The organism is Pseudoalteromonas carrageenovora IAM 12662 (genome assembly GCF_900239935.1).
Lineage (GTDB): Bacteria > Pseudomonadota > Gammaproteobacteria > Enterobacterales > Alteromonadaceae > Pseudoalteromonas > Pseudoalteromonas carrageenovora.
This window is the reverse complement of record NZ_LT965929.1, coordinates 340,344-455,686: the sequence shown is the minus strand read 5'-3', so window position 1 is coordinate 455,686 and position 115,343 is coordinate 340,344. Positions and strand designations below refer to the sequence as shown.

Below are 115,343 nucleotides of genomic sequence, written 5' to 3'. Positions count from 1 at the left end.
GAGCAATTTAATTAGAGCCACATCGTTACAAGGTATTAATGCGCTTATAGAAGAGCTAGGCGGGAATGCTCTACGTGTTATGAAAACGTGCAATGTGGAAGTAGATTTTACCAATCTTGAAGATCAATATTTACCCTATCGTACTTATGCTTTTTTATTAGAGTATTGTAGCCATACGTTTAACTGCCCATGCTTTGGGCTTAAATTAGCGAATAAACAAAATTTTGATATTTTGGGGCACATTGCTATTGCGGCAAAAAGTGGCACTAATTTAGGCGAAGCACTTAACTGGGTGATAAAATACTTACACTTACATAGCCCTGCAGTGAGCTTAACCACGCATTCTTTAGAAAATGATAAAAATTTACTCTTATCATTTGAGATAAATCTAAAACCATTACCTCAAATTAACCAGGTGATTGAACTAACCATTGGCTTGGCAGTGGCTATTATTAAAAAGCTGAGCAATAACCAGTGCAAACCTCTAAACGTGTTTTTACCACAAAAAATAGCAGCAAATACCCGCGCTTATAAAACTCATTTTGGCTGCACTGTTATAGAACATCGAAATAGTGCGGGTATTGTTATTAATAAAAACGATTTAGCACTTAAACTTAACCAGCATGAACATAACAAAACACAGGCAGCACTTAGTTTTTTAGCCACACGAGGAGAACATAATCGCTCATTACCCGCCCAAGTAAGCGCACTAATTAGACCTATGCTACCTATTTATCAATGCTCTAATCAAACCATTTCAGCTGCGCTGGGTATGCACCCTCGTACACTACACAGAGAGCTTAGCAAACACAGTACAAGCTTTGTAAAACTCAAAGACGCCACGCGGTGTGCTTTAGCCGAGCATTATTTAACACAAAACCAATATTCTATCTCGACTATTTCAGAACTTTTAGGCTACCAAGAGCAAGCAACACTAAGTGCAAATGTTAAACGTTGGTTTGGCTGCTCTCCTAGGGCGTGTCGAACTTTGTGGATTGAAATTTGTTCAATCTAGGGGCGATTTAATCGCGGCGCGCGGTTTGTAACCTAGTGGGCTAAGTAAAAATCGAGCAACAAAGAGTCAATCGTCCCTAGAAAGAACCCATAGGGCAGCGCATGTTTGGTCTTTATGCTGCGTTATCGCCTATTTATGGGGAATAACCACACTACATAGGCTCTGCCTTGCCTAAAAACCAAACATACTGCTGTAAATTCAACCACCAAAGCTCAACACGCCCTAAAGTATATAGAGCTAAAAGAATGTTAAACTAAACGCTCTTATTATTTTTATTAAAGCTAAGGAGTGAGCATGAACTTTGTTATTGTTGGCACTAATTTTATTAGCGACACCTTACTCAATGCGGCAAATACATTAGCCAATTTTAATTTATATGGCGTGTGTTCGCGCGCAGTCTCAAGTGGGGAAGCATTTTTAACAAAACACCCTCAAAATTCGAACGCAAAAATTTTCACTTCAATTGAGCAAGTATGCCAAGATCAAAACGTTGATGCCGTATACATTGCAGCGCCAAATAGTCTGCATAAACATTACGCAGTAATGTGCCTTGAAGCAGGCAAACATGTATTAGGTGAAAAACCATCAGCAGCTAATACTAACGAACTAAATGCTATTTTAACAGCGGCAAAAAAACATCAGCGTCTCTACATGGAAGCTATGATGACCACACACTTGCCAAACTTTACCAACCTTAAAAGTGCTCTGGCTAAAATTGGTACACCGCGTAAATTTATTGGTCAATACAGTCAGTACTCTTCTCGCTATGATAAATACAAAAATGGTGAGCGCCCAAATACATTTTTACCTGAGTTTGCTAACGGTGCCTTGGTCGACTTAGGTATTTACCCATTGTATTTATTAATTGCACTGTGGGGAGCGCCAAACAGTGTAAGTGCCAGTGGCGTATTACTAGATACAGGTGTGGATGGCGCGGGCGATGTATTACTAAACTACGCAGATAAACAAGCTGTTATTAGTTATTCAAAAATTTCGCAAGGCGACAATATAACCGAGATACAAGGTGAACTTGGCCGCATGCGTATAGAAGCCGTATCACAGCTTAAACAGATTGAATTTATTGCAAATAACGGTGAAACAGAAGTTATTTCAGGTAAGTTTGATGAGCATTTTATGAAATACGAAGTAGCTCACTTTATCGAGTTGGTTGAGCAAAACATGCTTGAATCGCCTGTTAATACCCACCAATTAGCATCTAATGTAATGAGCGTACTAGATGATGCGCGTATACAACTTGGTGTTATATACCCAAGCGATAAATAATAAAATATATATGGGCGTTAACCAACGACAGTTAACGCCCAAAGGGAAGTTAAAACAACTAACTAAGACTACACTTTTTATTACAATAACGACCCCCATCCGTGGGTAATCAATTTGAGTTATCAACTATAAAATTCTTAATTTGCAACAAATAACACTTACAGTGCAACTTTGACTTATTACCAATGCATCTATATTTGCAACCTTAAAACTAACCTAACACATAAAAACATTACCAATCAAGCTGGCCAATTGCATTATTTTAAACTAAATTGGTAATACATAAACGCAACCATTGGTGTATAGTGGTTTGCAAGCGTAACATCGCGTTAGAATTTTGACATAATAGTGAATTTTGGGGTAACCTCTGGTATTAACTGTTGTTTTTGACTATTAGGCCCCAGAGGCCATTATTCCTTAAGGTAATGAAGGTAAAGTATGGGTAATCGTCGCTTATTTTGGCGCATTGTTGATAAAGTTGAGTCTTTGATAAATCAAGGTGAGTTTTCTGCTGGAAGTCGTTTACCACCAGAGCGTGAACTTGCTGAAATGTTTGACGTAAGTCGCCCTACTATCAGAGAAGCAATTATCGCATTAGAAGTGCGCGGCCGAGTTGAAGTTAAAACTGGCTCAGGTGTTTATGTTGTTGAGCAGCTAGAAAAACCAATTAAATCTAAAGAAATTAGTGCATTTGAACTTACTCAAGCGCGTGCTTTAATTGAAGGCGAAATTGCAGCACTGGCAGCTCAAACTATTACCGATGAAGAGTTAGAGCAATTAAATAAAACGCTAATCGCTATGGAAAAGGGCCTTTATGTTGAGCAGGCTGACCGTGAGTTTCACGAAATTATAGCCCGCGCTACTCGTAATAAAGCGCTTGAATATGCTGTATCTAATTTATGGGATTTACGTCTTAACAACGCTCAAATTGTTACCGATTATGGCAGCGTATGTAAAAACAATAACGACTGCGTAATGGACGAACATACCGCTATTTACAAAGCGCTTAAGTCTCATGATGCAAGTGCCGCACGCACAGCAATGCATAAACATTTTAATCGCTTAATTAATGCTTTATTTGATGCAGTAGAATCACGTGCACTTGAAGAAATTAAACGTAAAAATGATGAGAAAAGAGGACTTTACTCTTTAGACGGTTTGGTTAAAAGCGCAAACTAATACCCTTATTAATTACTTATACTGAAAAATAGCGAACAAGTCTTACTTGCTCGCTATTTTTTTGCTTATCACCTTGGTATAGCTATTCTATTTGAGTAAACAACACGCTTTTTCTAGCAGCTATACATTTAACTTGCTTTAAAACGTATTAAGGGTTTAACTATTTTTAAGCAATGCTTCAAGATGTATTAATTACTGGGTATTGATGTTTCACTAGTAATTAAAAAAAGATACACTGCGCAAAACCAGCCGATTGTAAGTAAGGAATTCAATGCAATCATCCACTAAAGATTTTTTACTCGCCATTATTTGTGTAATTTTAGCTATGATCACCATTCAATCTGGTGCCTCTATTGCTAAGCAATTATTTCCTATTGTTGGCCCCGAGGGCACTACTGCACTAAGGCTTGGTTTTTCTGCGCTTATTTTATGTTTAATCTTTAAACCTTGGAAACACTTACCCACGCAGGGTAATCGCACCTCTATTATTGTTTATGGTTTAAGCCTTGGCGGTATGAATATTTTATTTTATTACGCTATAGAGCGTATTCCGCTGGGTATAGGTGTTGCGCTTGAATTTACCGGCCCTTTAGCTGTGGCGCTATTTAGCTCTCGCCGCAAGCGCGATTTATTTTGGGTAGCCTGTGCCATTGCTGGTATTTTACTGTTACTACCCGATATGAGCAGCCAAGATAGCCTAGACCCTATAGGTGTCATACTTGCCCTTGCAGCAGGAGCTTGCTGGGCGGCGTATATTTTATTTGGTAAAAAAACCGGCACTCAAAGCTCAGGTGGTGCAACGGTTGCTTTAGGTATGACCATTGCTGCGCTAGTACTTGTACCTTATGGTGGCATATCGCAAAGCAGTGCATTTACATGGGGAATTATACCGCTCGGCATTGGCATTGCCATTTTATCAAGCGCCCTGCCCTATACACTTGAAATGGTCGCTCTACGCAATATGCCCGCACAAGGGTTTAGCATTATGCTTAGCTTAGAGCCTGCATTTGCAGCCCTTGCAGGCTTTATAATACTTGGAGAGTTACTTACATTATGGCAGTGGTTGGCTATTTTATTAGTGATTATAGCCTCTGTTGGTAGCTCATTTTCAAGTGTTAAAAAACAAAAAAACACCTTAGATCTAACAAGTTAAAACAAATAGCCATCGTATAAATTACGATGGCTACGTGCTTAATAATACCTATTTAACTAACCGATTTAGCGCTTTTGTTGTTTGTTAGCAAATACCCAATTAATGAAATAAGCGGCATACCAGCGGCTACTAACGCAACGCTTGTCCAGCCTCCGGCCTCATAAAGCGGGCTGGCTATAAGTGAGCCTACAGCCCCACCTACAAAAATACTCGTCATGTAAATCGCGTTTAGTCGCGCACGGCTTTTCGGCTCTAATGAATACACAGCCCGCTGGCCAAGTACCATGTTTGCTTGCACAGCAAAGTCAATAAACACACCTGTCAAAGCTAAAATTATTATCCCGTTGGGTAACTCAAATAAACTAGGTAAAAAGCACACTGCGGCAATCACTTTTGCTAATAACGATAACTGATGCGTGTAACCTTTATCGGCTAAGCGCCCAACAATAGGTGCTGCAATAGCGCCTGCTGCGCCAACTAAAGCAAATAGCGCTATTTGTGATTGCGATAAGCCATATTCTCGCGCAAGTACAATGGGGGCGCTTGTCCAAAATAAGCTAAAAGAGGCAAACATTAATGCCTGAAAAAGAGCTCGTTGTCGCAGAACAGGTTGGCTTATCATTAACTGCTTAAGCGATTTTAATAATTTAAAATAGGACGTTTTTTGATTTGGATGCCTGTGCGGAATGGCAAAATAAATTACGCTTGCAATAAACACCATACAGCCGGCTGCAAAATAAAATACCGCACGCCAACCAAAGTGATCGGCAATTAGGCTCGATATAGGCCTTGCGAGTAAAATACCTAATAATAAACCTGCCATAATATTACCCAGCACTTGGCCACGCTTTTCGTCAGACGATAAATGCGCCGCAAGCGGAATAAGCACCTGAACAGACACCGAGCTAATACCTATCATTAAACATAAAATAAGCATTACATTTGGTGTATCGGCAAGGGCTGTGCCTATTAAGCTCAAAAACGATACTCCAAGCGTTATAAGCATTAAGCGCTTATTTTCGACGAGATCAGCTAATGGCACTAAAAAAAATAGCCCAAGGGCATAGCCAATTTGCGTAAGCGAAACAATAAAACTAGCACTATGCGGGCTTAACCCCACCTCGGGTGCTAATAACTCAATAATGGGTTGAGCGTAGTAAATGTTGGCAACAATAAGTCCGCAACATAAAGCAATAATGCTAACAAGTGTATTGCTAAGTGGCTGCGGTGAAACGCCTGTTTGAGTCATGTATTTCTCTGTTTTGTACAGTTTAAAAATAATAAAACCCAATGGGTACAAAGCCCATTGGGTTATAACCTCGTACTTTGCTTACTTTATTGGTGATGGCTTACCATGCGGGCTTGAGCGTAAATACTGTTTAGGTGCAGTTACAGTAGCGCCAAGCTCTGCTGCTGCATGCCAAGGCCAGTGCGGGTCATATAAAATACCACGCGCAAGTGCCACGCCATCGGCTTGCTGCTCGCTAATAATATCTTCGGCTTGTTGTGGCTCGGTAATTAAACCCACGGCTATAACAGGCATATTCACAGCCTCTTTAATAGCTGTTGCAAATGGCACCTGAAAGTTAGGTTTAACAGGTATTTGTTGTTCAGGGCTTAAACCCGCTGTACTTACATGAATAAAATCACAGCCGAGCTCATCAAGGGCTTTAGCAAGCGCTACTGATTGTTCTAAATCCCAGCCCCCTTCTACCCAATCAGTCGCAGAAATACGAATACCCACGGGTTTGTTACTGTTAAATTCTGCGCGAACAGCTTTAAATACTTCAAGCACAATACGCATACGGTTTTGCAAACTGCCTCCATATTCATCATCGCGCTTGTTACTTAAAGGTGATAAAAACTGATGCAACAAATACCCATGCGCCCCATGTAACTCTATTAAATCAAGGCCTAGCTCGTCAGCGCGTTTAGCGGCGCTTACAAAGTCTTTAATTAATGAGTCTATGTCGGATTGGCTCATGGCTTTTGGCTCTGGGCTATTTTCGCCGTACGCGACTGCTGAAGGCGCAAGCGTTTGCCAGCCGTTTTCATCCGTTGGGCTTAATGCACCACCCCCATCCCATGGCTTTTCTGTAGATGCTTTACGCCCAGCATGTGCTAGCTGAATACCAATAGGCATAGAGCTATATTGTCTAACCGCTTTTAAACTTTTATCTAATGCTTGCTGGGTTTCATTATTCCAAAGCCCTAAATCGCCATAACTAATACGCCCCTCAGGATTAACCGCTGTGGCCTCTAAAATAAGTAACCCTGCCCCGCTTAAGCTTAACTGCCCTAAATGAATGGTATGCCAATCACTAGCTGCACCATTATTTGCTGAATACTGGCACATAGGTGCAATAATAATTCGGTTGTTTAATGTGAGTTGCCCTATGTTTAACTCCGAGAATAACTGACTCATTGTTTGCTCCTTGATGCGCGCACACATGTGCGAATTAAAATAGCTTACGATAACTAACGATAATGGGGATCAAACTTAATTTTTACAGTGCAAAAAATAGAATAAGTCATTACTAAAAAAGCTACCTCAAACGTTTTTTTATCAGGGCTTAAGAAGCATTAACAAACACAACAATTAATGCAATTTTAAAAACGTGAATGGCTATTTACTTTTAAACAATCATGCTAGCTGTATGTAACATGTACCTAATTTACTAAAAACATCGGATGCAAGATGTATTTACATGAGTTAAAGTTTATTTTAACGCGCTATTTATTCCAAAAAAGTGAATTAAAATTCAACTTTATTATTCCCTGCCCCTTAACTCCCTGATAAACTGTTCACTTAATTTACTAATGTAAAACATTTGAACTGGGGATCACTTTTTATGTTTAAACCAAGCTTGTTAACCTTGGCTATTTCGAGCGCTGTATCTGGCGTATTTTTATTTCCTAATGCCGCACTTGCTCAAGAAGAAGTTGCAGCTAACAACAAATCGCTCGAAGTAATCGAAGTTACAGCAACAAGGCGCAGTGGCTCTGTGCAAAATGCACCGCTAAATATTACAGCGCTCGATGCCGATATTATGAAAGATCAAAATATCAGTGAGCTTGCGGATGTAGCACGCTGGGTACCTGGTTTAACAATTACCGATCAAGGTGGCCGCTCAGGCTCTCCTATCATTGTTCGTGGTTTAAACACTAACTCGTCTGGCCCATCATCAGATGGCGGTACCGTATCAACTTACATTAACGAAATTCCGGTTTCGGTTGATATGCGCTTGGTAGATATAGAGCGCGTTGAAGTATTAATTGGGCCACAAGGCACCCTTTATGGTGCGGGCACATTAGGCGGCGCAATTCGTTACATGCTTAAAGAGCCTGAGCTTGATTTTACATCGCTTGAAGTTTACGGCGATATGTTTCAAACCCAAGAAAGTGACTCTTTAGGTGGCGAAGGCGGGTTTATTGTTAACCTTCCTATTATCGAAGATGAACTTGCAGTGCGTGCAAGCTTAAACGTATACGAAGACCCAGGCTTTATTGATTATGCTTACACAGTGCGTGAGCCAGGTGTATCTCTACCGGACCCTGATTGGAGCAACGCCGACGAAGTAAACAACAATATTAAAAATGTTGAAGATGCTAACGGCGAAACAACTACCACAGGGCGTATTTCTGTACGTTGGAAACCAAGCGAAACATTTGAAGGGACACTTAATTACTTTTACCAAAACCAAGACAGCGAAGGCCGCTCGATTGTTCATTACAACAGTTTAAACGATGATAATGGCTTAAGCGATATTGTAGGTAAATACGAGTCTGCTTATCGTTATGAAGAACCGCGCGAAAAAGAAGATCAATTACTAAGCCTCGAGCTAAAAGCAGACCTAGGTTTTGCAGAGCTAGTATCGGCTACGGGTATTTCAAGCTTTGATGCCGACGGCCAACGCGACCAAACCGATTTGCTTATTCGTCTTGATTACGGCTACGAAGAATTTCCAGCGTTTTCATCTTTCACGCGTGAAATTGAAGAAGAAGACACCTTCACTCAAGAAATTCGCTTAGTGTCTCAAAGCGACAGCGACTTTAACTGGATTGTGGGTGGCTTTTACAACAAAACAGAAACCGAAGCATCAAGTAGAGAGTTTACGCCTGGGTTTGACCAATTCGCTATCGATAACTTTGGTGGCGCTCAGCTAAGACCTGACTCATTAGAATACTTAGAGCTTACAAAAAGTAAAGTCACTGAGTCTGCGCTATTCGGCGAAGTTGGCTACCAAGTTACCGAAAAATTAGATATTACCATTGGTGCACGTTTTTACGAATACGATGTAGAGGCGCAAGCAGCATTTGACTTCCCGCTTGCAAATACACTTTATGGCGATGCAGACCCTGATGCAATCACCGTTGCTTACGAAAAAGACGAAGCAGGCGATAACGGTAACTTATTCAAATTTAATGCTAAATACCAGTTTACTAATTCAGTAATGGGTTATGTAACAGTAAGTGAAGGCTTTAGAATTGGCGGTTCCAACCTTCTAGCTGTTTGCCCTGATCCTATCCCTGAAAACCAGCAAACAGGATGTGGTAACGCTGACGAAAGGCTTTTTGATGCAGATACTACTACAAACTACGAGTTAGGCTTTAAAAGTACCTGGTTTAGAAGCCAACTACACTTTAACGCCGCGTTATTCAACATAGATTGGGATGATGCACAAATTACAGGCGCTACAGATGTAGGCCAATTAACGTATCTTTCAAACGCAGGCAGCGCAAATGCAAAAGGGATTGAAATTTCTTCCCGTGCGATTTTATCTGACTCATTCTCGGTTTATGCAACTTACGCATACACCAAAGCAGAGCTAACATCAGACGCACCATTTTTGTTTAATGCTGATGGCACCGATGGCGCAGAAGACGGCGACCGTTTACCGGGCTCGCCAGAGCATCAGTTCTCAATGGGTGTAAACTATCAAACAGATGTGTTTAACGACAAAACCCTTGATATTAACTACGGTTTAACCGCACAAAGTGATGTAATTTCAAAAGTAGGTTTGCATGACAATGGCGAAACCCTGCCAGGTTACAGCTTAAGTAATATTTCTGCTAAGCTAACGGCTGATGAGTGGTCTACTACTTTATACATTGATAACGTATTTAATAAATACGCCGTTACATCAGTACGTCGTTCAGATGCCGATATAACATCTGCGAACGGTGCCGACATACAACGTAACTACGGCCATTACATTAATCGCCCACTAACGGTAGGTGTTAAATTTAACTATAAATTTGAAATATAATTTATAGTTACTTTTAAACAATGTTATAAGGCTCAAATTTATTTGAGCCTTTTTTCTTTATTAACGCGTAACTAAACAATAAAAATAAAACAATGCAGCCAAATTTAAAACAACTCCACCAAAGCGCAATTAATCATTTAAACCAAGGCAATATTGAGCTTGCTCATAAAGCGTTAGCTGAATTGGTTACTCAAAAAAACGACTTTGCCGATGGATACTTTTTACTGGCCATGGTTAATTTACGTGTTGGGCAAATACACAAAGCCATAAAGTTAATCGAAAAAGCCCTTAGCTTTGGTAAAAGCATTGAATACAGCGCCCAACTTGCAAAATGTTATGCAATAACAGGCGAGCTTACTAAAGCCAAAAACACCGCTTTAGCCATACCCGTTGAGCAAATAAAAATGCCTCTTGATGCCGACACCTTAGGTGTTGCACTTACACAAGCTGGCCTGCACAAAGAGGCACTAAATTACTTTAACTGCGCTATTGAACTGGCTAACCATGCAAATAAACCGCAACCACAGTTTTATTATAATTTAGGGGTAAGCGCTAAGTTTTTAGGCCAATTTGAACAAGCCAAAAATGCATTTGAAAGCGCAATTACCCTAAACCCACTTCACCATGCAAGCCATTTTGCATTAAGCGATTTAACCAAGGCGTCGCTGCAAAATAACCATATTGAACGCCTAAAAAACGTGTTTGAGCAAGTAACACACCCCGATGCAAAATTACACATTGGCCACGCACTTGCAAAAGAGTACCAAGACATAGGCAAGTTTGATGATGCGTTTAGCAGCCTAGAGCAAGGAAAAGCCACTAAACGCGCTATGCAGCCATTTGATCATAAAAGCTCAGCCGCATTATTTGAACACATTAAACATTTAAGTGAGCAGCATAAACATGCGCTAACACAAGGTAACCCAACAGCCGAACCTATTTTTGTATTAGGTATGCCCCGCTCTGGCACCACATTGGTTGAGCGTATTTTATCGAGCCACAGCGACGTACAATCAGCCGGTGAATTACAAGACTTTGGCCTAAGCGTTAAAAAATTAAGCCAAACTCAAACACCGCATGTACTTGATACTCAAACACTCACTAAAGCTTACGAGCTTGATTTTAATCAGCTTGGGACAACGTATTTAAACGCCACTCGCGTAACCACCGGCAGCCATAAGCACTTTATAGATAAACTCCCGTTTAACTTTTTTTATATCGACTTAATAACCAAAGCCCTACCAAACGCTAAAATTATTTGCATGCTGCGCGACCCTATGGACACCTGCATTGGTAACTACCGCCAGCTATTTACCATTAATAACCCCTACTACGCATACTCGCTCGATTTACTCGACACAGCCAAATTTTATAGCCGCTTTTACAAACTCATGCAGCACTTTGGCGCCCTGCACAGCAATATAAAATTAGTAAAATACGAAGAGCTAGTCGCCCAGCCCGAGCAGCAAATTAAAGAGTTAGTCAGCTTTTGTAATTTAGAGTGGCAAGCACAGTGTATAGACTTTCACTTAAACACCGCTCCGGTCTCTACGGCTAGTAAAGTACAAGTACGCCAACCATTAAATAGCAAAGCAATCGGCCGTTGGAAGGCGTTTAAACCCCATACTAATGCAGCAGTGAAGTACCTTTTAAAGCAAGGTATAGATGTTGAGTAAGTATTTTTTGAAAAACATGCATATGTTCATCATTCTAATATTTTTGTTCTGCACCCATAGTAGTGCTGCGACGACCACTGCAGATATTAAAAATAATAAACCCTTAAAAATGCAGATACCAACTGGTCTAAAATTGCCTCTAAATTTTGAACTATTAACTCAAAAAAAGCTTCTTGGCTCACTAAATAAAAACGACGACTGTTCTATCAAAGACGAACATCATAACAATCGATTTGTCTCAGTTTTTAAGCTAAGTTCGGGCGATAAACTGCTTGCATTAGCTTGCAACACTGGAGCATATCAAGATAGCTATTTGACCTATTATGTCAAGACGTTAACTAACATGGCTTACCCCATAACTTGGTCAGAACCTACTTTTATTGATAATAAGTGGGAGCTAAAGCGAACTAATTTACTTACCGGCAGTATTGAAATTACCGAAATAGGGAATGAATTAAAGTCTCTGCGCTTATACTCTGCTTTTGGCTCTTGCGGTTATAGTGTTAATTACACCATTTCGTTCCCACAATTAATTAATCTAAAACCTAATTTAATAAATGCTGACAACGATTGTGGTAATAGCCTCTTAGTTGATAAGTGGCCTATAATTTCCAATGCAAATTAAAGAGTTGGTCAGCTTTTGTAATTTAGAGAGACAAGCAAAATGTAAAGACTTTTTGTTTTAGGCAGGGCTGAAACCAAATAAGCGGCTTGTTTAAGTGTAGGTCGGATAAGCGAAGCGCCATCCGACAGAGTAAAATACCTTGCCAATTATTATCACATTTTATATTGTCGAGTGGCTGAAGAGTGCCAGATATAGTCTTTGAACCTTAATAATCTATACTTTGAATTGTTGAGGTTATGTGCTCTTTACTTACGAATATTGTGCCATCATCATTTAATGATCACCGCTTTTCTTTCGAAGTATTGAGTTACTTTACTCAAAACGAATACTCAGGGCTTGCCTTACAAACGCTGTCTATATTTCTTTCGAAGAGTAAAGAATGCATAACAAATTTCAATAATCGGAGATTTGGCATGAATACTAAAAATGATAACTTTTCTGCATATGTTGGCCTTGATTGGGCTGATAAAAAACATGATATTTGTGTGCAGGTTAAAGACGAAGAGTCTCGGGCGTTCAGCGTAATTTCTCACTCACCTGAATCAATTCATGATTGGGTTGAGGGATTACATAAAAAAGTAAAAGGCAATATTGCTGTTGCAGTTGAGTTAAATAAAGGACCTATAGTATATGCCTTGCAAAAATATAGCTTTGTTACAGTTTATCCTATTCATGGATTAACCCTTGCTCGATACAGACAAGCTATGTTTCCTAGCGGTTCAAAAGATGATCCTTCAGACGCTGAATTAGCATTAGATATGATGCTCAATTATCCAAAGAAGATTACCCCCCTCAAACCAAGCAGCGAGAAAACAAGAACATTAGCCCTTCTTGTCGAACAACGTCGATTACTTGTAGACGACAAACGTAGGCATGCGAACCGAATCATTAATGCTCTAAAGCAATATTATACACAGCCCTTAGAGTGGTTTTCACATAGAGATACAGAGCTATTTTGTAATTTTCTAATTAAATTCCCAAACTTAAATGAATTAAAACGCGTTAGAACAAATACAGTTGCCAAACTATTAAACTCCAGAGGAGGGCCTACTGTTAAGAAGACCCCAAAACGCATTGCATCTATAAAGGAGGCAATTCCTCTTACTAACGACGAATCTTTAATTATACCTTATCAAACGTTTGTCATCGCATTGGCCAAACAGATGTTGGTATTAATTAACAATATTCGAGAGTATGACTCACAAATAAACTCAATTTTTACCAGTATGGATGACGCCTCAATATTTGCTTCACTTCCCGGTACAGGCCCTTGCCTTGCTCCTAGGCTTTTAGCTGCTTTAGGGGAAGATAAATCTCGTTTTAGTAGCGCACAAGAAATACAAAACTATGCAGGCTTATCGCCAGTTACAGAGCGTAGTGGTCAAAAGAGCTGGGTACATTGGCGCTGGCAATGTTCTAAATTTGTCCGTCAGAGCTTTATAGAGTGGGCTTCCAAAAGCGTAGCGCAGTCTTATTGGGCGGGCATTTATTACGCACAGCAAAAAGCGAAAGGTAATTCACACCAATCGGCAATAAGAGCGTTGGCCTATAAATGGGTAAGGATCTTATTTAGGTGCTGGAAAACAGGGAAAGCTTATGATGAATCAAAATATTTAAAAGCACTAAAAGAGAAAGGTTCTCCTCTTTTAGTGGTAGAAAAAGCTTGTTGAATGCCTCAGGGCGTGAAGCGGACTGTCATAATCTTAGACTCTTATTATTTGCTTAAACCGTCAAACTCCAATTTCAAGTCTTTAACCGCTAAGCCTTTAGTTTTTTCGATTAAATCGGATAGAGATTTCTGAGTACTCAAATAATGTTCAAGAAGTCTTTCAAAAAATCCTGATTGATCTTCGTACTCTTCTTGCTTGAGTTGAGCATCAAAAACTTTCTCTCTCAGTCTTTCTATGCCACTTTCTATTAGTTTCAAGTCACCATGCAAATATATCGATTTTACTGAAAAAATATTCTCAAGCTTTATAAAGCTATCACTTGCTTCATTTAATAAATTTTCACGCTCACTTTTTGATTCAAGAGATGCATGTTTTTCAAAGAAAGCTTTTTGTTCACCTTCGATGTACTCTGCATATGAACGTTGATGTTCTTCCTCTTCAGGAGAATCATATGGTGCTCCTTGTGGGCATCCTATATGAACAAAACAATCTACGTAATGTTCAAAATATGCAACTAATCCATCTAGGTATTTTTGAGTAATATATAGGCTTGATGTGAGTTCCTCGTATGCAACTCTTTTAGTTTCCCAAATTTGTTGCTTTACCCAATACTTTTCGTTCATCTGACTTTTAATACCCTCAACAGCTTTGGTGCTTTTTTTAAGCTGTTCAATAGCATCATTAAAATCTTCTTTAGTCGCCAATGCTTTTAAACGATGAGCAACATAGCCTCCGAGAGGGGTGATGAGCAATGCCGTTACGATAGCAGGTAAATATGAAGTAAAATCTTCCAATTATAATATCCTTAAAGTGAAGAGCGTAGCTTGGGTACTCAGGGCACTTAACGTTGTGCACAGTGGTAAGTGTTAAAGAGTCCAGTGCCATAGGCACTACACTGCTGCATATTGTTAATATCCACTGACCACCACTGCCAATACTCTAGATGGTAAAAGCTCTAGATACCCTAGCTATTACCGCGAATTCCTGTCTTAAAATTTGCCATCTTTTCTAGTAGGCGATCAATAATAGTAGCTTTGCTTACTTATTTAAACTGCCGCTTGTACTATTTTAGCTTATCCAGAAGCCCCTACTAGTAAACCCAATCTGCTTCCCGCAATAACAATTTAATATCGCACCAGTAGGTTATTTTTCTACCGATCATTAGGTAGATTTAGTCTTACCCATTAATAGCAAAATATTCTTTATTTCTCTATATCACATAGATAACTATGGATATATCAATTATTAACCGGCATAAACGACCTTTTGGATTGATTGTTTGCTATTAAGAGAAACTCTACAACCATAGATGTAAAACAAAACTTTCTGAAGGGATGACTGTCCGCTTATCGCCCATAACCGCCTTTTAAAACCACTCAAGCATACGTATTTTAAAGCTCTGCCTTAAAATAAGCATGCTCGTCGATATAATCTATCACTAGTTCAAAATATTTGAGGCCTGAACCACCCAATGCGCCATCAATTTTTTTGTCCATCATTGAAGACATAAACTCATGAAAGTTATTATCACCCCTTCTTGTAAACCAAACAGGTCCAATACTTTGTTCGGCTATAATTACAAGAGGTACCTTAATCATAGCTTCCTCGGTGCCATGCTCAGCCTTTTTAATAACAATCCAATCTGGGTTTCTGGCTTTCCAATTATCAAAAACACTAGCTGCAATGAAAGAAGTCCCAACCACATTCGATTTACTATGTATTTGTTTTTTTGCGGTATTAGTTAAAGTTGATGTTGCACCAGTATCTAATAACATTTGATGCTCTATTCCTTGAACTTTTATACTCATCCTAGGAAAGGCTGTGGTGTATTTTTGATAAGAGTCTTTTTGAAAACCTAATTTTACTTTTTTAAATTGGTTTAAGTTAACCCCATCAAGAGAATCAAGGATAAACATTGATTCAGTTACATAATCAATTTTAATGATTTTTTCTGCGTGCCATCGACCACCTAAAAAGCCATCAAACTGTTGCCCTGCTGATATTTCTGCTTCAGGGGCTATAAACAAATATCCGGCCATGAAATTTTCAATGCCACCAGCAGGTATTTCTGCTTCTGCTTTAAACTTAGGCATTTCTGATAAGGTATGCTCTTCGCCATCAGCTACTTTTGTGATTGTTGGCCAATTGTATTGCTGGTGAAGTTCTTTCGAAATCGCATTCCACCCACCGCCGGTATCTGTAAAAAACCTTAGCTTTTTTCCACTGATAAGTTCCGGGATTAAAATTATACGATTATTATCAAATTGAGTTGGGAGTTGTTGCTCAGCTAAAAGCTGTAAAGGAGCCAAACCTAAGGCAATTGAAAAAAGTATTAGCTTTATACTATTCATTGATCATCCATGACTTTTTTATAATTTATGAACACTAGCGTTTGACCATTGTGAGTGCAAAGGCCTTATTAAACCTGCCTCACTTTTAGATACATATTAAGCATATACACAAAGTAATACAATAAAGTTAATTTCTCCTACCACAACGCTTATTTACTTTTGTGTCGGTTCAACTGCCAATAATGTCGATTCAGATAAACATTAATGAAGCAAGTTATAAAAGTCGCTAACTTTCTTATCAACAAAACGCCAAACACCTATTTTTTTGATAAGGAATACAGTCATGAACATTATTACAAAAACAGTTATAGCACTGAGTTTTGCAAGCCACTTTAGTGCTCACGCCATTGACCTGCGAGTCGATAACATTCGTTTGTACCAAAGTAGTTCGCAAAGCTTTTCTGCACCAAGTTCGCTATATATTGATGAGGGCAAAATTGTAAGCATTACTAAAGCGACTGACCCACAACAAAACGCAGATAAAACAATTAACGCCAACAACCAGTATGCAATACCCGGTTTAATTGATTTACATGTACATTTAGGCTCATCGGGCAGTAACTTTACTGAGTTTCAGTATTTGCCGGTTAAGTCGCACTTTAATTCTAATTTGTATTTAGGCGTAACTAATATTGTTGATTTGTTTTCATTTGAACAAACCCTAAACGAAGCTGCGCAATTAAAAGCAGCCCAACTAACCCCTAACCTTTTTTATGCGGGGACTTTGTTTACCAACCCTGGCGGGCATGGCACGCAGTTTGGCGGCCAAGCATACGAAATTGCAAAAGATGAAGACATAGCAGCGCTGTGGCAAAAACATATAAGCACTAAGCCACATGTAACTAAAGCGGTTATTGAAACCTTTGGCGGTATAGGTAAATCGTTAACTGATAGCCAACTGGCGGAGCTAGGTAAGCGCTCTAAAGCCGCTAATTTACCGTATTTTGTGCATGTTTCTACATTAAATGATGCTAAACGTGCTATCAAAGCCGGTGCAACGGCTTTAGCGCACGGTATTAATAGCGAAGCGATTGACGATGAATTTATTACGCTAATGAAAGATCATAACGTAACTTACATTCCTACCCTCGCCGTGTACCACAATCATAGCGATGAAAAGCATAACCATACTATTAGCTCACAAAGCGAGTTACTAAAAACCATTCCTGAAAAGCTTCAAGGCTGTTTGTTTGAAAAGGTGCCTGCACCTTCAAAATGGAAAGAGCACGCGTGGGATGAGCGTAAAACAGCTTATGCAAATATACAAAAGCTACATAAAGCTAATATCACTATTGGCACAGGCTCTGATGCCGGAAACCCTTACACGCTACACGGTACTGGGTTACACAACGAGTTAGATGCACTTAGAAAAGCAGGCCTAACTAATGGTGAAATAATTAACGCAGCAACGGTTAACGGCGCAAAAGCGATTAATAAAGCCGGGAGCATTGGCAAACTTACTAAAGGTTTTGAGGCAAGTTTTGTACTGCTTAAACAAAACCCACTTAGTGATATAAATCATATTCACACTATCTCACAGGTGTATAAAACAGGTTTAAAAGTAGACCGCTCAGCGCTTATTGCTCAAAACAAGGCCATTACACCACAAGGCCCTACCTGCAATGAAGAAGTTAAAAGCAGCCAAGCACTGCATAGTATTGATGATTTTACCGGTGATACACCATGGCAAGCTATGAGCGATTCGGTAATGGGTGGGCAGTCTGTTGCAACGCTTACCACGCATAAAAATAGCTTAACTATTGATACAACCATTACAAAGCCTACCAGCTTTGGTGCATGGGCAGGCGCTGAAATTAAGTTTTCGTCACCGGCTGATGCCTCAGCATTTAAAGGTATTCGCTTAACCTATAAAGGCTCAACTACACCTTTTGCTATGTCTGTTTATCATAGTGATGTAAAAGATTGGGATCACTTTAGTGTACTTTTAAAACCCCGCGATGAGTGGACTACGCTTGATATTCCTTTCACTACATTTAAACAGTTTGGGTTTGGTAGCCCCGTTACGTGGTCGGCAACAGAATTAACTGGGGTTAACTTAATGTGGCGTAAAATGCCAGGCGCAAGCAACGAGCCGTTAAAAAACACACTACAAATCAATAAGCTAACTTACTTTTAAATAAGTAACAGTCAAAACACAAAATCTTTGGGTTTTGACTGTTTTTTGTTATGGTTTAATCACTTACAAAAAGAAGCACCTATTATGCTCAAACATCCTTTTTACAAATACAGCTTTTTTATTCTACTTATTGTTGATATTGCTTACGCCCTTGGGCTGATAATTGCTAACTCTGCGCCCTTAACAGGCGGCAGTGCACTCGCCGCAACCGTGTGGTTTATTACTTTTTATTGGGTTCCGGTATGGAGTGCGGCAGCCGTTATTTTTTTCCTGCGCAATAAGCACATTAATAAAATAGTACTTGAATGGTTAATTGCCGTTGTATTTATGGCCCTCGGTAATGTGCTTACCGATATAGTGCTCACACTACTTTTTGATGGGCATAAATCAATGGGGATATTTGTAGTATTTAACGGCTTACTTTGGGGCTCGTGTATTTACTTCACCAGTATTTTTATTGAAAGCAAAAAACGCGTAACAGCCGAAAAGCACGCGCTTAAACAAGCTCAACTTGCTACATTGCGATACCAGCTAAACCCTCACTTTATGTTTAATAGCTTAAATACAATTTCCGCTTACATACACACAAAACCCGACTTAGCCGATGAAGTACTGCATGAACTCGCTGATATTTTAAGGTACTCGCTTGATACCGCAGAGCAACAGCAAATACCTTTACAGCAAGAGCTTACCATAATAGAAAAGTACCTTAATATTGAAAAGGCACGCTTTGGCGATAAGCTTAAGGTTAATTACCACATTCCCAATAGCCTTAAAAACAAAACGCTACCACCTCTTCTTATTCAACCTATTATTGAAAATGCAATTAAGCACAATGCTAAACAAACCTCACTCACACTTAATATTACCCTGAGTGAACTATCTAACGGGGTAAAAATTGTGATAAGCGACAACGGAAAAGGCTTTACTGACGATGTATTAAAATGTGGCTACGGAAAAGGTATAGGGATGAAAAACATTATGCTACGCGTTAATCAACTTGGACAAAGTAAAGTATTGCTCAGTAATGATAATGGTGCTGTTGTTACGCTGGAGCTAGCGTTATGAACAATATAAACCTGCCAAATAAAACGACTAAAATGCGCATAATGTTTGCCGATGACGAGCTTCCTGCTCGCGAAAAATTAAGCCATCAATTAAGCTTAATGGAGCATGTTGACGTGGTAGGCATAGCCACAAATGGCAAAGAGGCCATTGCATTAATTAATGAGCTGACTCCTGATGTGGTATTGCTTGATATTCAAATGCCTGAAATTAATGGCCTTGAACTTATTGATTTACTTAACTACCAACCCATTATTATTTACACCACCGCGTACGACCAATTTGCGATTGAAGCATTTGAGCACGCCTCAACTGACTATTTACTCAAACCTTTTCCAATTGCACGATTAAAAAAAGCGTTAGCCAAAGCGCAGCAGCAATTAGAGCAACAACGAGCGCACACTCATGTAACTAGCTGCGCAGGTGAACCCGCTTTTACAATTACCGAAAGTTCATTAAACAAACTGGTTAGTAAAAGTGGTGAGCGCATATTTTTACTTTCCCCAAGCGATATTAAATTTATTAAATCAGAGCAAGGAAATAGCTTAGCGTGGAATGGAGAAACGTTTAATCATTTGAGCGACACGCTCGATCAGCTTGAACACGCCCTAGCCGCGCACAACTTTGTGCGTATTCATCGCAGTTATTTGGTTAATATTGACCACATAAAAGAAATACAGCGCTGGTTTAACGGCAAGCTAATGGTGATTGTAAATGATGATATTAAATCTGAACTAAGCACCAGCAGAGCCGGTGCCGATAAACTAAAGCAATTACTACACATTTAACTTATCTAAAAATGTGTTACTGATCATTGCTCGAATATACACTTAAAATAGGAAACTTATGCTCAGCAAACGATACAGTTACCGACTGTGTTTGGTCGCCATTAAAGCCTAGTTTAAAATCACTTGGGGTTAGCCTGCTGCCATCTGCAAACAACGCTAATAAATGCTCCTGATTAAGTTCACGCTTGCCAGAGGCTAAATTTGTAAGGGTAATAACCGCCCAGCGCTCCCCTTCTTCGTTACTCATAAGTACATAGTTTAAAATTGAAAAGTCAGACTTTTTAGGCGTTATATTATTATCGTTTGGAAACGACAAGTGCATACTATTTGGTATGGCTCGGTCAACGTTCAATACATTATTTTGCGCTGCAAACACATTGGCGCAAAGTACTAATAAAAATAAAAAGCTAACTACAATTTTTGCCACAATTAAACTTCCTTTTAAATTTAGATGCTTGAATACTTGATTGAAATTTATACTCGCAGTTTTTACCTATTATGTAAACACCCTATTAAAAACCCAATAAACAGGCTAAGCGCTCATTCAGTGTCACCGCATTAGTATTAATACTTTGCGGCACGTTAATAAACACACGGTTTTTAAACAGGAGTAAATTAAATGGCAACTACACCTAAAAAGTTACATGAGCTTAGTAACGCGCAATCGGCTTTATTAAACCCAGAGCACAGCATTCAAGTAAGAGGCGCGCGTGTTCATAACTTAAAAGATGTGGATGTAGATCTTCCCCGTAATTCACTTGTTGTTTTTACCGGTATATCAGGCTCGGGTAAATCATCGCTCGCCTTTGGAACATTATTTGCCGAATCGCAGCACCGCTATCTTGATTCGGTATCCCCTTATGCACGCAGATTAATCGATCAGGTAGACGAGCCTGATGTAGATTCGATTGAAGGGCTGCCACCAGCGGTTGCATTACAACAACAGCGTGGTGCGCCCTCGGTACGTTCATCGGTGGGTAGTGTAACCACTATTTCTAACGCGCTGCGAATGCTTTACTCACGCGCAGGCGAATACCCCGAAGGGCAAGGCATACTGTACGCCGATGCGTTTTCGCCTAATACGCCGCAAGGCGCCTGCCCAAAGTGCCACGGTATTGGCCGCGTATTTAACGTAACCGAAGAGCTACTAGTGCCCGACCCCACTAAATCAATTAAAGAGCGCGCTATTGCAGCATGGCCGCCGGCTTGGCAAGGTAAAAACCTAAGCCGTATTCTCACCTCGCTAGGCTACGATATTAATAAACCGTGGAATACCCTGCCTAAAAAAGCCCGTGATTGGATTTTATTTACCGACGAAACACCTACGGTGCCGGTGTTTCCTGAGTACACGCTTGAGCAAACGCAAGCAGCTATTAAAAATGAAGAAAGCCCTAGCTACATGGGTACATTTACAAGTGCTAAACGCTTTGTTTTACAATCGTTTGCGAGCACTCAAAGCCCACGTACTAAAAAGCGCGTGTCGCAGTATATGCAAATATCACAATGCCCGCAGTGCGAAGGTAAAAAGCTTAAAAAAGAGTCGTTATCGGTTAAAGTAGCGGGCCTTGATATAGGTGAAATTTCACAATTAACGCTCAATGAGCTGGCAGATAAATTAAGGTTTGCCGCTAGTAACCCCGCTAGAAGTAACGCTGCAAATCCCGAGAAAGCCATAGTTGCAAAGCGTATAGCAGGCGACATTATCAAACGCGTAGAAGCACTCACTGAGCTTGGTTTAGGGTATTTATCGCTTGAGCGTACTACGCCATCGTTATCAGCTGGGGAATTACAACGCTTGCGGCTTGCAACGCAAATTCGCTCAAAATTATTTGGTGTTGTGTATGTGCTAGATGAACCTTCGGCAGGTTTACACCCAGCCGATACGCAAGCACTTTTAAGCGCCCTAGATGAGCTAATAGCGGCTGGTAACTCAGTATTTGTGGTGGAGCACGATACAAGTGTTATTCGCCACGCCGATTGGGTGGTTGATGTAGGGCCAAATGCGGGTTCGCATGGCGGTAATATTGTTTACAGCGGCCCAATTGAAGGCTTAGAGCAAATGAGCAACTCACATACAAGTCAATATCTTTTTAAACATAACAATAACGCAAAGCCAAATCATCAAACACAACGTACGCCAGCAGCCTGGCTTAAGCTAAGTGGTATTGAGCGCAACAATTTACACAACATCAGTGCCGAATTTCCGCTTAGGGTTATTACAAGTGTTACGGGGGTTTCTGGCTCAGGTAAATCAAGCTTAGTAAGCCAAGCCTTAGTCGAGCTTATTCAAGATGCTTTAGGACAAAAAACGCCGCCGCCAATGCCTACCGATGAAGCCGACTTGCTTGATCAAGAACTCCAAACACCAACCCATGGCAAAATTACCGAGGGCCTTGAGCATATAAAGCGCCTAATAACGGTTGATCAAAAAGCCATTGGCCGCACGCCTCGCTCAAACCTTGCTACTTACACTGGTTTGTTCGATCACGTACGTAAATTATTTGCCAATACCAAAGAGGCAAAAGCGCGTAAATACGATGCAGGTCGTTTTTCGTTTAATGTTAAAAAAGGTCGCTGCGACAACTGCGAAGGCGTCGGCTTTGTAAGCGTGGAGCTGTTATTTTTACCTAGCGTGTATTCGCCTTGTCCTGTGTGTAACGCCAAGCGCTACAACCAAAAAACACTCGACATTACCTATAAAGATAAAACCATTGCCGATGTACTTAATTTAACCGTTGAGTCTGCGCATACGTTTTTTGCCGATGAACCCGCTATTTTACGTGCGCTAAATGCGCTCTTACAAGTGGGCCTTGGCTATTTACGTTTAGGCCAACCTGCTACTGAGCTTTCGGGCGGTGAAGCCCAGCGCATAAAGCTTGCCACTGAACTACAACGTACGCAGCGCGGCGATACGCTTTATATTTTAGATGAACCAACCACTGGCCTGCACCCTAAAGATGTAGCCATGCTAATGGCGCAGTTAAATGGCTTAGTTGATGCGGGCAACACCGTAATTATGGTTGAGCACGATATGCAAGTTGCCAGTAACAGTGATTGGATTATTGATATTGGTCCAGGAGCCGGCGACGAAGGCGGAGTAATAGTTGCACAAGGTAAACCAAACGAGGTGGCGCAATCTACAAAAAGCCGTACTGCACCGTTTTTGAATAGCGCAATTTAGTGTTTAGCTAACTAACAAAAAGAGCTACAGGCTCTTTTTGTTAACTTTTTAAAAAACGCTCTAATTTGGGCTTTACAGTAACCGACATTATTAACATTATAGTAAGGCCTATAGGCAGTGCAGCAAGAAGCCCTTCAGCCCAACCATTTAAAAATAAACGCATATCTGCATAGCCAATATTGTTAGTAGCGGTTACAAACGCCATTAGCGACTCCATGGTAAGCGCCATAAAAACACTAATCACTAAATTACGTTTTAGCTCGCTACTACTAGGCAATAACTTATTAACTAGCTTATGCATTAAGGTCATCATTACAAAACCAATAGGCGCCATTACCAGCACTGCACTTATAAACGAGGTAAACCAATCTGCATAAAACCGCTCTGTAACCCCTACATTCACATAAGTCATAATACCAGTTAGCGTACCGCCGATTAAAGCAATAATACTTATCATAACCAGTATTTTATAAATTACAGGTGTTTTTTTAGGCTCAACCATTTCTGGATTTACTGATACAGATGTACTCATTTTTGGGTATGCCTTAAGCGCTAGATAGATGACAACATCAACTATAACAAATTAATTGATAATATCAACTAGTTTTTTGAACTAACCAAAAATAAGCCAAATTCCAACTAGTCCCATTAAGCTACCAGCAATACGGTTCATCCATTTAATATTGTCACCACGCGCTAAAAACAAGCGCAGGCTTTTACCGCCTGTTGCATAGGCAAGCATACATACAAATTCGCTTACCATAATGACTAAAACAAGCACTAAAAGTTGTGGGGCTACTGCGTGCTGTACACTAATAAACGGCGGCAATAGTGAGATCATAAACGCCCAGCCTTTAGGGTTTGCAATGGCAGTTACAAAGCCTTGCGTAAAAAGCGACTGGCGACTTACATCGCTTGGGCTTTGTGTATTAATCGACATTTTTCCTTTAGCGCGCCACATATTTACGCCGATATAAATTAAATACCCGCCGCCTACCCATTTTAAAATAGCGAATGCATCTGGGTAATTTAGCATTACACTTGCAACACCGAGTACCGCAGCAACGGCAACGGTTGCTACGCCTAATAGCTCACCTATCATCATCCATAATGTGCGGCGCACGCCGATGCTCATGCCAAGTGACATGGCAAGGGTCATACACATACCTGGAGTAATAGACACAAAAAAGAACGTTGGTATAAAAACCGCAAGCGCTGCTACATCAATCATTAATTTACTCTCGTATTAAAAACAAAAACGCGGCTATAAGTAGCCGCGTTGTTGCTTGCTTATGTTTATTACTATTGCCCAGTACTTACCACTGGTTCAGTAATTACTTCTACAGGCTCTGCTGTATCATTTAACAAATACTTATCTAGCCACTGCTCTTGTTCCCACAGTACGTGTAATAAGCTTTTACGTGCGCGGTAACCATGTGCCTCATAAGGAAGCATAACTAAGCGAGCATCTTTACCTAAACCTTTTAGGGCTGCGTACATACGCTCACTTTGCATTGGGAAAGTGCCCGAATTAGGGTCTTCTTGACCGTGGATCATTAGCATTGGCTCGTTAATTTTTTCAGCATGGAAAAACGGCGACATATTAGCGTATACACTTTGTGCTTGCCAAAAATCACGTTCTTCGCCCTGAAAACCAAACGGCGTTAATGTACGGTTGTAAGCACCACTTCGGGCAATACCGGTTTTAAATAAATCAGTATGAGCCAACAAGTTAGCAACCATAAATGCACCGTATGAGTGCCCTGCTATGGCTATTTTGTTTTTATCAGCAATGCCTTTTTTAACTAATACATCAACAGCTGCTTGCGCACTTGATACTAACTACTTTCTAAAGTTATCGTTTGGCTCGCTGCCATCAACACCTACAATAGGCATTTTAGGGTCGTCAAACACGGCAATACCTTTAGCAAGGTAAGGCATTGGGCCCCAATAGCCAATGTAAGTAAATGCATAAGGCGACTCGCGAACTTGCGATGCTACTGCTTTATCTTTGTATTCAAGAGGGTAAGCCCACATAAGCACAGGTAACGGGCCTTGAGTTTTAACATACCCTGGTGGTAAATATAACGTGCCCGAAAGCTCTACGCCGTCATCGCGTTTATAACGTAATTGCTCTTTAGTTACGCCTTTAAATGCAGGGTACGGATGAGCAAAATTAGTTAATTGGGTCATTGTATCGTTATCTAAATCACGAATAAAAAAGTTAGGCTGCTCAGTTTTAGACTCACGAACTGTAATAAAGCGCTCGCCTTCGTCATCAAGCAATGCACGTACGCGCTCGTAATAAGGCGCTTTAGATTGCCATAAACGCTTGCTGCTATTTGTTTTTACATCATATCTGTCTAAAAACGGAATATTACCTTGCTCAGATGCACCATTGCCACGCAGGTAAATATAGCGCCCGCCTACAATTTTAATTACGTTAGCGCCTAAATCGTTACGCTCGTAAATAGCATTACCTGGGTCTTTGTAAGCATCGTTATAACTACGCTCTGAAAACAGCACGCGGTTGTTATCGGCATTACGTGGTTGAATAACAAAAGTGCGTACTTGGCGGTCGCTAAAGCGCCAATCTATAAGCATGGCTACGTTTTCGTTGCCCCACTCAATACCTGCAAAGCGCCTTTCTACCTTAGCAAATAATTTAGGCTCGCGTTTAAAGGGGGCACGTAAGCTGTAAATGTAATCATGGTGCTTAACATCGGTTTTCATGTCGCCGCCATCTTGCGCCTCGACCCAAATAACTTCAGCGCCCTGATCGGTTCGCCATTCAAAATCACGTCGGCCTGTGCGTACGCTGTCGTAGCCTTGTGGAATGTTATCGGCAAGAGGCTGCTTTGCAAGCTCTGCTAATGCATAGCCGCGCATTCCCCATATTTGCCACGTGCTTGCAAATCGGCTGTAAGGTACTTGATATGAAAAAGGCTCATTAATACCCGCAACTAAAATATTAGTTGAATCAGGCGATACCGAAAACGATTTAAATAATGCTGGGCTACCAATAGCTTGGGCTTTGCCATCAAGCGTAATGTAGGCTAACTGCCCTTGGCCATAAAATTTAAACTGCGCTTCGTCAAACGGGCTCGTTAGTAAATTTTGATACGTACGCGCAGGCGCTTTTTCACCGGTACTTTGTTGAATAACAGGCACTACACTTTGGCTGTTATTTTCAAGCCTTGGCTTATCAATATTTACCGCAAGGTTTGCAACAATTGCGCTGCTATCGGGTAGCCATTTATAAGGTGACGACGTTAAAACCGAGTTTAGTGCAGCACTTGAAAGCTGTTGCGCTTGTTTGCTCTCAACGCTGTAAAGCCATAAATTTGCTTGGCTTTGTTGCTCAACAATAAACGCTAAATACTTACTGTTTGATGACCATTTAGGCGAGCGAATAATACCACTTGGTAAGTTATTAATATTAATAACCGTGCCGCTTTGCACGTGCTTTAGCTCAACTGCGCTGTATTTTGCGCTAACACGTGAACGCGAAAAGTTAGCCGGATTAAGCTTAATACCCGCCAGTTTAAGCTCTTCTTTTGCAAGTTCATCAAGTGTTACAACACGTTTTCGTTCAAAAAGCGCTAGCCACTGGCCATCGCTTGATAAGTAACTAGTGGGTGCTAATTTAGCGTCAACCAAAGCTGCAAGCTCAGGTGATGGTGTTTGATAGCCTTGCTCTGCTTGGCTTGTTGGCAGTAATGCAACACAACAAATAAAGGCAACTAACAGCCTAAAAGCGTTCATGTTTTTATCCTTTTGTTATTTTTTACTGTTATAGGCGTATATAAACACGTTTTGCTATGTTCATAAAGCATTAAGGTAACTTAAGCACGTGTAAAAGGTGACTTAATAACCCTAAATACGCTACACTGCAGCGCTATTTATTCACCACTGCGGCGCACAAAACACAATGCAAAACACAGCTAAATCGGTCACTATTATTGATGTTGCTAAGCGTGCTGGTGTATCAAAATCAACCGTGTCTTTGCTACTTACCAAAAGCGAAAAAGTAGGCTATAAAAGCAGACAAAAAATATTAAAAGCGATTGATGAACTCGGTTACGTTTATAACCGCGATGCGGCCGCAATGCGCTCAAAACGTTCAAATTTAATTGGCATTATAATAAACGATTTAACCAACCCTTTAATGGCTGAGCTTGCTACAAGCCTTGAAAAAACGCTAAACGAAAGTGGCTTACAAGCCATGATAGTAAGCACTAATAACAACCTCGAGCTACAAACAAGCGCAGTAAAAAACCTAAAAGAATATAACGCAGCTGCTTTTATTATTTGCCCTGTAGCAAATACCTGTGCCAAATGGCTTGATACACAAAGCGCGAAGCACAACGTTATTACCTTAATGCGCGAAGTCCCTTTTAGCGCTGCGCCTTGCGTACTGCCCGATTACAAAAAAGCCAGCCACGTAGCAACAATGCACGTACTCGCTCAAGGTGTTTCAAACATCGCTTTTATAGGCTGTGAGCTCACAATGAGCGAATCTTTAGCATTACAAAGTGGCTTTAATACTGCTTGTTCGCAGCACAGCATAACGCCTTTAACGGCCATAGCGTGCTCGCACAATCAAGCGCTTAGTGCTAAAAATACATTTTTAAACACTTACAAACAAAACCCACAATTAAATGCTGTGGTATGCGCAAACGATATAATTGCACAAGGTGTTATAGCAGCAATACATTCGCTTAACTTGCCAGCAAATCAAACTATAAAAGTAGTTAGCTGCCATCACTTACCTAACTACAGTGTTATGCCTTGCAGCTTAAGTACGGTGGTTATTAATACCGATGAAATAGCAAAGCGTAGCTTTTTAGTTGTGCAAGAGCTGCTACAAAATACAACCCCTCCAGTTAAAACGCTGGTAAATGTAAACTTACAAATTAGAGATTCTAGCCAATGAAAAAAGTGCTGGTAATTGGCTACGTATGGCCAGAGCCAAATTCATCTGCTGCGGGAACGCACATGATGTCGTTATTAAATGCATTCAAAGCGCAAAACTGGGAGGTTGAATTTGCAACCCCGGCGCAGCGTACCGAGCACATGGGTAACCTAGACGACTACGGTATAACAAGCCAAAGCATTGCCCTAAACTGCGAAAGCTTTGACGAATACGTTAAAGCCTATAACCCAGATATAGTGATGTTTGACCGCTTTATGATGGAAGAGCAATTTGGTTGGCGCGTAGATAAGCATTGCCCCAATGCCGTTAAAATTCTCGATACTGAAGATTTACAATGCCTACGTAATGCACGCCACGAAGCACACAAAGGCGAGCGCGAGTTTACCACCAGCGACTTACATTCAGATATTGCAAAACGCGAAATAGCGGCTATTTTGCGCTGCGACCTCAGCTTAATTATTTCAAGCTTTGAAATGAGCTTACTAAACAGTGTGTTTAAAGTAGAGCCAAGCTTATTACACCACTTACCGTTTATGGTCGATTTAAGCGCATTGCCCAAAACCACAAAAAGCTTTGATGAACGCGCACACTTTATGACCATAGGTAATTTTAGACACGCCCCAAACTGGGATGCCGTGCTGTACTTACAAAAAATATGGCCATTAATTCGTAAGCAACTGCCAAAAGCCGAGCTACATATTTATGGCTCTTACCCGCCACCAAAAGCCACAGCACTTAATAGCCCTAAAAATGGGTTTTTAATAAAAGGCTGGGCCGATAACGCCTATGATGTAATGCAAAGCGCGCGCGTATGTTTAGCGCCCCTTCGTTTTGGTGCAGGTATAAAAGGTAAGTTACTTGAAGCCATGATAATGCAAACACCCAGCGTTACCACCAGCATTGGAGCAGAGGGTATGCATAACGATTTACCATGGTCTGGTATAGTGGCCAATAATACCGAAGATTTTGCAAATGCAGCCGTTGAGCTTTATAACAATCAAACTGATTTTGAACACGCTCAGCAAGCTGGCAATACGCTACTTAACACCCTGTACGACAAAGTAAAATTAAGCGCCGCGCTCATTAATAAAATAGATGCAATAAGCAGCGATTTAGCAGCCCATAGGGAAAAAAACTTCACCGGACAAATGCTCAAACATCATACAATGCGAAGCACGCAATATATGGCGCAATGGATAGCAGAAAAAAATAAAAAATTAGATTAAAAATGACTAGACTCTTATAGATTTGTGTTTAAAATCGCGCCCATTACAAATGGGCGTTTTAGCCTATACTTTTAGCTAATTTATTTACACACTGGCCTAAATAAGATTTGAAAACTGCAACCTTCACAGAAAAACGCAAATTTATCGTTAAGTTAGGTAAAATGCTTCACAAGTATGGTACGCCTGCTTACCGCCTAGAAGCTCATCTAATGGAAGTGGCTACCTACTTAGGACTTAAATCGTCGTTTGTTATGTCGCCAACCTCTGTAACGTTTGTAATTTGGACCGACGGCCACGAAGACGAATACACACACGTAGCACGAGTTGATCCTGGCGATCACGATTTAGGCTCACTTGCCGACACCGACGATTTAGTAAATCAAATGCTTGACGACAAGCTAAGTTTGCAAGAAGTCGACGCTCAGCTTGATGCTATTTACGATATGCCAAACCCGTACAATAAACTTGTTACAGGAGTTGCCTTTGCAACCTCTGGTGGTGCATTTGCAATGCTAATGGGCACAAGTTGGACTGATGTTATGTGGTCATCGCTGCTTACATTAGTAGTTTATGTATTTGTACTTTGGTCTACACGCTCTAAACGTGTTGCACATATGCTTGAGCCACTTGTTGCTATTATTTCAGCTGTATTAGCCTGTGCGGTAAGTGTGTACATAACCCCTGAAATTAATATACGTTTAGTGGTGCTTTCGGCCATTATTGTATTTATACCTGGCCTTGCACTGGCGCTTGGTTTAGCCGAGCTTGCAGCTAGGCATTTAGTGTCGGGAACTGCGCGAGTTATGGACTCGTTTATGCTGCTATTTAAACTGTACTTTGGTGCCTTTATTGGCATAGGTATTGGCTTTGCCATGTTTGGCCAAGCAGACTTTGTGCAGCCAGAGCCTCTTCCTAAATGGACAGCATGGCTAGCTATACTCCTGCTTTGTAGCAGCTTAGTTGTTATATTTAGAACTAAAATTAAGCATGCGGGTTGGTCTATTGCATCAGGTTTTATAGCTTACGGCACAAGTATTGGTTCTGCTATGTACCTAGATTACACGTTAGGTACGTTTGTAGGGGCTTTATCGGTAGGTATATTTAGTAACTTATTTAATCGTGTTGCTAATGCGCCAGCTTCAATTGTTGCCATGCAAGGCTTAATTGTATTAGTGCCTGGTAGCAAAACCTATATTGGCTTAAACTCACTGATTGAAGGCCAAGACTTTGTATACGCAGAGCATATTGGCCAGCAAACGTTTTTAATATTTATGTCGCTAGTAGCAGGGCTAATATTTGCAAACGTGGCTCTTCCGCCTAAAAAGAGTTTGTAAGCACAAACCTATAAACAAAAAGCCTGTTACCTTAAAAAGTAACGGGCTTTATTATTCATAATGCTATTAGCCGTGCGATACTGTTAAAACAATTTTTCCTACGTGCTGTTTTTGCGCAAACACTTGCTGCGCCGTCACTATTTCAGTAAGAGGAAATGTTTTTGCCACAATAGGCTTAATTTTTTCTTGCTCAATAAAGTTAACTAAGCTTTTAAATACCTCTGGCTCTAACACTGTGCAGCCAAAAAACGTTAAGTCTTTTAAGTACAAAGTACGTATATCTAGCTCAACTAATGCCCCGCCAATAGCGCCCGATACCGCATAACGCCCTTTAGGTTTTAACACTTCTAGCGGCTTTGGCCATTGATCGCCAGCTACTAGATCAATAACTACATCAACACTGTTTTTACCTAAGGCTTGAATTAAATCGTCTTCACGAAATATAACCTTATCGACACCTAAATCTTTTAACTGCTGCGCCTTACTTTTGCTAGTAATTGCAATAACATTAGCACCACGAGCTTTGGCTAATTGCACTGCCGCAGAGCCAACCCCGCCCGAGGCTCCCGTTATTAAAACAGTTTGCCCTTGCTGCGGATTTGAGCGGTACAACATGTTTTCGGCTGTCGAATATGAGCACGGAAAAGACGCCAGCTCAACATCGCTATAGCGACTATTAATTGTATAAGCATGGATTGAATCAACTACAGTGTACTGTGCAAATCCGCCATCGCACTCTGAGCCAAAATACCACGGTGCTTTTAGTGTTTCGCCGTTAGCTTTTACTAAACATGGCTCAACTAAAATACGCTCACCAATACGGTTTTTATCAACACTTTCACCAACGGCTACAATTACACCACATACATCTGCACCTTGAATGCGCGGAAAAACCAAGGCCTCACTAGACCAACTGGCATCTTCGCTTTCACCACCTTGTTTAGAGTACCAAGATAAACGGGTATTTAAATCGGTGTTGTTTACACCCGCCGCCATTACTTTTATTAGTACATCGGTGCTTGCAAGAGAAGGTACGGCTATATCGGTTGCATACTTTAATACATCAAAATCGCCATGCCCTGTAAGCTGTACGCCATGCATTGTAGTGGGTAAATTTGCCATTGTTTGCTCCTTTAAATTAACTGTAAAATACTTTGCTTTGCTGTAATTACTGCCTCATCGCCCATTACAGGCCATGCGCTCGACACCCCTTCATGCAATAAAAATAAGGCACTCGCCATTGTTGTATTTAAGCTTTGCTTACCTAATAACTGCCTAACCTCGTTTTTATGATTTTGCACCGCATTACTTATTGCTTCATCTTCAGGAAAAGCCGACAACGCATTAATTGATAAACAGCCATTAGGTGCAAACTCTTGCATCCATAATTTAAGCTGATCAAACATATGTAAAACTGCGTCTACCCCTGGCTTGGGTGAATTTTCTAGCAAAAAATGTAAATAACGAGTATGGCGGTATTCAAGCGCTGCAATGATCATGGCTTGTTTTGAAGGGTAATATTTATAAAGGGTGCGTAAACTCACACCACTGAGTTTTTGAAGCTTTGCCACGCTTGGCTCGGCAAAGCCATATTGGCTGAAGGCCACCTCTAATGCTGCTGCTATGTCTTGTTTAAGCATATTATTAAACCCATGTAGAATGAACACTCTACCCACATGGTAGAGCATTCATTCTACACGGTCAACATTTGAGGTTTACTTTGACGCTTCCCTATTGCTCCTAAAGACTCAACAAGGAAGCAATTTAACTAACGTAACCAATTAGTTTTACCCAGTTCGACGACTTCATCCCCTTTGCCGTTTATTAACGCTTTCATCATGTAAACACTAAAGCCTTTTGCTTGCTCTAATTTTATTTGCGGCGGCATCGAAAGCTCTTGCTTTGCAGTATCTACTTCTAACACAACCGGGCCTGAGTGATTCATCATCTCATCCATTGCCGAAGGGAGTTCGTCTGGGTCACTTACATGAATGCCTTTTAAACCGCAGGCTTGTGCAATTTTAGCAAAACTTGGATTTTCTAAATCAGTGTCGCTTGATAAAAACCCGCTGGCTTTCATTTCCATTGCTACAAAACTAAGTGAGCGATTATTATAAACAACAATTTTTATAGGCAAATTAAGCTGCTTAAGCGAGATTAAATCACCCATCAACATAGAAAAACCACCATCGCCACACATTGCAATTACTTGGCGGTCTCTATCTACCGACTGAACACCCATTGCCTGCGACATCGCATTAGCCATAGAACCATGGTTAAACGAGCCTATTAAACGCCGCTTACCATTCATAGATAAATAACGTGCGGCCCATATTGTTGGCGTGCCTACATCACAAGTAAACACAGCATCGTCAGCCGCTTGCTCGTTTAGTAAACGCGTTAAGTATTGCGGGTGAATTAAATTTTGTGAGGTTTTACCACTGGCAAGTTTATCGAGATCTTTTCGAGATTCTTTATAGTGCTTAACACTCTTTTGTAAGTGCGAGTCTGTGCGTTCACCTTCAATGTACTCAAGTAATGTGGCCACTGAATTTTTTGTATCGCCTAATACGCCACAATCAATTTGAACGTGTCGCCCGAGTGATGCCGCTTTATTATCAATTTGTAATATGGTGGTATTTTCAGGGTAAAAAGCCCGATACGGAAAACTCGTGCCAATCATTAATAATGTATCGGCCTCTTGCATTGCATGATAGCCCGAGGCAAAACCTATAAATCCGGTCATACCAACATCATAAGGGTTATCGTATTCAATAAATTCTTTGCCGCGCATGGCATGTACTATGGGTGCTTGTAGTTTATCGGCAAGTGCTACAATTACATCATGTGCATCTCTACAGCCTGCACCGCACAACAACGTTACTTTTTTACTCTTATTAAGATGCGTAGCCATTGCTTTAATATCAGATAAATCAGCAACAGTAGTGGCTTTTTTTGGAACATTCCACTTAGGAGTAATACCCTTAGGTATATCTTTTAATGCAATATCGCCGGGTAATACAAGTACACTTACGCCTTTATTTAATATTGCTTGGCGCATTGCGGTTTCAAGCAAATAAGGCATTTGTTCTGGGTTTGACACCATTTCGCAATACACACTGCATTCTTTAAATAATTCTTGCGGGTGGGTTTCTTGAAAGTAATTGCTACCAATCTCTGATGATGGAATATGCGAAGCTATTGCTAACACCGGTACATTATTACGCTGACAATCAAATAAGCCGTTAATTAAATGAAGATTACCCGGACCACACGAGCCAGCACACACCGCAAGTTCACCTGATAAGTGGGCTTCGCCACCGGCTGCAAAGGCTGCGACTTCTTCATGGCGCGTACCTAGCCATTCAATTGTGCCCATTTTACGTAAGCTTTCACTAATGCCGTTAAGTGAATCGCCAGTTACCCCCCAAATTCGTTTTACGCCAGCTTGCTCAAGGGTTTTGGTGATAAAACCTGCGATATTTTCACTCATAATATAGAACTCCTAACAGTTAAGTTATTCTGTAAATTGAATTATCTTTGGGCTCTACCAGTACTAATATCGTTTAAAAGTGCGCTCAATTAATGAGAAACGACACACATGAAATACAAATGATAGAGTAACAACAATACGTTTAAATATTGTCATGCACCTATACTGATACATAAAACATGAATGTCGCCTTTAAACTATATATGAATAAACTAAGATGAGATTTTTAGTGGCTTAACTATGAATATGGTATTATCTGGCTCAATTATTTTACTGAATGTTTCTGTGTTATTTTTATGCCAAACTCAGCTTCTTGCTTTACCCCCTTTTTACAAAATATAAATGCGCTTTCGCTTCCAGAAACATTTACCTTTCCCTTTTATTATCAGCCGCATCCGCTAACTATTGCAGCTGCAACACAGTTGCAACAACAGCTAGAACCACTCTCACATTTAAAAGCCGAAAACGCAGGTAAAATGTTTGGTGTGTTAGTTGTGCAAAACAAAAATAACCAGCTGGGGTTCTTAAGCGCGTATTCGGGGCAGATTGAAGGCGATAAAGGCAGTATTAACTTTGTGCCACCGGTATCAAATATGCAGCTAAACGATGAAGGTTATTTAGCACAAAGCAAAATTATTAATGACATAAACAGCCAAATTAATGAGCTTGAAAGCAGCGCAGAGCTCACCGCTATTAATAAAAAGCTTGATGAATCAAAAGCTATGTTTAACGAGCAATTACTTGCGCAGCAAGCCCTAATGCAGGCCGGAAGATTAGTACGTAAAAAGCAGCGAACTGAAGGCGAAGCCGAACTAAGCAAGGATAATTTTGAGCAACTTAAAAATAAACTAGCCGGGCAAAGCATTGTTGAAAAAAAGCAATTACAAGCGCTTAAGCTTAATTGGCAAAATAAAATAGAACAGCTAGAGAGCGCTCAAACCAGAATTACAGACAACGTAAAACATTTAAAAAAGCGCCGTAAAACGCTATCTAAAAATCTACAAAAAATGCTTTTTGCTCAGTATCAGTTTTTAAATGCCCATAAAGAAGTAACCGACCTAAATGCTATTTTTGCACAGCTGCCAGAGCATACTCCACCCTCTGGCGCAGGCGATTGCGCAGCACCAAAGTTATTACAATATGCGTATAAACATAACTTAAAACCCATTGCTATGGGTGAGTTCTGGTGGGGAGCAGCCCCTAAATCAGCCATTAGGCAACATAAAAATTACTACCCTTCTTGTTATAGCAAATGCCAACCAATACTTGGGCATATGCTAAAAGGCCTAAATGTTAAAACCAATCCGCTACTTGAAAACCCAGCCCACGGAAAAGAGTTAAGTATTATTTATAAAGACAACGACTTACTGGTGGTAAACAAGCCTGCTGAGTTTTTATCGGTCCCAGGTGTAAATATTGATGACTCTGTTTATATGCGCATAAAAACACAATTCCCTGAAGCTTCAGGCCCATTAATAGTTCATCGTTTAGATATGTCGACCTCAGGATTATTGATGATCGCACTTAATAAACGTGTACATAAAGCCCTGCAAAAACAGTTTATAGAGCGCACTATTGATAAACGTTACGTTGCACTGGTTGATGGAAATGTAAGTGAAGATAGCGGCGAGATAAATTTACCCCTCATGCTCGATTTTGATGACAAGCCACGCCAAATGGTGTGCTATACAAATGGCAAACCTTCGCTTACTACTTGGCACGTACTTGAGCGAAAAAACAATATTACTCGTTTACAGTTATACCCAAAAACGGGGCGAACACATCAGCTACGCGTTCACTGCGCCCATAGCTTAGGATTAAATATGCCTATTATTGGGGATACACATTACGGCCAAAAAGCCGATAGACTCCATTTACATGCCGAGTATTTAGCGTTTACTCACCCAATAACTCTTAAACGCTTAGAGTTTGAAGTAGCGCCAGATTTCTAATAATTATTAGGCGCTTTACATGTGCGAAAATATACTTATAAGGTCTTTAGTTTATTAACGGCGTTACCAATTTAGAATATAGATTTATATTAAAATTTATTTAGGTATAGAGAGCCCTAAGGCTTGCTCCCATTATAAGATTCCAATGTTTTTCTCTAAAGACAGTTTAATCACAAGTGAGGAGTACAGCCTAATAATCTCGTCAACGATTCCTGCAATACTCTATAAGCTTATTGCTGTAGTTATAACTAAAACGATAATTTTTAGTATATCTCTGTCGTTCCTTATCTATCACTGTGTAAAAAAAGCACTCATTGGGTTTTTATACTACGTTATTGCCTACTTAAGTGTAATGTCTATACATTTTAGGTTTTTCCCTGTTCTAAGCAACAAACAGTCCGCTTTAAACTCACATCAAACAGGTCACACGACCTAGTATTTTAGTGATTAATCATATTATTACTTATTAAGCATTAAGTTATAATTTAAAAGTAATGCTATAGTAAGTTTAACAAATAATAATAAAAGTCATAAATGTTAAATACGAATAACAATACGCATATACAAAAATTTAAACGCAGTGTATTGATCAAAGCTGCTCTTATTTGCTTTTTTATATTTATTAGCATGTATAGTTTTGCTGATAGTAGTGATGAGAATACGCTTTTAAGTTCTTTGGATTTCAGTAAAGCTGAAAACTTGATTAACGATGTTAGAGCAAACAAACTAGATTACTTAATCAATGAAAAAAAACTCACTAAAGCATTTGAGCTAAGCAAAGAGCAACGCTGGGAGAGGCTTCACCTAGAGGCTGCTGCGCTGTATGCTGAACTGCTATTTCGACAAGAACGCTACAAGCGTTTAAAGCACCACTTAGCATTTTACTTAAGTAATAAACAACTAACAGAACAAAAAGATGTGCACCTTTTATTTTTAGAGTCGCAATTAAAATCTTTAGCTAGAAATGAAGATCCAACACCTGCAAAAAACCTTGCAAAAGAGCTTGAAAAACTAATACCTCAACATTCAGATAACGAAAAAATTATTATTTTTCGCGCTTTAGCTTACTACTACACAGATACTGATGTGTTAAGAAAAACTTTAAACGCAGCTCTAGAAGGCTTAGAGCTTGCTTTAAAAAACAATGACTTTGCAGCGCAAGGCTATTTTTATAGAAAAATAGCCGATGCTTATCACTTACTTACTGATGTAGATAAAGACAAGAGTAAAGCGGTTTACTATGCAAAAAAAGCAGTAAAAGCGTACGAAAAAACAAGCGATGGCCTTTTTACTGCAAAAGCATACTGGAGTTTAGGTAATGTGTTGTTAGAAATTAATGACCCAAACAATGCCTTAATACAGTTAAATAAAGCCTTGAGCTATTTTAAGAAAGTTAACATGAAAAAAGGTTTAGCATTTGCTCAATACTCAATTGCTGACATTCAATACCTTCAGGGAAATTACAACACAGCGTTAACGCTAGTAAACCAAAACATTGAACTTGCCCGCTCTGCTGGCATTCACGATATGCACCTTGCCTCATTGATTTTACTAGCTGATATATACATTAAACAAAACTTATTAGATAAAGCAAATCAAGTAAACGACGAGGTATATAATAATCTAGATAAGTTTACCCGTAGTATATATAAAGCTCGATTTTTAGCTAAACGCTATGAGCTTAAGCGAAAGCTGAACTACATTGACGATGCCTTTGAAGCAATCGAAGATAAACTCGTTTATACAAAAAAGCACTATGAAGCAACGAGCGAAAGTAACATAAAAGCACTCCAAATTAAGTTCGAAGTAAAAGAAAGAGAAGACAAGATATCGCAGCTAGAATTCGAAAAAGATATCAACAAACTTCAAGCAATCGAAGAACACCAACAAAAAATAATTTGGCGCTTAAGCGCATCCATTGCATTCATTTTAGTTCTTGTATCGTTATTCTTATTTTACCGCCAAATACGTCAGCGAAAAAAATATCATACTATTGCGTTAACCGACTACCTAACTAATAGTTTAAACCGCCGTGGAGTAATGCAAATAGCTGATAATTTGTTAGCCAACAAACCAGCATCAATTGCGATTGTTGATTTAGACTACTTTAAAAATATTAATGACAAATTTGGCCATGACACAGGGGACTTAGTACTGATTAAGTTTGCTCAAGCCGCTAAAGATACGCTAAGTGAAAATGATACATTTGGGCGTTACGGCGGCGAAGAATGGCTGTTTGTTTTGAATACATTAGATAAGCATAAAATTAACGACACGTTTGAGAACTTAGCGCTCACTTTATCTGAATATTGCCGTGAAATAGAAGCCTTACCGAGTAAAATAAACATTACCTTTAGCGTGGGTGTTGCAATAAGTAATACTCACTCTAAATCACTTGATGTGCTTATTAAACATGCAGACCAACAGCTGTATAAAGCAAAAGAAAATGGCAGAAACCAAATAGCAATCGCGTAAATATACGTTATTAGTCACCTTCAATAATCATCTGTTTTATTTTGTGGGCTTTTTCAAAGTGATCTAATTTATGGGTGTGTATCCACCACGTAGCTGCTTGCATAAGCATCTCAGGATCCGTATTTTTATTTGCAAAAAAAGCGTAAAAAGAAAGCCCTACGTTTTCGCCTTTGGCTGCTATTTTTTTATCGCACACAGCTATAATTTTTGCTTTTAGTTCTTCCTGCATACATACCTTATTTAATTGTATTTTTACTATCTAAATATACCATTTAAAACACTAACGATTAGCTGTAAAAGACTTCTATCAACAATACTATGATTCTCAAACTCTTTATTAGGCGTATTTACTTTTGTAGCTTTGCATTCATTATCTAGTGGCTCATTTTTATGTAAATCTGTTTCATAAGCTATATCAGCTTGCTCCATGCATTTTGCAGAGCCCGCATAAGGCTGAGCAGCACAGCCAGTTAAAAATATACACAGCGATAATAAAGCTAAAAACGCTTTCATAATAAATCCTATTTTACGCACCTTCTGCCTTATATTATAGCTACAAGGTTGCTTATTTAGTCGGCTATCAAAACAAATAGGTCAATAAAAAACACACCTACTTCATCAAAAAAAGTATCCTCTTTAGCATTCTTTTTTAATTGAGCACTTGTACATTTATTATAAACTTCTGAGCTTGTTTGAGAGCCATTTGGCTCATTTATTTCTGCTTCTTTTATGCATAAGCTTCGATCAGAATACGGGGCTGTACTACATGCACTTAACAATGCACATAGTAGCAGTGCTGTAGTGAAGGTTTTTATATTCATCCTTAAACAATCCTATTAATTAAAGTTTTATAAACCACATATATAAAACGACTATGTAAAACCTGTACCTAAATAACGCTAACACTTTATCACTCCACTAAAATATACAACCAGTAAATATTTGTAAGGTTCTGTAGAGCTAAAACCTGAAAATATTGCATAAGCGTGCTTGTAAAACTTACAGGCTACATACTCCCATGAGCAAACGAAAAAATATAAACCTATTAAATTCAAAAAGTTAAATCATGGCATTTAGCTTGCTTCAATATTTGTAAGCAATTAAAGAGCAAGTAAAGGATTAGTTATGAATATATTTGAAGCGCTACGTCACGATCATGATAAACAACGTAAATTGGTAGATGCACTTATTCAAACGCACGGCGATACAACTGAGCGCCACAAGCTAATGGACGAGCTTAAAACAGAATTAGAAGATCACGCTAAATTTGAAGAGCGTTATTTTTATAATCCACTTATGTTTGATGATTTAACGCACGAAAAGGCACGCCACAGCGTTGCAGAGCATCATGAAATTGATGAGTTAATTGAACAACTTGAAGATACCGAAATGAGCTCGTCTGCTTGGTTAATTGCGGCTAAAAAACTGCACCATTTAGTACATCACCATTTAAGTGAAGAAGAACATGAAGTATTTCAATTAGCGGGTAAAGCTTTGACCGAAGGGCAAAAAGAGAGCCTTGCTGAGCAGTACAACGATGCAATGCATTAAAACCGACTTCCATACACTCCCTTGTGTACTTATTGGTTATAAGCCTTATGGCTTATAACCATTTTTTTGCTTTAAATAAAGATTATTTAACAGTAAATTTTACGTCTTGGTCACGTAATAGATAAAGCGCAAAACATGCTGCCCACATTGGCCACGCAGTAAAAAATAATAAGTTGTTAAAGCCATCTATATACTGGTTGTAAGATGAAAGCGTTGATAGACCGTGCATTACAAAAATAATACCGTATGTAAGGCGTTTTTTAATACCCGCCATAAATGCTAAAACCAAAACAAGTTGTACAGCACCTATAACGTAAGCAATTATATCGGTAGAACCACTAATACCATAAAAATGCTCAAAAATACGTGCGCTATGTCCAGGGTTAACAAACTTATCGAATGTCCACATAACCATTACAATAAACACACCTACACGCAGAGATAAAAGTGACCACTGCAAACGATTTTGCACATCAGAACTGATTGAACCTGTCATAAAAATTCCCTAAAAAATATTAATAAACGTTAAGGTAAGCTAGACCGTATAAGTTAATTTTTATTTCAAAAAACAGTAATTATTTTTATTAACGGTACGTTTGAGCATTTATTTATAAATGTTAGGCCGTGTCGTACATGCTTTATAGAAGTATACTATGCTTAAAAAAATGATAAAAAGCAGCCATTTACAGAAACGATAAATTAAAGGTACTTAAGTACTACTTTTAAAATAATTGTTTGGGCTTATGTTCTAAAAAACAAAAAGAAGCACAATTTTATTGAAAGTTATTTTTATAGCCTTCGGTCTTTATCGCCAACAACATTTTAACCGTAGAGAGAAAACGTTTGAAACACGCATATTTAGCACTATCCCTAGCCACTATATTAAATACACCATTAATAGCATTTGCAGCTGAAGAACCAAAAGCAACAACTAAAAGCGCAATTGAACATATTGAAGTGGCTGGCCAAGTTCTTAAATCTCAAGGTTTATCTGTAAAAGATGCCACTGTAGATGGCCCTTTCGGTGATAATTTAGCGCTACAAGATATAGCCCGCTCGGTCACGCCTATTTCAAGCGAGTTAATAGAGCAACTAAACATTACTACCCTACAAGACGTACTTGCAGTAAGCCCAAACACTTACTCTGCAAGTGGCTTTGGTGCGCCAAGTTTACCTACTATTCGTGGCCAACTGGGTGAGCTTTTTCAAGATGGTACACGTCGCCAAGCAGGTAATAATGGGTTTGGTGTGCCGTTATCGTTCAACTCTATAGAACAAATAGATGTAGTAAAAGGTGCACCGCCGGTTTTATTTGGCTCAAGCCAACGTAACGGTGGTTTTGTAAATTTACACTCAAAGACTGCCTCTACAGATGAAAGTAAAGGTAAAGTTAAGCTCTCAGCGGGGCGATGGGATCAATACAGTGCGCAAGTAGATTACACAGCGCCAATTATTCAAAACAAAGTGGGCCTTAGAGTAAGTTACGAGCACCTTGATGAAGGCAGCTACTACGATTATTCAGGTACAAAAAGCGATAGTTTATTTGCAGCACTTAGAATTTTGCCAGACGACAAAAGCAGTTGGGATATTAACTTCGAGCTATACCAAGTTGAATTTACCGATAACGCCGGTATTAACCGCCCTACCCAAGCCTTAATTGATGATGGCCTTTACATTACCGGCCAAGGCGTGCAAGCAAATGGTAGTACCGTACCGGCGGCAGGTTCAATTGTATCGCCTACTGGGCAAGTAAAAATAGATCGCAGCACCGTACTTACCGACCCTGATAACCAAAACGAAGCAACCACTTATTTAATTCACAGCATTTATAAGCGCGAGCTAAGTGCTAATGCCTCACTTAAAAATATTACGTACTTTCAGCATTTACAGCGTGAAGAAATAGCCCAAAACAGCTTTGTAGAAATTATAGATGGCGCCGATACAGCGCAAAACCGTACTGAGCTTACTTACCGTTGGAATAGCGACCAGCAAACAATTTTTGCTTTTGACATACGCTATAACAAAGTACTTGGCTACAGCCAATTTACTACCGAGGCCGATTTACCTATTGATTTAACTGGCCCACTTTCAAACCGCCGCATTCCCTTAACCGATGCACAAAAAGCACGTTTAGTAGAGCTAAGCCCAGGTGTATTTGTATCGCCTGGTGGTCAATACGATTTAGATAACGATGGCAGCGGCGACTTTAACCTATCAGACACCACCGACTCACGCTCATGGCAAACAGGACTTGCCATTCAGCAAGACTCTGATTGGGGTGATAAGCTTCATACTAGCGTGGGTTACCGCGTTGACTTTTACGATGTAGAAGCAAACGATCCTATTGCACCACAAGGCCAAGTTGCTGCAAGCGACAGCATTAACGAAATACTGCATTCTGGCCAAGTTAGCTTTAACTACAAAATAAATGCCGACTATACCTCCTATGGTGCAGCAAGTTATAACGAAGCAACATCAAACAGTATGGCTGGCGGTACATCACTTGGCGGCGATAACACAATTAGCGCGCAAAATTTTGCTACCGAAAACACATTAGTAGAGTTTGGCTTAAAGTACGCTCCAACCGATAGCGACTGGTACGCTGATGGCGCGATATTTAGCCAGCGCCGTAGTTTACGTAATCGCGACGGCAGCAATACAGGTATTCGTACCACAGGTTTTGAAAGCCAAGTATTTTACGATGCTTACCCTTATTGGCTAAGTGCGGGCTACAGCTACATTGATGCTCGCTACGACAACTCTGCAAGCAGTCAAGATTCTGCTCAAGTAATCGATGCATTTGATAATTCGCGCCCAGATATTATTGCAGGTACGGGCGTTGGCGCGCCAAGTTTTACCGCGTTTGCACCTTCAAACCGCCAAGTTCAGGGCATTCCTGAGCAATCATTCAGTTTTAATGGAAATTATTCAATTAATTCGAAATGGCAAACGGGTTTTTCAGGTCTATATACAAAGAGTTACCCATTAGACTTTTTGGCAACAGTTAAAATTCGTGATCAATACACGTTAAACGTTAATACTAGCTATGCTTTTACGCCTAGTACTAAGTTGCGATTAGATGTAAACAACGTCACTAATCAAAAAAACTGGCGCCCAGTATTTGAAGGTGGTTATTTTGGCGCAACATTGGCATTTCCTGAATTGCCGATAAACGCAAAATTAACACTAACCCATAATTTTTAGAGCGGTTTGAGAGAGAACATGATTAAAAAACTATTTTTGGTATTGATTGCAGCAGCGGCTATAGGCTTGTTCTTTCACTTTAATTTACACCAGTTACTTACGCTTGAAGGCTTAAAAGGGTCGATGGATCAATTTAGCCAATATAAAGAGCAATCACCATTGTTGGTTTTTGGTGGCTTCTTTTTATTATACGTAGTGGTAACGGCTCTCTCATTACCGGGGGCGGCTATATTAACACTGGCCGCAGGTGCATTATTTGGCTTAGTTGAAGGCTTATTAGTTGCCTCGTTTGCCTCTACTGTAGGTGCTACGCTTGCCTTTTTAGTATCGCGTTACTTACTGCGCGATACAATTAAACAACGTTTTCCTGAGCGCTTAGACGCTATTGACGCGGGCGTTGAAAAAGAAGGTGGCTTTTACTTATTTACGCTTAGATTAGTGCCAGTATTTCCGTTCTTTTTAATTAACTTATTGATGGGTGTTACCTCAATTAAAGCATGGACCTTTTACTGGGTAAGCCAAATAGGCATGCTGGCGGGTACATTTGTATTTGTAAACGCAGGTACGCAACTTGCGCAAATTGAGAGCTTATCAGGCATTTTATCGTTAGATCTTATTTTATCATTCGCTTTATTGGGTGTGTTCCCATTCATTGCTAAAGGAATCCTAAACGTGTTTAAAAAACGTCGCGTATACAAAAATTACACTAAACCTAAAAAGTTCGACCGCAACATGATTGTTATTGGCGCAGGTGCTGGCGGCTTAGTTACAAGTTACATTGCAGCAGCAGTTAAAGCCAAAGTAACCCTAATTGAAGCCGGCGAAATGGGCGGCGATTGTTTAAACTACGGGTGTGTGCCAAGTAAAGCCGTTATTAAAAGCGCTAAAATTGCTGAGCAAATTCGCCACGGTGAACACTACGGCTTAGAAAACGCAACACCGCAGTTTTCGTTTAAAAAAGTAATGGCACGAGTACACCAAGTAATTGCCGACGTAGCACCACACGACAGCGTTGAGCGCTACACAAACCTAGGCGTAGATGTTGTAAAAGGCTACGGTAAATTATTAGACCCGTGGACTGTAGAAATTAAGCTTAACGATGGCGGCACACAAACATTAACAGCCCGTACTATTGTTATTGCCACTGGCGCACGCCCATTTGTACCGCCACTTCCTGGTATTGAAGAAACTGGCTATGTAACAAGCGATACATTATGGACTAAATTTGCTGAGCTTGAAGAAGCCCCTAAAAAGCTTGTTGTACTTGGCGGTGGTCCAATTGGTAGCGAACTTGCACAAAGCTTTGCACGCTTAGGCTCAAATGTTACGCAAATTGAGATGAGCGAACGCATCATGATCAAAGAGGACCTAGAGGTGTCTAAATTTGCACATGAAGCGCTAACCGAAAGCGGCGTAAACATTTTAACCTCGCATCAGGCACTACGCTGTGAAGAGCGCGATGGCAAAAAGTTCATTGTGGTAAAACATAATGATACCGAAATCGATGTTGAATACGATGAGCTACTATGTGCTGTGGGCCGAAGCGCTCGCCTTAAAGGTTACGGCCTTGAAGAACTCGGTATTGAAACTAATCGTACTGTAGTCACTAACGAATACCTTGAAACGCTTTACCCTAACATTTTTGCCGCTGGCGATATTGTAGGTCCGTATCAGTTTACGCACGTAGCCGCTCATCAGGGTTGGTACGCAGCAGTAAATGGCTTATTTGGTAATCTTAAAAAGTTTAAAGTAGATTACCGTGTTATTCCGTGGACTACGTTTATTGACCCAGAAGTAGCACGTGTTGGCTTAAACGAGCAAGACGCTATTGATAAAGGCATTGACTATGAAATCACTCGCTTTGAATTTGAAGAGCTAGACCGCGCCATTACCGACAGCGCCACCAAAGGCTTTATTAAAGTAATTACACCCAAAGGCAAAGACAAAATACTCGGTGTTACTGTGGTTTCTGAGCACGCTGGCGATTTAATAGCAGAGTTTGTACTGGCAATGAAACACGGTTTAGGCCTTAACAAAATACTAGGCACTATTCACAGCTACCCTACTTGGGCTGAAGGTAACAAGTACGCAGCAGGCGAGTGGAAACGCGCTCATGCACCTGAGAAAGTACTTAACATGCTTGAAAAATACCACACATGGCGCAGAGGCTAATATGTTTAAAACACCTTTAAAAGCGCTATTGTTAGGGTCTGCTTTGCTTGCAACATCGTTTGCAAGCAAAGCTCAAAATATGCACGACAGCTGGAATACATTATTAAACAACCATGTTGTAGCTATTAATCATGGCCACAGCACAGAGGTTGATTATTCAGCAATAAAAGCTAAGCAAAGCGAGCTTAAAACCTATTTAGATTCGCTATCGGCTGTTACGCAAAATGAGTTTGATACATGGGAAAAACCTAAGCAGCTGGCGTTTTTAATTAACGCATATAACGCCTTTACTGTTGAGCTTATATTAACAAAATACCCAGATCTTAAGTCAATTAAAGATTTAGGCAGTTTTTTTAGCTCACCATGGAGCAAAGAGTTTGTGCCATTACTTGGTAAAACTCGCAGCCTTGATGATATTGAGCATGGTTTAATACGTGGCAGTGGTAAATACAACGATCCACGTATTCACTTTGCTGTAAATTGCGCGAGTATTGGTTGCCCAGCACTACGTGAAGAAGCGTATACTGCTGATACATTAGAAGCACAATTACAAGAGCAAACAGTCCGCTTTTTATCAGACATGACTCGTAATATAGTGCAAGATAACACGCTAAGTGTGTCTTCAATATTTAAGTGGTACGGCGATGATTTTGAACAAGGCTTTAAAGGTGCAAATACGCTGCAACAGTTTTTTATGCAATACCCTAAAGCACTAAAACTGATACCCGCTCAGCAAAAAGCGCTTAAAAATAACGACATGAAAGTTAAGTTTTTAGATTACGACTGGGATTTAAATGCTCGCCAATAAATTTTGGCAAACATTATCGCGATACAGCTTTTGCTGTGTCGCGTTTTGCATTTGCCTTGTTATTAGCTTCAAAAGCCTAGCAAGTACACAATTACAAAGCCGGTGGCAGCAAGTTGAAAGCTTAGGCAAAGACCAAAGCGTATATTTTTATGCGTGGGGCGGCGATGCGCAAATAAATGCGTATATTCAATGGGCTGCGCAGCAAGTAAAAGCCAAATACAACATAAACTTAGTACATGTAAAGCTAAGCGATACCAGTGAAGCAGTAAGCCGCGTACTTGCCGAAAAATCAGCAAACAATAACGATAAAGGCAGCGTAGATTTAATTTGGATAAACGGTGCTAACTTTGCCACCATGAGCGAGCACTCATTATTACTTAAACAATGGGCTAATAAGTTGCCTAATTTTAGCTACACCGACCCTAGCAATAATCCCGCTGTTAATTTTGATTTTGGAATACCCACTAATGGAATGGAAGCACCTTGGGGTCAAGCTTCACTCACCTTTTACTACGACAGTTTAGCAATTGACGGCACTGCAAATAACACACTACCAATAACCCTAAACCAATTACTTAGCTGGAGCGCACAAAACCCAGGGCGCTTTAGTTACCCAAAGCCACCTGATTTTTTAGGAATGAGCTTTTTAAAATACGCGCTTGTTATGCTACATCAACAAAGTGATGAAACACTTAAAGCGCAGTTAAATCAGCCTGCTACTGCACAAAACACAGCCCAAGTATTAAACCCATTATGGGACTTTTTAAATAAACTGCACCCAACACTTTGGCGCGATGGCAGCCATTTTATGCAAAGTGGGGCACAAATGCGCCGCTTAGTAGGCGACACAGAGCTAAGCATAGCGTTTACGTTTTCAGCGCCCGAAGTCCCCGCCGCCGTTAAACGTTATGATTTACCAAAAAGCATTCGTAGTTATGCAATGCAAGATGGCAGTTTAAGTAACACCCACTTTGTAGCCATACCTTATAATGCAAGCCATCAGCAAAGTGCGAAATTAGTGGCTAATTTTTTATTAAGTCCAGAGGCGCAAGCTCAAAAACAAAAAGCGCCTATATGGGGCGATAAAAGTGTACTTATTCAGTCAACGCTAACACCACAGCAACAAGCCTTATTTAAAACAACTCAGCCGCATCCAAGCGCGCTGCCTTTGAATAGTATTAAACGCACGCTAAGTGAGCCACACCCAAGCTGGGTAAACGCTATTATGCAAGGTTGGCAAACACGTTTTGGAATAAGCCAATGAGTGTTGTTTCAAATAAGTTAGCAGCAAGCCCAACGCTTAAACCACATAAAAGCGCCGATATGTTTAGTAAATTAGTTAAATTAAGTCCACGCTTTTTACTGGCATTACTAATTTTGCCGGTAATAGGCGGCCTAATTAGCGTGCTACTGCCCGCTTTTGGCTATGCGCCAGTACTTGAGCATACAACACTTGGCCTACATGGCTTTACTATGCTTATGCAAACACCCGGCCTAACACACATGGTTATGCTAAGTGTTGGCACCGGATTAATAAGTACCTTACTTGCCTTTATCATTACATTAATGATTTTAGCGGCATTTTTTAATAGCCCGTGGCTTAACCGTATTCAGCGTTTACTGAGCCCAATACTCGTAATACCCCACGCAGCAGCGGCTATTGCGGTTGGTTTTTTAATTGCTCCTTCGGGCATGATCTCGCGTTTAGTATCGCCTTGGTTTAGTGGATGGGAACTTGCGCCTAACGGCATGTTTCCGCATGACTCGTTTGGTATTAGTATAATTTTAGGCTTAGCCCTTAAAGAGCTGCCTTTTTTACTGTTAATGGCGCTAGGTGTGCTTGCCCAACCTGAGCTTGGCAAAAAACTGCGCCAACAACATAAAGTAGCGCTTAATTTAGGCTACTGCCCTATGACTGCTTTTTTTAAAGTGATACTGCCAAGCCTTTACCCATTACTGCGCCTACCCATTTTAGCCGTATTGGCTTATGCCAGCGCAAGTGTAGAAATGCCACTTATTCTGGGGCCAAATACACCACCCACCTTGGCAGTCGCTATTATGCACTGGTTTAACGATGTAGATTTAAACCTGCGTATTAAAGCCTCTGCAGGGGCATTATTGCAGCTTGTACTTACTGGTGGTTTACTAGCTCTTTGGCTTGGAGGCGAAAAAACCATAAAAGCATTATTTAGTGATTTACTCACCAATGGCGAGCGAGAATATGGCGGTGTTTATTGGCAAAAAATAACAACCGTATTAACAGTATTTGTAATTGGCTTTATTTTGCTCTCGTTAATTGGCTTAATTATGTGGTCGGTTGCCGGATCTTGGCGTTTTCCGGCGGCACTGCCCGATCAGCTCACACTACTTCACTTTAAAAGTGCGCTAATGCAAATGCAAAGCCCGCTTTATAATACCCTTGCTATAGGGCTAGTTACTACGTTATTTGCCATTATTATTACCCTTTTGTGCCTAGAGTCAGAGCAGTTAAGTGCAAAACCCATGTCGCGCTTTACCAGCTTAATTATTTATTTACCGTTGCTTGTACCAAGTATTGCGTTTTTATTTGGCCTAGTGTGGCTGCAACAACTAGTAAATAACCAAGCCGCGTTTTTTAATGTGGTATTTACCCATTTATTGTTTGTACTGCCGTATGTGTTTTTATCGCTTGCGAGCAGTTATAGGCGATTAGACCCTCGCTTTGCTAATGTAGCAGCAAGCCTTGGCGCAACACCCTGCAAAGTGTTTTTACAAGTAAAATTACCCCAGTTATTTGCCCCTATTTTAATTGCGGCCGCACTTGGTTTGGCCATTAGTTTTGGCCAATATTTACCTACACTTTTAGCCGGTGGCGGGCGCATAGCAACAATTACAACCGAAGCGGTTACCCTTGCAAATGGCGCAAGTAGGCGTACCAGTGCTGTGTATGCCATTATGCAAATGGCATTACCACTAATTGGCTTTATACTGGCGTGGGTTTTACCTAAGTACTTTTTTAAAAGCGCACATCGCTAACCCATAAATTAAAAGGTTTTTAATGCAGTCATCTTTAGAGATTAAAAATTGTGAGCTTTATCGTCAACACGAGCTATTACTAAGCTTAAACGAGCAGGTAAAAGGCGGCGAAATACTTACTATTATGGGGCCATCAGGCAGTGGTAAATCAAGTTTATTAAACTGGCTTACCGGCACATTACCCAACGGCTTTAGCGCAAATGGCGAAGTGTGGCTTAACGGTAAAAATATTAATAATTTACCCGCACATTTACGCCACATAGGTGTGCTTTATCAAGATGCGTTATTATTTTCGCATTTATCGGTAAGCGGTAACATTGCCTTTGCTATGCCTAAAGGCAATAAAAAACAGCGCCTTGAAAAAATAGAGCACGCCCTTGAACAAGTAGGATTGAAAGGCATGGCTAATCGCCACCCCGACAACCTCTCTGGTGGGCAACAAGCACGCGTAGCTTTACTGCGTATGCTATTAAGCGAACCAAAAGCTATTTTGCTTGATGAGCCATTTAGCAAGCTCGATACCCAATTAAGAGTAGATACCCGCGAGCTGGTATTTAGCCAAATACGCGAGCATAAATTGCCCGCTATTATGGTAACCCACGATCATAGCGATGCAGAAGCCGCAAACGGCAAACTGATCACCTTAAATTTAGCCAAATAAATACACGCACAAAAAGCACAAGGCACTAAGCATGTTAGACAAATACATAACCCCGGTAATAAAGCCACTGTTAACACCTGTTGTAGCGTTAATGCACAAGCGTGGTATAACGCCCGACCAACTCACTGTGGTTGGTTTTTTAATAGGGCTATTAGCTGTGCCATTAATTGCGTTTGAAATGTGGTACGCAGCGTTAACAGCTATTGCTTTAAATCGTATTTTAGATGGGCTAGATGGCGCATTGGCACGCCATGCAAATTTAAGTTCAAGCGCTGGCGGTTTTTTAGATATTACCCTCGATTTTTTATTTTACGCGGCAATTCCGCTTGGCTTTATTTTGGTAAACCCCGAGCAAAACGCCATTGCAGGTAGCATATTACTGGCCACTTTTATAGGCACAGGCTCAAGCTTTTTAGCCTTTGCCATAGCCGCGGAAAAATTTAAGCTCGAAAAACCCCAGTTTAAATACAAAAGCTTTTACTATTTAAATGGTTTAACCGAAGGCACAGAAACCATAGCGCTGTTTATCGCCTTTTGTATATGGCCGCAGCACTTTGCAATAATGGCAAGTATTTTTGCCACTGCGTGCGCTATTACTATTTTTACACGTATACATGGTGGTTATAACACGCTTAAACGCCAAGAGGCCGATGAGGTTACACAAGCCAATGAGTAATGAAATTTGGTGGCGTTTAGGGTTCTTTTTTAGCATTTTAGTTATTATGATGCTGCTAGAATCGCGTATGCCCGCACGTAAATCGCCTATAAAAAGTAACACCCGATGGTTTGCTAATTTTGGACTGGTGTTTGCCTCATCACTAATTGCCCGCTTAAGTGTACCAATAGGCTTAACCGCCGTAGCGCTTTATAACCAAGAGCACGGTATTGGTTTATTTAATCAAATAGCCACACCAAGTATTGTTGCTATTATTTTAAGTATGCTACTGCTTGATATACTTATTTATTGGCAGCATAGGTTATTTCATAACGTGCCTATTTTGTGGCGTTTGCATCGCGTACACCACGCCGATGCGCATGTAGATACCAGCACAGGTTTGCGTTTTCATCCTATAGAAATTGTACTAAGCATACTTATAAAATTGATTGCCGTTACCACTTTAGGGGTACCCGCTATTGCAGTATTAATATTTGAAATAGCACTTAATGGTTTAGCGTTATTTAATCATGCAAATATACGCTTGCCACAAGCAATAGAAAAACCACTTCGATTAATTTTAATGACCCAAATACTGCATCGTATTCACCATAGTCAACGCGTGAGCGAAACCAATTCAAACTACGGATTTAGCGTTATTTGGTGGGACAAACTGTTTGGTAGCTACAAAAATGAAGCGCAAAAAGCCGATAACGACATAGATATAGGCTTAAAAGAATACCCAAGCCAAAAACAAAATGCCTCACTTTGGGGTTTGCTAATAATGCCCTTTAAAAATAAGTAGCTTTCACTTAAATAATATCAACTTGCTTACATTAAATTAGAGCAAGTTGATGTTTGCAATGCATTTAATCTTATAAATGTACCCAATTAAACACCACCTTATCACGTCATTTTATATCTTGGATTTAACTTAAAAAATCAATTCAAAGCACTTAAATGCAACAAGTAACACTTCGTAATTAATTAATTTATATATAAATTATGCTAAAAAGTTTAATTGGCAAACTGGTCATACCGTAAATTTAATGTAAATAAGTAAACAAATATGTTGACCATTTACACGCTCCACAATATCATTTGTAAGCGCTTACAAAACACATGTTAAAATGTAAGCGCTTACAACACAAAAGTATAGCACTAAAAACAATTAATCTGACAATAATCTGTTGAAACCGGGGTTCAGTTATGAACATTGAAACAACGCACATTACACGCTTATTTGCCGCTATCTCTTTAGCAACGTTAGCTGGCTGTGGTGGCGATTCTGCCACTAAATCGAATTTTGAAAATGTAGATGCCTCTGAGCCAGTTTCAGATTGGCAAATGGTGTGGAGCGACGAATTTGACGGCTCTGCCATTGATACTAATAAATGGAACTTTGAACTAAACTGCGACGGCGGTGGTAACAACGAAAAACAATGTTACACCGACAGCGAACAAAACGCTTTTATTGCCGACGGTGTGCTAAACATTGTTGCCCTACCAGCGACAGAAGGTGCTGAAAAGCCATACACTTCTGCGCGTTTAAATACCCGTTACAATGCTGACTTTACTTATGGCCGCTTTGAAGTACGTGCAAAGCTACCTTCGGGTCAAGGCAGTTGGCCGGCATTTTGGATGCTCCCAACAGATGAAGAATACGGTACATGGCCACGCTCTGGCGAAATTGATGTTTTAGAGTCTGTAAACCTTAAAACTGCTAATGAAGATGGCGGTATTGAGTCAAGCATTCATGGCACATTACATTACGGCCGCGCGTGGCCAGATAACAGCTACACAGGCCAAGAATACAAATTCCCTGAAGATAGCAACCCAGCAGATGACTTTCATACCTACGCTATTGAATGGCAAGAAGGTGAAATTCGCTGGTACGTTGATGGCTACCTATACGCAACGCAGCGTCAATCAGAAGTTCGTACTAATGCCAATGGCGATGCAGTAGGCCTTACTCACCGAGGTTGGTTTGCAGAGTATTTTGAACAAGGTTCTGGCGAGCTTGAAACCCATTGGGATAGCGCTCCTTACGATAAAGACTTCCACCTATTATTAAACTTAGCCGTAGGCGGCGACTGGCCAGAAAACGTAAATGAGTTAGGCGTAGATGCCAACGCATTTGCAAACGGCCAAACGTTTGCAGTTGACTACGTTCGTGTTTATCAATGTGCATCTAACCCAGATACTGGCAGAGGCTGTGAAACCATTCGCCCAGGTTACGATAGCCTAGACGATGCCCTACTTGAAGGCGATGCCCCTATTCCAAGTGCACCATCTACCGGTATTGCGACCCCATTAACTATTTTTGGCGATAGCTTTAACCCTAACTGGCCAGCATGGGATTGTTGTGGTGGCTCAACACCTGCAGTAGTGAACGATGAAGAGCAAGGTGACGTAGTTGAATTTACAATAGGCAGCGAGCCTACAGTAGTTGGTTTTATTAGCCGCGATGCGTTTATTACTGACGAAAACGGTGCTGCAACACCATTTGATGCATCCCCAATGTTAGAAGAAGGCTACGTACGCTTTAAAATGAAAGTAACAAGCGCTCCAAGCGTGCCTGATACTACATGGTTTGTAAAACTTGAAAGCACAGAAGCCTCATCAGATGCAGATATGCCGCTTTCAAATAGTGTCGAAGGCCAAGCACCTGTTGTAGGCCAATGGCAAACATACACATTTTTACTTTCTGACCTAGATGCCGCGGGCCTTGATATTAGTGCTATTGATGTACTAATGGTATTTCCTGAGTGGGGCACAGGCGAAGGTGCAACCTTTTTAATTGATGATGTTGAAATTACACAAGACAATATAGGCGCATCACCAGAGCTAACTATTTTTGAAGATGAGCAAAACCTAGCATGGCCAATGTGGGATTGTTGCGGCGGCTCAACACCTGTTGAGGCAATGGACGATGAAGAACACGGTTTAACTGCAGAGTTTAGTATTGGTGCAGAGCCTACAGTTATGGGTTTTAACAGCCGCACTGAAGTAGGTGGTGCCGGTGAGTCATTTGATGCAAGCAGCATTTTAGATGAAGGCGTTATTCAATTTGACTTAAAAGTAACGTCTACCCCTAGCGACCCTGCTACACCTTGGTTATTTAAAGTTGAATCAAATGGTGGCGACTCTGCAGTAGAGCTTGAGCTAACAGCAAGTGTAGAAGGCGCAGCACCAGTGACTGGCGAGTGGCAAACATATACCTTTAAGTTATCTGACTTAGCGGGTGCGGGCCTTGATGTAAGCACTATTGACGTACTTATGATATTTCCGGCATGGGGCGCAGGTGAAGGCGCGGTTTACCGTGTAGATAACGTTAAAATTTACAATCCTAATGCAGCACCAGTTGCCTCAGGTGAGCTTAACGTATTTACAGATACAGTCGCCGATCAGTGGAGCATATGGGATTGTTGCGCTGGCTCTACACCAACTACAGAAACCGACGATGATCAGCACGGCGCAGTGGCTCAATTTAGCATTGGTGCTACCCCAACTGTAATGGGCTTTTTAGCCGATGAAGACGTATCGTTTGATGCATCTGCCTTATTAGAAAGTGGCGTTGTACAGTTTGATATGAAAGTAGTCTCTGCGCCATCAAACGTGGATGCACAGTGGTTATTTAAAATTGAATCAATTGGCGCATCAAGTGCCGTTGAGCTGGCATTAACGCAAAGCGTTGAAGGCCAAGCACCAACAACCGGCGAGTGGCAAACATACACCTTCCCTATTCAGCAGTTATTTGATGCAGGCTTAGATATTAGCGCATTAAACGTAATCATGGTTTTTCCTAGCTGGGATATGGGCGACGGCGCACTTTACCGCATAGATAACGTAATAATTGCGAATCCATAAATACACACATTAATAGGCGCCTAGCGCCTATTACTACACAACAACATTTTATAAAGCAGAGCTATTATGAACACATTCAATTTTAAAAAGAGCCAACTTGCGGCTTCTGTGTCTCTTATCATTGCTGCGAGCACGTTAAATACGGCTATTGCCGCCGAAGCAGACACAGCAGCATCTCCTGATGTAGAAGTTATTGAAGTAAAAGGTATTCGTGGTTCACTTATTCGTTCTATGGATATGAAACGCGACTCATCTGGCGTGGTAGATGCCATTTCAGCTGAAGAAATGGGTAAATTTCCAGACACAAACTTAGCAGAATCACTACAGCGTATTACCGGTGTATCGGTAAGTCGTGCAAACGGTGAAGGTAGCCAAATTACGGTACGTGGTTTTGGCCCAGAGTTTAACTTAATTACGCTAAACGGCCGCCAAATGCCAGGTACTGGTTATACGCGCTCGTACAACCTTGAAAATATTGCTTCTGAGGGCGTAAGCGCACTAGAAGTATTTAAAACAGCACGCGCTGATGTGCCAAGCGGTGGCTTGGGTGCTACGGTAAACATTTCTACTGCACGCCCTTTTCAAAAGCCGGGTCAAAACTTTTCAGCAACTATTAAAGCAAATCACGACTCGTCTAACGAAGCCGGCGATGATGTAACTCCTGAGCTTTCGGCTGTTTATAGCAATACATTTGCGGATGACAGATTTGGTTTTGGTTTCTCATTTTCGCATCAAGAGCGCGACTTTCAAAAACAACGTGCCAATATTCAAGGTTGGCAAGCCAATGTAGACCTGCCTGACTTAGATAGCAGTAATGTAGTTGATAACCGTACTGATCCATCAGGTAATTACTACTTCCCTAAAGACATGAACTACTCTATTGAAGATGTAGAACGTGAACGTACTAACGGCCAAGTAACTTTTCAATATGAACCGGTTGATGGCTTTGTAGCCACACTTGATTACACAGCAAGTAAAGCTGTTACGGGCTCTGAAAGTATTGGCTGGGGTATTTGGAACGACTTTGGTAGCAATATTAATGGCTACGAGCTTGATGAAAATGGCACAGCCGTTTATGCCGATATTAGCGGTAACGATGCCTCGTTTACAGCCAACAAAGGCACCACAGAAGTAAAAGCACGCTCTATTGGTTTAAACCTAGAGTGGGAAATTAACGACACATGGCACGTAGAGCTTGATTACCATGACTCTAAAAATGAAACCGATAACGGCGCCGATGACGGGCTAGGCAGTACCGGCCAAGTTATTTTAGGCTCTGATCAGCTAGCTAATAAAATTTACGATTACCGTACAGGCGATATTCCAAGTGCTCAAGTTAACTGGTTAAATGGCACAAGCGAATTAACGCCAGGCGAAATTGACTCTAACTTTAGCCAATTCACGCACTCGCCGGGTGAATCTAATATTGAACAGTTACAACTACATACCACGTGGTACAACGAAAACTTTGATATTGGCCTAGTTAAAGTAAAATTTGGCGCATCACGTACTGAGCAAAACACCGGCGGTTACACTGCATGGAGTGGTTTAGTAGGTGGCCCTGGTTTTAACCCATCGTACACAGAAATATTTCCAGATAGCATGTTTACTCGCCACGATACCTCGGGTCTTTTAGACCAATTTGCTGGCGGCGGTAGCGACTTACAACCTAATTACTACTACACCTACGATTTTGACGAAGCCGTAGCACGCCAAATTGCATATTTAACAGCAGATGTAACAGGTGGCGATGCATACGCAGCTAATGCCTACATGGATGGCATTGACAGCGAAAGCTACGTAGAAGAAATCACTAATAGCTTTTACATTCAATCAAGCTGGGAGTTTGATGTAAGTGACTACTACGTAAAAGTAAATGCAGGTCTACGCTACGAGCAAACAGACGTAACAAGCACAGTACGCCAACGTGTTGAAGAGCAAGTTAACTGGATCAGCGCTTCAGAGTGGATCATGCAATACGCTGCAGGCGGTGAAGATAACTTCTTAGAGCAACAAGGCGATTACGACATATTATTACCGTCAATCGATGTAAGTGTTGATTTAACCGAAGACGTAGTGGCTCGTGTTTCATGGGGTAAAACTATGTCGCGTGCACCACTAGGTGATTTAGCCGGTGGCCGTAGCTTAACTGGTAGCCCAAAACCTGGCTCGCGTACGGGTAGCCAAGGTAATACAAATTTACTACCGTTTGAATCAACCAATCTTGACTTATCATTAGAGTATTACTACGCAGAAGGCAGCTATGCCTCTGTTGGTTACTTTAAAAAAGACGTAGATAACTTTATTCAAACCACCATTACGCAAACCACGATTGATGGCCTATACGACATTTTAAATGGCCCACGTTACTCACAAGCAGTGAGCGATATTGAATCGCGCGGCGAGCAAGCAACCACCGATGCTATTTTTGCGCAAATGATTAGCAATGGTTATGGCAATGCGAATGGCATCATTGAGCCAAATAGCGATGACCCACTTATGGTGTGGAACATAAGCCAACCACAAAACACCGACAGCAAATCGGTAGATGGTTTTGAAGTGGCTATTCAGCACTTAATTGGCGAAACTGGTTTTGGTGTAGGTGTTAACGCAACATTTGTAGATGGCGACGTTGAATTTGATAGCGAAAGCCTTGATCAACAAGCACCACTTACAGGCTTAAGTGACTCAGCTAACTTCCAAGGTTTTTACGAAAAAGACGGCCTATCGGTTAAGATTACTTACGCATGGCGCGACTCGTACTTAATTGGTGTAGGCCAAGCACAAGGCTCAGCCGATGCGCCACCGCAATATGCTAAAGCCTACGGCCAATGGGATATGAGCGTAAACTACGATGTAAACGAAAACGTAACCGTATTTTTTGATGGCATAAACTTAAACAATGCCACCGAAGAAGGCTACGGCCGTTACGAAGAGCAATTTTTATTTGCTAATCAGTACGGCCCTCGTTACTCAGTGGGTGCTCGTTACACGTTCTAACTAAATTTTCTTTAGTAAAAAATGCATAAAACCGCTCACTGAGCGGTTTTTTATTGTCTCAAGTTATAATTTTTAATAAATGGTACCAATCTGTTTATGTATAGGGGCTATTTAACGTAAGAAAATTACGCTAGATCTAGACAAAATTTTTTGTACCTAGGGTCTGTTGATCTTTGCGGATTAAAATTTGTTCAAACTAGGGGCTATTTAATCGCGGCGCGAGGTTTGTAACCTAGTGGGCTAAGTAAAAACCGAGCAACAAAGAGTAAATAGCCCCTAGAAAGAACCCTTTGGGCAGCGCCTGTTTGGCATTAATGCTACGTTATCGCCCATTTATGGGGAATAACCACACTACATAGGCTCTGCCTTGCCTAAATACCAAACAGACTGCTGCAAATTTAACCTTGAAAGATAAACAGACCCTAGTTGTTCTAAATAAAAATTTCAGCGACGTTATAGTGCAATTTAATTCACTAAATTGCTCAAAGATTCATGCCGGTTGGTATGATTACATATACATACCGCCCGATACCTCAAGCCGTTGACCTGTCATCCAACGGTTTTCGTCCGCTAATAAGTTAGCAATCATAGGCCCTATATCGTCTGTTACACCAACTCTGCCCATTGCCGTTTGTGATGTAATAAACGCATTTACTTCATCGTTATCACGAACGGCGCCATTACCAAAGTCGGTTTCAATTGCACCTGGGGCTACAACATTTACCGTAATATTTTTAGGTGCAAGTTCTTTAGCTAAATACCTTGTCATTACTTCTATTGCACCTTTGGTCATTGCATAAGTAATATGACCGGGTAATGAAAAACGCGTTAAACCACTTGATAAATTAATAATACGACCACCGTGTTTTATAAAGGGTAACAATGTTTGGGTAACAAAAAATACTCCCCTTAAGTTAATATTTATTAACGTATCAAAAGTTGATTCACTTGTGTCTACAAAACTGCTAGTAAGCCCCACCCCAGCATTATTAATTAAGTAATCAAACTCACTTTGTTGCCAATGAGTCCGCAGGACATTTTGTAGTTGCTGTGCAAAATCCTCAAAGCCGAGCATATCACTTACATCTAATTGCAATGCAACCGCTTTAGAGCCTAGATCCTGTACTTGCTTTACAACCTCTTTTGCTTCTTTTTCATGACGACGATAAGTAAAAATGCAATCGACATTTTGCTTTGCAAGGCAAAGCACCGTGCTTTTACCAAGCCCACGATTACCACCGGTGATCACTGCAATTCGTTTGTTCATTGTTATATCCTGTTGAAAATAAATGCGGGGAGTTAAATAACTGCCAAGCCAGTATATTTTTTCAAGCAACAAAGATAAACAGGCTGAAAAGAGTTACACTGTTCAAAATAAACGAACAATAAACGGTATTATGAAAGACCTAAATGCAATACGTATTTTTATTAAAGTAGCGCAACTCAGTAGTTTTTCTAAAGCAGCAACAAGCTTAAATCTTCCTAAGTCAAGTGTATCGCAAGCAGTAACCATGCTCGAAAGTACATTAAATACGCGTTTATTACACCGTACTACACGCACTGTAAATATGACTTCAGACGGTGAGCTATTTTATCAACGTGCACTGGGAATTATCAGCGACGCTGACGATTTAAAAAATTTATTTGTAAGTGAGGATAAAGGTTTAACAGGCCGAATACGTGTAGATATGCCACAAGCTGTTAGTCGAGATACCATAATTCCAAACTTAAGTTCGTTTTTAAAAATGCACCCAAATCTTGAAATAGAACTTGGCAGCTCCGATAGACGAGTAGATGTCATTAAAGAAGGATTTGATTGCGTAGTAAGAGTGGGCGAACTTACCGACTCATCATTAATTGCACGACGTTTGGGTAGCTTTAAAGTTTTAAATTGCGTAAGCCGTTATTATGTAAAAAATCATGGCTTACCTAAAACTCTAAACGATTTAAAAAATCATTACATTGTTCGCTACAGTCAAACACTTGGTATCCCTGATCCGGGTTTCGAATATTTAGATAGCAATAATCAATTGCAATCAATAACGATGAAAAGCCAGCTTACTGTTAACTCCTCAGAGGCATATTTAAGCGCAGTACTGAGTGGTTTCGGGCTTATTCAATCACCTATTCACGGTATAAGTAAATACCTTGAATCTGGCGAACTTATACAGGTTTTGCCTCAATACGCGATGCCCGACCTACCAATCAATATTTTGTACCCGAATAGGCGTCACTTACCCAAACGCGTAAGTGCATTTATGCTTTGGCTTGAAGAACAATTGAGCGTATTTACAAAGTAATAACCTAGTTGCTAGCTTGAGTTACTAAAACAAGTTACAGGTTTTTAATCTGCTCAAGTAACACATTAATTGTCCAATCAATGCCGTTATAAGCCACATCGGGCTTGTAAAAGTCCCCTGCCCCACGCGCTCTGTTTACATATACTTTATTTGGCACTACAACTTTGCCTAAGCCTGAAGGTAAATCGGCTAAACGTACCTCCATATACAATGAGTCTGCGCTACTTGGTGCACCAAACAACGTTGTATTTTCAAAAAGCTTAAACTTATCTAGCGCATCTAAACAAGCACTCGCGCATTGCGGCGGCACTATAACAAACACCTTGGTTTTAAAGTCACTCACTAAGGGCTCTTGTGGTAGGTTATTTAGCGTATTAGTCTCTTGCTCTACATAAAATGGATCACCACTTTTCAGCGATAAAGACATACCCGCTGCTACAGTTTTAACTATTTTCAGTACTTCAGGCTGATCTTTTACAACGTCTAATAAAGACTCTACGTAGTCAGTATTATCTTTTGACGCTCTCCACCACACTTGCTCGTTTTGAAAAGTATTATTTTCTTTTTGCTCTACTACATTTTTACCCCATAATTCTCTGGCTATTTGTAAGCCCCAATAAGATGAACCACCTTGGTTATGGCGCAAATCTAACACCACGGCTTTTGCATTAAGTAACTTGTTACGCTGCTGTTGTATTTTTTCAAACACTTTATTGTAGGCAGCAGTTTGCTTTTCGGTTGATGAAAAGCTAGGCATAGCAATCCACGCAGTATTTTTTTCAGGCCAGGTTAAATCAATGGGAAGTTCATCACCGTTGTGGGCATTTTCTAAATGCTTACTGACTGACTTAGGCCTTACAGACCAATTTAATACGTGTGTATAGGTATCGCCATTGGCTTTAACAAATTCGCATTCTTTTAAAGGAGTTAAAAATGGATTGCCCTCGTCAATGAGTAACCGCCAACCTTGCTGCCACCAATGGCCAGGTTGTGCAACTTCACCATGAAACTTAAACACTCTCTCACGTATTAAGATCTCGGTGCTTTGCCCATCACATTGGCTTACAACGTCGCCTTTGCTAATATTTTTGTTTTCACTGTAATACACTTTTAGCGCATCACCTCGCCACACAGTTCTAAAGCCCGGCCAGCGGCGCGCGGGTCTATCTACGCTTGAAAACGCACCGGCGTGGCCATCTTGTAAAATAGTGCTAAAACGAGAAATTGCCGCTGCATGAACCTGCGGCCCACTCGCTTGAGCCGACAATGTAAGGGCTTCTGCTTTTGCTTTTTTTAATAAGTCAGGGAACGTTGGATTATTAACATCAAACATACCGGGGTGATTATGTGCGGTAATGCTATATGCTGCCTCAATATCGCGCTCTGTTATACTGCGCCACTGCGCTTTTGTTGTAGGTTCTGCGTGCTCTTGTGCAGCATTTACAACTGCTGGTAGTAGTAAAATTGGGAGCAATACATAATTGGTTATTTTTGTTTTTATAGTCATGAAAATCCATTTAAGCTAAAAATAAATTACTGGTGCGTTATTGTTCATTAACAATACTAAAAAAGCGATTTAAGGTACATAAGTAAATACATCCTTGATAACTAAGTTAAAAACTTATAAACCGTTCTTAATAAAGTAACACTTATTTAATCTAACTAAATATTATATTCATGCTGATGTGTAATACTGGTATTAACGTTTACGGTTAGGCCTAACTTGCCTTACTCATTTATAAATCAATTTAATAGTAGTCTGGTGACAACATGATCAAAAATAAGCACAGTAACCTTTTTAAACTCGTTGCACTTGGGCTTGCAAGCGCATTTGCAAGTACCCAACTTAGCGCTGAGACACAGCACGACGAACAACATAAAGGGCCACCTAAACTTTCTGCAAAAGATGCCGCTTTAAGTAAAATAATACAAGGTCGCCTCGGTGATACCAGCACGCTAATGGGGACTATTGCTATTCCAGCATCGGTTGATACTTGTGGTGATCATCCGGGTGTTACACGTTTACTATGCTTAATTGACCTGCTCAAATCGGGTGTTAGTGATAAAAACTTAGCGCATATGCAATTAGATTATTCATTAGAACAAGCAAAAAACTGGAGTAACTTACCGGCTGGAGCTTTTCCAGCAAGGCCGGGTGTGTTTTTAGGCGAGCTTAAGGTAGAGCAGCGCGGCGTTGTTAAAGCTATTTTAATGGAGGCCGCAGGCCTTAAAGATAACGAAGGCTTTGATGAAATGCTACAAACACTAAATGCTGATGACTATATTGGTACAATTAGTGATGACTATAAAGCAGGTTACTCATCGTTTAATTCTAAACTTGCTTTTTTAGGCACCCCCGCAAAAACAGGTACTTGGGAGCTTTATTATGGCGGTCATCATTTTGCGTTTTCAAACACATATAGTGATGGAAAATTAATTGGGGCAACTCCGTCTTTTAGAGGTATAGAGCCATTTCATCCATTTGATATGAACGGTAAAACAAACGCCCCTTTACTCCAAGAAAGAGATACCTTTGCAGCGTTTCTTAAAAGCTTAACCCCTGCACAGCAAAAAGCCGCCACGCTTGAAGGCACATACAGAGATATAATTGCAGGCCCACAAGCTGACGACGCCATACCAACCGAACAAGAAGGCTTAAGTGTAAGTAAGCTTAACAACACACAAAAAGCATTACTAATGAAAGCAATAGCCACCTATGTAGAAGATATTAATGCCACAGATGCCAAACAGTACATGGATAAGTACACCTCAGAGATGGCCGATACCGTCATTGGTTTTTCAGGTACAACCGCACTAAATAGCGAAGATGATTACGTAAGAGTAGACGGCCCTTCTATTTGGATTGAATTTTCGTTGCAATCGAATAAATCAACTAACGAAGAGGGCAATCACCCACACTCTGTATGGCGAGATAAAACCGATGACTACGGCGGCCAAACACAATGATTAAAAACCCTATAATGCGAGTCTTAGCACTCGCCTTATGTGTTTTACTAAGCACTAAATTTGCCAATGCACATGCGCTGCCAGGCAGTGAGCTAACATTAACTGAGCAGCCAAATAATACTCTTGGTTTAAAGTTAAGCTTTGCCCTTGAAGACTTAATTATAGCCGCGCCGTCGCTCTCCTCACTTGATGGCGCACAAATAGATCAGCCTTTACACGCCAAAGTACTTAATAAACTAAACAATTATTTACACAGCCATATGGCATTGCTAAACGATGCTCAACCTTTGCCAATTACGCTTAACCATGCTGAGGTTAATTTAGTGCATAACTCTCACGTTGGGTTTTATCGCTCCGTGCTTATTGAACTTTCAGCACCACTTAATAACCAGAGTGAACTATTCCCCATGAGCTTGCATTACGATGTAATTATGCATGAAGTACGTAATCATAGAGCAATTGTTTACTGGCAAAAAAGCGATAGTTCTTTAGTAAAGCTAGCCAGTTTTAGTTACAAAAAACCACAAGGTGAACCCGTCTTTTATGTATTAGAGAAGCAGTAAACACAAAGCCTTTAGCTAGTTAGTTATTAAAATTTAACTGTTTTTGAGGCTAATATTAAAGCGCATTTTTGTTAACTTTGATTAGCCTAATATGCAGGTTTATTAAACTCAGTACTCTGTAAAATTTGTACTTCGTTTCAGAGTTCATATTTAAGATAGGTGTTTGTTATATTTCTTTATAGACGTAATAACGAAATAGCAAACCTTGAAATAATGCCGCGAAACCAAGTAATAATGAACCTTCATATAATAAAGACGGAAGAACAAATGCCATAGGTAAAGCTGCATAATATAAATAAGAGCGATTCGTGTATTTGCTTATAAAATAATGAAGTGGAAATCCAATTACTAACCACCCAACAATAGAGATAAGTAAATAAACACTCATATATAGTAAAAATGTAACAACCGAACCTAATAGGCCGTTTACTGATAATGGTACTAAACCTGCGAATATAGCCCAAACAGCAATACCTATTCCCACAAATAAGAGGCTTTTGAGTATTGCTTCATCCCAGCTACCAAGACTCAACTTTTATCCTTAACAAAATTTAGTATGGGTGTCTTTTTAATTCTCACTAAAAATTTTTCAATTAATCTGGGACATTTCGTAACTTCATGATCAGTTGATCATAGTTTTTACTTTTCGGCACAATACTTAATTCACCGTCGGCCTCGAAAACAACCGCCATAACTGTACTTAAATCACCAAAACCGGCTTTTCGAACACTCGCTTCCACTTCGGTGCTGGTGAGACGAGTGTCTTTCATAGCAGCCTCTAGATATTCACCGTCGAAAAAAACTAATTGTGGAGAGGTTTTGACTACTTTGTCGAACGTCGAAAAATGGGCGCTGATCCAAGTGAGTAAATATTGTAAAAAGAGGAGCAAGCTTACCGCGACTAAAACCTCAACTATAACCACGTCTTTCAATAAGATAGCAGAACCCAAGATGGAGCCTGCCGCTACGGTGATTATCCAGTCAAAGTTGTTCATTTTAGCAAATGAGCGTTTACCCAATATATGCGTCGCTAGGATTAAAAAGGGATAAATAATCAAGGTTGTGGTAACAATGCGCGCTATTTCACTCCACGATTCAAAAAACATATTTCCCTCTACTTAAGGTGCTGAATATACTAATAATCATATAAACTAAAAAGCCACCTGAATCACACAAACTAGGCAGTCACCTTAATAAAACAAACAACACTGTGCAACTAAATCTGCCATACAGATTCAGGATTTATCTTTTATTGCAGGGTCTCTTTACGAATAATTTTTAATTTATGTCAGGACACCAAATTATGATGACACCCACTTTATTTAACCTATTGAATCTAGGCATCAAAAAGTGCAAAGTTTAAGATGGGTGTCTGGTTAATTCTTCTTCTGACCATGCAAAAACGCGTTACTATCCCGTGATAGTTAATTGAGATCACATTAATCGGGCTTAAGCCGCAAAAATTTAACCTCATCGAATAGAACGAATTTATTTAAAAAACTCAAAATAATTTTTCACAAAGAAAGTAAATATTATGTTTACAAAATGAAAACAGCTTGATAGTTTAAAAAGTACCCAATTCGGGGTTTACATTTTAAATGGAGATTAAAATGATAAAACACCTTCTAAAACTTGCCTTTACTGCACTGTTTTTCTCCCATACAACCAGTGTTGCCGAGGTTAACGACGCTGAAGAAATGATCCGCTTTACAGATAAAGCCAATAAAATAGAGCAGTGGCGACATGGTACAACTAAGCGCTTTGACACCTTTGAGCAGTTTTTTTTAAATGCCGGAGGCCATGCTTACACAGGAGCTGGATACTTATTTGATATCAAAAACAACCACTGGCTCAGCTATGAAGAAGCCATTAGAGTTGCCCCTGATTTAAAAGACCTAATAGTTAACCAAGAGTATACTATTAATATCACCACCGAAGAATTACTCGCTTTTACAAATATACAAGTACCTACAAACACTCTCTATGTATATTTATATTTTGATAGACCTGTTGACGCAAAAAAAAAGACGTATATGTTTGCTGAACAATATTCTGTCGACCCTGCAGTTGAAAAACTATTAATAAAAAACTATGAGCGACGTAAACGCTTTGCACTGACCATGCAAAAACACGCAACAATACCGTGGTATTTAATTGAGATCCCATTAATCGGGTTTAAGCCGCAATAGAGTTTTGATATTTTAAATGGAGGCTAAAATGATAAAACACCTTCTAAAACTTGCCTTTGCTGGGTTACTTTTTGCCCATACAAGCAGCTTTGCAGAGATACAGATCACTGAAGAAATGAAAAGCTTTACAGATAAAGCCAATAAAGTAGAACAGTGGCAACTCGGCACGACCAAGCGCTTTGATACCTTTGAGCAGTTTTTTTTAAATGCAGGCGGCGATGCATACTACCAAACAGGCTACATTTTTGATATCGAGAGTGAGCATTGGCTCAGCTATGAAGAAGCAATTAAAGTCGCCCCTGATTTAAATGGTGTACTCAGCCAACAACAACTCAATATAAATATAACCACTGAAGAATTACTTGCTTATACAAATATACAAGTACCTGCAAACGCCCACTATGTGTATTTATACTTTGATACACCAACTGACCCAAAAGACGGCACTTATCTGTATTCAGAAGGTGGGGCTTTTACGAAACTATTAATCGAAGCCAATAAAAGACGAAAAAGTGCTGCACTTACTCTGCAAAAGCATGCAACTATCCCGTGGTATTTAATTGAGATCCCATTAATCGGGTTCAACCCGCAATAGTGTTTAATTTGTAGCGCCATGCGTGCTTAGTAGCTAAAAGGGCAATGAATGTTAACTATTCCAAAGCAAGATTCTAACTTAATAAAATCGCGAACTGTTTTGCTGCTTGCCTTGGGTGTATTGGTATTAGTGGCAACAATTTGGCTTGTGCTGACGGTATTATTTAGTGATAAAGCTTACGAAATCAAATATTCAGCGGTAGAAAAGGGTGCGGTACAACAGCAAGTTGCCGTGTTTGGCCGGTTAAAACCCCGCGTTTCAAGTAGTTTAGTGGCGCAAATAGATGGCCATATAAGCCAATTAAATGTACTTCCGGGTAGCCACCTAGACAGCAATACCGTTGTACTTACGTTATCTAACCCTCAGTTATTACGCCAATACGATATAGCAAAATTAAACTGGCAAAAAGCACAAGCAATGCATGTATCAGCATTAGCTAAATTACAGCGCGAAGCAACACAACTGGCTAACGATGTTGCTATGGCGCAAAGCGAACTAAAATTTGCAGAGCAAGAAATTGCCACTTTAGATGTATTACATAAGCAGCAGCTACTAAGTGAACTTGATTTTTTAAAAGCAAAAACGCGGCTTGAACAAATTCGCTTAAAATTAGATTTAACAAAACGCAGTGAAAAAGCTTTTTTAACGGCGCGTGAGTATGAGGAAAAAGCATTAGACCTAACCCTTGAATCTGAAAAACAACAGCTCGCCCTCACATACAGCGATGTACAAAATCTTGAAATAAAAACCTCACAAGGAGGTATTTTAACAGAGTTGCTTGATGAAATTGATGTTGGGCAAGCCGTGAGCAAAGGAACGGTACTGGCTAAACTATCAGATAAAAATAGCCTTTATGCCGAATTACTCGCCCCCGCAAGCGCAGCTGATACTATAAAAATAGGCATGCCTGTGAAGGTTGAAATTAAAGGTGCTTTATATAACGCAAAAGTTGTGCGGGTGTTTCCAAGTATTGAGGCGAATCAAATAAAACTAGAAGCTGCATTTATACAGCAAGTACCGACATCTGCAATCAGTAACTTATCTATTGCTGCCAACGTATTAGTAGCAGACAAAGAAAACGCATTACGTATCGCCAAACCTATTTATTTAAATCCTCGCCAACTAACACAAAATGTATATATATACGAAGAGGGAGAGATTTTTGCTAAAGAAGTAACAATAGGCTTACAGGGTGAGCAATATATTGAAATTTTAGCTGGGTTAAATGAAGGGGATTTAGTATTAAGCACACTTCCAAATGATTTAACTGAATTATAAAAGCGATGTAAAAATAGTTATAACAATAACAACCATTGCTAAGGAGCGCACAGTGGAGCAGTTAATTACGTTAGAGCAAGTATCAAAGTCATTTTCAGCCAATGCCAAACCTGTATTGGAAGACATTGATTTAACAATTAATGATGGTGAATCAATCGCCATTTTGGGCCCTTCTGGTAGTGGTAAGTCAACTCTATTATCTATTATTGGTTTACTCGATGAACCAACGGCTGGTGACTATTTACTGCGCAGTGAAAACATTACAGCGTTGACCCGTAAACAAAAGAGTTTGGTGCGCAATGCCCACATAGGCTGGATATTTCAAAACTTTAATTTAATAGCCAGTATGACAGTGCTTGAGAATGTAGTGCAGCCTATGCGCTTTAATAAAGCCATAAAATCTAGTGAGTACATTGACCGTGCAAAAGAAGCGCTTAATGATGTGGGGTTACTAGACAAACACGCCACCACGCCAGATAAGCTTTCGGGTGGCCAACAGCAACGTGTTGCTATTGCAAGGGCTCTAGTAAATAAACCTGCGCTGATACTAGCGGATGAACCGACGGGAAACCTTGATCAAGCTACGGGTGATGAAGTAATGGCGTTATTACAAGCGCTGTGTGATAAAGGCAGCACACTCATAGTCGTTACACACGATGAAAGCGTTGCACAACGCTGCAAGCGCCGGATCAGAATTTTAGATGGGCGGATAGATTATGATGGTAAGTAATCTAGGCTTTGAGCTGTTGACACAATGGCGACGTTGGCGTGGGCAGTATTTAAAACTGGCTATATTATTATTAGGCTTTGCTTTAACCGCCGCCCTTTTAAGTATCGCGTTGCGCTTAGGCAGTATGCTTTTTTATGAAAACCCAAGCTGGACCAATACAAATAAGCCTTTGTATACATTAGGTAGATTAAGTGAAGATAACCGTTTAAGTGCAGTTAGTAAACAAGCGCTTGATCAGCTAAAAACACTACCAATGGTTGAAGATGTATCATGGCTCGTGTTTAAAGAATTCAACTTTTCGATTGATAACGCAAAGTTAAGCAACGTCAGAAGTGCTATTTTTTCACCCAATATGGCCGACAATTTAGCGATTGACGTGCTAAAAAATAACAAAGTGTCTGGTGCGTGGATCACTGAAAAGTTTTGGCGAGAAACACTCAAAAGTGATGCCAATATTAAAGGAAAAATACTTTCCTATAAACGCCTTGAGCGAGGTATACAAATTCTTGGTGTTTTAAATAAAAAATATAATCATGTGGGAGTTAATCATGTCGATGTATGGCTACCAGAAGATATTTTGCGCTATTCCACTCCTTTTACCAATGACTCAATGGTAGACCGATTTTTACAAGCTGCACCTTTATATTATGGCGTGTTCTCTGCAAAAATGTCTTTTGATCCTGAACAAACAAAAAAACAATTGGAAAGTATAGATTTAAGTGTTAAAGGTATGTCTTTTGGTAAATCGCCATTGCCGCTAGTTATTTTTTCGGGCATAAATTTTGACCCTAAGTCGTATCAGCATATGGTACTACTATGGCAATTATTATTAGGTTTAATTGTTACGCTATTTTTTATTTTAACATTTAGTTTATTTTCAATTTCCAGCAGTAAAGCAATTGTGTTTGCCGATGAGTATAAAACCTTACAGTTGTTAGGCGCACAATCGTACGACTTTATTCGACCTGCGCTCCTTTTTTCATGTCTGAAAATCGTGGTAATAAGTTTGCTTAGCGTACTAAGTCTATACTTGCTTAGTCAGTTAATAACTAGCAGTACCAGCTACCAATTATTATTTACTGATAAAGGCCTGTCTGTAGATAGTGTAAGTTTTATCAGTGCAATCGCAATGATAACTGTGAGCGTAATTTTATGTTCACTCATACCCCTTGTAAATTTGCTCAAAGGATCATTGTTTATTCGAATGGCAAATACGCGAGTGTCATTATTTCAACAAGCTTTGGCTGGAGGAATTTTAGTCATTCAATTAAGCGTTGCACTAACAGCCACCTATGCGCTGAGTAATGTTGCTCTCTCTCAGTGGCAAAAATATAAACACAGTAATATTAACTTATCTGTTGCTCAGGTAAGTGTAGACTCTGGACACTTTGCGATTTCTTGGCGCCAAGCCTTAAATAAGATACAACAAGTAGACCCGCAAGCCGTCATTTTGTCGCCCCCTTTTGAAAAATTACAACAGTATACGCTTGCTGGGCAAGGTGCAAAGGAAGCTATGGATATCAAAACAAGCTATGTGAGTAGCCACTTTTTTGATTTACTTGATGTGGATATTCAAGGAAAACAATTAGCTAATTGGCAAAATGGTGTGATCATCAACCACGCTCTTGCTAAGCATTTAAGTAGTACGCAAAAGCTGAGTTCACTCATTGGCACGACGATTAGTTACGGTTTAGAAAACCAGCAACTCACAATTATTGGGATCACTGAGAATATCCCTCATTGGGGGCGCAGGCAAAGCATTATGCCCACTTTATACTTACCCTTGAATACATATGATGAGGAAGTGTTAAAAAATTTTTCAATTCTATCAAACAACATTAACGCACTTAGTAACAACAGTGACTTTAATCGTTGGTTAAGCGAACAAGCCTCAAATATTAATATCCATAAAGCAGCGGCATTAGCAGATATTTTGGCAAAATTTGATCAACAATCAACTGATTTACTTTGGTTTGGATTTGTAATTACACTGATCATTCTTGCAGGGATCTTTAGTGGCTTATGGTATCAAGTACTTGCACAACTTAGGCTAGATAAACAGTCTATTTGCGTATTGTTGGCTATAGGGGCTACAGACGGTTTTATCGTTTTTAATCGCTGTAGACAAATACTCTTTGCTTTTATATTGGCGCTCATTGCGTGTTTTATTTTTTATAAATTGATTGGGTCGACTTTACTTGGCTTTGACTTACTTGCATTATTCATCGCACTTTTAACCACGCTAATATTGTGTGTAACTGCAACATTGTCGCCTTTAGTTAAATTACTTAAAACCCCTATTCAGCAAGCTTTAAGAGACTTGTAAGTGATATTAGGCTGTGTGTGGATATACATAGCCTAATTTAGCAATCACTTATTTAGCCTATATAAGGCCCTAATAAAAGAAGCGTAAACACAAATTATAGATGAAGTTAGCGCCTCAATTAAAAATCGTCAATCAGCCAAGTGTCACAAAAATTAATAATGTTATTTAAATCATATAGCACTGTATTAGCATAGCTTTAAAGCAGTTAGGCTTTTTAGTTTAAGTGTAATCACCAACAATTAAGACTATTTTGCAAATTTGCCCTTTGCTAACGCCCTGAATATGTTAGTTTATTAACATGAGTATTGAGTAAAGAATTCGTATGAGTAAGCAAACCCGCTGGACCCTAAAAAGTATTGCTAAAGAGTTAGGTGTATCTAACGCAACAGTCTCTAATGCGTTTAATCGCCCTGATCAGCTATCGGCTAAACGCCGAGACGATATTCTTGCAGCGTGTAAAACCTTGGGCTATTACGGGCCCAACAAAGCCGCGCAATCGCTTCGCAGTGGTACGTTTAATATTGTGGCGTTAGTGCTGCCCGATAGCGTCGAATATATGGTGTCGGACCCTGTGGCCAGTAGCTTTATGCGGGGTGTAACCTCGGTGCTTGAAAAAAACGGCATTAATGTTTTATTGTTTTCTGGTAATAGCGATAACCTTAACAGTGTGGTCGACTTCGTTGATGGCTTTATTAGTTATGGCCGCCCTCGAAATAACGCATTAGTAGAGCAGTTAAAAACGGTCTCTAAACATGTGGTAACTATTGATTTTGATATAGCCCGCAATGCCTCAGTAAATATAAATAACGAGCAAGCAAGTTACGAAATAGCCAAGCATGTTTTAAAAAATCAAAGCGATAAAGTCGCTATTTTAGGCTTACGATTACTTGATGAAAACGTATTGTGCCGCGTATATGAGCACCACGAATTTGAAACGGGGCAATCTATTTCGCACCAACGCTTACGGGGTTATCAACGTGCTTTAAGTGAGGCAAATATAACGGTAGCTGATGACCGCATTTGGAATATACCTGAGAGCAGCGAGCGTTTTGCTAATATTGCCGCTAAAGAGGTGTTAAGTGCCTCCCCCCGCCCTAACGTTATAATTTGTATGAGTGATTTAATTGCCCTTGCCACCATGCGAGAAGCTATAAAACAAGGCATAAAAATAGGTGAAGAACTGCGTATTGTCGGCTTTGATGGAATAGACGAAGCCGCTCGTTTTGTACCGCGCCTAACCACTATTCATCAAAACAGCCAAGAAAAAGGCGTAATGGCCGCCGAGCTCTTTATATCAAAAGAAGAAAAAATATGTGATGTAAGTTACGAGCTAGATATTGGCGCAAGCGGTTAATAGGTTATGTTAAAAAGAGTTGGGTAAACAAAAGCCAAGCTCAAGAGCTTGGCTTTTATGTTTTAATGACGTGTTAGGCTAATAATACATTTAAACTTATCGTTGTTTCTTCATCACCATTTACTTGAGTAATAAGCGCGTCTCGCGTTTTAAAATTAACACTTAATGCAATAGACTTATCTTCTAGTTGCCACGTTAAACAACATATTCCCTGTGTACCGTGAGCACTAAACTCTCCTGCAAAAGCGGGGTGTTCATTACGTAATTTAATGAGCTCTATTAAACCTTTTACTACAGGTTTATCTAGCGCATGCTCAATTGTTTCAGTATTTAAATACGGGCGGTTAATATCACGGCCCACATTGGTACGCGCAAGTAAATCCATATCGTTTTCGCAGGCAAATAAACCGCCGTAGTACACTTGCGGCACACCGGGGGCAAAAAACTGTATGGCACGCGAAATCAAATAATCTAAATCGTTAGCGCCTAATGCATTGTAATACGTGCAATTTACTTGGTATAAATCAACGTTACTGGCAGCAGCACCCGTAGCTTGGCGGCTTTGGTTATTGCTGTTGGCATGCATGGTTTCTACAAGGGTATCTATTTGCTGAGCATTTAATAGCCCTGGCTTGTCGCCCATTGGGCCTGCATCAATAATGCCTATGCCGTCGTGCGTATCAAGTACAGTTAAACAGTTGCGTGGTGAAATTTGTAACCATTTAAGTAATGCATCTACATCGTTATTAAATAAGCTATGTAAAATAAGCGGCGGTAATGCAAAGTCGTAAACCATGTTTACACGCTTTGCTACTTCTACTTGTGTTTGGTAGTGGCTATGAATTTCAGCAATGGTTTCCATGCCAAGCTCGTTTGCTTGCTTTGACAAGTTATCTAGGTAGCCAAAGGTTTCGTCTAGCATAAAACAGTTTGTACCGGCTTGTTTAATTGCGTAACCCGCTGCATCTAGACGAATAATATTTACGTTATTTTCAGAAAACTTAGTTAATACGTTATTTAAATACGCAATACCCGCTTCAACTTTTACGTTTATGTCAATTTGGTTATCGGTAAACGTGGTCCAAAAGTCATACGTTTGACCATCGCCACACTGCATTGGCGTAAAACAGCTACCGGGGCGCGGGCGATAAATTGCTTGTTGCTCTTGCTCGCTCATACCATTTGGAAAAACGTCTTCTTTTGTTAAAAACAAATCCCAAAATTCTGATTGCTTGCCTTTAGCTAGCACATCTTGAAACTGATAAGACTGCGCCGATACATGGTTAACGATTAAATCAGCCATTAGGTCATGGTTTTCACCCAGTGCTTGAATATCAGCCCATGTACCAATGCGAGAATCTACTTCGCTGTGATCAATCGGGTCAAAGCCCGCATCGCTTCCATCAATAGGATTATAAAAAGGTAAAAGGTGCACACCACCAAATACGCCCTTCAAAGGACCTTTTAACAATGTTGTAAGTGCGTTTATATCTTGACCTGTGATTCGATCAGCATATGTGATCAATTGAACTTTATTCTTCATCATGTGTGATTACCAAGTTGAAACTTAATCGATTAAGATATATCTTTAACTAGCACGTACAATTTTACAAGTAATTTTTAAATATTTTACATACAAAAGTTGTGGCAACGGTAATACTAACTAGAGTAAGTGATTGAGTTATTACTATAACTTGAGCCACAACGAGGAAAAATCACATGACGAATTTACACACACACTCGCAAAGCGACCCAATGCAGCGCATACGAATACTCACTTACATGATGTTTTTTATGTTTGCGATGACCTCAGATGCAGTAGGTATGATCATCCCTGAACTAATCACAGAGTTTGGTTTAAGTATGACCCAAGCCAGTGCTTTTCATTATGCACCTATGGCACTCATTGCCTTTAGTGGTTTGTTTTTAGGCTTTTTAGCCGACAGCCTAGGCCGTAAACAAACCATAATGCTGGGCTTACTTATTTTTTCGCTCAGCTGCTTTTTGTTTGCCTTTAGTAATAGCTTTTCGGTGTTTTTAATTTTGCTGTGCTGTATAGGGCTTGCCATTGGTTTATTTAAAACCGGCGCACTAGCGCTACTTGGCGATATATCTGCAAGTAACGCAGAGCACACTAAAACCATGAACAAAGTAGAAGGCTTTTTTGGTATTGGTGCCATAGTTGGCCCTGCGCTGGTAGGCGTACTGCTTACTCAAAACGTGAGCTGGACTTATCTGTACATTATTGCCGGCGTTATGTGTTTAATTTTAGCGTTAATGGCATGGCGCGCCGACTACCCAAGTGTTGTTAAAAGTACTGAAAAGCCCGCTTCGCTTGCCACCACCATGAAAATGATCAAAAACCCGTATGCACTTGGTTTTTCGTTGGCTATTGCCTTATATGTAGCTACCGAGGTTGCTATTTACGTGTGGATGCCAACACTTTTAAAAGATTACACAGGCTCGTGGCCTTTACTTGCAACCTACGCACTTACTATATTTTTTGTATTACGTGCTGCTGGGCGCTTTATTGCTGTATGGCTTTTAAATCACTTTAGCTGGCAAGGGGTTATGGCTTATTTAAGTTTAGGCATCGCACTGTGTTATTTGGGTACTTTGGTAGGCGGTGTTGATTGGGCGGTAGGCTTACTTCCGCTTTCGGGTTTATTTATGTCGATGGTTTACCCTACTTTAAACTCTAAAGGTATATCGTGCTTTCCTGTTGCACAACATGGTGCAGTAGCGGGTGTTATTTTATTTTTTACCGCGCTTTCGGCCGCACTTGCGCCTTTATTTATGGGCATGATAAGTGATTACTTTGGCCACGTACGCTACGGTTTTTACTTAGCTACCGGCTTTGCTGTGATCTTATTTTTAGCCATGCTTTATAACTTTTACCGCGACCCTGCGGCAAAAGCATTAACTAAAAATGCATAAATGGCTGCTCAAGTCAGAATAAAAAATACCTTTAAAATCAATATAAAAACAAAAAAAGTGCAAATTACACACAAAAATAATTTGCATATTGTAAAAACTTTGTTATTTTTACTTAATCGATTAAGTAAAAATAACAAACTCACACAACACAATGAGGCGTTAACATGACAACACACCACACACCTTTATATTTAATCAGTGCCTTAGCACTTGCAGTAAGCCAAGGCGTTCATGCACAAGACGAGCAAGAAACCAAAGTGCAAGCTAAGCAAGGGCTTGAAACAATTGTTGTTACCGGTGTACCTCGCCGCACAACTATTATGGCATCGAGCTCATCAGTAAGCAGTTTATCGCTTGAGCAAGTTGAGGTATCAACGCCACGCTCAACGGCTGAAGCATTTAGAATTATCCCGGGTGTTCGCGCTGAATCAACAGGCGGTGAAGGTAATGCAAATATTGCAGTGCGTGGCTTACCTGTAGCATCGGGTGGCGCCAAGTTTTTACAACTGCAAGAAGATGGTCTGCCTGTAATGCAGTTTGGTGATGTTGCCTTTGGTAACGCAGATATATTTATGCGCCTTGATAACACAGTGCAAACAATCGAATCAATTCGTGGTGGCTCAGCCTCTACATCAGCCAGTAATGCACCTGGCGGCATAATTAACTTTATTTCTAAAAATGGCGAAAACGAATCGGGTAGCGTATCTACTACTGTTGGCCTAGATTACGACAGTGTACGCACCGACTTTGAATACGGCACCTATTTAACCGACAGCGTGCGTTTTCATGTAGGTGGCTTTGTACGCCAAGGCGAAGGCCCGCGCGAAACAGGTTACACATCAAATAAAGGTGGCCAAATTAAAGCTAACCTTACTAAAGATTTTGAAAACGGCTATGTACGCCTTTACTACAAACACCTAGACGACAAAAGCGTAGGTTATTTACCTATGCCAATGTACTCAAATGGTGACTCTATTGCCGGCTTTGATGCACAATCAGATACACCGCATTCTGCGTTATTTACTAAAACTGTTCGTTTAAACGGTGAAAACCAAATTAGCAGTGGTGATTTACGCGACGGCATGAACCCTAAAGTGGATGCGGTAGGTTTTGAAGCTGTATTTGATTTAGATAACGATTGGCGTATCGAAAACCGTTTTCGTAAATCGTCAATTAGCGGCAACTTTAACTCGCTTATTCCTGCTGAGGTTGGCAGCGCATCGTCTATTGCACAAAGTATTGGCGGTGTAGGCGCAACACTGAGTAACGCAAACACAGGCGAAGCATTTAATGATGAACTTGCCATGCGTATTCACACTTTTGATGTAACACTTAATGACTTTGGCTCTATTGTTAACGATTTTAAACTGACTAAATCGTTTAGTGATGACACTAGCCTAACCTTTGGTTACTTTGCCTCTACACAAAACATTGCTATGTCGTGGTTATGGAACTCGTACTTAATGGAGCTTAAAGGCGACAATGCGGCGCTTTTAAATGTAACCGCAGCCGATGGCACTGAGTATTCAGAAAACGGTTTATACGCATACGGCACGCCTTATTGGGGTAACTGTTGTCAGCGCGATTACGATACCGAGTACGATACTCGCGCACCGTATGTTGCGTTTTCAACAAAACTTGGTGATGTAAGCATCGATGCAAGTGCCCGCTACGACAGCGGTGAAGCACGCGGTAACTACGCAGGTGCCGTAACCTCAACAGTAGATATGAACCGTGACGGTACTATTTCTATTCCTGAGCAAAACGTAGCAGGTATTGATATAGCTAATGCAAGCCCAGTTAATTACGATTGGAGCTACTCGTCTTACTCTGTAGGTGCTAACTACCAAATTGACCCAAGCCTAGCTACGTTTGCACGTATTAGTAAGGGCGGGCGCGCAAATGCAGACCGTTTATTATTTGGTAAAATACGCAGTGACGGAAGCGTAGCCGATGAAGATGCAGTAGATGAAGTAAACCAATTTGAGATTGGTGTGAAAAAACGCTTTGATTCGTTCTCGGTATTTGCAACAGCCTTTTACGCAGAAACAGAAGAGCAAAACTTTGAAGCAACATCGCAAACCTTTTTCGACCGTGAATACGAAGCAAAAGGGATTGAGGTTGAATCAACTTACTTTATGGATGCGTGGGACTTTAGAGGTAACTTTACTTGGACCGATGCTGAAATTGCAAAAGATGCGCTAACCCCTGAAGTTGTAGGTAACACACCACGTCGCCAAGCGGATTTAATTTACTCACTAATGGCGCGTTACAGCTACGATAACGGCGCGGCAGGTGTAAGCTTTATTGGTACAACCGATGCTTATGCACAAGATAATAACGACCTTAAGTTTGACGGCTACACGCAAGTAAATGCGTTTGTAAGCTACGACTTATCAGAAAACTTAAACCTTGCGCTTAATGTAAACAACCTATTCGATACAGTAGGTATTACAGAAGCCGAAGAAGGCTCAGTACCTGAGAACGACATTATTCGTGCCCGTACTATTAACGGCCGCACTACGTCGGTTACTTTAAAATACGCTTTTAACTAAATGTGTATTGCGCTGCAGTGAGTCATCGCTGTAGCGCCTTTTAAAGTATGAATAAATAACACCCTTCATGTTTTTAGCCTAGCCTTGCTAGGCTTTTTAGGATATTCCAAATGACCAAACTCCTGTGCTTAGGCGAGCTTTTAATTGATATGCTGCCTCAAGATGCTCATAACTCAGCGTACTTACCCATCCCTGGTGGTGCACCTGCTAATGTTGCTGTTGGCTATGCAAAACTTGGCGGTGATGCTGCATTTTGTGGTGGTAAAGGTGACGATCATTTTGCCAATCAATTAAGTAATGCATTGGCTCAATACAATGTAAATACAGACTATTTATTTACCATTGCTGGCTCACAAACCGCCATGGTAATAGTAAGCCTTGATGAAACAGGCGAGCGCAGTTTTGGCTTTTATCGCCATAACACAGCCGATGTACTTTTAACCCAAGCGCATTTAGCGCAAATAAATTGGCAAAGCATAAGCACCCTGCACTTTTGCTCAAACACCCTAACCGATCCAGCCATAGCTAGCACAACGGTTAAAGCGCTAGAGCTTGCTAAAACACATAATAAGCTCGTTAGTTTTGACGTAAATTTACGCTACAGCTTGTGGGAAAACATCCATGATATAGCCAGCAATGTCCAAGCCTGCTTCGCTTATTGCGACATAGTTAAGCTTTCGCGTGATGAACTTAATTTTTTAGCAAAGCATAGCGAAACAACGGGCGAAGATTACATTCAAATGCTATTAAATACCGGAGTAAAACTGGTGTTTTTAACCGACGGGCCTGAGCCTGCTACGGTTTACCACAGCGCATTTATACTTAACGAATCGGCACCAAAAATAAACGCAGTAGATACAACAAGCGCGGGCGATGCTTTTATAGCGGGAGTTTTATACTATTTAAATAACTTAGGGAGTGATTTAGTGCTGGCAGATAAACTAAATGATGAAACCAGCATAAAAAACGCCCTGCACTTTGCGCTTCAATGTGGCTCAAAAGCGTGTTTAGCTAAAGGGGCATTTCCGGCATTACCTGTGCTGGCTGATGTACTTTAATAGACCTAATGTTTTTTAGGTTCAAATATATGCAGTAACGCGTTGTTACTGCATAGCATCAAACACCATTTTACTATCCACTATTTGTTCAAAGTTCGTTATTTTTTGATTTTTAAGCTGCCAAATATGCACGACCCTAGCTTGCATTTTTTTACCCGTTTTAATATAAGTACCAGAGTACGTGCCATACACTACAACAGTATCATCTTGGGATAAGTAGTTTTGTGGCGTAAACGTGTAGTTATACCACTCGCTTGCAAGCTTTTGAAAAACATGTTCAGTAATATCATTCATACCATGGTAAGTACCAGCATAGGCAAAACCGTCAGCCTCTTTCCAAGTAATAGTATCACTTGCATGAGCAACTAAATTTTGCCCATTCTCTTGTGATGTTTTGCCTTCATACGTACTTTTAATTATGTCTATGTTGCTCATTTTCACACACCCTTGCACTATAAAAAGGAAGCTCAATAAAGCTGTAATATAAACAGCTTTATTATTTAGAAATTTCATCACACTATACTAGCCCAACTGATTGCTGTAAGTAGGTAACCCACTGCTCAGTTTTTCCATAATAATGGGCTATATCAGCTTTTTGCCACTTACCTGTGTCAAATTCAAATGCTGCACTAGGAAAACCTTGCCCATGAATATCGTGTAATAAGCCGCGGCTTTGTGCTATATGTTGATCTGTTGCATCGCCTTCTAAGGCATTAAAGTGGGTTTCAAATAAGGCCTTGTTTAAACCCAGCTCCAATGCAATATCAGTCAGTACATGCAACTGCATAATGTTTTTACCCTGAGCATAATAAGCATGTTGAATACTATTAAGCATTTCCCCACCTGATATACCAAGCTTTTGCGCTGCCAATATAGCGGTAATAGCCGGAGCCGAGTTGAGTATAATATCGTTGGTTTTTAAAAGCCCATCAGTATAGTTACTACCAAATACCTGACCGGTTTTCTTCGCTATGACACTGTCGTTTTTAAGTGCAAATTCACGCCATGCAGGAGTCACAGGTTTGATATTATCACCTGTTAGCATGCCTCCACTGTGTACTTTTACAATTAAACCATCAATATTTTCAGCAGCGGTGATCAAGGGCACGCTGCCGTAAGTCCAACCACATAAAGGGTCAACAATTATATGTAACGTTACGTTTTTCATTAATATTTCCTATCTAAATAATTGTTTAACGCAAGGGCACTTAGTGCCATTGCATCTCACCCATAACCACTTTTGAGCCCAACTCTAAAATGCTTCTTGCACCTAAATCAGGGTAAGCTTGAGTCATGATCTCTACAAATTCAGCTGAGTTTTTTGCATTTTTTGCAGCGCTATCCGCTTTATTTAAGTACCCTTTCATGAATGACACACCAGAAAGGTCTTGTTTACTGCCCTGTAAAAAGTGACCTGGAATAACAGTCTGAGGTTTTAAATTCTCAATGTTATCTAATGTTGACTGCCAAGTTTGACGCTCTGCAGCAGTGCTCGAATCGGCCAACCACACATGCATTTGATCAAATACTACAACCCCACCCAGCACTGTTTTTATAGAAGGGATCCAAAGGTAAGTATGATTTGGATCATGCTGTAAATTTTTAATAATAATTTCTTTCCCATCTACAGTTAGGCTATTTGATAGTATTACTTCTGGCAAAATAAGTTCTTTAGGTGCATTGCTCTTTAAAATAGGCCCCCAATAATTTAACTTTCCTTGCATTGAGCGTTTAATATTCTCTACTGTTGATTTAGTCGCTAATAACTTTGCTTTTGGAAAAGCAGCTTTAATTACATCTAAACCAAAGTAAAAATCAGGGTCGCTGTGACTAATATAAACAGCTGTTAATGTTTTACCGCTCGCTTTTATTTTTTCAACCAATGCTTGTGCATCATTACGCTGAAATTGGGCATCCACTAATAACACTTCGTTATTACCACTTATAATGCTTGATGAAACAGCAAAAATACTTTTGTCTTGTGGGTTATATACACCCACAACTAATTCACTTTGCGCTAATACCGGTTGCATTAATGTGCTTGCTAATAAAGCTGTTGCTGCTAATACGTGTTTAATTTTTTTCATTCTCAGTAGCCTGTTTGTTATTTCGTTAAGATGAGGCTATTGTATGTTGCAATTTAAGAATGAAAAACTAGCCAAAATGCAACTATCTGTTGCATAAATCGAACATATAGGCGAAGTGAATGGATAGAATTATTGCAGCTGATGTATTTATAAAAATTGTAGAGCAGAAAAGTCTAGCCGGTGCTGCCCGTGCTTTAGATATGTCTAGATCTATGGTTACACGGTATTTGAATCAAATGGAAAAGTGGGCAAATACCCAACTACTCCATCGGTCAACAAGAAAAATAACACTCACGTCAGAGGGTGAAAAAGTACTTAATCACAGCCGAGAGCTCATTGCCATCGCCCAAAACATTAGTGCGCCGATAGAAAGTAATAACAGATTGAACGGGCAAATTAGGTTGTCGTGCTCGCCTTTTTTAGCACATGATGTACTACCAGATATGTTGCAACAATTCTTACACGCTCATCCCGAAGTCAGTATTGATGTACAAATTAGTAATCACGTTACAAATTTGGTAGAAGAGCGAATAGATTTAGCAATTAGAATTACCAATGACTTAGATCCTAATATAATTGCTCGCCCACTTGGGAAATGCCATTCAGTGTTATGTGCAAGCCCAGAATATTTAGAAAAAAACTCTAAGCCTATAACTACGGATGATTTGAGTCGCCATAACTGTTTAAACTATTCACGGTTTGAAAAAAGTATGTGGCACTTTTCACACCCTGAAAACCCCGTATCTGTAGCGATTGCTGGTAACTTCAGTGCTAATGATTCGAGCTTACTGTTAAAAGCTGCTCTTAATAATCAAGGAATAACTCTACAACCTAAGTTTGCTGCGCAGAAATATATAAATAATGGAAAGTTAATACATTTACTACCACACCTTAAACCACAAACTTTGAGCATATACGGTATTTACCGCTCTAGGAAACATCAGTCACTTGCACTTCGTTCATTTATTGATAGCTTAGTAGCGTATTTTGATAAAATTGATACTTAACAATAAGCGAAAACTATTAAACGTTCGCTATAAGTCCTTTATTTAAGAGTTGAAATAGCGCTTTGTAAGCGCTATTTTTTGGGAGAAGGGATTTATTATTCGTCTAACCAATCTATGGCGGCGGTGGCGTTTTCATAGTATTGCACCTCGCCTGAGATAAACCAATTGCCTATTTTAGCCATGCGGGCTTGCCATTCTTGATTGCCATAAATAGCAATTTTATTAAATTCTTTTGAGTGTCTTACGCCAAGCTTTAAATCATCCCACGCGGCGCGAAGCTCCCAGCCTTCTAGCTCGCTGGCATCAATAAGCACGTTTGCTATAGGGTGTTTAACCTCGCCAAGGGCAGAGTCGATCATGGGGGTAATGACTTTATAGTCGTCGTGGGTTAGCGTTCCTACAGCTTTTAGTTTTAAAAAAAATTCTCGGCCTGCGCGTTCAATACCAATAGATAAACCATGTGTTGTGTGTACCATGCTGCTCTCCTTAATCGGGTGCGCTTATGTTATTTACAGCCTGTGTGAGTGGGTTTAATAACGAAAGTTGGAGTTAATTAAAGCCTATAAAGTAAAATTATTCCCTTTAAAAAATAAAAACCCCAAAAATACCCATCACTTACTGAGTTAAACTATAAAACTACACCGTATTAAGTTAATTAGTACTGAACTAAATCAAACAATACTGCTAAATAATGCTATTTGCTAAGCGTTTTGTACGCGCTCAATTTGCTTATTTACATCGGTTAAATGACCTAATTTTAGCCACACTTTTGCACCATGCTTACCAGCGGTTATATTAAGCTCGCTATTAATAGGCAGCCTTAACCAACTGTGTTTTACTAATACGTCTGATTGCTCACTTACATCACCTTCAAGCACCAGTAGCTCAGCCCCACCGCTTGCACTAATTTGCATGTTGGCACCGGCTTTAAAGTGCAATAGGCTAACGTCTTCAAAGTCATCTTTATAAAGCGGTGTAATGGCAAGTCCTTTAAATGTGGCGTGTTGCACGCTGCCCATATGCGGTGTTTGTAAACGTACATGGGTTCTATCTTGTGGTTCAAATTGCCAAAGCTTTACAAAATAACGCAGCCATTTTGTGAGCCTGGTTTATGCTTTGACTGAGGTGGGTTACGAATATACGACCCTTGGGGAAAATCCCCATGTTCGTCTTGAAATACGCCTTCTAGTACTATAAATTCTTCGCCACCTGTATGCACATGAGGCGAAAACTCGCTCCCTGGTGCATAGCGTACTATGCTTGTAGCGCGTGCAACCTCGGCCCCTACTCTATCAAGTGGGCGCCTATCTACACCTGCCATTGGCGAGGGGATCCAATCAAGTTGTTCACTATGAACAACGACTCTCTGGGTAAAATCGGCAGCTATTTTCATTTTATTACCTTTAAAATTGCATAGTGTGAGAGTAAATTTTATGCATAAAAAAAGCGAGCTTATTAAGCTCGCTTATTTAATTTTTAACGCTTTACGCTACATCTAGCTTTTTATGCTTAGAGTGTACAAACACTAAACCTACTAAGCCAATAACAACCACAGCGGCACCAATTGGTTTACCTAAGTCGGCCGATAAATTAAAGCCAATGGCCGCTGTCATTATGTAAGACAATGTCACACCTGTAGCAATAACAGCAGGTACACTTGCAATCCAGTGAAAGGCACGTCTATCAAATAAGTACTTAGTAGCAAGCCATAGTACGCTTGTTGAAAGCAGCATGTTTGAAAATGCAAAGTAACGCCAAATCAACGAGAAATCTAACTTAGTCATAAAGTAAGCAATGGTTAAAATAGGCAGAGCTAGTAATAAACGATTACGTAAGCTTTGCGGAATATTAAATGCATCAACAACCGTTAAGCGCAGTGAGCGAAACGCTGTATCGCCCGATGTAATTGGGAAAACAGCTACGGCAATAATCGCCATAATGCCACCAAGTACACCTAAGTAACTATTTGCTACGTGGTTAACAACTAAGCCTGGACCACCTTGGTCAAGCAATGCTTTTAAGCCTGCGTAACCTTCTGGGAACGCTGCAATACCAGCAAGCGCCCAAACACAGCCTACAATACCTTCACACATCATTGCGCCGTAATATACTGGGCGTACGTATTTTTCGTTAGTTAAACAGCGAGCAATAATAGGCGCTTGCGTAGAATGGAATCCACTAATAGCACCACAGGTAATGGTAATAAATAGTAACGGCCACGTTGGTAAGCCATCTGGGTTTGGCTCTAAAAAGTCGTGCGCGTGGTCGGCTTCAAAGTATGCTAAAAAGTCACCCGCCACTGGTAAATGTGGTGCATTAATTAATAATGAAACGGCAATTGCAACGGTCATTACAATCATTAGTGCGCCAAAGATTGGGTAAAATTTAGTAATGATTTTGTCAATTGGCAGTAACGTTGCTAAAAAGTAGTACGCTAAAATGGCAAGTACCCAAAAGGTGTTATTAGCAAAGAACGTATCTTGAAAAACATCTAAGTTACTTAATAAGCCCGCAGGGCTCATAATAAATACAACGCCTACAAAAAACAGTAGCATGGCTGTAAATATCAGCATAAAGCCTTTAAATACTACATTGTAATAATGACCTGCAATTTCAGGTAAGCTTTTACCATCTTCTTTAATGCTCATCACACCCGAGAAGAAGTCATGTACCGCACCACCTAATACGTTACCTAGTACTATCCACACTAGGGCAACTGGGCCGTAAAGCGCACCTAAAATTGGGCCGAATATTGGGCCTACGCCGGCAATATTTAAAAACTGGATTAAAAATGCACGCACAGGGTGAATGGCTACATAGTCAACACCTTCGCTAAAGCGTTTTTGCGGTGTATCAACTGTTGTATCCATACCTGCTTGTTTTTCAACAAAGGGGCTATAAAACTTATATCCCAGTATTAAGATTGTGATGCAGATAAAAAAGATGATCATAAAGCACGTTTCTCTTTTTGTATTTGGAGTATAGAGCGTGTAATTTTCGCTCCGCCTTTTCAATCCGTGAATAATCGACGAACATTAACAAAGTATTAATTCCCCCGCTATAAGACGAATAGCTAATACACAAGGGTCTGTAGACCTTTCAAGGTTAAATTTGCAGCAGCCTGTTTGGTATTTAGGCAAGGCAGAGCCTATGTGGTGTGGTTATTCCCCATAAGTAGGCGATAACGCAGCATTAATTCCAAACAGGCGCGGCCCTTCGGGTTCTGCCTAGGGGCGATTTACTCTTTTTTGCTCGGTTTTGACTTATTCTTACATGGATGTAAGCCAGTAGGGTAACGCAGGAGCAGTTACCGAGCCCACTAGGTTACAAACCTCGCGCCGCGATTAAACCGCCTCTAGTTTGAACAAATTGCAAACTGCAAAGGTCAACAGACCCTATTTAAGCCACTTTTTATGCACCTTGCTCAACACTTAATCTAAACGGCTTAATAAATAAAAATTAAAGCAAAAAAAAGCGGTTTTACTTTAAAAGTAAAACCGCTTTCACACACAATGATTGGGTGTAACTGTGATTTTTCACATTAAGCTGGGCTCATAAACTCATTAATTTGCTCATGAGTAAGTGTAGGTGTCGCACCGGCGCTTTCTGCAACCATTGCGCCTACGGCACAAGCAAAATCAACCGCGTGCTGGGCACAATCGCTACTACAAAGCTGATAAATTAACGAACCTAAAAACGAATCTCCTGCGCCCACTGTATCTACAACGCTAATTAAATAACCTGAGTTATAGTAATTTTCGCCTTTAATAGTGAGTAGTGCACCGTGGCTACCTTTGGTTACACAAAGGTATTCGGTGTTGGTTTGCTCTGCAATAAACGCTAAGTTTTGCTCAAGTGAATGGAACTTACAGCCCATTGCTTTGGCAATTTCGTAAAGCTCTTCATCATTTAACTTGATGAAGTCAGCTTTATTCATTAAATCTACTAGCGTGTTTAATGTGTAATGTGGTGCACGTAAATTTACGTCAAACACTTTAAAGTTAGCAATATCAACTAGCTGGTTTAACGTAGCAAGTGAGGCTTCGCTTCGGCCAATTAAGCTGCCAAACACAAATACATCACTGGCTTTTACTTTGTCAATAAGGGTGTCAGTAAGCTCAATGTTATCCCACGCAGTGTCGGCTACTATTTCGTAACTGGCTGAACCGCTTTTATCTAGAGTAACTTGTACTGTGCTGGTTTTTTTGTCGTTATTTACGCCAATGTATTCGCAGCTTACGCCTTTGTTTTTAATCTCGCATAATAATTCAGTACCTAACTCATCGTTACCTACTGCGCTTATCATGTCGGCTTTAATACCAAGCGAGTTAATACGTACACACATATTAAGAGGTGCGCCGCCTAAACGTTTATCGTTTGCAAAACAATCCCATAGCACTTCACCAAAGCAACTTACGCTTACGTCTTTACCTTGTTTAGAATCAATTAAAATGCTCATTATTAGTTACCTTTAGGCTCAAGCACGTTTTTCATAATTGCTTTAATTTTGCTTGCTGGTGCGTATAACGCTTCTACATTGTTTTTGTAGTGAGACGTAAATGCGCTTTGCGTGTTTAAATCGCCAAATAAGCTTGTTAGCGATAAAAATGCAAGGTCATCAGTGGCCGTTTTAGCAGCGGCTTCATGTAGCTCGCTTTGCATTGCATCTATTACCTCAAGGGTATTACCTTGCTCATCTTCCCCTTTGTCGCTATAAAAACACCATGCAGCAATAACAAGCGTGGCAAGTGATACATCACGGCCTTGCGCTAGGTTCTCGTTGATAGTAGCAATTAAGAACTTAGGAAGTTTAGCTGCACTTTCTGAACAAATACGCGACAAGCTGTCTTTAATATTTGGGTTAGCAAAGCGCTCTATTAGTGTATCTTTATACACTTCAAGATCGATACCTTCTAACTGCTCAAGGTTAGGCGTTACTTCTTTATCCATAAATGCACGTAAGTACTCAGCAAACAAAGGATCTGATACTGTTTCGTCAATTGTGCCATAACCATGTACAGAGCCTAATAAACCAAGTACTGAGTGACCTGCATTTAATAAACGAATTTTCATGGTCTCAAAAGGTGTTACGTCAGATACAAATTGTGCGCCTACGTTATCCCAATCTGGGCGTCCACAGCAAAATGAGTCTTCAATCACCCATTGTGTAAACGACTCACACGTAATTGGCCATTCATCGCTAACACCATAAGCATCAACAACGTAGTCAATATCGCTCTTTTTAGATACTGGCGTAATACGATCAACCATTGCATTTGGGAACGTAACGTTAGTGGCAATCCACTCGCTTAATTCTTTATCTTGCTCTGCTGCAAAAGCTAAAAGCATTTTGCGCGTTACATTACCGTTGTGCTGAATGTTATCGCACGACTGTACTGTAAACGCATCAAGGCCTTGTTCTTTACGTAGCTTTAACGCAGCAGTAATGTAACCAAACGCCGTGATTGGATCGTTCGGGTTATTAATGTCGTTAATAATGTCTGGGTTTGAGTAATCAAACTCACCGGTTACCGGGTTAAAGTTATAACCGCCTTCGGTAATAGTTAACGACACAATGTGCGTATCGCTATGCGCTAGCTTATTGATAACCGCTTGCTTATCCTCAGGGGCAAATAAAAAGTCAATCATAGAGCCAATAACTTTGTTATCTATTTGCCCGTTTGGGTGTCTTACCGTTAACGTGTAAAGGTAGTCTTGCTGCTTTAAAATATCGCGCAGACCACGGTTACCTTCTAGTAATCCAACACCACAAATACCCCACTGCTCAGCACCTGGCGTTTTTAAAAGCTCGTTAATGTACACGGCTTGGTGAGCACGGTGAAAACCGCCCACACCAATATGAACTATGCCCGCTTTAAGTTTGCTACGGTCGTAGTTTGGTGTATCTACATGGCTTGGCATATCTGCCAAGCTCTGTTGGTTTAGCCCTTTAACAAGAGCGTCAGTGTGCTGGTGTTGCGTCATGGTGCGGCCTTACTAAAACAATATAAAAATTTAAATTAAGATGCAGTATTCAGTGCTTTATGGCGCAATAGCGACCAGTAAGCTGTTGCAAAATAAATAACGGTGCAAATAAAACATGCAATTTCAAACTGAGACTTATTACCAGAGTAAATGCTCATACTTTCACTAAAAAACATTACTTGGCTGGCAAAGCCAAAAATTATAAGTAACGAAATAGTAGAAGCAGCGTTCAACACTTTAGTTAGCATAGAGTTATCAACTACTGGTGCTTGAACATTTTTAGCAAGCTCTGCTTGGTATTCTTTAATGTCTTGCTGCTCTTGCTCTTCTGCTGCAATTTCTTTGGTGTAGTCTTCACCCGCGCCGTATTTTTTAGCAAGCAGCGTGTAAATAACAATAGTGAAGAACCAAGTAGGAATGAATAAGTAATAAAACGACATTACATCAACAGCATTTAAGCCAAAGCCAAACACAAGTGCCAATGCCCAAGAGGCGATGGCCGGAACGCTACGCGTGATGTTTTTGTATTTAGCCCAGTAACGAGTTAAACCAATTTTAGGAAATAAAACATGCTCGGCAAATACAATACCGCCCACAGGCACTACTAATAATCCTGCGTAAGTAAGCAGTGGTAACATTTGCGAGAATACAAACGGGAAACACGCAATTATAACGGTTACAACACCTACAATAGCGGTAGTGCGTTCACGCGATTGGTCAACAAAAATAGACTGTGCCGCAAGGCCTGCACGGTAAAGGTTAGCGTTAGCTGTAGTCCAGCCTGCAATAATTACAATTACAAAACCCGTCCAACCTAATGCGTGGTAAGCAACATCACCCGGATCAAGTGATGAAATAGTTGTTTTAAGTAATACCGCAACACCTGCACCCATAATACCGGCAGAGATCCATGCAATGTAATGACCAAAAAACATACCTACGCCTGAAAACAAACCGTAGCTTTTACGTTTAGCAAATCTAAAGATTGCCATATCAATTAAGCCAAAGTGAGTAATAGAGTTTGCAGCCCATGCAAAACCAATTACTTCTAATAAGCCAATACCTTTTTCGCCATCAGCGTTTGTGCCGGTCCAGATTGATGAATCCCCTATCGCCATAAAGTCGTCAAACCCCGTTAGCGAGGTGACTCCTAATACATGGTTAGAAAGCTCAGGGAACAATGCAAACGAGCCTGCTATAAAAATAACAAATAACCACGGCGCACAAATTTTAGAAAAATCAGCAACCGTTGAAAAACCATACATAGCTACAAACACAACAATTGAGCCAACCGATAAAACAATGGCTACAAAGGCTAGGCTGTTAGGATACCAATCAAGCTGCGCGGGTATATCAAACAAAAACCTGACGGCCGTGGCCGATACGGTGATCATGGCGGCGGATATCACGCTAAATATGACCACGTTTGCCCAGTTATAGAGCTTGGTCATTGAGTTACCGGCAATTTTGTTTAGGTAGTTGTATAAACTTAAACGTGTTTCTACCGCAATTGGAGAGGTAATTAACCACCAAGAACACATTGCTAATAGGTTACCAATTAATAGACCTAATAAAATGTCGATGGTTGATGCGCCTAATGCAACAAAGGTTGCACCAATAACAAATTCGGTTGCTGCAACGTGCTCACCAGCATATAAACCGGCAAAGTGCTTCCAACCGTGAAGCTTGTGATTAGCAACGGGTAGTTGCTCTTCGTTAACATCGCTAAATGTTTGTGTGTGTGGACTTGATGCCATGGTATTTTCCTATTGTTTTAAGCGCAGTATTGAATACCAATTTAAATAAGCGTTTCTTATTTAAATTGATAATTAACTAAATACTGGCCTCTTTATAATACTACTGTAACTACCTAATAATTAATGCTTTTAGCGTTACGCTCTGTCAGTGTTTGAGAGCCTAACGCGTTAATTTATTACTGTGTCTGTAATGCCGGGTACTGATTGTAAAATTCATCCCAGTGCGTTAAGTGTGCAACGTCTGGGTATGCTTGGTGAACAAAGTTCACAGCATCTTGCATATGTCCGCCGCCACTGTAATGCAGCACTTGCATATTAGCGGCAAGTGCAGCGCATACGCCGGCTTTAGAGTCTTCAATCACTAAACAATTTTGTGGCTTAACGCCCATTTGCTCAGCGGCATGTAAAAATAAATCGGGCGCTGGTTTACCATTCTTTACCTCACTTGAGGTAAACACCTTATTAAAGTGCTGCTCAAGGTTTACAACATTCAGTGCTTTAGCTGTGCGCTTAGGGCTACTGCTTGTAGCAATACAACAAGGTACCGCTAGGCGTTGTAAAACTTCTTTAATGCTATTTGTTGGCATTAATGCAGTTTCGAACTCGTTTAATAGTGCTTCTCGGTAATCGGCTTCAAAACTCTCAGCTAGGGTCACGTTAAAAGTATCAAATAAGTTTTGGGTCACTGTTTTAAAGTTACAGCCCAAAAAATATTGTTGTACATAAGCACGGTCAATATTAACGCCAATCTCTGCAAGCATATTTATTAACACTTGTGCGCTTAATATTTCGCTATCTATAACAACGCCATCACAATCAAAAATAACTAATTCAATTTTAGTATTCATATTGCCCCTTTTTATACACCTAGTTTGGTGCAACCTTAACTTGAGCATAAGCCCAGCAAGTGAGCATATTCTCTTTATTGTAATAATAAGTCAACATCTTGTTAGGTTAAAACGCACCAAACTGGTGAATATTTATTCATTAATTATGAAATAGTCTGTATTTTCATTGGTTTCAAAAATGCAATTACGACTAAGGTCGAATATTTCACCCTTCATTGATTAAATTGATTAATGCTATCTACATCCAATCTAATTTTATGATGGCAACAATCTAAACAATCAATTTTACCGAAAATCGTTTTGTTAATACACTCGTTAACAGTTAAACAGCCTGCAACACTGCCGGCACTTTATTAAGACGAGGTCGACAATGAATACTCAAAAAAATACTATTAATAATAAATCTACATTAACGCTGAGTGCGTTAGCACTAGCAATGGCATTACCTGCAAGTGCTGCCACTACACTTACTAAAGACAACGGCGCAGCTGTTGGCGATAACCAAAACTCAATGACTGCTGGCGAGCGCGGCAGTGTATTACTTGAAGACGTACAACTAATTCAAAAGCTACAACGCTTTGCCCGTGAACGTATTCCTGAGCGTGTAGTGCATGCGCGTGGTACCGGTGCACACGGTGTATTTGTTGCATCTAAAGAATTAGACGATTTAACAATTGCAGCGCCATTTGCAGAAGCAGGCAAAGAAACTGACGTATTTGTACGTTTTTCTTCTGTAATTCACTCTAAAGGTAGTCCAGAAACGCTTCGTGACCCACGTGGTTTTGCTACAAAATTTTACACAGACGAAGGCAACTGGGATTTAGTAGGTAACAACTTACCGGTGTTCTTTATTCGTGATGCGATCAAATTCCCAGATATGGTTCACTCGTTAAAGCCATCTCCGGTAGATAACATTCAAGATCCTAACCGCTTTTTTGACTTTTTCTCTTACGAGCCGGGCTCTACTCACATGCTAACGTGGGTTTACAGTGACTACGGTACACCAGCAAGCCTACGTAAAATGGATGGCTGGGGCGTACACGCATACAAAATGATTAATAAATCAGGCGATGTTAAATACGTTAAGTTTCATTGGGTAAGCCAGCAAGGTATAGACAACCTTGATGCTAAAGAAGTAAACGAAGTGCAAGGTAAAGACTTCCAACACTTAACTCGTGACCTTTACAGCGAAATTGGTAAAGGCAACTTCCCTAAGTGGGACCTATACATTAAAACACTTGATCCATCGCAGTTAGATGACTTTGACTACAACCCATTAGATGCAACAAAAATGTGGTTAGACGTGAAAGAAACTAAAGTAGGAACAATGACCTTAAACCGTATGCCAACTAACTTCTTCCAATCTACAGAACAAGTTGCAATGGCACCGGCAAATGTAATTCCAGGTATTGAGCCTTCAGAAGACAGACTATTACAAGGGCGTGTTTTTTCATACGCTGATACACAAATGTACCGCTTAGGTGCTAACCACCAGCAATTGCCAATTAACCGTGCAAAAGTTGAAGTGGTTAACTACAACCAAGACGGCGCAATGAACTACAGTAATACAACTAGTAACGTGAACTACCAACCTAGTCACGAAAATGTTGCAGAAAACCCAATTGCACGCAGAAGTAACACAGAGCTTAAAGGTTACGTACAACAAGCAGCGATTAAAAAGCAGCAAAACTTTGCTCAAGCTGGCGTACTTTACCGTGGCTTTAGTAAGCAAGAGCGTACTAACTTGGTTAACAACTTAGCTGGCGATTTAGGCAAAGTGAAAGACAGTAAAGTTATGCACAAAATGCTTAGCCACTTCTACAAAGCAGACAGCGAATACGGTACACGTTTAACTAAAGCCGTAAATGGTGACATGAAACAAGTTAAGCAACTAGCCGCTAAGCTTTAATAGATTACCCAACCTAGAGGAAGGACCGACTCTCCCTTCCTCTTTTTTTTAAAAGGTAAACCGTATGCGTAAATTACTTATAATATTTACTTTAGTGATGAGCTTTTCAAGCTTTGGTAATGAACAACAAAGCACTGTAAATGAGCCAACAACCGCCCAAACACAGTACGAAAGCCTACTTGCTTATTACTTTGCTGCCGCGCGCACCGACGACACAGCCGTTATTACGCAGTTTGTTGATGCTGGTATTCCTATCAACAGCTACAACAACAAAGGCTACACCGCCCTCATGATTGCCACCTACCATGGTAATAAAAGCACGGTAAATACCTTACTGCAATTAGGTGCTAATGCGTGCCTTGAAGACAACCGCGGTAACACAGCTCTAATGGCCGCAATATTTAGAGGTGAATTTAGCATAGCTAAAACACTTGTTAGCCTTGATTGCGATAACGCACATCAAAACAAAGCAGGCCAAACCGCTGAGCAATTTGCACAAACTTTTGGTCAACAAAAAGTGCTCGACTTACTAGCACAGGTAAATAAACAAAATTAATACGTTATTATTTACCACTCACACTCAGTAATTGAGGAGAGAACACATCAATAATCACAGTGAGTTATATAAAAGTGAGACGCGTTTTATTCAATAACTGTCTCACTCCCTTTTTTAAAAATTAAAAGCGATACGTTACAGATGCACCAAGCGTTTGAGGGTTAACAACAGCCACATAGCCTGTTGGGTAACGCCCGCTAGCAGGTTCTACCGATGTATATGCTTCTTCATCTAAGGCGTTGTTAATATAAGCACTCATTAACCAATGCTCACTATCGTAACTAATTGTGGCACGTGTAATTGTATAACCACCGGCAATACGCTCTTGTGTATTAGTTAAATCACCATAATATTCATCCACATAATTAGCACTTACATTAACCTTTAAGCTATCAGTAAACCAATGCGATAACCCTAAGCTAGCTGTAAGCTCTGGTGCAGAGTTAAGCCCGTTGCCAACTGCATCGCTGTACGTGGCTGATTCATCTATTTTAGTTTTAAGTAACCCAAGCCCTGCATGTAGTTGCCATTGCTCACCTAACATACTGTAGGCTTCAAGCTCTAAACCATAGCTATGTGCATCATCAATATTAGTGATTTTTCTATCTGAGCTTAACGCTTGATACCCGTCAAAGTTATTATAAAAAATGTTCGCGCTAATATTAATATCACCATTATTAAGCACACTGCGCGAGCCTAGCTCGTAGGTGTTTACTGATTCTTGGTCGTAGTAGTAATACTCTTGTGCGGTAAAATCTAACGCGCCGCCACCAGAGTTGTAGCCTCTACGGGCGCTGGCCGATAACGTTGTTTCATCTGTAATTTTGTATTGAATCGCTAATGTAGGTAATTTTATAGTATTGGAATCATCTAGTTGCTCAACTAATCTACTGCCTCCAAAAGCCATATCAAAATTACGAAGCTGCTCTTCGCGCTCTATTCTAAGCCCTGCGGTAAGCGTAAACGCTTTGCTTAACTTAAAGCTTGTTTCTGAATAAATTGCTTTTGAGTCACTGCTGTCGTCACCAAAATAATCTGTTGCGCCTACACTTTTAAAATCTTGATCACGGTCAAAATATGCAATACCCACAAAGCCCGAGTAAAAGTCACTGTTTAAGCCAAAGTTTAGCTTGCTATCAATGGTGATATTTTTTTCATCCATCGACACATCAGACTCAGCACTAGCAAGTGCTTCATATGCTTCGTAGCCCCATTCGTAATCCATATAAGCAAGTAAAATATCGAACGAGAAGTTATCGTTAATTTTATAGCTAATATCTACCTGCGTTGTATCTGACTGCGTATCCATATCGCGCTGAAATAGTGGAATATAATCCGTTGGTTCATCACCTTCAAAATATTTACGGCCGGTATTACCCTCTTCGCTGTACGTTGAATAAGTTAGCTGCACCGATAAGTCTGAAGTTGGGGTATATAATAACTTTGCACGCGTACTACTGGTATTGAGCTCGTTAAGGTTTTTATCCGTTGGGTTAGTTTCGTAGTGTGTTGGGTTGCTAAACGTTTCGCCGTTAACATATTGAGTAGATAAGCGAAATGCGAGTACATCATCAATTAATCCACCCGAAACAACTGCCGCAGTATCGAAGTAGTTGTCTTGGTTTTTGTACCCTACACGCACGGCACCTTCAAAATCTTGTGTGGGTGCTTTGGTTGTCATATAAACAGCACCACCAATACTATTACGACCATTACTAGTAGATTGTGGCCCGCGGTATACCGCAATTTGGTCTATATCCCATAAGCCTGTGTCGCCAGTTAAATCAGCCACAAATGGCTGGCTTACACCATCAACCAATGTTGAAACACGGGCCTTTGAACCACCACTAAACGAATTAAAACCGGTGGCGCCGCCATTGCCCGATACCCCACGCATATCAGGCACGGCACCAGTAAGTACAACCACATTGGCCATTTCGGCTAAAGCGTCAGAAACTGAAGATAGTTGTCCATTTTCTAATAACGATTTATCTACTACCGCTACCGATGTAATTGTATCTTTGAGTGATTTTTCAATTTTTTCACCTGTGACCACAATAGTATCCATTGACTCGCGACTTGTTTGGTCATCGGCAAAAGCTTGGCTTTGAGTAAATATTAAAGAACTCGCAATAAATAAAGACAGTTTATTGCGTTTAAATGAAGCAACCACGGTTATTTCCTTTTATAAATAGTTGATATTGCTGGGGCGAAAAAAAGTAACACAACCACAACGCCATTGCAATTGAGTTTAATTATCATTTACACTAGTATAAACATTAACAACTAACTGCGACCATGCTTCAACTTACTGTTATTTTAATCCTGCTCATTGCTACAACCTTGCTCTATTGCAGCAACCGCCATCAAAGGTTTTTAAAAAAGCCTATATCTAAGCACTGGCGTAAACTTGCAACCCTTCTTTTTATAGCTGCAATCGCTTTAGCTTTTTATATTTTCACCTCTGCTGCGGCCGCATTTTTTATTCTTTTAATGGTTATGCTGGCCTTGATGATCGTTCCATTTACGAGCTTATTTAAAAGTAAGGATATTAACTAATGAGCGCATTACAAAGGCAAAAAATTAAACCAACTTGGCTAGGAAAAAGCCTAGCAGGAGGCCTTTTAGGCTTAGCTCTTGCATTTGTTCTAGTCGCATTTTTTGCCTGGTATGGCCCCGGAGGAATAGATGCACGCGACAAGGTACAATTTAATATGTGGATGATCCCACTAATATGGCTAACTATTTTTAGCTTCACGTATTTATTTAAATCTGCAAAGCAAGCATGGCTAACTCTCGGTGGGCTAAATATAACGCTCTATAGTTTATTTTTAATGTTGGGGCATGGGCTATGAAAGTAAGAGCAGATATTTTACGTACCTACCAAGGTGTTCATACTTGGACTGGGATCATTGCAGGCTTAGTACTTTTTATTGGCTTTTACGCGGGTAGCTTAACTATGTTTAAGTATGAGCTAGCTGATTGGGCAACGCCTGTAAGCGCACCTGTAACTGAGCCAAAAACCAGTGACTACCAAGCCTTAGTAGATAAAGCTATTGTGCAGTACCCTCAGCAAATGAGTAATGGCTTTTCCATAGATTTATTAACTGATCAAGCGCCGCTATCTTGGTACAGCCAAGGTAAAGAGCGAGGAATGGCACTTGATAACCAATTACAGCTTTTACATTTAAATAGTAAAAATGAGCTAGTCATTGAGCAAAAAAGCGAAAGTAAGCTCGCAGATTTAATAGACTATCTGCATCGTACCGCTGGTTTTGCTGGCGAAATTGGGCATGACCAATCAGGTGTATACATACTGGGCATTGCGTCGGTTTTATACTTTTTAGCGTTGGTGTCTGGGGTAATTATTTTATTGCCAACACTTGTAAAAACATTCTTTGCAATCAGAAAAGAAAAAGGTCCAAGCCGCTTTTGGCTCGATAGCCATAATTTAGTGGGGATCGCCAGCTTACCTTTTCACTTAATTATTGCCTTTACCGTTGTTGTGTTTGCTTTTCACGATTTAATTTATGATGGATTGTCGCCATTTTACGACGATAAATCGTTTTTTCAGCGCCCTCCTCCAGCAGCGCACAGTTACCAAATTGAAAACTTACCCAGTATAGAAAAACAGCTTTTAGCAGCAAAAAACTATGCCCCAGGCTATGAGCCAATTCATATTGCATTAAGTCGACTAAATACCAACAGCCCTACAGCAATTGTTAAAATGAGTAACGAAAGCGCAGTCGTTAGAGGCCCAGATACCGACTACTTATTTTTACAGCCGTATACATTAGAAGTCCTTAACTCGAGTTACCCCCAAGGTGAAGAAAGCCACTGGGGTAACATGGTTGCAAGCATCTTTTCGTTGCACTTTGGCACGTATGGAGGTGAATGGGGCCGATGGGGTTACTTTGTAATGGGACTATTTGGTGCGTTCTTATTTTATTCAGGTAATTTATTGTGGTTAGACAAACGTGCTAAAAAAGATGCCAATAAACGCAGTACTCTTTTTATGGCTAATTTAACAATTGGTGTGTGCTTAGGGTCAATAATTGCAGTGGTTGCCACTTTGTTAGTAGGTAAGTGGGTAAACCAATTTACAGCGAATGCAAATTACAGCTATTTATATAGCTACTATATAGTATTTTTTGTTTTTGTTGCTTACGCCTTTAAAAAAGGGTCTCAGCACACAAGTTATTGGGGTTTAGTTAGCCTTGCAGGTTTGTGCTTATGTATGGCGGGCTCTACCCTATTACAAGCCATATCAACAGAGCACTATTTTAAATATTATCAAAGTATTACTGTTGATTTTAGTGCGGTAGTATTTGCACTTATATTTTACTTTAGCGCCAAAAAAGTAAAAGCAAAATCTGCTCATAATACAAGCGCACCAAAGTAGTTTTACAACGGGGTTTAAGCTAACAAATTAAACCCCTTTTACTGCTTTGCCCCATTACAAAACGTCAGCGCTAAACACTTTACAAACCGGTATATCGCCCCCGATTAATTAAGCTTTGCTATAAGCTGTTATTCTATTCTTGCTTAAACTGGTCTAACCAGCTACAGTTTTTGAATTGAGCATTTAAAAAAGCAACAATAAGTAATGAACATACAAGCTTCAAAGCACGTCACTATAACCTGTAACGACAGGCAAACTATAAGCGCACACCTATTTACACCCACCAGCCCTATTAAAGGTGCGGTGATGATTGCCCCCGCAACCGGCATAAAACAACAGTTTTATGCAAACTTTGCTACTTACTTACAGCAACATGGCTTTGGCGTAATTACCTTTGACAACCGAGGTATTGGCCAATCGCTTAACCGCAGTATTAAAAAAAGTAAGGCCACATTACAAACTTGGGGCGAGCAAGACATGCCAGCCGTACTTGAGTATTTGCAAAAAACCTTTCCGGGCACCCGCCATCATTTAGTTGGCCACAGTGCTGGCGGGCAATTAGTCGGGCTTATGCATAATGCAGATCAGTTAAGCTCAGCGTTTAACTTTGCTTGTTCGTCGGGCAAATTAACCAATATGCGCTTGGCGTATCAGGTTAAAGCACAATTTTTTATGAATGGGGTTATTCCGGTGAGTAACGCACTATTTGGCCATACTAAATCGCAGTGGTTTGGCATGGGCGAGCCCCTACCTAAAGGCGTTGCTAAGCAGTGGCAAAAATGGTGTAACGCGCAAGGTTATGTGCAATCTGCATTTGGCGATACCGTATTTCAACACTGTTACAACACCTTAGTTATGCCGTCAATGTGGGTTAATGCCACCGACGACGACATTGCAAATAACGCGAATGTCGCCGATATGCTCTCGGTATTTTCTAAATTAAAAGCGAGTAAGTTAACCTTAAACCCTAAAGACTATGGCTTAAAAGAAATTGGCCATATGAAGTTTTTTAGTAAAAAGTCAGATGGTTTATGGTCACACGCATTAGAGTGGCTAAATAAACACAGCTAAAAAAAGGTTAGGGCGTGTTAATCTTTGATGGTTGAATTTGCAGCAGTATGTTTGGTTTTTAGGCAAGGCAGAGCCTATGAAGTGTGGTTATTCCCCATAAATAGGCGATAACGCAGCATAAATGCCAAACATGCGCTGCCCTTCGGGTTCTGCTTAGGGGCGATAAACTCTTTGTTACTCGGTTTTTACTTATTCTTACATGGATGTAAGCCAGTAGGGTAACGCAGGAGCAGTTACCGAGCCCACTAGGTTACAAACCTCGCGCCGCGATTTAATCGCCCTTAGATTGAACAAATTTCAATCCGCAAGGATCAACACGCCCTAGTTAACTGGGTTTATTTGTTTATTAATTGGCTTCTCACGCGTTACAAAATAGCAAACGAGTGAGCCGCCAGTTACCATTATTACCCCTTGCCAAAATGAGGCACTAAGGGTAATTGATAAATAAAGCGCCGAGATAATAGCCGAAAAAACCGGCGTAAAATACGAAAGCGTACCAAGCAGCATTAAGTTACCGCCAATAATTGCTTGGTTCCAGAGTGCATAACCACTGCCTACCACTATACCTGCTAAAACAAGCGTAATTGTTGCATGTATTGAAAACACCATAGCTGGTTCATCACTTAAACCATATAGCACCCACAAACTTGACGCTGTGGCTATAAAAAACAGCACTATGGCGTTTTTACCATTACTGCTTTTTTGAGTGATTACACAGTATACAGACCAAATAAACGGCGCTACAAAAGCCAATAAATAAGCCGTAGGATTACTTGCAAAGTTGTTGGTAATACTACTAATAGATAAACCACTATCACCGCCAACACACCACGCTACACCAAAAAAGGCGAGCAACATGCCAGGGTAAATCCAAAAACTTACTTTACTACGGTTAACTATAATACTGAGTAAAATAGTAAGCGTGGGCCATAAGTAATTTATAACGGCCATTTCTACTGCTTGGTGGCGATTATTAGCCAGCCCCACAAACAGCGCCAAACACACCTCATAAAGTGCAAATAAAACAGTACCCCAAATAATATAGCGTTTATTAAAACCACCTAATTTTGGCGGCCCCATTACCATAATTAAAAAAAGTGTACTTACGCTGTACATAAGCGCAGCACCACCAATGGGGCCAAATAACTCAGACACATCACGCAGCAAAGCAACTAAACAGCTCCATAATAAAATAGCGGCGATGCCATAAAGTGTATATTTATGATTAGAAAAAAAGCCCATTAACTACCTAAAAGTACTACCTGCATTTAGGGGTACGCTACCAGTAATTATGCGCTTAAACAATTGTTACTAATACTTTTATATAAAATAAAGCAAATTTTAGTAATTGACCTTTCGGTCAGTAAAGTTACAATCAATCAACACCTTAAACTCAGCAACGCCATAATGACCACACAAACAAAGCCAAATAAAAAAGAACTCACCCGAGAGAAAAACCAAAAGTTAATACTCGATGCCGCAGAGCAATTGTTTTCTCAGCTTGGTTACGATGGCGCTAGCATGAGTATGGTTGCCAAAGAGGCATGCGTGCCTAAAGCCAATATTTTATATTACTTTAAAAGTAAAGACGGCCTATACGAAGCCGTAATAGACCGCATAATAGCGCATTGGAACTTAGGGCTAGATAATGTAACCCCTGAGGACGACCCTGCTCATGTGCTTTATAACTACATTAAAAGCAAAGTAATACTTGCCGTTAATCAGCCTTTGCAATCGCGTTTATTTGCCAGCGAAATACTGCGTGGTGCACCGTACCTTCAAAACTACTTTAGAACTAATACACGCCCTTGGGTAAAGCAAAAGGTTGATGTTTTTCAAGCATGGATTGACGCCGATAAAATGGATAACGTTGACCCTTACCATTTATTATTTACCATTTGGTCAACCACACAATACTACGCCGACTTTCAAGCTGAAGTACTGCTAGTTATGAACAAATTAGAATACGATAAAACCGATGTGGCACACATTACGCAGTCAATTGCCCACATTATTTTAAAAGGTATTGGCTTAAAAATACCCGAGCAAAGTGAGGCTTAACCCATGGATAACTTTACAACCCCCGATTTATTTGACGATCACCGCGAGAGCGTACAAGTAGCCGACAGCGGCCTGCGCCATTTTGGTAAAAAAACCACGTTTAGTGGCCAAGCAGTTACCGTTACCTGCCCAGAAGACAATTCATTTGCCGCTGATATACTGCATGAAAACGGCAAGGGCAAAATATTAGTTATTGATGGCTTTGCCAGTAAACGCTTTGCTTTTATAGGCGATATAATGGCAGAGCGCGCATTAAAAAATGGCTGGGAAGGCGTTGTTATTAACGGCTGTTGCCGCGATATAGAAATACTTGCCACTATGGATTTACCCGTAATGGCGCTTGGCTCAACTCCGCGTAGTACTTTAAAGCGTGGGTTTGGTGATAAAAACCAAACAGTAACTATGCTTAGCACCACAATTAAGCCAAATGATTGGTTATACGCCGATGTAAACGGCTTAATAATTAGCCCAAACGCACTATTGTAAACCCCCGACTTACAACCAAGATGGTGCAAACACGCACCAACTTGGTGTATTTTCACCTCTAAATTGCGCCCTCTTTATTGCTTAAATTTTTATAAACACCATACAAACCCATAAAAACCTGACCGAGCGGACAACTTTATTGTATTTGGCATTGCTTTTGCTTAGCTTTTAGGCAATATAATAAGCTAACCGATTAAAAAGCGGATCAGGCTCTGTAAAATAAAAATAAGATGTTACGCAGTGAGCTGAAAAATAATAATAATTAATTCGTCTTTTTAATCACCCTAAATCTGATTATAACCAGTTGGTCAGATTTACTTTATAACGAGTGGTGATATGAGTACCAAAACACATAATAATTTTACCGGTATTTTTTGTGACCATGGCCCAAAAGCATGGCAAACACACACCCACGGCGCACTTATCAATAAGCGCCTTGCAGTAAAAGATGTATTTGCTGTTAAAGGTGAGCGCAACAGCGCAGGTAACCCTAATTGGTTTAAAGCAGCAAAACCTGCCCAGCAAACAGCAAGTGCGGTAAATAAGTTAATGAACGAGGGTTGTAGCTTTACAGGCTTTACCCACACCGATGAGCTTGCTTACAGCTTAGAGGGAAATAACATTCACTATGGGGCGGCACAAAACCCAAAACTTAGCGGTCATGCAAGTGGCGGTTCGAGTATGGGATCGGCGGCCGCCGTTGCTGCTAACTTAGCCGATATTGGCTTAGGTACCGATACTGGCGGCTCTATTAGAATACCCGCAAGTTACTGCGGCTTATTTGGTATAAGACCCAGCCATAACGTGATTGAAAAAGACGGCCTAATTCCGCTAGCTCCCCCTTTTGATACCATTGGCTGGCTTACCCAAAGTGCAGAACTACTAAGCGATGTAGGCAATGTACTGTTACCAAATCAAGCTATTAATAACGTTGATACTTTAGTAATTTGTGAGCCGTTATTTGAGCTAGTAAGCCCTGCTTTACAAACACCTATTAAGCAACTACTTGAAAAAACCAAGCCTTATTTTAAGCACCATAAAGAATTTGAACTGCCTAATAGCAACTTATTAAGCGAACTCGCTGATAGCTTTAGAATATTGCAAGGGCGCGCAATAGCTAAAACGCATAAAGATTGGCTTCAATTGCCAGGGCAACTTCCCCAGTTTGCTCCGGCAATTGCGGCACGTTTTAAAATGGCACTGGCACTAACCGCCCAAGAAGAGCAAGAAGCACTAAAAGTACAAACTCAGTGGCAAACACTAATAACTAAAAACCTAAACACAAAAAGTTGTTTATTTTTGCCAACCACACCCACAACCGCACCTAAATTGGGCACCAACACAAGCGCCTTACGTATGCAAATTATAACTTTATCTGCCATTGCGGGCTTGAGCCGCTCGGCGCAAGTTCACTTACCATTGGCTAATTTAGAAAATGGCCACCCATATGGGTTTTCATTAATGATGAGCCACGGCAACGATAAAAGCCTACTTGCCTGCGTACAACAATTAGCTGCACACTTTAAACAGGACACACCTGCATGAGCACACACAACATTGCATTTACTGCCCCGCACTTTTCAGCGACCGAGGCAGGCACCTTTATACTAAAACAAGGCGGTACAGCCACAGAAGCAATGGTAGCGGCAGCGGCTGCGATTAGCGTGGTTTACCCACATATGAACTCGATTGGCGGCGACAGCTTTTGGCTTATTGATAACCCAAACCAAAGCCACCCTACCGCAATTGATGCATGCGGGCGCGCACCAAGTGACATAAGTGCCTACAGCAATGAGCCACACATACCAGAGCGAGGTGGTTTAAGCGCATTGACTCAAGCGGCTACGCTTCGTGGCTGGCAAAAAGCACTTGAGGTAGATAAGCACGCAGCATTGCCACTAAGTACTATTTTAGCGCCTGCTATTAAGCTTGCCCGCGAAGGTTTTACTGTTACAAAAAGCCTGCAAGCGGGCTGCGAAAAACTGGCAAGTGTTGCCAATACTAACGATGCCTTTAAAGCGCTATACATCCCCAACGGTAAACCTTTACAAGCAGGGCAACACTTTAAAAATCCAAAACTTGCCAATACCTTTGAGCACTTAGCCGAGCATGGCTTAAACGCTTTTTACCAAGGGCCGTTAGCAGAGTCGTTTGCAAACGATTTAGCTGCCGCAGGCAGTGCAATTACACGCGCAGATATTGCCAATACTCAGGCCGATTTAGTAACGCCGCTCAGTGCTAATTTATCGGGCATACAGTGTTATAACTTGCCCGCCCCCACACAAGGCGTGCATTCTTTGCAAATAATTGGCGCTGTTAATAAACTAAAACATTTAGCCAAAACAGAGGCTGATTGGATGCACTTAATTGTTGAGGCAACCAAACAAAGCTTTACCCACCGCCCTACACTTTGGGCCGACCCAGATGCGCTTGGCGATGATTATAAAAACGCACTAACTGATGAGCGCTTAAATGCGCTTGCCAGCAATATAGATATGAGCCAAGCCAAGCAATGGCCATTTAATGCAGAGCCAGGCGATACCGTTTGGATGGCAGCACGTGATAAAAACGGCCAACTCGTGAGCTTTATTCAAAGTGTTTACTGGGAATTTGGTAGCGGCATTTTGATGAGCGAAGGTGGCTTTGTGTGGAATAACCGCGGTTTAAGTTTTAGTTTAAATAGCAACGATGCCAATGCCTTAAAAGCGCATAAAAAACCGGCTCATACACTTAACCCTGCTTTAGCAAAATTTGACGATGGCAGGCGCCTTGCCTACGGCACCATGGGCGGTGAAGGGCAACCTCAAACACAAGCCGCAGTATTTACAGGTTACGCGTGGCGTAATAAATCGATTAACCAAGCGGTGAGCGACCCGCGCTGGTTACTTGGCCGTACATGGGGCGACACCAGCACTAATTTAAAAGTAGAGCAAACCCTAGCCTCAAAAATTAAACATGAATTAAATCAACGTGACCACGACTGGGTAAGCGTTGATAATAACAATGAAATGATGGGCCACGCGGGTGCAATTTTAGATACGCCTACCAGCCTTGAAGCAGCAACCGATCCTCGTTCAGATGGTCGTGCAACAGTAACTACAGCAGGAACACAATGACAGAAATAATAAACCAATGGCCCATTATTGTGGCCTTAATAGCAACCGGCATTTTTGCAGGTATTTTAGCAGGCCTATTTGGTGTAGGCGGCGGCATAGTAATTGTGCCTGTGCTGTACTTTTTATTGCAAGGTTTTGGTGTAAGCCCTGAGTCGGCCATGATGATAGCAACCGCGACATCGCTTGCCACCATAGTGCCTACGTCTATTTCGTCTATTCGCTCGCACCATGCAAAGGGCAACATTGACCTTGCTTTAATTAAATACTGGGCGCCGTTTATTTTAGTAATGGCCGTTGTAGGCAGCTACTTAGCGCACACAATACGCGGTAATGCACTGGTACTTATGTTTGCTTGTATTGCTATTTTAGTTAGCCTTAACATGTTATTTAGAGCCGGCGCCCCTGCCCTTGTAAGTAAGTTACCGGGTAAATTTGGCCAAGGCATAATGGCAAGTATTGTTGGTGGCTTATCGGTCATGATCGGCATAGGCGGTGGTACAATTGGTGTACCCATGCTAAACGCATTTAACGTACGTGCCCATGTTGCTGTAGGCACTGCAGCCGTATTTGGCTTACTTATTGCGCTACCAGGCGTAATTACCTTATTAAGTATTGGCACAACGCCAACCGATGCTCCCCTAGGTACGTGGGGGTTAGTTAACCTCCCTGCCTTTTTTCTTATTATTCCGCTGACTATTTTGTTTGCGCCTATTGGCGTAAAAATTGGTAGCAAGCTGGATCAAAAACAATTAAAACGCGCTTTTGCCGTTGTCTTAATGATAACGGGTATTCGCATGCTTATTCAGACTCTGGGAGCCTAAAACATGTTTAGCAACACGCAAATTCAAACTTTAAATCCGCCGCAACGTTTACTAATGGGGCCTGGGCCAATTAACGCAGATCCACGCGTACTGCGTGCTATGTCGGCGCAGCTAATTGGCCAATACGACCCAGTAATGACCGGTTTTATGAACAAAACCATGGCCCGCTATCGCGAAATATTTAAAACCAAAAACGAATGGACCATGTTAGTTGACGGTACATCACGCGCAGGAATAGAAGCCGTTTTGTGCTCTATTTTACGCCCAGGCGATAAAGTACTTGTGCCAATTATGGGGCGCTTTGGCCACTTGCTTGCTGAAATAGCCGAGCGTGTAGGCGCTAAAGTGCACACCATAGAAGTACCATGGGGCGAAGTATTTACTCCCGAGCAAATAGAAAAAGCCATTGTTGATGTAAAACCCCATGTACTTGCAATGGTACAAGGCGATACCTCTACAACCATGAACCAACCGCTTGAATACATTGGTGATATTTGCCAAAAGCACGATGTATTATTTTACTGCGATGCCACCGCCTCAATTGTAGGTAACGATTTACCCGCCGATGAGTGGAAACTCGATGCGCTTTCGGTTGGTTTGCAAAAATGCTTAGGTGGTCCCTCTGGCTCTGCGCCATTAACACTTAGCGACAAATGCGCCGATTGGATCCAAAAACGTAAAAAAGCAGAAGCGGGTATTCGTACCGCAGAGCATACCGATGGCACCGAGCCATTTGTACGCTCTAACTACTTTGATTTAGGCATGATCATGAATTACTGGGGGGAGGAGCGCCTCAACCATCATACCGAAGCCACAAGCATGCTTTACTGCGCATCCGAATGTGCCCGCATTGTAATTGAAGAAGGTGTAGATAACTGCGTTGCCCGCCATAAATTACATGGCGATGCCATGCTAACAGGTATTCAAGCGCTGGGCTTAAACGTATTTGGTGATTTAAACCACAAAATGAACAACGTGCTGGGTGTTTATATACCTGAGGGTATTAATGCCGATCACGTACGCGCTCAAATGCTAAACGACTTTGGTATTGAAATTGGCACCTCGTTTGGGCCACTGCATGGCAAAATTTGGCGTATTGGCACCATGGGTTACAACGCCCGTAAAGATGCCGTACTGCAAACATTGGCAAGTTTAGATGCCTGCTTACATGCCAACGGTTACAAAGGCCCTAAAGGCGAAGCCGCTATTGCCGCCCTTACCCATTATAAATAATAAAAAGGATTTAGCATGACGATTGCAACCCCCTCTCTAGCGCCATTATTAAATAATGAGCTAGCTAACACCTATGCTGCGCGCGCCTTAGCGCGCTGTAAAACACTCAGTGGCTTATCGCAAATGCAGGGCGGTATTCACCGCGTGTATTTATCTAAAGAGCACAAAGAGTGTAATAGCGTTACTGCCGCGTGGATGGCTGAGGCGGGCATGCAATCGTGGCAAGACGAAGTAGGTAATTTATGGGGTCGGCTAAAATCGTCAAACCCAAACGCTAAACGTTTAATTATTGGCTCACACCTCGACACCGTACCAAATGCCGGTGCATTTGATGGCATTTTAGGAGTGTTACTCGGTATTGAAATAGCCGCCCTTGCGAATACACTTAAGCTTGATTTACCGTTTCATTTAGATGTTGTAGGTTTTTGTGATGAAGAAGGCACCCGCTTTGCCACCACATTAATTGGCTCAAAAGCACTGGCAAACGAGTTTGACCCGCAGTGGTTAAATATAGAAGATACAAACGGCATTACTATGCGCCAAGCCATGCTCGACTTTGACCTAAACCCCGCAAACTATGCAAAAGCAACACTAAACAAAAATGAGTTACTCGGTTACTGGGAAACCCACATAGAGCAAGGCCCCGTGCTTGAGTCGGTAAATCAGGCATTAGGCATTGTTACTGCCATTGCAGGGGCAAAGCGCGCTATGATCACCCTAACAGGTCAAAGCGGTCACGCTGGTACTACGCCTATGAATTTACGTCAGGATTCGTTAGCAGGCTGCGCCGAACTGACTCTTGCCATAGAGCAACTAGCAAAAAGTGCGAGTAATGGCGAAGTAGCCACCGTTGGGCAAATTCAAGCACGCCCAGGCGCTACAAACGTTATTGCCGGTAAAACCACCATTAGCCTAGATGCCCGCGCTCAAAACGATGACGACCTAGCCATATTACTTAATGCAATACATACCCGCGCAGATCAAATTGCAACATCGCGTAATTTAACGCTTGATTGGCAATGGACACATGCGGCCGACGCCGTAGCGTGCGACACTAAAATTCAGCATTTATTTACTAGCGCATGCAAACTTAATAACCAAGCCTCACCTTCACTTGCCTCAGGCGCAGGGCACGATGCCATGGCCATAGCCCCTATTTGCCCTGTTGGTATGTTGTTTATACGCAGCCCTGGCGGCATAAGCCATCACCCAGCAGAAGCCGTTATAGACAGTGATGTAACAAAGGCACTAAGTGTAATGTACAGTGCACTTGTGCTGTATGTGAAAGAGTTAGGCTAAAGTTGAACAAAAGAGCTAAATTAGTAGCTCTTTTAATTTTGAGAACATTGGATGTTAAAAAACATTTTATTTCTAATAGCTTGTGTATTTATAACTGTGGCAGCCTGGCTTGTCTTTCAAGTTTTTGGTCAGCATACCTTTGCAATATTGCTATTAATTACAGCCGCAATCGTATTTAAAACCGTTTAGGTAAAATTCAAACATAAAAAATAGCTTTAAAATTTGAAGGGCTATATAAAGTACCGCAATATATAACTCTTCAATTTAGTTTAATACTGATTGAAGCAGAGCTATTCAATCGTTACCTTTGCATCACTTACCCACGTTTCGGTTATCGCTTCATCATTTTTATCCACTAAATACGCGCGTATATGCGTTGGGTTATTGTTAGATTGCTTGTAATCAAACGCTAATCGCCATTGGTTAGTTCCCACTATAGGGTAAGCGCCAATTGGCTCTAGTATTTCGCCGTTACTGGCTTCAACTATAGGCTTTATACCACTTTCTCTATCGAGCCCTTTAAATACAGGCCCTTCAAAATCAATTACCATTTTGTTCACGCCCTCAGGAATAGGCTGACCAGGAATTCCACCCTGCCCCTGGCGAGTATTCACAACACTTGCTAACTCTTTTGATTTTGGGTCGAGTGGCCGCCATTCAATATCATAAGAAAACGTAAATTCATCGCCTTTACGCGCCTCTTTTTCAGGTACCCAATAGGCAACAATATTGTCAAACGTTTCATCTTTTGTAGGAATTTCAACTAGCTGTACAGCACCTTTACCCCAATCCCCCTGAGGCTTTATCCACGCTGATGAACGCTTATTGTAAAATACGCCATCGTCTTGGTAGTTATTAAAATCACGATCCCTTTGAATTAAACCAAAGCCTTTAGGGTTCTCATCAATAAAGCTATTGGTCGATACCGACTGAGGGTTATTTAACGGTCGCCAAATGTACTGCCCCGATCCAGTATGAATCGCTAAGCCATCACTATCGTGAATTTCTGGGCGCCAATCTTTAGCTTCTATTTTATCTTTTTCTGAGTACCAATACATACTCGTTAATGGCGCTATACCTAAACGCTCTACATCGGCGCGCATATACAAATTAGCACTCACAGAGGTGATATGGCCTTTGGCTTCTTTGTTATCTTTACTTAAACCAAACCGATAAGCACCGGTGATAGAGGGCCCTTCAAGCAATGCCCAAACAGACACACTTTCACCTTTTTTTTCTGCGGGGCCAATCCAAAATGCAGAAAAGCGCGGAAATTCTTCTGGTTGATTCATACCCGTATTAATTGCAATACCGCGAGCCGACAAACCATATTGCCCTTGTGGGCCATCAGTTCTAAAATAAGATGCTCCCAAAAACGATATCCAATCTGGTTTTATATCTGGGCGCATAATTCTAAAGCCTGCAAACCCAAACCCTTCTGGCAGGTCGTGGGCAGGGCTGTCGTCAGGCATATCAAAAAGCTCATTACTAAAAGGCAGTTCTCTAACGTTGTTTTTATCATCCCTAATATAAATACTTACTGGCTCAGGAAAGTATCGGCCAGGGTAAAATAGTTGCACAGGTGCCTTTTTACCATTTGGATATAAGGTTTTATCTTCTTTAAAACGTATTTTCCAGTGTTCGTCATACGTAATTTTATCAATTAACTCCGGCGCTGGCACCTTAGTTGCCGTATAGGGCTTTTCGGCAGAGGCTTTTGCCAGCGCTTTTAAGTCTTCGAATGAAAACTCCGTTTTATCTACTGCTTCTGTCGCGTAAGACGACATCGAAGTGCTAAAAATAATTGCGATAAATAACTTTAATTTCATAAAAAGAATGTCCAATAAATTGAGTCAAATAAAAATGGGAACGCTGCACGAACGCATGTTTAACTTAAAGTTCTGTATGGATATTACGTTACGTAATATGAACTAGCGTTTACTAAAGTATTGTTATTTGTCTCTTCGTTAATTTGTTTTTGGTGCGGCGCGTTTGATGGTATCGCTGAAGTGAAAATAAGTGGGGATAGCGCAATTGATTATTAGATCGCTGGTATTCAAATGGATAAGGGTTGTATTTAGGTGGTGGAAAACGAAGAGGCTCACCACTTTTAAAACTTGCAATTAATGGCTGAATTTTACTAGTCGTCCACCTTAGGGCCTATTGTTAGCGCGTACTTTGCTGAATACTTGGCTTTTCCCAACCAAGAATATTTACGCAATAATTTACACCAACCACTAAATATTCCGTTATTTCTGAATTACCACACGATGAAAAACCATTACGCTTACTTTCTAAGTCGAACCAGCCACCAGTAATTATTTCGTAGAGCCACCCTGCTTGTAAGGAACATTCAGGCCAAAACTCTAACAAGTCACCTTCATCTAAGACTCGAAAACCTGCAGGCTCTTCGAAAATAATATCAATTTTATCACCGTCAATAGATATTGTAATTGTTAGGAGATCAACATCAAAATTAAGGTTTATAACCTCAATAGTATTTGTTGAATTATCACTCTCTAAAATTTTATATTTCACAAAACCTCTGAGTACCGCTAACGCCTCGTTAACCGGAGCATAGGTTGATAGCGTTTTTGCGCCTTTTGTTTTCTGAAAAAATGATGGCGACCGTCTACGCTTCTGTGCTTAACGACTTATTAGGTGTTTTTATCACTTTTGTTTGGAATGTCATTGCACAAAGAACACTCTACACCTTTACGTGATTGATATAGCCTTGAACATATAAATATTGTTGTTGTGATTAAAGACCAAGTACAAGCAAAGATTAATGCTTCTTGGACTGAATGCTGTTTAAGCAACTCAACTATAAAAAGTAAGGCAGCTACTCCAAGAAATACTTTTAATGCTCTAACGAACCAAAACTTAAATCCCATTTGAACTCCAAACCTGAGAAACACCTAACGCCCGCATAATGGGCGGATTAGCTTGGCTATAATTAGCGAAGAATGAGCGCCAGCCAAGCGAAAGACGTCCATTATTAATGCGTTTGTTAGGCACTTTTAACCGATAGGTATTCTTTGTATTGTTCTTCCATCTCTTTTTGTATCCATTCTTCTGTTACACCAAATTTTTCCCATACTTTTAAGTAAATAGTGTCAATTAATCGGTCTGTAACTTGAAATAAATAAATCATATCTTGAAGCTCTTTAATCATAACGACAATGCCATCACTTGTAGGGTCACAAAAGTGAGTAGCATAATCATAGAAGAAATCATGAGCTAGCCAATTACGTTTTTTCAGTGATAGGTTGAGCCTTTCTTCTATTTTAATGGGGATTTCAATTTTAGATTTAATTTGATTTAGTAGCCTACCAAAGGTTTGCTTGTTTAAGTGATCATATATATCTAACCACTCTTGCTCTGTTAATGCCGATTCATCAAGTAATTGGTATGCCATAGCAAAGTTGACCATACCTTTTTCTAAGCATTGACCTGCATAGGAAGCTAAGCCATAAAATGCAAATACCTCTTTTTGATCTTTATCTTCAATTGGAGGTATTGGGTTTATATCTTCTATTTCGATATTGTCAACGAGCATAATTGACTCACTAAATTCCTAACGCCCCATTAAGGGGAAATTTATTGTTGGCTATAATGTTGAACGGAGTGAAAATAGCCAACTGTAAATTTTCCCTCTTGAATGGCTTGTTATATTTACATTACTCTAACACTTGGTTTAGGTATGTTTCGACATCAGCGCTTTCATCATTAGCTAATTTAATCTCAAGAATGAAGATAGATAGTGCAAACCAACCAATAGCAAGACCAAAACTGAAGACTAAAAATAAAACTACAGCAGGAATACCGCCCCAAATTAACATTGCCAGTAATCGGCTGGTAATATTCAATGGCTTATCTTTTCGATATAATTTTACAGCGTTATTCACGATCTCGATTTTCTTACTATGCTTGAGGTCTTTTAACCTTTTGTCATCATAGAGTTTAAAATAAAACATTAAACCTCCTTGTAAATATAGACATAATGACTCCCACACGGTGTTAGCCTCCGCTTTTCGTGGGTTAGCTTAATTCAAAGCCAGAGCCATAATTAGTTTGTCAATTAACTAAACAGCAGAGGCTAACATGAACAAACATAGCATACTTTTTATCGGACTTGATACACATAAAGAATTCAATGAAGTCGCCTATATTGAAGAACATAGAGGCTCTCAACCTGTTCACCTTGGTCGATTTTCTTCTTCCAAAGTGGCCGTTCAAAAGCTTGTTCGTCAGTTTGAATCTAAATACCCTGGCGCAACGCTACACTTTGTTTATGAAGCAGGCCCTTGTGGTTATTGGATTTACAGATTAATCACAAGCCTTGGCCATTGCTGTTATGTGGTTGCCCCGTCTCTTATTCCTAAAAAACCAGGCGAGAAGATTAAAACCGATAAACGTGATGCCCTTAAGCTCGCTAAATTACTTAAATCTGAAGATTTAACACCTATCTATGTTCCCGAGCCTGAAGATGAAGCCGTACGCGATTTATCTCGCGCACGCGAAATAGCCATGGAAGATTTAAAAGATGCTAAATATCAATTAAAAGCGTTGATGCTTCGCAATAATATTAATTACAAAGGCACCGCAAATTGGTCACAAAAACATTTACGTTGGCTCACTGAGCTTGTGCTGCCACATCCCGCGCAGCACATTGTCTTACAGGAGTTTTTACAAACAATTACCGAGCGAATAAGCCGACTTGAAAGACTAGACAATGAACTAACACATCACGTCCATCAATGGCGTTATTATCCCGTTGTTAAAGCAATACAAGCAATGCGAGGTGTTCGCTTGTTGGTCGCCACCGGCGTTGTAGCTGAGCTTGGTGATTTATCGCGCTTCGACCATCCCCGTAAATTAATGAGTTATCTCGGTCTTGTACCCAGTGAACACTCGAGTGGTGGCAAACGCCATATTGGCGCTATCACAAAATGCGGAAACGGCCGAGCAAGACGCCTTCTCGTTGAAGGTGCACACACTTATCGGTATGCGGCAAATATATCGACAGATATGCAAAAACGACAAGAAGGTTTACCAAAGGACATTATTGATATTGCGTGGAAAGCACAACTTAGGCTCTGCAAGCGCTATAAAAAAATGATAGCCAAAGGGAAACACTACAACCTTGTTGTCACCGCAATTGCCCGAGAAATGATTGCGTACATATGGGCCATTGCAAAAGAAGTGGTACTTACGCCAGTGAACGCAAAACTTAGATTGGCAAGAGTACCCGCATGATAAACGAATTAGAGTTAATGCATGGGATCAAGCATCGGGTGTGGCACAACCACCGACGGCGTTAGGATGGCAATGCAGCTAACGCTGCATTGAACCACGAACATAGACTGAAGACAGGTGCCACGACGGAATAAGTAAGGTCTGCTCTGTTGCTAGAAATAGTAATAACCAACGAATATCAGCAAGATAACCGACGAAATTACTTGCTTCATCTTATGTATTAACTCGCTCTAATTCGAGCTAAAGTAATTATGGCTTAAAAAAGTTAGGCAGGGATCAGTGCGTTTAACTTGACAGTGGGAGTCATACCAACACTTTGCTAAGGGGCAATTGACTGTTGGCTAAACTTGCGCGAAGCGCCAAGCCAACTGTTAATTGTCCCAGTGAGTTTACGAACGAACTTGAGCAACTTGTTATATGCTTTCATTCGCCACTTCCTGATCAAACCATACATGTTCAGTTTCGCCGCCCAAGTTAAAACGATAGCCGAAAGGTAATGCCATATATAGTGCCAATTCAGGACGTTTTTCAATGATATGCTGGAAATGAACTGTAACCAATGAATCAATATTTCCATTATATTCATCAGTAGTTAACCACCAACCACTCATATGTTCAGGTGAAGGGTAACGAACTCCTTCAACTGGGGTAACTCCTTCGTAAATGCCTTTTGATATAGTTACAAGTTGAGCTTGCTCTACTGGTTGGTACTGAGCACCATAATGTTCACAACACTCTTGCTGATTTAACTCAATGCTCAAGATTTAGACTCCAAACTTTCAAAAGCATATAACGGCCCGCATAACGGGCAAAAATACGTAGGCTACAATACCAAGCGAAGCGCAGGGAGCCTACGTGTTTTGTCCCTAGCGAGCGCAGCGAGTGTTAATGCGTTTGTTAGGTATACATTACTCACCGTACTCTGATAAGTACAGCTTGATACCTAGACGCCCCATTATAGACATTGCTTCTGGTGACAATATTGCCCCGCCACCACATGCGTTCTCTCTTACAGTAAAACCAAGATCTGCTATGTACTTTGCTGGTGTGAGATTGAGAGGATTTGTGAGAAGCCAGAATTCTAGTGCTTCTATCTGAGATGGTAATTCCCAATCACCTTCTGCAAGGTGAGCTAATTTTTCACCTGAACCATCTACTTTGACATAAATTGGCACTGAACCTTCCTTGTATATCTAACAGCTTATTGAACACCACTTTGGGGGTTTATAGCACCCCAAAACGGCGTATATTACATTGTTCAATAATTCCACTAAATAACTTTAATGTAAACAAGTATTTAGGCATTTTATAAAAAGCCCTTTGTTATTTTGCACCAAAACGGCGTTTAATAATGTTATTGGACAAAATTAAATTAGCTGTTTATATAAACAGTTACTTCTGTAAGTTAGCTTTATTTATGTAGCTACCTTTTACGACCATAATTAACGAACGTACGGATACTAAGCGCTACACAAGCTTATTGAGGCTTACTTATACTGGATTAGCATTTTTATACGCTTTAATAGTTAACGTTTAGCCTTATTCGGTAAAAAAACTCGATTAAAAACAGAGGAAAGTAATACGAATATTTTGGCTTTATGTATTTAGCGCGTAATTAGCTAAAGCATTGGTGAGATAAGCGAGCCTTAACATATTGATAATACAGGCTCGCTAAGGTGTTTACCTTACATCAAAGTTCACGTGGTCAAAGTATGGATTTTTCTCACGCGCTTTAAGCACGCTGATTGTAGTGAGCATAATGAGTTGCAACTCGCTATTTACGTTAACAACTATGCATTCGTCTCTATTAGCATTGCGTTTTGTATCAGTTGCTACGCCACATACTTCGTCGCCATTTTTTAAAATAAGCTCAACGCTTAAATGGTGCATACAAGCAATTTCGATGTAGTCGTATTGGTTGCAACTGATCATAACGTCCTCTTTATTTAGTCGGCTTAAAAATCATTAAAAAAGCAATAACAACAAGGTTTGCTATATACCACAAATCTTTAATTACAAATTGCCCTAAACGATCCAATAAAGTGGAAGAACTAAATGCACCGGTTGCGGTAATTAAGAATGTTTGGGTCATCATAAATACGCTTAAACACGCTAAACCACTTACAATAATTAGCTTTTTATTATTTAAAAATAGCCCTAAGCCCAATAACACAGCAAATAATACATCAAACCCGCCAATCACGTTAGACGCGCCTTGTACGCTAAATACCGTGTATAACCACGACATAAACGGAGACGTTTCAACAAGACTTACAATACCTTTTGCTTCAAATTCATAAAACTTCATGCCGCCAATCCACAATAAAACCATGGCAACCGGTATAAAGTTTAAAAGTACATGTTGTTTGTCGGTAAGCTTGTCTTTATAAAACAAAAATAAATACAAAGGCACTACAGCAAAGTATTTAATTATGCCCTGCCCGCTACCAATGATTGGAAAGCCGCCAAGTTGCGCCATCCAACGGTTACTGGCAAACAAAGTAAGTAATGCAACTAAACTTATAATTGCTGCAAGTAAAAGTGCGACTGTAGGTTTCATTAGTTTAAAACGAGCGAGCACGGTGGCGAATGCTAAAGCAATCATAAAGGAGCCACTAATTAAACCTAACGCAGATACAGACATTAGCGAGTCAACGCCATAAAAACTAAACGTAGCCGTTAAAGTATTAGGGTTTGATCCTAACGCAAACGACAAGCCAAGTAGCAAAAAGCTACTCGCTAATAAAAAAGTAATCACGTTATTGGTTAGTTTTAAGTTCATTGTATTTCCAAGTATTCGTTGAGGCTTATAAAGACCTTACGAACCTATAAAACAATTCAAGCTAAC

At 40.4% G+C, this 115,343-nt stretch carries 94 protein-coding genes and 2 pseudogenes (1 of these 96 only partly in view); 55 read left to right on the top strand and 41 right to left on the bottom strand.

Annotated features, from left to right (window positions below; all coding sequences use genetic code 11):
* The 4 genes from ALFOR1_RS18340 to ALFOR1_RS18325 all read left to right on the top strand — a co-directional run.
* On the top strand, positions 1–1,015 hold the 3' portion of the coding sequence (locus ALFOR1_RS18340) for an AraC family transcriptional regulator (protein ID WP_104644178.1). It extends 2 nt beyond the left edge of the window; the window shows 1,015 of its 1,017 coding nt (coding positions 3–1,017); its start codon straddles the left edge of the window (only 1 of its three bases is visible, at position 1); its stop codon occupies positions 1,013–1,015.
* 294 nt (positions 1,016–1,309) lie between these two features.
* Positions 1,310–2,299, top strand: a complete 990-nt coding sequence (locus ALFOR1_RS18335; RefSeq protein WP_104643973.1) for a Gfo/Idh/MocA family protein — start codon at positions 1,310–1,312, stop codon at positions 2,297–2,299.
* Positions 2,300–2,737: 438 nt separating this feature from the next.
* Positions 2,738–3,478: a FadR/GntR family transcriptional regulator gene (locus tag ALFOR1_RS18330; protein WP_058549918.1), complete on the top strand. Its 741-nt coding sequence runs from the start codon at positions 2,738–2,740 to the stop codon at positions 3,476–3,478.
* A gap of 271 nt (positions 3,479–3,749) precedes the next feature.
* Positions 3,750–4,631 (top strand): EamA family transporter, encoded by an 882-nt coding sequence (locus ALFOR1_RS18325; protein ID WP_058549919.1) that lies wholly within the window; start codon positions 3,750–3,752, stop codon positions 4,629–4,631.
* 52 nt (positions 4,632–4,683) lie between these two features.
* On the opposite strand, the gene ALFOR1_RS18320 is transcribed toward ALFOR1_RS18325, so the two are convergent.
* Positions 4,684–5,880, bottom strand: a complete 1,197-nt coding sequence (locus tag ALFOR1_RS18320) for an MFS transporter (protein WP_104643972.1) — start codon at positions 5,878–5,880, stop codon at positions 4,684–4,686.
* 81 nt (positions 5,881–5,961) lie between these two features.
* Positions 5,962–7,056, bottom strand: coding sequence for an NADH:flavin oxidoreductase/NADH oxidase (locus tag ALFOR1_RS18315; protein WP_104643971.1), 1,095 nt, complete (start codon positions 7,054–7,056; stop codon positions 5,962–5,964).
* Positions 7,057–7,483: 427 nt separating this feature from the next.
* Between ALFOR1_RS18315 and ALFOR1_RS18310 the strand changes: the two genes are divergently transcribed.
* The 4 genes from ALFOR1_RS18310 (at position 7,484) to ALFOR1_RS18295 (ending at position 13,872) form a co-directional block, all read left to right on the top strand.
* On the top strand, positions 7,484–9,901 hold the full coding sequence (locus tag ALFOR1_RS18310) for a TonB-dependent receptor (protein WP_104643970.1): 2,418 nt from the start codon (positions 7,484–7,486) through the stop codon (positions 9,899–9,901).
* A 92-nt stretch (positions 9,902–9,993) separates the two neighbouring features.
* Positions 9,994–11,577: a tetratricopeptide repeat-containing sulfotransferase family protein gene (locus ALFOR1_RS18305; protein ID WP_104643969.1), complete on the top strand. Its 1,584-nt coding sequence runs from the start codon at positions 9,994–9,996 to the stop codon at positions 11,575–11,577.
* Positions 11,578–11,584: 7 nt separating this feature from the next.
* The gene (locus ALFOR1_RS18300) at positions 11,585–12,202 is read left to right on the top strand and encodes a hypothetical protein (protein WP_131692521.1); all 618 of its coding nucleotides are present in this window, start codon (positions 11,585–11,587) and stop codon (positions 12,200–12,202) included.
* Positions 12,203–12,615: 413 nt separating this feature from the next.
* Entirely contained in the window at positions 12,616–13,872 is a 1,257-nt protein-coding gene (locus ALFOR1_RS18295) for an IS110 family RNA-guided transposase (protein ID WP_104643967.1), read from the top strand.
* 44 nt (positions 13,873–13,916) lie between these two features.
* Here the strand turns inward: ALFOR1_RS18295 and ALFOR1_RS18290 are convergent, their stop codons facing one another.
* Positions 13,917–14,666, bottom strand: a complete 750-nt coding sequence (locus ALFOR1_RS18290) for a hypothetical protein (protein WP_104643966.1) — start codon at positions 14,664–14,666, stop codon at positions 13,917–13,919.
* Positions 14,667–15,263: 597 nt separating this feature from the next.
* Positions 15,264–16,223, bottom strand: a complete 960-nt coding sequence (locus ALFOR1_RS18285) for a hypothetical protein (protein WP_104643965.1) — start codon at positions 16,221–16,223, stop codon at positions 15,264–15,266.
* Positions 16,224–16,506: 283 nt separating this feature from the next.
* Here ALFOR1_RS18285 and ALFOR1_RS18280 point away from each other — a divergent pair, with 283 nt between their 5' ends.
* Genes ALFOR1_RS18280 through ALFOR1_RS18270 form a run of 3 tightly spaced genes read left to right on the top strand, consistent with a single transcriptional unit; the run spans position 16,507 to position 20,213 of the window.
* The gene (locus ALFOR1_RS18280) at positions 16,507–18,360 is read left to right on the top strand and encodes a CIA30 family protein (protein WP_104643964.1); all 1,854 of its coding nucleotides are present in this window, start codon (positions 16,507–16,509) and stop codon (positions 18,358–18,360) included.
* Positions 18,361–18,387: 27 nt separating this feature from the next.
* The gene (locus ALFOR1_RS18275; protein WP_104643963.1) at positions 18,388–19,428 is read left to right on the top strand and encodes a sensor histidine kinase; all 1,041 of its coding nucleotides are present in this window, start codon (positions 18,388–18,390) and stop codon (positions 19,426–19,428) included.
* Positions 19,425–20,213, top strand: coding sequence for a LytR/AlgR family response regulator transcription factor (locus ALFOR1_RS18270; protein WP_104643962.1), 789 nt, complete (start codon positions 19,425–19,427; stop codon positions 20,211–20,213). Before ALFOR1_RS18275 ends, ALFOR1_RS18270 begins: the two co-directional genes overlap by 4 nt.
* Before the next feature lie 16 nt (positions 20,214–20,229).
* Here the strand turns inward: ALFOR1_RS18270 and ALFOR1_RS18265 are convergent, their stop codons facing one another.
* Positions 20,230–20,640, bottom strand: coding sequence for a hypothetical protein (locus ALFOR1_RS18265; protein WP_058549929.1), 411 nt, complete (start codon positions 20,638–20,640; stop codon positions 20,230–20,232).
* Positions 20,641–20,832: 192 nt separating this feature from the next.
* Between ALFOR1_RS18265 and uvrA the strand changes: the two genes are divergently transcribed.
* Positions 20,833–23,394, top strand: a complete 2,562-nt coding sequence (gene uvrA, locus ALFOR1_RS18260) for an excinuclease ABC subunit UvrA (protein ID WP_104643961.1) — start codon at positions 20,833–20,835, stop codon at positions 23,392–23,394.
* A gap of 40 nt (positions 23,395–23,434) precedes the next feature.
* Here uvrA and ALFOR1_RS18255 read toward each other — a convergent pair whose 3' ends face one another.
* The 3 genes and pseudogenes from ALFOR1_RS18255 to ALFOR1_RS18245 all read right to left on the bottom strand — a co-directional run bounded on the left by ALFOR1_RS18255 (position 23,435) and on the right by ALFOR1_RS18245 (position 27,159).
* A complete protein-coding gene (locus ALFOR1_RS18255) occupies positions 23,435–23,926 on the bottom strand; it encodes a DUF2798 domain-containing protein (RefSeq protein ID WP_104643960.1) in 492 nt (163 codons plus the stop codon).
* 81 nt (positions 23,927–24,007) lie between these two features.
* A complete protein-coding gene (locus ALFOR1_RS18250; RefSeq protein ID WP_104643959.1) occupies positions 24,008–24,625 on the bottom strand; it encodes a LysE family translocator in 618 nt (205 codons plus the stop codon).
* A gap of 71 nt (positions 24,626–24,696) precedes the next feature.
* A pseudogene (locus ALFOR1_RS18245) lies at positions 24,697–27,159 on the bottom strand (S9 family peptidase).
* A 166-nt stretch (positions 27,160–27,325) separates the two neighbouring features.
* Between ALFOR1_RS18245 and ALFOR1_RS18240 the strand changes: the two are divergent.
* From ALFOR1_RS18240 to ALFOR1_RS18230, 3 genes are all read left to right on the top strand, one after another.
* The gene (locus ALFOR1_RS18240) at positions 27,326–28,330 is read left to right on the top strand and encodes a LacI family DNA-binding transcriptional regulator (protein ID WP_104643958.1); all 1,005 of its coding nucleotides are present in this window, start codon (positions 27,326–27,328) and stop codon (positions 28,328–28,330) included.
* Positions 28,327–29,556, top strand: coding sequence for a glycosyltransferase (locus tag ALFOR1_RS18235; protein WP_104643957.1), 1,230 nt, complete (start codon positions 28,327–28,329; stop codon positions 29,554–29,556). Before ALFOR1_RS18240 ends, ALFOR1_RS18235 begins: the two co-directional genes overlap by 4 nt.
* 107 nt (positions 29,557–29,663) lie before the next feature.
* On the top strand, positions 29,664–30,890 hold the full coding sequence (locus ALFOR1_RS18230; protein WP_082660665.1) for a threonine/serine exporter family protein: 1,227 nt from the start codon (positions 29,664–29,666) through the stop codon (positions 30,888–30,890).
* A 66-nt stretch (positions 30,891–30,956) separates the two neighbouring features.
* Here ALFOR1_RS18230 and ALFOR1_RS18225 read toward each other — a convergent pair whose 3' ends face one another.
* The 3 genes from ALFOR1_RS18225 to poxB form a co-directional block, all read right to left on the bottom strand.
* Positions 30,957–32,012 carry an alcohol dehydrogenase family protein gene (locus ALFOR1_RS18225; protein WP_104643956.1) on the bottom strand — a complete coding sequence of 352 codons (1,056 nt, stop codon included), beginning with the start codon at positions 32,010–32,012 and terminating at the stop codon, positions 30,957–30,959.
* Between the two features lie 11 nt (positions 32,013–32,023).
* On the bottom strand, positions 32,024–32,530 hold the full coding sequence (locus ALFOR1_RS18220) for a TetR/AcrR family transcriptional regulator (RefSeq protein WP_104643955.1): 507 nt from the start codon (positions 32,528–32,530) through the stop codon (positions 32,024–32,026).
* Between the two features lie 128 nt (positions 32,531–32,658).
* Positions 32,659–34,383, bottom strand: coding sequence for a ubiquinone-dependent pyruvate dehydrogenase (poxB, locus tag ALFOR1_RS18215; protein ID WP_104643954.1), 1,725 nt, complete (start codon positions 34,381–34,383; stop codon positions 32,659–32,661).
* A gap of 296 nt (positions 34,384–34,679) precedes the next feature.
* On the opposite strand from poxB, the gene ALFOR1_RS18210 reads away from it, so the two are divergent.
* Together ALFOR1_RS18210 and ALFOR1_RS18205 are read left to right on the top strand one after the other, a co-directional pair.
* Positions 34,680–36,335: an RluA family pseudouridine synthase gene (locus ALFOR1_RS18210; protein ID WP_104643953.1), complete on the top strand. Its 1,656-nt coding sequence runs from the start codon at positions 34,680–34,682 to the stop codon at positions 36,333–36,335.
* Positions 36,336–36,869: 534 nt separating this feature from the next.
* Positions 36,870–38,810, top strand: coding sequence for a tetratricopeptide repeat-containing diguanylate cyclase (locus ALFOR1_RS18205; RefSeq protein WP_165491335.1), 1,941 nt, complete (start codon positions 36,870–36,872; stop codon positions 38,808–38,810).
* A 10-nt stretch (positions 38,811–38,820) separates the two neighbouring features.
* On the opposite strand, the gene ALFOR1_RS18200 is transcribed toward ALFOR1_RS18205, so the two are convergent.
* From ALFOR1_RS18200 to ALFOR1_RS18190, 3 genes are read right to left on the bottom strand one after another with little or no spacing between them, the layout of a single operon-like run.
* Complete coding sequence (locus ALFOR1_RS18200; RefSeq protein WP_058549939.1) at positions 38,821–39,039, bottom strand: DUF6500 family protein; 219 nt, start codon at positions 39,037–39,039, stop codon at positions 38,821–38,823.
* Between the two features lie 26 nt (positions 39,040–39,065).
* Complete coding sequence (locus ALFOR1_RS18195; protein WP_058549940.1) at positions 39,066–39,323, bottom strand: putative periplasmic lipoprotein; 258 nt, start codon at positions 39,321–39,323, stop codon at positions 39,066–39,068.
* A 56-nt stretch (positions 39,324–39,379) separates the two neighbouring features.
* Positions 39,380–39,631 (bottom strand): hypothetical protein, encoded by a 252-nt coding sequence (locus ALFOR1_RS18190; RefSeq protein ID WP_104643952.1) that lies wholly within the window; start codon positions 39,629–39,631, stop codon positions 39,380–39,382.
* 304 nt (positions 39,632–39,935) lie between these two features.
* Here ALFOR1_RS18190 and ALFOR1_RS18185 point away from each other — a divergent pair, with 304 nt between their 5' ends.
* Positions 39,936–40,361 carry a hemerythrin domain-containing protein gene (locus tag ALFOR1_RS18185; RefSeq protein ID WP_058549942.1) on the top strand — a complete coding sequence of 142 codons (426 nt, stop codon included), beginning with the start codon at positions 39,936–39,938 and terminating at the stop codon, positions 40,359–40,361.
* Positions 40,362–40,443: 82 nt separating this feature from the next.
* Here the strand turns inward: ALFOR1_RS18185 and ALFOR1_RS18180 are convergent, their stop codons facing one another.
* Positions 40,444–40,857 (bottom strand): hypothetical protein, encoded by a 414-nt coding sequence (locus ALFOR1_RS18180; RefSeq protein WP_058549943.1) that lies wholly within the window; start codon positions 40,855–40,857, stop codon positions 40,444–40,446.
* Between the two features lie 347 nt (positions 40,858–41,204).
* Here ALFOR1_RS18180 and ALFOR1_RS18175 point away from each other — a divergent pair, with 347 nt between their 5' ends.
* The 10 genes from ALFOR1_RS18175 (at position 41,205) to ALFOR1_RS18130 (ending at position 57,746) form a co-directional block, all read left to right on the top strand.
* Positions 41,205–43,565 (top strand): TonB-dependent receptor, encoded by a 2,361-nt coding sequence (locus ALFOR1_RS18175; protein WP_104643951.1) that lies wholly within the window; start codon positions 41,205–41,207, stop codon positions 43,563–43,565.
* Positions 43,566–43,583: 18 nt separating this feature from the next.
* Positions 43,584–45,737 carry an FAD-dependent oxidoreductase gene (locus ALFOR1_RS18170; RefSeq protein WP_104643950.1) on the top strand — a complete coding sequence of 718 codons (2,154 nt, stop codon included), beginning with the start codon at positions 43,584–43,586 and terminating at the stop codon, positions 45,735–45,737.
* A gap of 1 nt (position 45,738) precedes the next feature.
* Entirely contained in the window at positions 45,739–46,545 is an 807-nt protein-coding gene (locus ALFOR1_RS18165) for a DUF547 domain-containing protein (protein ID WP_104643949.1), read from the top strand.
* Positions 46,532–47,809 carry an ABC transporter substrate-binding protein gene (locus ALFOR1_RS18160; RefSeq protein ID WP_104643948.1) on the top strand — a complete coding sequence of 426 codons (1,278 nt, stop codon included), beginning with the start codon at positions 46,532–46,534 and terminating at the stop codon, positions 47,807–47,809. Before ALFOR1_RS18165 ends, ALFOR1_RS18160 begins: the two co-directional genes overlap by 14 nt.
* On the top strand, positions 47,806–49,560 hold the full coding sequence (locus tag ALFOR1_RS18155) for an ABC transporter permease (RefSeq protein ID WP_104643947.1): 1,755 nt from the start codon (positions 47,806–47,808) through the stop codon (positions 49,558–49,560). Before ALFOR1_RS18160 ends, ALFOR1_RS18155 begins: the two co-directional genes overlap by 4 nt.
* Before the next feature lie 22 nt (positions 49,561–49,582).
* Positions 49,583–50,221, top strand: coding sequence for an ATP-binding cassette domain-containing protein (locus tag ALFOR1_RS18150; RefSeq protein WP_058549949.1), 639 nt, complete (start codon positions 49,583–49,585; stop codon positions 50,219–50,221).
* 31 nt (positions 50,222–50,252) lie between these two features.
* Positions 50,253–50,897 carry a CDP-alcohol phosphatidyltransferase family protein gene (locus tag ALFOR1_RS18145; RefSeq protein WP_104643946.1) on the top strand — a complete coding sequence of 215 codons (645 nt, stop codon included), beginning with the start codon at positions 50,253–50,255 and terminating at the stop codon, positions 50,895–50,897.
* Positions 50,890–51,681: a sterol desaturase family protein gene (locus ALFOR1_RS18140; protein ID WP_104643945.1), complete on the top strand. Its 792-nt coding sequence runs from the start codon at positions 50,890–50,892 to the stop codon at positions 51,679–51,681. Before ALFOR1_RS18145 ends, ALFOR1_RS18140 begins: the two co-directional genes overlap by 8 nt.
* Positions 51,682–52,085: 404 nt before the next feature.
* Positions 52,086–54,746, top strand: coding sequence for a glycoside hydrolase family 16 protein (locus ALFOR1_RS18135; RefSeq protein WP_104643944.1), 2,661 nt, complete (start codon positions 52,086–52,088; stop codon positions 54,744–54,746).
* Positions 54,747–54,812: 66 nt separating this feature from the next.
* A complete protein-coding gene (locus tag ALFOR1_RS18130) occupies positions 54,813–57,746 on the top strand; it encodes a TonB-dependent receptor (protein WP_104643943.1) in 2,934 nt (977 codons plus the stop codon).
* Between the two features lie 508 nt (positions 57,747–58,254).
* Here the strand turns inward: ALFOR1_RS18130 and ALFOR1_RS18125 are convergent.
* Positions 58,255–59,013 (bottom strand): SDR family NAD(P)-dependent oxidoreductase, encoded by a 759-nt coding sequence (locus ALFOR1_RS18125; protein ID WP_024032766.1) that lies wholly within the window; start codon positions 59,011–59,013, stop codon positions 58,255–58,257.
* Between the two features lie 130 nt (positions 59,014–59,143).
* On the opposite strand from ALFOR1_RS18125, the gene ALFOR1_RS18120 reads away from it, so the two are divergent.
* Positions 59,144–60,046 carry a LysR family transcriptional regulator gene (locus tag ALFOR1_RS18120; RefSeq protein ID WP_024032767.1) on the top strand — a complete coding sequence of 301 codons (903 nt, stop codon included), beginning with the start codon at positions 59,144–59,146 and terminating at the stop codon, positions 60,044–60,046.
* A 34-nt stretch (positions 60,047–60,080) separates the two neighbouring features.
* Here ALFOR1_RS18120 and ALFOR1_RS18115 read toward each other — a convergent pair whose 3' ends face one another.
* Positions 60,081–61,553, bottom strand: coding sequence for a S41 family peptidase (locus tag ALFOR1_RS18115; protein ID WP_104643942.1), 1,473 nt, complete (start codon positions 61,551–61,553; stop codon positions 60,081–60,083).
* A 263-nt stretch (positions 61,554–61,816) separates the two neighbouring features.
* On the opposite strand from ALFOR1_RS18115, the gene ALFOR1_RS18110 reads away from it, so the two are divergent.
* Complete coding sequence (locus ALFOR1_RS18110) at positions 61,817–63,013, top strand: DUF3500 domain-containing protein (protein ID WP_227006971.1); 1,197 nt, start codon at positions 61,817–61,819, stop codon at positions 63,011–63,013.
* Positions 63,010–63,576 (top strand): hypothetical protein, encoded by a 567-nt coding sequence (locus ALFOR1_RS18105; protein WP_104643941.1) that lies wholly within the window; start codon positions 63,010–63,012, stop codon positions 63,574–63,576. Before ALFOR1_RS18110 ends, ALFOR1_RS18105 begins: the two co-directional genes overlap by 4 nt.
* Positions 63,577–63,742: 166 nt before the next feature.
* Here the strand turns inward: ALFOR1_RS18105 and ALFOR1_RS18100 are convergent, their stop codons facing one another.
* Both ALFOR1_RS18100 and ALFOR1_RS18095 read right to left on the bottom strand, forming a co-directional pair.
* Positions 63,743–64,108 carry a hypothetical protein gene (locus ALFOR1_RS18100; protein WP_104643940.1) on the bottom strand — a complete coding sequence of 122 codons (366 nt, stop codon included), beginning with the start codon at positions 64,106–64,108 and terminating at the stop codon, positions 63,743–63,745.
* Between the two features lie 61 nt (positions 64,109–64,169).
* Positions 64,170–64,682, bottom strand: a complete 513-nt coding sequence (locus ALFOR1_RS18095; RefSeq protein ID WP_104643939.1) for a DUF421 domain-containing protein — start codon at positions 64,680–64,682, stop codon at positions 64,170–64,172.
* A 504-nt stretch (positions 64,683–65,186) separates the two neighbouring features.
* On the opposite strand from ALFOR1_RS18095, the gene ALFOR1_RS18090 reads away from it, so the two are divergent.
* The 6 genes from ALFOR1_RS18090 (at position 65,187) to ALFOR1_RS18065 (ending at position 72,048) form a co-directional block, all read left to right on the top strand.
* Positions 65,187–65,765: a hypothetical protein gene (locus ALFOR1_RS18090; RefSeq protein WP_104643938.1), complete on the top strand. Its 579-nt coding sequence runs from the start codon at positions 65,187–65,189 to the stop codon at positions 65,763–65,765.
* Between the two features lie 28 nt (positions 65,766–65,793).
* Positions 65,794–66,360 (top strand): hypothetical protein, encoded by a 567-nt coding sequence (locus tag ALFOR1_RS18085; RefSeq protein WP_104643937.1) that lies wholly within the window; start codon positions 65,794–65,796, stop codon positions 66,358–66,360.
* A 48-nt stretch (positions 66,361–66,408) separates the two neighbouring features.
* Positions 66,409–67,638: an efflux RND transporter periplasmic adaptor subunit gene (locus tag ALFOR1_RS18080; RefSeq protein WP_104643936.1), complete on the top strand. Its 1,230-nt coding sequence runs from the start codon at positions 66,409–66,411 to the stop codon at positions 67,636–67,638.
* Between the two features lie 52 nt (positions 67,639–67,690).
* Positions 67,691–68,368, top strand: a complete 678-nt coding sequence (locus ALFOR1_RS18075) for an ABC transporter ATP-binding protein (protein ID WP_104643935.1) — start codon at positions 67,691–67,693, stop codon at positions 68,366–68,368.
* On the top strand, positions 68,355–70,694 hold the full coding sequence (locus tag ALFOR1_RS18070) for an ABC transporter permease (protein ID WP_104643934.1): 2,340 nt from the start codon (positions 68,355–68,357) through the stop codon (positions 70,692–70,694). Before ALFOR1_RS18075 ends, ALFOR1_RS18070 begins: the two co-directional genes overlap by 14 nt.
* A 322-nt stretch (positions 70,695–71,016) precedes the next feature.
* On the top strand, positions 71,017–72,048 hold the full coding sequence (locus ALFOR1_RS18065) for a LacI family DNA-binding transcriptional regulator (protein ID WP_104643933.1): 1,032 nt from the start codon (positions 71,017–71,019) through the stop codon (positions 72,046–72,048).
* Positions 72,049–72,121: 73 nt separating this feature from the next.
* Here ALFOR1_RS18065 and gtfA read toward each other — a convergent pair whose 3' ends face one another.
* Positions 72,122–73,594, bottom strand: coding sequence for a sucrose phosphorylase (gtfA, locus tag ALFOR1_RS18060; RefSeq protein ID WP_104643932.1), 1,473 nt, complete (start codon positions 73,592–73,594; stop codon positions 72,122–72,124).
* A gap of 173 nt (positions 73,595–73,767) precedes the next feature.
* On the opposite strand from gtfA, the gene ALFOR1_RS18055 reads away from it, so the two are divergent.
* The 3 genes from ALFOR1_RS18055 to ALFOR1_RS18045 all read left to right on the top strand — a co-directional run bounded on the left by ALFOR1_RS18055 (position 73,768) and on the right by ALFOR1_RS18045 (position 78,598).
* Positions 73,768–74,985, top strand: a complete 1,218-nt coding sequence (locus ALFOR1_RS18055; RefSeq protein WP_104643931.1) for an MFS transporter — start codon at positions 73,768–73,770, stop codon at positions 74,983–74,985.
* Positions 74,986–75,149: 164 nt separating this feature from the next.
* Positions 75,150–77,540, top strand: coding sequence for a TonB-dependent receptor domain-containing protein (locus ALFOR1_RS18050; RefSeq protein ID WP_104643930.1), 2,391 nt, complete (start codon positions 75,150–75,152; stop codon positions 77,538–77,540).
* Between the two features lie 110 nt (positions 77,541–77,650).
* Positions 77,651–78,598, top strand: coding sequence for a carbohydrate kinase family protein (locus ALFOR1_RS18045; protein ID WP_104643929.1), 948 nt, complete (start codon positions 77,651–77,653; stop codon positions 78,596–78,598).
* 45 nt (positions 78,599–78,643) lie between these two features.
* On the opposite strand, the gene ALFOR1_RS18040 is transcribed toward ALFOR1_RS18045, so the two are convergent.
* From ALFOR1_RS18040 to ALFOR1_RS18030, 3 genes are all read right to left on the bottom strand, one after another.
* A complete protein-coding gene (locus ALFOR1_RS18040) occupies positions 78,644–79,033 on the bottom strand; it encodes a nuclear transport factor 2 family protein (RefSeq protein ID WP_104643928.1) in 390 nt (129 codons plus the stop codon).
* 82 nt (positions 79,034–79,115) lie between these two features.
* A complete protein-coding gene (locus ALFOR1_RS18035; RefSeq protein WP_104643927.1) occupies positions 79,116–79,766 on the bottom strand; it encodes a DsbA family protein in 651 nt (216 codons plus the stop codon).
* Positions 79,767–79,806: 40 nt separating this feature from the next.
* Positions 79,807–80,685 (bottom strand): MBL fold metallo-hydrolase, encoded by an 879-nt coding sequence (locus ALFOR1_RS18030; RefSeq protein WP_104643926.1) that lies wholly within the window; start codon positions 80,683–80,685, stop codon positions 79,807–79,809.
* 119 nt (positions 80,686–80,804) lie between these two features.
* On the opposite strand from ALFOR1_RS18030, the gene ALFOR1_RS18025 reads away from it, so the two are divergent.
* Positions 80,805–81,692, top strand: coding sequence for a LysR family transcriptional regulator (locus ALFOR1_RS18025; RefSeq protein ID WP_104643925.1), 888 nt, complete (start codon positions 80,805–80,807; stop codon positions 81,690–81,692).
* Positions 81,693–81,787: 95 nt separating this feature from the next.
* On the opposite strand, the gene ALFOR1_RS18020 is transcribed toward ALFOR1_RS18025, so the two are convergent.
* From ALFOR1_RS18020 to ALFOR1_RS17990, 7 genes and pseudogenes are all read right to left on the bottom strand, one after another.
* Positions 81,788–82,168 carry a SpoIIAA family protein gene (locus ALFOR1_RS18020; RefSeq protein WP_004589535.1) on the bottom strand — a complete coding sequence of 127 codons (381 nt, stop codon included), beginning with the start codon at positions 82,166–82,168 and terminating at the stop codon, positions 81,788–81,790.
* Between the two features lie 225 nt (positions 82,169–82,393).
* A pseudogene (locus ALFOR1_RS18015) lies at positions 82,394–83,085 on the bottom strand (cupin domain-containing protein).
* Between the two features lie 91 nt (positions 83,086–83,176).
* Positions 83,177–84,643, bottom strand: a complete 1,467-nt coding sequence (locus ALFOR1_RS18010; RefSeq protein WP_104643924.1) for a carbon starvation CstA family protein — start codon at positions 84,641–84,643, stop codon at positions 83,177–83,179.
* Positions 84,644–85,233: 590 nt separating this feature from the next.
* Entirely contained in the window at positions 85,234–86,151 is a 918-nt protein-coding gene (locus tag ALFOR1_RS18005) for a carbohydrate kinase family protein (protein ID WP_104643923.1), read from the bottom strand.
* A 2-nt stretch (positions 86,152–86,153) separates the two neighbouring features.
* The gene (locus ALFOR1_RS18000) at positions 86,154–87,677 is read right to left on the bottom strand and encodes a mannitol dehydrogenase family protein (RefSeq protein WP_058549969.1); all 1,524 of its coding nucleotides are present in this window, start codon (positions 87,675–87,677) and stop codon (positions 86,154–86,156) included.
* A gap of 35 nt (positions 87,678–87,712) precedes the next feature.
* Positions 87,713–89,434 carry a purine-cytosine permease family protein gene (locus ALFOR1_RS17995; protein WP_058549970.1) on the bottom strand — a complete coding sequence of 574 codons (1,722 nt, stop codon included), beginning with the start codon at positions 89,432–89,434 and terminating at the stop codon, positions 87,713–87,715.
* A 176-nt stretch (positions 89,435–89,610) separates the two neighbouring features.
* Positions 89,611–90,282 carry an HAD family hydrolase gene (locus ALFOR1_RS17990; RefSeq protein WP_058549971.1) on the bottom strand — a complete coding sequence of 224 codons (672 nt, stop codon included), beginning with the start codon at positions 90,280–90,282 and terminating at the stop codon, positions 89,611–89,613.
* Between the two features lie 370 nt (positions 90,283–90,652).
* Here ALFOR1_RS17990 and ALFOR1_RS17985 point away from each other — a divergent pair, with 370 nt between their 5' ends.
* Complete coding sequence (locus ALFOR1_RS17985; RefSeq protein ID WP_104643922.1) at positions 90,653–92,191, top strand: catalase; 1,539 nt, start codon at positions 90,653–90,655, stop codon at positions 92,189–92,191.
* Between the two features lie 64 nt (positions 92,192–92,255).
* On the top strand, positions 92,256–92,747 hold the full coding sequence (locus ALFOR1_RS17980; RefSeq protein ID WP_058549973.1) for an ankyrin repeat domain-containing protein: 492 nt from the start codon (positions 92,256–92,258) through the stop codon (positions 92,745–92,747).
* A gap of 121 nt (positions 92,748–92,868) precedes the next feature.
* Here the strand turns inward: ALFOR1_RS17980 and ALFOR1_RS17975 are convergent, their stop codons facing one another.
* Entirely contained in the window at positions 92,869–94,920 is a 2,052-nt protein-coding gene (locus ALFOR1_RS17975) for a TonB-dependent receptor (RefSeq protein ID WP_104643921.1), read from the bottom strand.
* 125 nt (positions 94,921–95,045) lie between these two features.
* Between ALFOR1_RS17975 and ALFOR1_RS17970 the strand changes: the two genes are divergently transcribed.
* The 4 genes from ALFOR1_RS17970 (at position 95,046) to ALFOR1_RS17955 (ending at position 98,220) form a co-directional block, all read left to right on the top strand.
* Positions 95,046–95,306, top strand: a complete 261-nt coding sequence (locus tag ALFOR1_RS17970) for a hypothetical protein (RefSeq protein ID WP_104643920.1) — start codon at positions 95,046–95,048, stop codon at positions 95,304–95,306.
* The gene (locus ALFOR1_RS17965) at positions 95,306–95,602 is read left to right on the top strand and encodes a hypothetical protein (RefSeq protein ID WP_058549976.1); all 297 of its coding nucleotides are present in this window, start codon (positions 95,306–95,308) and stop codon (positions 95,600–95,602) included. Before ALFOR1_RS17970 ends, ALFOR1_RS17965 begins: the two co-directional genes overlap by 1 nt.
* Positions 95,599–97,149, top strand: coding sequence for a PepSY-associated TM helix domain-containing protein (locus tag ALFOR1_RS17960; protein ID WP_104643919.1), 1,551 nt, complete (start codon positions 95,599–95,601; stop codon positions 97,147–97,149). Before ALFOR1_RS17965 ends, ALFOR1_RS17960 begins: the two co-directional genes overlap by 4 nt.
* 204 nt (positions 97,150–97,353) lie before the next feature.
* Positions 97,354–98,220, top strand: a complete 867-nt coding sequence (locus ALFOR1_RS17955; RefSeq protein WP_058549978.1) for an alpha/beta hydrolase family protein — start codon at positions 97,354–97,356, stop codon at positions 98,218–98,220.
* A 321-nt stretch (positions 98,221–98,541) separates the two neighbouring features.
* Here ALFOR1_RS17955 and yddG read toward each other — a convergent pair whose 3' ends face one another.
* On the bottom strand, positions 98,542–99,462 hold the full coding sequence (gene yddG, locus ALFOR1_RS17950) for an aromatic amino acid DMT transporter YddG (RefSeq protein ID WP_104643918.1): 921 nt from the start codon (positions 99,460–99,462) through the stop codon (positions 98,542–98,544).
* Positions 99,463–99,627: 165 nt separating this feature from the next.
* Between yddG and ALFOR1_RS17945 the strand changes: the two genes are divergently transcribed.
* From ALFOR1_RS17945 to ALFOR1_RS17915, 7 genes are all read left to right on the top strand, one after another.
* Positions 99,628–100,281, top strand: a complete 654-nt coding sequence (locus tag ALFOR1_RS17945) for a TetR/AcrR family transcriptional regulator (RefSeq protein WP_104644175.1) — start codon at positions 99,628–99,630, stop codon at positions 100,279–100,281.
* A 3-nt stretch (positions 100,282–100,284) separates the two neighbouring features.
* Complete coding sequence (locus ALFOR1_RS17940; RefSeq protein WP_104643917.1) at positions 100,285–100,767, top strand: putative 4-hydroxy-4-methyl-2-oxoglutarate aldolase; 483 nt, start codon at positions 100,285–100,287, stop codon at positions 100,765–100,767.
* Positions 100,768–101,103: 336 nt separating this feature from the next.
* Positions 101,104–102,312, top strand: a complete 1,209-nt coding sequence (locus tag ALFOR1_RS17935; protein ID WP_058549982.1) for an amidase family protein — start codon at positions 101,104–101,106, stop codon at positions 102,310–102,312.
* Positions 102,309–103,883 carry a gamma-glutamyltransferase family protein gene (locus ALFOR1_RS17930; protein WP_104643916.1) on the top strand — a complete coding sequence of 525 codons (1,575 nt, stop codon included), beginning with the start codon at positions 102,309–102,311 and terminating at the stop codon, positions 103,881–103,883. Before ALFOR1_RS17935 ends, ALFOR1_RS17930 begins: the two co-directional genes overlap by 4 nt.
* The gene (locus ALFOR1_RS17925; protein WP_058549984.1) at positions 103,880–104,704 is read left to right on the top strand and encodes a sulfite exporter TauE/SafE family protein; all 825 of its coding nucleotides are present in this window, start codon (positions 103,880–103,882) and stop codon (positions 104,702–104,704) included. The genes ALFOR1_RS17930 and ALFOR1_RS17925 overlap by 4 nt, the downstream gene beginning before the upstream one ends.
* A gap of 3 nt (positions 104,705–104,707) precedes the next feature.
* Complete coding sequence (locus ALFOR1_RS17920) at positions 104,708–105,937, top strand: pyridoxal-phosphate-dependent aminotransferase family protein (protein ID WP_104643915.1); 1,230 nt, start codon at positions 104,708–104,710, stop codon at positions 105,935–105,937.
* A 15-nt stretch (positions 105,938–105,952) separates the two neighbouring features.
* Positions 105,953–107,236 (top strand): allantoate amidohydrolase, encoded by a 1,284-nt coding sequence (locus tag ALFOR1_RS17915; protein ID WP_104643914.1) that lies wholly within the window; start codon positions 105,953–105,955, stop codon positions 107,234–107,236.
* 290 nt (positions 107,237–107,526) lie between these two features.
* On the opposite strand, the gene ALFOR1_RS17910 is transcribed toward ALFOR1_RS17915, so the two are convergent.
* The 5 genes from ALFOR1_RS17910 to ALFOR1_RS17890 all read right to left on the bottom strand — a co-directional run bounded on the left by ALFOR1_RS17910 (position 107,527) and on the right by ALFOR1_RS17890 (position 111,213).
* Positions 107,527–109,065, bottom strand: coding sequence for a glucan biosynthesis protein (locus ALFOR1_RS17910; protein ID WP_104643913.1), 1,539 nt, complete (start codon positions 109,063–109,065; stop codon positions 107,527–107,529).
* Between the two features lie 337 nt (positions 109,066–109,402).
* Positions 109,403–109,774 carry a hypothetical protein gene (locus ALFOR1_RS17905; protein ID WP_058549988.1) on the bottom strand — a complete coding sequence of 124 codons (372 nt, stop codon included), beginning with the start codon at positions 109,772–109,774 and terminating at the stop codon, positions 109,403–109,405.
* Between the two features lie 119 nt (positions 109,775–109,893).
* Positions 109,894–110,130, bottom strand: coding sequence for a hypothetical protein (locus ALFOR1_RS17900; protein WP_104643912.1), 237 nt, complete (start codon positions 110,128–110,130; stop codon positions 109,894–109,896).
* A gap of 116 nt (positions 110,131–110,246) precedes the next feature.
* Positions 110,247–110,795, bottom strand: coding sequence for a hypothetical protein (locus ALFOR1_RS17895; RefSeq protein WP_104643911.1), 549 nt, complete (start codon positions 110,793–110,795; stop codon positions 110,247–110,249).
* A 121-nt stretch (positions 110,796–110,916) separates the two neighbouring features.
* On the bottom strand, positions 110,917–111,213 hold the full coding sequence (locus ALFOR1_RS17890) for a hypothetical protein (protein WP_104643910.1): 297 nt from the start codon (positions 111,211–111,213) through the stop codon (positions 110,917–110,919).
* Between the two features lie 127 nt (positions 111,214–111,340).
* Here ALFOR1_RS17890 and ALFOR1_RS17885 point away from each other — a divergent pair, with 127 nt between their 5' ends.
* Positions 111,341–112,495 carry an IS110 family RNA-guided transposase gene (locus tag ALFOR1_RS17885; RefSeq protein ID WP_104642378.1) on the top strand — a complete coding sequence of 385 codons (1,155 nt, stop codon included), beginning with the start codon at positions 111,341–111,343 and terminating at the stop codon, positions 112,493–112,495.
* A gap of 413 nt (positions 112,496–112,908) precedes the next feature.
* Here the strand turns inward: ALFOR1_RS17885 and ALFOR1_RS17880 are convergent, their stop codons facing one another.
* From ALFOR1_RS17880 to ALFOR1_RS17865, 4 genes are all read right to left on the bottom strand, one after another.
* Positions 112,909–113,256 (bottom strand): immunity protein Imm33 domain-containing protein, encoded by a 348-nt coding sequence (locus ALFOR1_RS17880; RefSeq protein WP_104643909.1) that lies wholly within the window; start codon positions 113,254–113,256, stop codon positions 112,909–112,911.
* A gap of 147 nt (positions 113,257–113,403) precedes the next feature.
* Entirely contained in the window at positions 113,404–113,670 is a 267-nt protein-coding gene (locus ALFOR1_RS17875) for a hypothetical protein (protein WP_104643908.1), read from the bottom strand.
* Positions 113,671–114,175: 505 nt separating this feature from the next.
* On the bottom strand, positions 114,176–114,427 hold the full coding sequence (locus tag ALFOR1_RS17870) for a Rho-binding antiterminator (protein ID WP_104643907.1): 252 nt from the start codon (positions 114,425–114,427) through the stop codon (positions 114,176–114,178).
* A gap of 10 nt (positions 114,428–114,437) precedes the next feature.
* Positions 114,438–115,277, bottom strand: a complete 840-nt coding sequence (locus tag ALFOR1_RS17865) for a DUF417 family protein (protein ID WP_104643906.1) — start codon at positions 115,275–115,277, stop codon at positions 114,438–114,440.
* Positions 115,278–115,343 lie beyond the last annotated feature (66 nt).

What these genes read in the sequence shown, in the direction of transcription:
- ALFOR1_RS18155 (WP_104643947.1), top strand. Translation starts at nt 47,806, where the DNA reads ATGAGTGTTGTTTCAAATAAGTTAGCAGCAAGCCCAACGCTTAAACCA.
- ALFOR1_RS18320 (WP_104643972.1), bottom strand. Translation starts at nt 5,880, where the DNA reads ATGACTCAAACAGGCGTTTCACCGCAGCCACTTAGCAATACACTTGTT.
- ALFOR1_RS18000 (WP_058549969.1), bottom strand. Translation starts at nt 87,677, where the DNA reads ATGACGCAACACCAGCACACTGACGCTCTTGTTAAAGGGCTAAACCAA.
- ALFOR1_RS17955 (WP_058549978.1), top strand. Translation starts at nt 97,354, where the DNA reads ATGAACATACAAGCTTCAAAGCACGTCACTATAACCTGTAACGACAGG.
- ALFOR1_RS17970 (WP_104643920.1), top strand. Translation starts at nt 95,046, where the DNA reads ATGCTTCAACTTACTGTTATTTTAATCCTGCTCATTGCTACAACCTTG.
- ALFOR1_RS18190 (WP_104643952.1), bottom strand. Translation starts at nt 39,631, where the DNA reads ATGAATATAAAAACCTTCACTACAGCACTGCTACTATGTGCATTGTTA.
- ALFOR1_RS18310 (WP_104643970.1), top strand. Translation starts at nt 7,484, where the DNA reads ATGTTTAAACCAAGCTTGTTAACCTTGGCTATTTCGAGCGCTGTATCT.
- ALFOR1_RS18315 (WP_104643971.1), bottom strand. Translation starts at nt 7,056, where the DNA reads ATGAGTCAGTTATTCTCGGAGTTAAACATAGGGCAACTCACATTAAAC.
- ALFOR1_RS18150 (WP_058549949.1), top strand. Translation starts at nt 49,583, where the DNA reads ATGCAGTCATCTTTAGAGATTAAAAATTGTGAGCTTTATCGTCAACAC.
- ALFOR1_RS18180 (WP_058549943.1), bottom strand. Translation starts at nt 40,857, where the DNA reads ATGACAGGTTCAATCAGTTCTGATGTGCAAAATCGTTTGCAGTGGTCA.
- ALFOR1_RS18050 (WP_104643930.1), top strand. Translation starts at nt 75,150, where the DNA reads ATGACAACACACCACACACCTTTATATTTAATCAGTGCCTTAGCACTT.
- ALFOR1_RS18120 (WP_024032767.1), top strand. Translation starts at nt 59,144, where the DNA reads ATGAAAGACCTAAATGCAATACGTATTTTTATTAAAGTAGCGCAACTC.
- ALFOR1_RS18250 (WP_104643959.1), bottom strand. Translation starts at nt 24,625, where the DNA reads ATGATTGATGTAGCAGCGCTTGCGGTTTTTATACCAACGTTCTTTTTT.
- ALFOR1_RS18105 (WP_104643941.1), top strand. Translation starts at nt 63,010, where the DNA reads ATGATTAAAAACCCTATAATGCGAGTCTTAGCACTCGCCTTATGTGTT.
- ALFOR1_RS18185 (WP_058549942.1), top strand. Translation starts at nt 39,936, where the DNA reads ATGAATATATTTGAAGCGCTACGTCACGATCATGATAAACAACGTAAA.
- ALFOR1_RS18130 (WP_104643943.1), top strand. Translation starts at nt 54,813, where the DNA reads ATGAACACATTCAATTTTAAAAAGAGCCAACTTGCGGCTTCTGTGTCT.
- ALFOR1_RS18125 (WP_024032766.1), bottom strand. Translation starts at nt 59,013, where the DNA reads ATGAACAAACGAATTGCAGTGATCACCGGTGGTAATCGTGGGCTTGGT.
- ALFOR1_RS18005 (WP_104643923.1), bottom strand. Translation starts at nt 86,151, where the DNA reads ATGAGCATTTTAATTGATTCTAAACAAGGTAAAGACGTAAGCGTAAGT.
- ALFOR1_RS18065 (WP_104643933.1), top strand. Translation starts at nt 71,017, where the DNA reads ATGAGTAAGCAAACCCGCTGGACCCTAAAAAGTATTGCTAAAGAGTTA.
- ALFOR1_RS18045 (WP_104643929.1), top strand. Translation starts at nt 77,651, where the DNA reads ATGACCAAACTCCTGTGCTTAGGCGAGCTTTTAATTGATATGCTGCCT.
- ALFOR1_RS18140 (WP_104643945.1), top strand. Translation starts at nt 50,890, where the DNA reads ATGAGTAATGAAATTTGGTGGCGTTTAGGGTTCTTTTTTAGCATTTTA.
- ALFOR1_RS17945 (WP_104644175.1), top strand. Translation starts at nt 99,628, where the DNA reads ATGACCACACAAACAAAGCCAAATAAAAAAGAACTCACCCGAGAGAAA.
- poxB (WP_104643954.1), bottom strand. Translation starts at nt 34,383, where the DNA reads ATGAGTGAAAATATCGCAGGTTTTATCACCAAAACCCTTGAGCAAGCT.
- ALFOR1_RS17885 (WP_104642378.1), top strand. Translation starts at nt 111,341, where the DNA reads ATGAACAAACATAGCATACTTTTTATCGGACTTGATACACATAAAGAA.
- ALFOR1_RS18035 (WP_104643927.1), bottom strand. Translation starts at nt 79,766, where the DNA reads ATGAAAAACGTAACGTTACATATAATTGTTGACCCTTTATGTGGTTGG.
- ALFOR1_RS18170 (WP_104643950.1), top strand. Translation starts at nt 43,584, where the DNA reads ATGATTAAAAAACTATTTTTGGTATTGATTGCAGCAGCGGCTATAGGC.
- ALFOR1_RS18210 (WP_104643953.1), top strand. Translation starts at nt 34,680, where the DNA reads ATGCCAAACTCAGCTTCTTGCTTTACCCCCTTTTTACAAAATATAAAT.
- ALFOR1_RS17865 (WP_104643906.1), bottom strand. Translation starts at nt 115,277, where the DNA reads ATGAACTTAAAACTAACCAATAACGTGATTACTTTTTTATTAGCGAGT.
- ALFOR1_RS18325 (WP_058549919.1), top strand. Translation starts at nt 3,750, where the DNA reads ATGCAATCATCCACTAAAGATTTTTTACTCGCCATTATTTGTGTAATT.
- ALFOR1_RS18135 (WP_104643944.1), top strand. Translation starts at nt 52,086, where the DNA reads ATGAACATTGAAACAACGCACATTACACGCTTATTTGCCGCTATCTCT.
- ALFOR1_RS18240 (WP_104643958.1), top strand. Translation starts at nt 27,326, where the DNA reads ATGCAAAACACAGCTAAATCGGTCACTATTATTGATGTTGCTAAGCGT.
- ALFOR1_RS17940 (WP_104643917.1), top strand. Translation starts at nt 100,285, where the DNA reads ATGGATAACTTTACAACCCCCGATTTATTTGACGATCACCGCGAGAGC.
- ALFOR1_RS18010 (WP_104643924.1), bottom strand. Translation starts at nt 84,643, where the DNA reads ATGATCATCTTTTTTATCTGCATCACAATCTTAATACTGGGATATAAG.
- ALFOR1_RS17900 (WP_104643912.1), bottom strand. Translation starts at nt 110,130, where the DNA reads ATGGGATTTAAGTTTTGGTTCGTTAGAGCATTAAAAGTATTTCTTGGA.
- ALFOR1_RS18330 (WP_058549918.1), top strand. Translation starts at nt 2,738, where the DNA reads ATGGGTAATCGTCGCTTATTTTGGCGCATTGTTGATAAAGTTGAGTCT.
- ALFOR1_RS18080 (WP_104643936.1), top strand. Translation starts at nt 66,409, where the DNA reads ATGTTAACTATTCCAAAGCAAGATTCTAACTTAATAAAATCGCGAACT.
- ALFOR1_RS18255 (WP_104643960.1), bottom strand. Translation starts at nt 23,926, where the DNA reads ATGAGTACATCTGTATCAGTAAATCCAGAAATGGTTGAGCCTAAAAAA.
- ALFOR1_RS18270 (WP_104643962.1), top strand. Translation starts at nt 19,425, where the DNA reads ATGAACAATATAAACCTGCCAAATAAAACGACTAAAATGCGCATAATG.
- ALFOR1_RS18165 (WP_104643949.1), top strand. Translation starts at nt 45,739, where the DNA reads ATGTTTAAAACACCTTTAAAAGCGCTATTGTTAGGGTCTGCTTTGCTT.
- ALFOR1_RS17890 (WP_104643910.1), bottom strand. Translation starts at nt 111,213, where the DNA reads ATGTTTTATTTTAAACTCTATGATGACAAAAGGTTAAAAGACCTCAAG.
- ALFOR1_RS17935 (WP_058549982.1), top strand. Translation starts at nt 101,104, where the DNA reads ATGAGTACCAAAACACATAATAATTTTACCGGTATTTTTTGTGACCAT.
- ALFOR1_RS17960 (WP_104643919.1), top strand. Translation starts at nt 95,599, where the DNA reads ATGAAAGTAAGAGCAGATATTTTACGTACCTACCAAGGTGTTCATACT.
- ALFOR1_RS18295 (WP_104643967.1), top strand. Translation starts at nt 12,616, where the DNA reads ATGAATACTAAAAATGATAACTTTTCTGCATATGTTGGCCTTGATTGG.
- ALFOR1_RS18085 (WP_104643937.1), top strand. Translation starts at nt 65,794, where the DNA reads ATGATAAAACACCTTCTAAAACTTGCCTTTGCTGGGTTACTTTTTGCC.
- ALFOR1_RS17995 (WP_058549970.1), bottom strand. Translation starts at nt 89,434, where the DNA reads ATGGCATCAAGTCCACACACACAAACATTTAGCGATGTTAACGAAGAG.
- ALFOR1_RS18110 (WP_227006971.1), top strand. Translation starts at nt 61,817, where the DNA reads ATGATCAAAAATAAGCACAGTAACCTTTTTAAACTCGTTGCACTTGGG.
- ALFOR1_RS18095 (WP_104643939.1), bottom strand. Translation starts at nt 64,682, where the DNA reads ATGTTTTTTGAATCGTGGAGTGAAATAGCGCGCATTGTTACCACAACC.
- ALFOR1_RS18030 (WP_104643926.1), bottom strand. Translation starts at nt 80,685, where the DNA reads ATGAAAAAAATTAAACACGTATTAGCAGCAACAGCTTTATTAGCAAGC.
- ALFOR1_RS18145 (WP_104643946.1), top strand. Translation starts at nt 50,253, where the DNA reads ATGTTAGACAAATACATAACCCCGGTAATAAAGCCACTGTTAACACCT.
- ALFOR1_RS17870 (WP_104643907.1), bottom strand. Translation starts at nt 114,427, where the DNA reads ATGATCAGTTGCAACCAATACGACTACATCGAAATTGCTTGTATGCAC.
- ALFOR1_RS17980 (WP_058549973.1), top strand. Translation starts at nt 92,256, where the DNA reads ATGCGTAAATTACTTATAATATTTACTTTAGTGATGAGCTTTTCAAGC.
- ALFOR1_RS18225 (WP_104643956.1), bottom strand. Translation starts at nt 32,012, where the DNA reads ATGGCAAATTTACCCACTACAATGCATGGCGTACAGCTTACAGGGCAT.
- ALFOR1_RS18205 (WP_165491335.1), top strand. Translation starts at nt 36,870, where the DNA reads ATGTTAAATACGAATAACAATACGCATATACAAAAATTTAAACGCAGT.
- ALFOR1_RS18070 (WP_104643934.1), top strand. Translation starts at nt 68,355, where the DNA reads ATGATGGTAAGTAATCTAGGCTTTGAGCTGTTGACACAATGGCGACGT.
- ALFOR1_RS17915 (WP_104643914.1), top strand. Translation starts at nt 105,953, where the DNA reads ATGACGATTGCAACCCCCTCTCTAGCGCCATTATTAAATAATGAGCTA.
- ALFOR1_RS18235 (WP_104643957.1), top strand. Translation starts at nt 28,327, where the DNA reads ATGAAAAAAGTGCTGGTAATTGGCTACGTATGGCCAGAGCCAAATTCA.
- ALFOR1_RS17985 (WP_104643922.1), top strand. Translation starts at nt 90,653, where the DNA reads ATGAATACTCAAAAAAATACTATTAATAATAAATCTACATTAACGCTG.
- uvrA (WP_104643961.1), top strand. Translation starts at nt 20,833, where the DNA reads ATGGCAACTACACCTAAAAAGTTACATGAGCTTAGTAACGCGCAATCG.
- ALFOR1_RS17925 (WP_058549984.1), top strand. Translation starts at nt 103,880, where the DNA reads ATGACAGAAATAATAAACCAATGGCCCATTATTGTGGCCTTAATAGCA.
- ALFOR1_RS18200 (WP_058549939.1), bottom strand. Translation starts at nt 39,039, where the DNA reads ATGCAGGAAGAACTAAAAGCAAAAATTATAGCTGTGTGCGATAAAAAA.
- yddG (WP_104643918.1), bottom strand. Translation starts at nt 99,462, where the DNA reads ATGGGCTTTTTTTCTAATCATAAATATACACTTTATGGCATCGCCGCT.
- ALFOR1_RS17895 (WP_104643911.1), bottom strand. Translation starts at nt 110,795, where the DNA reads ATGCTCGTTGACAATATCGAAATAGAAGATATAAACCCAATACCTCCA.
- ALFOR1_RS18305 (WP_104643969.1), top strand. Translation starts at nt 9,994, where the DNA reads ATGCAGCCAAATTTAAAACAACTCCACCAAAGCGCAATTAATCATTTA.
- ALFOR1_RS18285 (WP_104643965.1), bottom strand. Translation starts at nt 16,223, where the DNA reads ATGAATAGTATAAAGCTAATACTTTTTTCAATTGCCTTAGGTTTGGCT.
- ALFOR1_RS17965 (WP_058549976.1), top strand. Translation starts at nt 95,306, where the DNA reads ATGAGCGCATTACAAAGGCAAAAAATTAAACCAACTTGGCTAGGAAAA.
- gtfA (WP_104643932.1), bottom strand. Translation starts at nt 73,594, where the DNA reads ATGATGAAGAATAAAGTTCAATTGATCACATATGCTGATCGAATCACA.
- ALFOR1_RS17930 (WP_104643916.1), top strand. Translation starts at nt 102,309, where the DNA reads ATGAGCACACACAACATTGCATTTACTGCCCCGCACTTTTCAGCGACC.
- ALFOR1_RS18025 (WP_104643925.1), top strand. Translation starts at nt 80,805, where the DNA reads ATGGATAGAATTATTGCAGCTGATGTATTTATAAAAATTGTAGAGCAG.
- ALFOR1_RS18020 (WP_004589535.1), bottom strand. Translation starts at nt 82,168, where the DNA reads ATGGTACACACAACACATGGTTTATCTATTGGTATTGAACGCGCAGGC.
- ALFOR1_RS18195 (WP_058549940.1), bottom strand. Translation starts at nt 39,323, where the DNA reads ATGAAAGCGTTTTTAGCTTTATTATCGCTGTGTATATTTTTAACTGGC.
- ALFOR1_RS18115 (WP_104643942.1), bottom strand. Translation starts at nt 61,553, where the DNA reads ATGACTATAAAAACAAAAATAACCAATTATGTATTGCTCCCAATTTTA.
- ALFOR1_RS18055 (WP_104643931.1), top strand. Translation starts at nt 73,768, where the DNA reads ATGACGAATTTACACACACACTCGCAAAGCGACCCAATGCAGCGCATA.
- ALFOR1_RS17920 (WP_104643915.1), top strand. Translation starts at nt 104,708, where the DNA reads ATGTTTAGCAACACGCAAATTCAAACTTTAAATCCGCCGCAACGTTTA.
- ALFOR1_RS18280 (WP_104643964.1), top strand. Translation starts at nt 16,507, where the DNA reads ATGAACATTATTACAAAAACAGTTATAGCACTGAGTTTTGCAAGCCAC.
- ALFOR1_RS18040 (WP_104643928.1), bottom strand. Translation starts at nt 79,033, where the DNA reads ATGAGCAACATAGACATAATTAAAAGTACGTATGAAGGCAAAACATCA.
- ALFOR1_RS17990 (WP_058549971.1), bottom strand. Translation starts at nt 90,282, where the DNA reads ATGAATACTAAAATTGAATTAGTTATTTTTGATTGTGATGGCGTTGTT.
- ALFOR1_RS18160 (WP_104643948.1), top strand. Translation starts at nt 46,532, where the DNA reads ATGCTCGCCAATAAATTTTGGCAAACATTATCGCGATACAGCTTTTGC.
- ALFOR1_RS18335 (WP_104643973.1), top strand. Translation starts at nt 1,310, where the DNA reads ATGAACTTTGTTATTGTTGGCACTAATTTTATTAGCGACACCTTACTC.
- ALFOR1_RS18220 (WP_104643955.1), bottom strand. Translation starts at nt 32,530, where the DNA reads ATGCTTAAACAAGACATAGCAGCAGCATTAGAGGTGGCCTTCAGCCAA.
- ALFOR1_RS18090 (WP_104643938.1), top strand. Translation starts at nt 65,187, where the DNA reads ATGATAAAACACCTTCTAAAACTTGCCTTTACTGCACTGTTTTTCTCC.
- ALFOR1_RS17910 (WP_104643913.1), bottom strand. Translation starts at nt 109,065, where the DNA reads ATGAAATTAAAGTTATTTATCGCAATTATTTTTAGCACTTCGATGTCG.